Raw genomic sequence first — 111,018 nt, 5'->3', positions numbered from 1 at the left:
CACCGTGCTGAAGTCGACCGGCTCGGAGTTCGGCGGCTTCCCGCGGGACCGGTACACGACCCTGGCCGAGACCGACGACCGCATCCTCGCGACGTCGGTCACGGCGTGGTGGCGCTACACCTCGTCGACCGTCGACTACGACGCGCGATACCTCGAGGTCCGCGACCTCATGCTCGAGACGTTCGCCTCGGTCCACTCGCTCGCCCTGCAGCAGACGATCTACGCGATGGGCGCCGCCGTGCTGGAGGCCTTCGACGACATCGGCGAGGTCGTCCTCTCCTGCCCCAACAAGCACCACTTCCTGGTCGACCTCGAGCCGTTCGGACTCGACAACCCCGGCGAGGTGTTCTTCGCCGCGGACCGTCCGTACGGCCTGATCCAGGCCACGGTCCAGCGCGAGGGCGCGCCGCCGGCGCCGGCCGCGTGGGCCACCGTCGCCGGGTTCTGCTGATGCGGCTCGACGCGGTCCAGGCCCAGCGCGTCCTGGTCGGCGGCACCTTCGTGCCGGCGACCCTGCACCTCGTCCGCGGCACGATCGGCGAGATCGGGGCGTACGAGGACGCGCCCGACGGCGTAGTGCTCCGGGTCCCCGACTCGGCCTACGTCGTCCCGGGCATCGTCGACACCCACGTCCACATCAACGAGCCGGGGCGCACGACGTGGGAAGGATTCTCCTCCGCCACGGAGGCGGCGGCGCTCGGTGGCGCGACGACCTTGCTCGACATGCCGCTCAACAGCATCCCGCCGACCACGACGGTCGAGCACCTGCGGCTCAAGCGAGAGGCCGCCGCCGGACAGCTCATGGTCGACGTCGGCTACTGGGGCGGAGCGGTGCCGGGCAACGTCGGCGACCTCGAGCCGCTCTGGGACGCCGGCGTGTTCGGCTTCAAGTGCTTCCTCGCCGACAGCGGCGTCGACGAGTTCCCACCCCTCGACCCAGGACAGTTCATCGCGGCGCTCCGGGAGATCGCCCGCTTCGACGGGTTGATGATCGTGCACGCCGAGGATGCCGCCGTGCTGGCCGAGGCTCCCGCGCAGCCCAGCCGGTCCTACCGCGACTTCGTGCTGTCGCGACCTGACACGGCCGAGACCGCGGCGATCCAGCAGGTGCTCGACGGTGCCCGCGAGACCGGGGCGCGGGTCCACATCCTGCACCTGTCGAGTGCTCGGGCCCTCGACCTGATCGCCGACGCCAGGGCGGAGGGCCTCCGGGTCACGGTGGAGACGTGCCCGCACTACCTCAGCTTCGCCGCCGAGACGATTCCCGACGCGGCGCCGCAGTTCAAGTGCTGTCCGCCGATCCGCGACAGCGGCAACCGTGAGGCGCTCTGGCAGGCGCTGCGGGACGGGATCATCGACTGCATCGTCAGTGACCACTCGCCCGCCACGGTCGAGGAGAAGCAGCGCGGTGGAGGCGACCTGCAGCAGGCGTGGGGTGGCGTCTCGGGGCTGCAGGTCGGCTTCAGCGTGCTCGCGCAGGAGGCGCGTCGGCGGGCGGTCGGTCTGGAGAGCCTGAGCCGCTGGATGTCGCGCAACACCGCCGACCTGGTCGGGCTCGAGCGCAAGGGTCGGATCGAGATCGGCGCCGATGCCGATCTCGCGGTGTACGACTCCGGTGCCGAGTTCCGGATCGAGGCGACCCGGTTGGCGCACCGCAACCCGATCTCGGCGTACGACGGCATCCGCTACGGCGGTCGCGTCACGCGATCGGTCGTGCGGGGCAATGCCATCGACGTCGACCGGGTCGACCACACGTACGGGCGGGAGCTGGTGAGGGCATGAGCGAGCGGATGCGGGAGACGAGTCATGGCGTTTGATCAGGTCAACCCCCCGCCTCGGCTGCTGATGGGCCCGGGCCCCGTCGACGCCGATCCGCGGGTCCTCCGCGCGATGTCGGCGTCCTTGATCGGTCAGTACGACCCCGCCATGACGACCTACATGAGCGAGGCGATGGCGCTCTACCGCGAGGTCTTCGCGACGGCCAACCAGCAGACGTTCCTGGTCGACGGGACCTCGCGCGCCGGCATCGAGGCCGCCCTCGTCTCGCTCCTGGAACCGGGCGACCGGGTGCTGGTCCCGGTGTTCGGCCGGTTCGGCCACCTCCTGACCGAGATCGCCGAGCGCTGCGCCGCCGAGGTGCACACGATCGAGGTGCCCTGGGGCGAGGTGTTCGCGCCCGAGCAGGTCGAGGATGCCGTCCGCCGGGTCCGACCGAAGGTGGTGGCGATCGTGCAGGGCGACACCGCGACGACGATGTGCCAGCCGCTCGCCGACCTCGGTGAGATCTGTGCTCGACACGATGCCCTGCTCTACTGCGACGCGACGGCCTCGATCGGTGGCAACGATCTCCGGACGGACGAGTGGGGGCTCGACGTCGTGACGGCGGGCCTGCAGAAGTGCCTCGGTGGGCCGTCGGGCAGTGCGCCGATCACCCTGTCGGACCGTGCGGTCGCGGTCATCGAGGCCCGGCGTCACGTCGAGGCCGGCATCGCGACCGACGAGGACGTCGACCGTGGCGTCCGGATCGCGTCGAACTACTTCGATCTCGCGATGGTCATGGACTACTGGGGCGAGCGCCGGCTCAACCACCACACCGAGGCGACGTCGATGCTCTACGGCGCCCGCGAGTGCGCCCGGCTCCTCGTGGCCGAGGGAATGGCGGCAGCGGTCGACCGACACCGGCTCCACGGTGCCGCGATGCTCGCCGGGGTCGGCGGTCTCGGCCTGCAGGTGTTCGGCGACCTCGCCCACAAGATGAACAACGTGGTGGCCGTGCACATCCCGGACGGGATCGACGGGGACGCGGCACGCGGGGCGATGCTGACCGACTACGGGATCGAGATCGGCACGTCGTTCGGGCCGCTCCACGGCAAGGTCTGGCGGATCGGGACGATGGGCCACAACGCCCGGAGGGACGCGGTGATGGTCACGCTGGCGGCGCTCGAGCAGGTGCTGCGCGCCGGCGGCACCCCCATCACGGCCGGCGGTGGCGTCGCGGCGGCCGCCGAGGTGTACGCGTCGGAGGGGGCGTGACGACGGCGGCCGAGGTCCTGGCACGGTGCGCCCAGCTCGACCGGTTCACCGCGAGCCCGGCCTTCCTGGAACGGGTGTACCTGTCGCCGGAGCACGCGCAGGCCAATGCCGCGGCGGAGGAGTGGATGCGCCTGGCCGGCATGCGCACGTGGGTCGACGCCGCCGGCAACCAGTACGGCCGGGTCGAGGGCCGCGAACCCGGTCTGCCCGCGCTGCTGCTGGGCTCCCACCTCGACACGGTGCCGGACGCGGGCAGCTTCGACGGGATGCTGGGGGTCGTGATGGCGATCGCCGTCGCCGAGCGTCTGCGCCACCGGACCCACGAGCTGCCGTTCGCGCTCGAGGTCGTGGGATTCAGCGACGAGGAGGGCACCCGCTTCGGCAAGGCCCTGCTCGGCAGCTGTGCCGCCTCGGGCCAGTGGGACCCGGCGTGGTGGGACCTCACCGACGCCCGAGGGACGACCCTGCGTGAGGCGTTCACCGACTTCGGGCTCGACCCCGAGCGCGTCGCCGATGCCGCCCGGCGACCGGAGGAGCTCGTCGGCTACCTCGAGGCGCACATCGAGCAGGGCCCCTACCTGGAGGCGGCCGGCGCCTCGCTCGGCCACGTCACGACGATCGCCGGGGCGCGACGCTTCGAGCTCACCGTCGTGGGGGAGGCCCGGCACGCAGGTGGCACCCCCTACGAGCGTCGCAAGGACGCGCTGCAGGCGGCGGCTGCCGCCATCACGGCGATCGAGCGGATCGGGCGTTCTGCGGGTGTCATCGCCACGGTGGGGCGGGTCGAGGTGCAGCCCGGCGCGGTCAACGTCATCGCGGGCCGCGCCGACTTCAGCCTCGACCTGAGGGCCGAGGCCGATGCCGACCGGGACCGGGCCTGGGGTCTGATCCACGACGAGATCGTGACGATCTGTGCGGCGCGAGGCACCACCTTCGCGTGGGTGCAGACGCACGAGGCGCCGTCGATGCCGTGCGCCCCGTGGCTCACCGAGGCCGTCGTCGCCGGCATCCGGGCGACGGGCGACCCCGATCCGATCGGCCTCTGGAGCCGGGCCGGCCACGACGGCATGGCGATCGGTGCCGTGACCGACATCGGCATGCTGTTCCTGCGGTGCCACGACGGCATCAGCCACCACCCAGCGGAGTCCGTGCGCGACGTCGACGTCGCCGCGGGTCTGGACGCGCTCGAGACGGCGGTGCTGGAGCTGGCGCTCACCACGGCTCCGGGGGGCCGCGCGTGAGCACGGTCCCCGAGGTGAGCACGCGATCGGAGGCGAATCAGGCGCCGGCCGACGTCGGCGCTCCGATCGACCAGCGCATCGCCAGCCGCTACGGCGACCTGTCGCCGCAGGAGCGGCGTGCCGCCGACGTGCTGATGGCGCACCTCGACGACCTCGCGACGTACCGCGCCGCCGAGCTCGCCGACCTGGCCGGCGTCTCCAAGGCGACGATGAGCCGGTTGTTCCGCCACCTCGGGTACGACGACTTCAGCGAGGTCAGGGAGCACCTGCGGTCACTGCGAGGCCGGGGTGTCCCGGTCACGCTCGACGGGGCGCCGAGCCTGGCGGCCCACCTGGAGCACGACGTTGCGAACCTGCAGCGGGCGATGTCCGGAATCGGTGAGGCCGGGCTCGATGCCGCGGCCGACCTGCTCGCGACCGCTCGGACCGTCGTGGTGCTCGGGCAGCGCAACAGCTACCCCGTGGCTCTCCACCTGCGGCAGCAGCTGGGCCAGGCCCGCGGCGGTGTCTCGGTCGCGCCGGCACCCGGACAGTCGGTCTCCGACGAGCTGATCGGCCTCGACGACCAGGACGCGGCCGTCGTGGTCGCCTTCCGTCGGCGACCGGCGACGACGGCCGGCATCATGGCGCTGCTGGCCGACCGGGGCGTGCCGACGATCCTGCTGGCGGACCCGTCGGCGCGTTCGCTGGCGAGCGGAGCGTGCGTGTGGCTGGAGTGCCCACTGTCGACGGCGTCGGCGTTCGACTCCTACGCGGCGGCCATGAGCGTCGTCGCGGTGCTGGCCGACCGGGTGCTGGACCGGTCCGGTCGCGAGGGCGAGGAGCGGGTCACGGCGATCGACGCGAGCTACCGCGACCTGACCGAGATCGAGGGTCGCTGACCCATGGACCTCGACACCGTGACCTCGCTGCGGACGGCCACCAGCCGCGGCGACCTCCGCCTGGCACCGGGCGAGGGGCTCCTGGCGGGCGGGACCTGGCTGTTCTCCGAGCACCAGGACCACCTGACGGGCCTGGTCGACCTGACGACGCTCGGGTGGGAGCCGTGGGCGTCGACCGACGACGGCGTGACGATCGCGTCGACCTGCACCATCGCGCAGCTGCTCGAGCTGACCGACGAGCACGGCGCGCAGCCGGACCTGTTCGGTCGCTGCGCGGACGCTTTCCTGATGTCGTCGAAGATCTGGCGCACCGCGACGGTCGGCGGCAACGTGTGCCTCGCGCTGCCGGCCGGCGCGATGATCTCGCTGCTCACCGCGCTCGACGCCGTGGCCCTGATCTGGACCCCGGACGGGGGTGAGCGGGTCGAGCCGGTCGAGGAGCTGGTCACGGGGGCGCAGGCCACGACCCTGCGACGGGGCGAGGTCGTGCGGTCGTTCGCGGTGCGGGGCGAGGCGTTGCGCGCACGGGCGGCCTTCCGACGCGCGTCCCTGACGTCGCTCGGCAGGTCGGCGGCGGTCGTGATCGGCCGACGTGACGGCGACGGGCTCGTCGTGTCGATCACGGCATCGACGCCGCGGCCCGTCGTGCTGCGCTTCCCGACCGTTCCCGACGAGGCCCAGCTCGCCGCGGCCCTGGACCCCCTTGCCTGGTACGACGACCCCCACGGTGCGCCCGACTGGCGCGAGGCCGTGACACGACACCTGGCCGCCGGGATCCGCGAGGAGCTGTCCGCATGAGGGTCAACGGTCGAGGCGTCGACGCCGCGCCACTCCCGGGCCAGTGCCTGCGCACGTTCCTGCGCCAGGAAGGAGCGACCGACGTCAAGAAGGGCTGCGATGCCGGCGACTGCGGCGCCTGCTCGGTCATGCTGGACGGTGTCGCGACGCATGCCTGCCTGGTCCCGGCGGTGCGCGCCGTCGGTCACGACGTCACGACCGTCGCGGGGCTCGGCTCGACCGAGGACCTGCACCCGGTCCAGCGCAGCTTCGTCGAGGCGGCGGGCTTCCAGTGCGGCTTCTGCACGGCGGGCATGATCGTGACCGCTGCCGCCGAGGACCTCGGCTCGTCTGCGGACCTGCCGCGAGCGATGAAGGGCAATCTGTGCCGCTGCACCGGCTACCGGTCGATCCGCGATGCCATGGCGGGCGTCGCCAACGTGGATCGTCCCGAGGCCGGCCAGGCGTGGGGCTGCTCGGTCGGCGCCCCCGCGGCGGCGCGGGTCGTCACCGGTGCCGAGCGCTACACCCTCGACGAGCCGGCGACGGGCCTGCTGCACGTCGCGGTGCTCGGCAGCCCGCACGCGCACGCGCGCATCACCGACATCGACACGTCGGCGGCCCGGGCCATGCCGGGCGTCCACCTCGTGCTGACCCACCACGACGTGCCCGACGTCTTGTTCTCGACGGGGCGCCACGAGAACCGTCTCGACGACCCTGACGACACCCGGATCCTGGACCCCGTGCTCCGCTTCCGCGGCCAGCGGGTCGCGGTCGTCGTGGCCGACTCGGTCCGTCAGGCCCGCGCCGCGTGCGCCGCGATCACCGTGGGCTACGACGTCCTGCCGTCGGTGCACGACCCTCGGGCCGCACGCGAGCCCGGCTCACCGCTCGTGCACGGCGAGAAGGATCCGGTCACGAGCCGGATCTCCGAACCGCGACGCAACGTGGTCGCGCAGCTGCACGACGAGCACGGCGACACCGCCGAGGCGCTGGCGGCGGCTCACGCCACGGTGACCGGGACGTGGCGCACGGCCCGGGTCACCCATGCGGCACTCGAGACCCACGGGGCCCGCGCCTGGATCGGGGACGACGGCACCCTGGTCGTGCGCACGAGCACCCAGGTGCCGTTCCTGGTCAGGGACGAGCTGGCGCGGCTGTTCGACCTCGATCCGGTGAAGGTCCGCGTCGTCGTCGGCCGGGTCGGAGGTGGGTTCGGCGGCAAGCAGGAGCTGCTGACCGAGGATCTCGTCGCCCTCGCGACGCTGCGCCTCGGCCGCCCGGTCCAGTACGAGATGACTCGATCGGACCAGTTCACGATCGTGCCGTGCCGCCATCCGATGGAGGTGTCCGTGACGCTCGGCGCCTCGGCCGACGGCACGCTGACGGCCATGGTGGTCGACGTCCTCAGCGACACGGGGGCGTACGGCAACCACGGTCCCGGCGTCATGTTCCACGGCTGCCACGAGTCGATCGCGGTGTACCGCTGCGCCAACAAGAAGGTCGACGCCGAGGCGGTGTACACCCACAACCTCCCGTCGGGCGCGTTCCGCGGCTACGGCCTGGGTCAGGTCATGTTCGGCATCGAGTCCGCGATGGACGACCTCGCGCGGGCCCTCGACCTGGACCCCCTCGAGCTGCGGCGCCGCAACGTCGTCGTGCCGGGTGACGACTTCGTGGTCGCGGCGATCGAGGAGTCCGATCTCGACTACGGGTCGTACGGGCTCGACCAGTGCCTGGACCTGGTCGACGCAGCCCTGTCGTCGGGCGAGGGCGAGGCCGCACCGTCCGGCTGGCTGTCGGGCGTCGGCACCGCACTGGCGATGATCGCGACGATCCCGCCACGTGGTCACTTCTCCTCGGTCCGCGTCGAGGTCGACGCCACGGGCACCTACACGGTCGACGTCGGCACCGCCGAGTTCGGCAACGGCACCACCACGGTGCATGCACAGATCGTGGCGGCCGAGCTGACCACGACGCCCGATCGAGTCGTGATCCGCCAGTCGGACACCGCCACGGCGGGCTACGACACGGGTGCGTACGGATCGACCGGGTCGGTCGTCGCCGGGAAGGCGGTGCACGTCGCTGCCGGGCGCCTGCGCGACCGACTGCTGACGGAGGGGGCGCGGGCTGCCGGACTCGCGACGGGCAGCGTCGGCCTGGGACCCGACGGTGTGGTGCTGCCCGGCGGCGAGGTCGTCGGCTTCGACCGGCTGGCGCCGGCGGGCATCGGCGCGAACGGATCCCACGACGGGTCTCCGCGGTCGGTCGCGTTCAACGTGCACGGGGTCCGGGTCGCGGTCGACCCGGCCACGGGAGAGGTGCGGGTCCTGCAGTCGGTGCACGCCGCCGACGCCGGTGTCGTGATCAATCCCGAGCAGCTGCGCGGGCAGATCGAGGGCGGTGTCGCCCAGGGGTTCGGCTCGGCGCTGTTCGAGGAGATGCTGCTGACCGAGGACGGTGAGGTCACCACCACCACGTTCCGCAGCTACCGGGTGCCCCAGATGGCCGACGTGCCAGTGACCCAGGTGATGTTCGCCGACACGGTCGACGGGCTCGGGCCCCGCGGTGCCAAGAGCATGAGCGAGGCGCCCTACAACCCCGTGGCACCTGCGGTGGCCAATGCGATCACCGACGCGATCGGCATCCGCCCCCGGGAGCTCCCGATGTCTCGCGACCGCGTCTGGCGGCTGATGCAGTGACCCGCCCGGGGTGGCGCTCCATGCCGCTTGTCCCGCACCCGACCTGCACCCCTCAGTGGATGCGGCTGGTGAGGGTCGACAGCGGCAGCCCCGTGCGGTGGTGCTGCACGGACAGCACCTCCGCGAGGATCGAGATCGCGGTGTGCTCAGGACTCGAGGCGCCCAGGTCGAGCCCGATCGGGGACCGAAGTCGAGCGAGCTCGGCATCCGTGAGGCCGCGATCGCGCAGGCCGGCCATGCGGTGCTCGTGGGTGCGCCGCGACCCCATCGCCCCGACGAACCCGGCCGGTGAACGAAGGGCGTGGTCGAGGGCGGGGAGGTCGACCTTCGGGTCGTGGGATAGGACGCAGACGGCGTCGTCGGTCGACCACGTCCGATCGGCGAGCCAGCGCCCGGGCCAGTCGACCACGACGGCGTGCGCGTCGGGGAACCGTTCCTTGGTGGTGAAGACCTCTCGCGGATCGACCACCGTGACGCGGAAGCCGGCGGCGGCGCCGAGGCGGCAGAGCGCGACGCCGAACTCGACGGCGCCGACCACGAGCAGATCGGGCTGACGGGCGGTCCGCAGGACGACGAGCGGCGCGTCGCTGCAGGCACCTCCGTCGGCCGTCAGCCCCAGGACGGCGTCGAGCCCAGCCGCGGCCCGTCGCAGCTGGTGCAGTCCTTCATCGCCCAGGGCCGCCAGGTCGGCCACCAGCACGGTGATGCTGCCGCCGCAGGTGAGGCCGGGTTCCAGGAGGTCGCCGGCGCCGAAGCGCAGCATCTGGGCCGGAGCCCCGGCCAGGACGGCCCGCGCCGCCTCGACGAGCTCGGACTCGACGCACCCTCCGCTGATGCTGCCGCTCACGTGGCCGTCGTCGGTCACCGCCATCGCGGCGCCGACCGTCCGCGGCGCGCTGCCGTCGACCGCGACGAGCGTCGCGACCGCGACGCGGTGGCCGCGGTCGAGTAGCGCGCAGAGGTCGGAGGCGAGGTCGAGCACCTGACCGACGCTAGGAGACAGGTGTTTCATCGAGTCGGCCTCAGTGAAACGCCCGTGAAACACCTCCTTGCGACGATCAGCGCGGGAAGGGACCACACATGGACGAGATCCGCAGCACCGCCGACGCGATCTGGCTCGACCGCGCGATCGACCTGGCCGTCGAGAACGTCGCGGCAGGTGGCGGGCCGTTCGGTGCCGTCATCGTCGCCGGCGACGAGGTCGTCGCGATCGGTCAGAACCGCGTGACCCGCGACCTCGACCCCACGGCCCACGCCGAGGTCCAGGCCATCAGGGCGGCGTGCCGAGAGGTGGGCGACTTCTCGCTCGTGGGCCACACGCTCTACACGTCCTGCGAGCCGTGCCCGCTGTGCGTCTCGGCCTCGCTGTGGGCGCGGCTGGATCGGGTGGTGTTCGCGGCGGACCGCGACGACGCGGCACGCGGCGGTTTCGACGACCGAGCCTTCTACGAGCTCTTCACCGTCGACCGCGCGACGTGGCCGACCCAGGTCGAGGAGCTCCGCCCGGCCCATGCGCCGGCCCCGTTCGACGCGTGGCTGTCGAACGTCGCCCGCACGGCGTACTGAGCGCGGGGTGCTGAGCGCGGCGTGCGTCACCCGTGAGTCGCGCCCGCCGTCCCACCCGCGACTTCTTAACCCCCGTGTCATCGGCACGGTACGCGCCGTGAAACGCGAGGCTCCTACGTTCGCATGACGCAACGGGGGTTTCGTCGCGAGCGGCACCGGAAGGTGGCCGCCGCACCACATCGAATGGGAGTTCCACATGAAGTACTCACCTCGCACGGGACGCTTTCGCGTCGCGACGGTGCTCGTCGCCGCCGGGCTCGTGCTCGCGGCCTGCGGCTCGGACTCCGACGGGGGGTCCGACGCGGACTCCGGCGACTTCGGCGAGCTGACGGTCCAGCTCTCCTGGATCAAGAACGCGGAGTTCGCCGGCGAGTTCTTCGCCGACTCGAAGGGTTACTACACCGACGCGGGCTTCAGCTCGGTCACCCTGAACGCGGGTCCGGGCGCCACTGAGAACCTCGTGCTCTCGGGCAATGCCGACTTCGGCCTCACCAACGCCGTCACGGTCGGTCAGATCGTGGCCGAGGAGGACGCGCCGCTCAAGATCGTCGGCACGACCTACCAGAAGAACCCGTTCACCATCCTGTCGCTGGAGTCCGGCGGCAACATCGCGACGGTCGACGACCTCAAGGGCAAGAAGATCGGCGTCCAGGCCGGCGGCAACGAGGTCCTGTTCGACGCGCTGCTCGCCGCCAACGACATCGATCCGTCCGAGGTCACGAAGGTCCCGGTCGAGTACGACCCCGCCCCACTGGTCAACGGTGAGGTCGACGGCTTCCTCGCGTACGTCACGAACGAGTCGATCATCGTCGAGTCGCAGGGCCTGCCCGTCACGAACCTGCTGTTCGCCGACAACGGCCTGCCGTTCGTCGCGGAGAGCATCATCACGACCGACGAGATGATCGAGAACGAGCCGGAGAAGGTCAAGGCCTTCCTCGAGGCCGAGATCCTCGGCTGGAAGGACGCCTGCGCGGACATCGAGGGCGGAGCCGCTCTCGCGGTCGACGAGTACGGCAAGGACCTGGGCCTGGAGCTCGACAAGGAGATCCAGCAGGCCACGACGCAGTGCGAGGAGCTGATCCTGACCGAGGACGTCACGGCCAACGGCTTCTTCACGATCACCGATGACCTGATCGACGAGAACATGGCCACCCTCGAGGCGGCCGGCATCGACCTCGAGGCGTCGGACCTGTTCGACCTCTCGTTGCTGACCGAGCTGTACGAGGACAAGCCGGAGCTCAAGGACTAAGTGCCCGTGAACGCCATCGCCGGCACCGGTGCCCAGGGAGTCGAAGGCTCCCTGGGCACCGGGGTCCGCATCCAGAACCTCTCCAAGACGTTCAGCCTCGGTCGCACGAAGGTCACGGCCCTCGACGACGCGACGCTGTTCACCGACAAGGGCAGCTTCCTGTCGCTGCTCGGTCCGTCCGGCTGCGGCAAGTCGACGATCCTGCGGATCCTCGCCGGGCTCGAGAAGCCCACCAGCGGCACCGCGCTGGTCGAGGGGAAGAGCCCGCTCGAGCTGCGTCGTGACCACGAGCTCGGGATCGCCTTCCAGGACTCCGCGCTGCTGCCGTGGCGCAGCGTCCTGGCCAACATCCGTCTGCCGTTCGAGGTGTCGGGCACCAAGCCCGACGCCGCGCTGATCGACGAGCTCATCCGGCTCGTCGGCCTCGAGGGCTTCGAGAAGGCCAAGCCGGCCCAGCTCTCGGGCGGCATGCGGCAGCGGGTGTCGATCGCGCGCTCGCTCGTGGTGAAGCCGTCGGTGCTGCTGCTCGACGAGCCGTTCGGTGCGCTCGACGACATGACGCGCCAGCGGCTCAACGTCGAGCTGCTGCGGATCTGGACCGAGAAGCCCGCGACGACGTTGATGGTCACGCACGGCATCGCGGAGGCGATCTTCCTGTCCGACCGGGTCGCTGTCATGAGTCCCCGTCCGGGCCGGATCAAGGCGATCATCGACGTCGACCTGCCCCGGCCCCGGCTGCCCGAGATGATGCGCACGCCGGAGTTCCACGCGCTGCACGACGAGGCGTCCGAGCTGCTGTTCGGCGCCGGTGGCGCCGCGGCGGGCGAGCACTGAGTTGGCTGCCGTGAACTCGGAGAGGGCCAGGCCGTACGTCATCGGTGGCGGTGGGTTGCTCGGCCTCGTCGCGGTGTGGTGGCTCGCGGCGGCGACCGTGCTGTCGGAGAAGGAGATCCCCACCCCGGGCGGGGTCGTCGCCGAGTTCGGCGACGCGGGCTTCGACTTCTACCGCGCCAACTTCACCGGCACGATCGAGGAGGCGGCGACGGGGTTCCTGTGGGGCAACGGCCTGGCGCTCGTCGTCGCGTCCCTGGTGCTGCTGGTGCCGTTCCTGGAGAAGGCCATCATGCAGGTGGCGGTCATCAGCTACTGCCTCCCGCTCGTTGCGCTCGTCCCGGTCCTCTACGTCGTGCTGGGGCCACCGGAGTCGGGTGATCCCAGCCCGACCGCGGTCGTGATCGCCGCGATCTCGGTGTTCTTCACGACGGTCGTCGGTGCCGTCCTGGGCTTCCGATCGGCGGACGCCACGAGTCTCGACGTCGTCAGCGTCTACGGCGGTGGCCGCTGGCAGCAGATGCGGCGGGTCCAGCTCGTCGCGGCACTGCCGTCGATCGTCTCGTCGCTGCAGATCGCCGCGCCGACGGCGTTCCTCGGGGCGATCCTGGGCGAGTACATCGGGGGGCTCGACCGGGGGGTCGCGCCGGCCCTGATCAACGCCGCGCAGAACCTCGATGCGGAGCGAGCCTGGAGCATCATGTTCCTTTGCGCCGCCGTCGCGGGCCTCGGCTACGCACTGTTCGGGCTGCTCGGGCGGCTCGTCGCCCCGTGGGCCACCGGGAAGGCGGCCTGACATGACCGAGTTCGGCATCGTCCGCGTGGAGGATCCCAAGAGCGTCGCGCGGCACGTCGCGATCGGACGGCTCAAGAGCGCCGGCTGGAGCATCGGCAAGACGCTGTTGAGCGGCGCGTCGGTCATGCTCATCATCCTGGTGCTGTGGGTCGCCTGGGTCGCCTGGGTCGACAACGACTTCATCGCGAAGGGCCCGTCCGACGTGTGGGCGTACCTCGTCGGCGACGACGACGCGCTCGAGAACCGGACCGAGGTGCTCGACCTCCTGGGTCGCACCTTGATCGACTCGGGCATCGGGTTCGTCGCCGGCATGGCCGCGGCGATCGTGCTGGCCGGGCTGATCGTCCTCAGCAAGGGCATCGAGGCCGCCGTCATGCCGGTGGCGATGATCCTGCGCGCGGTGCCGCTCATCGCGATGGCCCCGGTCATCATCCTGATCTTCGGTCGCGGGTTCTCCTCGGTCGCGGTCATCAGCGGCATCGTCGTGCTGTTCCCGGCGCTCGTGACGATCGTGTTCGGGCTGCGAGCCGTGTCGCAGCAGATGCGCGACCTCGTGCACGTCTACGGCGGCAGCGACTGGGACGCCCTGCGCAAGGTGGCGTTCCCCTTCGCCCTGCCGTCACTGTTCGCGGCGATCCGGATCTCGGTGCCGGGCGCCATCACCGGGGCGCTGATCGCGGAGTGGCTCGCCACCGGACGGGGGATCGGCTACGGCGTCGTCTCGGCAGCCGGCCAGTCGCAGAACACCAAGGTGTGGGCGCTCGTCGTCGTCATCACGGTCGTGTCGCTGGTGCTGTACACGGTCGCGCAGGTCGTGGAGTCGTACGTGCTGAACCGGTTCGGGAAGGATGCCGGTCGTGCCTGAAGCGGTGGCCGGCCTCGTGCTGGCCGCCGGCTCGGGACTGCGGTTCGGCATGCCGAAGGCACTGGCGCGCACCGGGGACGGCACCCCGTGGATCACGGTGGCGTGCGAGGCGCTGCGCGGAGGCGGCTGCGGACCCGTCGTGGTGTCACTCGGTGACCTGGCGGAGTGTGCGCTCCACCTCGTGCCCGCGGACGTGGACCCGGTCGTCGTGCGCGACCACGGCACCGGACTGTCCGCATCGCTGCGCGCCGGGCTCCTGGCGTTGACGACGACCTCCGCCGAGGTCGTCGTGGTGACGTTGGTGGACCTGCCGGAGCAGTCGCCCGACGCCGTGGTCCGCGTGCTCGGCGCACGCCCCGGCACCGCGACGCTCCGCCGAGCGACGTTCGACGGGCGTGTGGGGCACCCGGTCGTGATCGGACGCGATCACTGGGACCCGTTGCTCGGGCACCTGGCCGGCGATGCCGGTGCCCGGTCCTACCTCGCCGCGCGCGGCGCGACCGGCGTCGACTGCACCGACCTCGGTGGGGGTCGCGACGTCGACGTGGCGTCATGACGGTGGAGTCGTGACCTAGGCCGGTTCGCCGTGGAGGAGCGTGCGCAGCGTCGTGACGACACCGTTGTCGAGGTTCGAGGGTGCGGTGTGCCGCGCTCGGGCCAGCACCTCGGGGTGGGCGTTCGCCATCGCGAAGGAGTGGTCGGCCATGTCGAGCATCTCGAGGTCGTTCAGGTAGTCGCCGAAGGCGGCGGTCTGGGCGGCGGTGACGCCGAGCCGCTCCTGGAGCTGCTGCACGGCTCGACCCTTGTTGGCCCCCGCTGCCATGACGTCGATCCAGTGCGGTCCGGAGACCACGACCTGGTGCGTCCGGCGAAAGCGCTCGAGCGACGGCGCTGTGCCGGTCTCGGCGTCACCGAAGTCGAAGATCGCCAGCTTCACGACGTCGTCGTCGACGGCGAGCAGGTCGGCCACGTGCTCGAGGGCGGCGTAGTACCGGCGTGACTCGGCGAGGAACGCCTCGTCGGTGCGCTCGACGTACGCCGACCGCTTGCCGCAGACGACCACGCCGAGGTCGCTGCCCTCCTCGGACAGGTGGCGGAGCAGGGTGACGGCGTCGACGACGAGCTCGCGGTCGAGCGTGACCGAGGCCAGCTCTCGACCGTCGCGCACCACGAACGTCCCGTTCTCGGCGATGAACGGCATGCCGTCCGCGGCGCGCTCGAAGAGCTGGGCGAGCGTGGCGTACTGACGTCCGCTCGCGGGGACGAAGGCGATCTCCCGGTCGCGCATCGTCTCCAGGAGGGGCCACAGGGCGTCGGGCACCCGGCCGTCCGCGTCGAGCAGGGTGCCGTCCATGTCGGCGACGACCATCCGGAGGTCGGGCAGCGCGCCCGGCGGGGTGGGGGTCATGGGCTGACCGTACGTGCGGTGGGACGCGCCGGGTGGTGGCGGTCCTCGGATTCCCATCGCCGGAGGTCGCCCGGCGGCTAGCCTGCGTGCCAGCGAGCCGGAACCACCGGCTCCGCGGGAAAGGCGACGGCGTGGCGGTCGATCCGAATGGGCAGGACCTCAAGCGCTACCTGGCGGAGGACGAGGGCGGCGAGGTCGTGATGCTCAACCTCCTGCGGTTCCGTCCGGACGGTCGCGAGTCCTACGCCTCCTACTCGCGCGAGATCCTGCCGTTCCTGCAGAAGGTCGGCGGGTCCGTCGTCTACGCCGGTGAGTGCGGCACGTCGCTGGTGCCCGCTGCCGGAAGCGGCTGGGACGCCGTGCTCCTCGTGCGCTACCCCTCGCGGAGCGCGTTCTCCGAGATGGTGGCCGATCCGGACTACCAGCGCATCACGCACCTGCGCACCGAGGCACTCGAGGAAGCCGTGCTGCAGGCCACCTCGCCCTGGGCCTGAATCGGCGCGACGGCCGGTTGATCGTCAACCGATCTTCGGCGTCGGGTCGACCCAGGGCAGGGGCTCCGCGCACAGGCGTTCGGCCTCCGTGCGGTCGAGGCCGAGAGCGACCAGGACGTCCGACGCGACACCGTCGACCGTCGAGGCCTCGTCGAGCTCCGGCCGGTCGTGCAGCAGATGACCCAGCTCGATCATCGCGCCCGTCACGACGACCATGGCCCGGTCGACGTCGACCTCGCGGAAGCGACCGGCCTCCTGTGCGGCCCGGATGTCGCGCCGCGCGCGCGGCCCCATGCCGTCGGGCGACTTCGAGAGCGCGTGCCCTTGGGTCAGGAGCACACGGCTGAGCTGCGGCTCCAGCCGGTGCAGCCGGCCGGTGAGCCGGAAGCTGCGCGCGAAGAGAGCGGCCGGATCGGTCGTGCCGTCGTCGACGGCGTCGAGGGACTCGGCCCACTGCCCGAGGGCTGACTCGATCGCCGCGGCGAACAGGGCGTCCTTCGAGTCGAAGTGGTTGTAGAAGGTGCCGATGCCGACGTCGGCGCGCTCGGTGACCTCCTGGATCGGCACGCCGGTGCGTCCCTCCACCAGCAGGTCCTGAGCCGCGGCGATGAGGGCGGACCGGGTCTGCGCGCGGCGGCGGTCGAAGCGTGACGTGCTCGTCGGGACTTCGGCCATGCCACGGATCCTAGCCCCCGGAACTGCTTGCCGACGGGCGACCGTGACCCTAGACTGAAGAAATCTTCAGTTTCGGAGGAATCCTCGATGAGTGTCATCGCCCATGAGCACGACGACAGCCACCGCGACCTGCACAGCGAGCAGGGCCCGCGGTCCGGCGAGCACCGCGACCGGTCGCCCGATCCCGTCATCAAGGTGCACGACATCGCCTGGCTGGAGTTCGAGAAGCCCGACCTCGCGGCTGCCGAGGTGTTCGCGCGCGCCTTCGGCTTCGAGGTGACGCACCGTTCGGCGCACGAGCTCAATCTGCGTGGCGCGTTGGCCGGGAGTCCCTGCGTCGTCATCCGCAAGGGCGAGGGATCACGGTTCGTGGGTCCGGCCTTCCGTGCCGCCGCCACGACCGACCTGCTCCGGCTCGCCGAGGCCACCGGCACCAAGGCCAGGCGGCTGCCGGAGCACCTCGGCGGACTGAGTGTCGACGTCCGCGAGCCGGCAGGAGCGCTGGTCCGGGTGGTCGCCGACACGATCGAGCACCCGGCTCTGGGGACGCAGCCCGTCCACACGTTCAACTTCGGCGGTGCGCACGACCGAGCCAACGCGACGCAGAGGCCGCCGCGCCAGCCCGCCGTCGTGGAGCGGCTGGGGCACGTCGTGCTGCAGACCACGAAGTACCTGGCGTCGCTGAACTGGTACCTCGACCACCTGGGCCTGATCGTCTCGGACTTCCTCTACTTCCCGGGGCAGCGCCACCGCGGCCCCACGATGAGCTTCATCCGGTGCGACCGCGGGGACACCCCGGCCGACCACCACACGCTCGCCATGACCCTCGGGCCCCGCAACCGGTACGTGCACTCGGCGTACCAGGTGGCCGACCTCGACGCCCTCGCGGCGGGCGGCGAGCACCTGAAGGACCTCGGGTACCACCACTCCTGGGGCATCGGCCGGCACATCCAAGGCAGCCAGATCTTCGACTACTGGCGCGATCCGGACGGCTTCCTCGTCGAGCACTTCAGCGACGGCGACCTGTTCGACGCGTCCCTCGAGCCCGGCTGGGCCGAGATGACGGCGAGCGGCCTGGCCCAGTGGGGTCCGCCCGCCACCGCCGACTTCCTCGGCATCGCGCCCGGCCGCGAGTCGCTGCGGGAGGCCCTGTCGATGACCACCGCCCTGCGCGACGACAACGAGTTCGACCTGACCCGCCTGTTCGGCCTGATGAAAGTTGCCCGCTCATGACGCTTCCCGTTCTCCGCACCGCCGACGCCTGGTGGCTGCAGCGCCCCGACGGCGCGGTCCGCATCGCGACCGCCGCGACGACGACCGCCGAGCTCCTCGCCGACCGGGGCGCCGTGCTCGCGGCGCGTGAGGCGGGCGATCCCGTGCCGGTCGCCGACCTCGCGCTCGTCTCGCCCGTCACGGCGCCGTGCCGCGTCGTGGCCCAGATGGCCAACTACGCGAGCCACGCCAAGGACGCCGGCATGGACCCCGGCGCGGTCCCGCTGGCGTTCTTCCGCAAGGCCTCCGGCTCGATCAACGGACCGCACGACGACATCGTGCGACCGGCCCACGTGACGCTGCTCGACTACGAGGTCGAGATCGGCCTCGTCATCGGGCGCGAGGTGGCCGTGGGCACCGAGATCACGGAGTCCGATCTCCCGGGGATGGTCGCGGCGCTCGTCGTGACCAACGACGTCTCGGCGCGCGACCAGCAGCTGCCGAAGACGCAGTTCTACGAGTCCAAGTCGTACCCCACGTTCACGCCGGTCGGACCCGTGCTGCTGATCCTGGAGGAGGGCGAGCTCGCCCGGTTCGCCGAGCTGCGCCTGCGGCTCTGGGTCAACGGCGAGCTGCGTCAGGACGAGCTGGCCTCCGACATCATCTACGGCCCGCTCGAGGCGTTCCGGGCGCTCGCCCGGTTCCAGCAGCTCGCGCCCGGCGACCTGCTCCTCACGGGCACCCCGGTCGGCACCGCCCTCAGCGCGCCGCCCAAGCCGATCGAGATCATCGGCTCGCTCCTGCCACCGGCGACCAAGTGGCGCATCTTCTTCAAGAAGCAGGCCAAGAACCCGCGCTACCTGCAGGACGGCGACCTCGTGGAGGTCGCGATCGCGACCGACGACGGGGAGATCGACCTCGGGTCCCAGCGCGCGAGCGTGCGGTGGACCGCGTGAGCCTGGCCCTGATCGTCCTCACGGTCGTCGTCGGTGCGGTGCTGGCCGCGGCGGGGACGGCCAAGGTCGCGGCCGTCCCCGACATGCGGGCACGGGCCGCGCACCTGGGCTTCTCGGTCGCGAGCTACCGACTCATCGGTGGCCTGGAGGTGGCGGGTGTCGGGGGACTGGCCGCCGGACTGGCGTGGGCACCGATCGGCATCGCCGCGGCCCTCGGCCTTCTCGCGATGATGGTGGGTGCCGTCGTGTGCCACGTCCGCGCGGGAGATCGCCTGGTCGAAGCGGTGCCCGCGATCGTCGTGGGCGCCGCCGTGGTCGCGGTCGTCGTGCTCCAGGTGCGGACGGCGTGAGCACGACCCCGGCCCCGCACGTCACCCCCGTGCTGATCATCGGCGCAGGGCCCACCGGTGCGTGTGCGGCGCTCGAGCTCGCGCGTCACGGCATCCCCAGCACCGTGGTCGATCGGTGGGAAGGCGTCTACCCGCAGCCGCGGGCCGTCCACCTCGACGACGAGGTGCTGCGCATCCTCGGCCGCCTCGGGGTCGCCGAGCGCTTCGCCGCGATCTCGCGTCCGGGCGGGGGCCTGCGTCTGGTCGACGCCGGGCTCCGGGTGCTGGGCGAGTTCCCGCGCGAAGGGGTCTCGCCCAGCACGGGGTTCACCCGCGCCAGCATGTTCGACCAGCCGGACCTCGAGGGCCTGCTGCGCGAGCGGCTGGCCGAGACGGCGGAGATCACGCTCCTGGGTGGGCGCGAGGTAACCGCGATCGAGCGGATCGGCGACGGCCGGGTGCGCGTGCGGGCGCGCGCGAGCGACTCCGGTGAGGAGCAGGTCCTCGACGCCGAGGTCCTGCTCGGCTGCGACGGCGCCAACAGCCTCGTCCGCCGGTCGATCGGCTCGACCATGCTCGACCTGGGGTTCGAGCAGCGGTGGCTCGTCGTCGACGTCCGCACCAGCGCCGACCTGCAGCAGTGGGAGGGCGTCCACCAGGTCTGTGACAGCACCCGGGCCGCCACGTACATGCGCATCGGGCCGGACCGGTACCGCTGGGAGTTCCAGCTCCTCGAGCACGAGGCGGCCACCGACTTCGCCTCGATCGCGGCGCTCGCGCCCCTGCTCGCCCCGTGGACGACCGGCGTCGACCCGTCGGCGCTGGAGGTCATCCGGTCGGCCGAGTACACCTTCCGCGCCGCGATCGCCGACCGCTGGCGTGCCGGGCGCATCTTTCTGCTGGGCGACGCCGCCCACCTCACGCCGCCGTTCATCGGTCAGGGCATGGGCGCAGGCATCCGCGACGCGAGCAACCTCGGGTGGAAGGTCGCCGGGTTCCTCGACGGGTCCCTGTCGGCCGACGTGCTCGACACCTACGAGCCGGAGCGGTCGCGTCACGCGCGGTCGATGATCGACATGGCGCACCTCCTCGGCACGGTCATGACCCGCGGCGGTCGGGTCGGGGACGCAGTGCGCGCCGCGGTCGTGCCGCTGCTCAAGCGCGCACCGCTCGTCCGGCGGCGGTTCATCGACAGCGCCACCCCGCCGCTGCACGGCTCCTCGCTCGTCGCCCCGGGTGGGGGTGACCGCCTGGCGGGCCGGCTCTGTCCCAATGTCGTGAACGGCCGCCGCGTCGTCGACGACCTGGTCGGACCGAGCTGGGCGCTGGTGACGGCGGCGGCCCCGTCGCCGTCCGACCGGCGCGAGCTCGAGACCCGGGGTTGCGCCGTTGTCGAGGTCGCGTCCCGACCTGAGCTGTCTGCCTGGCTGCACGAGGGCCGGGCCGCCGCCGCACTGGTGCGGCCGGACCGGACGACCGTGGCCTCCGGCCAGGACGTCTCCGCGCTCGTCGGTCGGCTCGTCTCCCTGATCACTCCCACGTCTGCCGAGGTCCCTGCATGACCACGACCATCCCGACCTACCGCCCCGACGTGTACTCGCGCGACGCGATCCTCGACCCGTACCCGCACTACGAGCAGATGCGGGCCCTCGGTCCGGTCGTGCGCCTCGCCAAGCAGCGAGTGCTGGCGGTGACGAGGTACGACGACTGCAAGCAGGTGCTGCTGGACGACGCCACGTTCGTCTCCGGCCGCGGCGTGGCGCTCAACCCCGTGGCCAACCGGCTGAGCCGCGGCACGACGCTCAACAGCGACGGCGAGGAGCACGACCGACGCCGCAAGATCCTCGCGTCGCGCCTGACCCCGAAGGCCCTGCGCTCGATGCGCGACGAGGTCGAGCAGCGTGCGGACGCCGTCGTGGCGGCAGCGGTCGAGAAGGAGCACGTCGACGGTGTCGGCGACATCGCCGAAGCACTGCCGACCTCGTTCGTGCCGGACCTGATCGGCTGGCCCCAGGAGGGACGCGAGAACCTGCTGCGGTGGGCCGGCGCCACGTTCGACTCCCTCGGACCGGTCAACGGTCAGACCCTTCGCACGGCGCCCTCCACGATCGGGATGATGCGGTTCGCGCGCTCGGTCGTGCGGCGCGGCGCGGTGCAGCCCGGTTCGATGGGCGCCGACCTCCTCGAGAAGGTCGAGAGCGGCGAGCTGGGCCGTGGCGAGTGTCCGGCCCTCATGATCGACTACCTCGCGCCTTCGCTCGACACGACGATCAGTGCGATCGCCAGTGCCCTGATGCTCCTGGCCACGCACCCCGACCAGTGGGCGGCGCTCAAGGCGGATCCGTCGCTGATCGCCAACACGGTCAACGAGGTGGTCCGGCTCGAGGCGCCGCTGCGCGCGTTCGCGCGCCACGTCGAGCGCGACACCGAGATCGGCGGGGTCGCCGTGGAGGCCGGTTCACGGGTCGTCGTGTTCTACGCCTCGGCCAACCGCGACGAGCGTGTCTGGGACGACCCGAGCACGTTCGACATCACCCGCGACGCGGCCGCCCAGCTGGGCTTCGGGCAGGGCGCGCACGGCTGCGCGGGCCAGGGCCTGGCCCGGCTCGAGACGCAATCGATCCTGCGGTCGATCGTCGATCGCGTCGAGCGCCTCGAGGTCACGGGTCAGCCCACCTGGGGACTCAACAACATCATCCACAAGCTCGACCACCTGCCGCTGCGGCTCGTGGCCGACGGAAGGGGACAGTGACCATGAAGATCATCGCCGACTACGACCGGTGCGAGGGCCACGGCCTGTGCGTCGACCAGGCTCCCGAGGTGTTCGACCTGGACGACGAGGGCGACCTCGTCCACCACTTCGACGGAACCGACCTGCCGGCGGAGCACGAGGCGGCCGGTCGCCGTGCGGCCGACTCCTGTCCGGTGGCAGCGCTGCGGCTGGCATGAGCCCACGCGACGTCGTGGTGGTCGGTGGGTCGACCGCTGGGGCCACCGTCCTGCGTGAGCTCCGCTCCCACGGCTACGACGGCCGACTGACCCTCGTCGACCCCGAGCCGGGCACGAACCGGCCGCCGCTGTCGAAGGCCGTGCTGGCCGACGCGAGCGCCGAGCCCTCGGTGCTGATGGACCACACCTCCCTCGACCTCGAGCACGTTCGCGCAGTCGCCACGGGCCTCGACCACGCCTCTCGGACCGTGTTCAGCGCCGATGGTGGCACGCACCCGTTCGACGCTCTCGTGATCGCGACCGGTTCGCGGGCTCGGCGCATCGCGGCGTCCGGACAGACCGGGGAGGCGGTCCTGCGCACCGTCGATGACGCCCGTCGTCTTCGGGAGCGGTTCGCGGAGGCGAGGTCAGCGGTCGTGGTCGGCGCGGGGTTCCTCGGGCTCGAGGTGGCCACGGCCGCAGCCAAGGCCGGTGCGGCCGTGACCGTCGTGGACGTCGACCCACCGCTCGAGCGGCTGCTCGGCCCCCATCTGGCGTCGTCGGTCTGTCAGCGTGCAGCCACGCTCGGGATCGTCTTTCGGCGGTCGGGCGCGGAGCTGGTGGGGGAGCCGGTCCGGGGCGTCCGGCTCGAGGACGGCGAGGTGCTCGTGGCCGACGTCGTCGTGAGCTGCGTCGGCGACGAGCCGGTGACCGACTGGCTCCGCGACTCGGGCCTCGAGATCGACGGCGGTGTCGTGATCGACGACCGGGCGCGCACGAGCCTGCCGGACGTCTACGCCGCCGGGGACGCCGTCGTGGTGCGAACCGGTGACGGCATCGTCCGTGCGCCGTTCTGGGCCAACGCGGTCACCCAGGGACGGGTCGTGGCCGCCTCGATCCTCGGACAGCCGGTCGAGGACCCGATCGTGGACCACTACTTCTGGACCGAGATCGCCGGCACGGCGATCAGGGTCGTCGGTCCGGTTCCGCTCGTGGGCGACCCGGAGGTGCTGGAGGACGCCGGCTCGGGGAGCGGTCTGCTGGCGTGGGGCTCGTCGTCGGTCGTGGCGTACGGCATCCGCCGCTCGGTTCCCAAGCTGCGTGCCGCGCTGCGCGACCTCTGAGCATCAAGCCGGTCCGGCGCCGGCGGGCTCAGGTGAGGCCGCGCAGCACGAAGGCCGAGGCCGTCGCGGCGAGCGACTCGAGGTCGCCGCGCCGGTCGTCACGCCACTCGAGGGTCTGGTTCAGTGCTCCGGTCACGAGCAGGCGGGCGTGGTGGAGATCGAGATCGCCGCGGATCTCGCCGGCCGCCTGGGCCGTTTGCAGCAGGCGCGCCCAGATGTCGTCGTGCGCACCATGCGATGCCATGAGGCGGTGGCGCACGGCGTCGGGGACGTGCGCGGCGTTCCGGACGGTCGCCGCGGCATAGCTCGACGGATCCAGCAGGTGACGCAGGTGCGCCACGACCGCCACCGAGAGTCGCTCCAGCGGCGCGGTGTCGTCCGGCAGGGTGTCGAGGGCGGCCTCGAGGTGCTCGCGCATCCCTGCGGTGCCGGAGTGCAGGACCTCCTCCACGAGGTCCTCGCGCGAGGCGAAGTAGTAGTAGATGGCTGGTGCCTGCACCTCGGCCTTCTCAGCGACCTCCCCGAGCCGGGTGCTGGCGTACCCGCGAGTGGCGAGCACCTCGGCGGCGGCGTCGAGGATGCGCCGGCGGGTCCGCGCCGACTTGGACTCCTCGTCGTCGGGCTGCGTGCGGACCATGCAGGCGATCCTAGGTCCGGGCTCGGTCTCCAGCGGCGGACCGAGCGGCGTCCGGAGCGCCCGCGGCCGCGTCGCCGTCGAACTCGAGGAGGTCGTAGACCTGGGGGTCGTCGACGTCGAGCCCGGCCTCGACCGCGCGCGTGTAGGCGACCGCCTCCCGGGCGTCGCGCTGGGTGCTCGTCGTGCCGGCGATCCAGTAGGCGGTCGCGTGCAGGTGGCCCCGCGGCACGCCGCCGTCGAGCAGGTGGCGCCGGATGGCGCGGACGGTGCTGGACTCGGCCGAGACCCAGTACTGGGCCTCCGGTCCGGTCGCGAGGTCTCGGGCGGCCGTGGCGAGCGGGCTGTCGACCCCGACCGACGGTGCGCCCACGACCGGGCGGACCTCGACGTGGCGGCCCGCTCCGAGGAGCGCCAGGTCCTGCTCCGCCGGAGCCTCCGCGACCACGACGACCCGGTGGTCGCTCGGGATCGCCTCGAGGATCGTCGCCACCGCCGGGATCGCGCTGGCATCGGCGACGAGGACGTGCTGCTCGACGCCGTCACCGATCGCGAAGTCGCGCCGGAACCCGAGGAATCGGAGGGGTCGGTCGAGGTCCGGGTCCTGGGCCCAGGCCGCCGACGGGCTGTGCGGGTGCAGGTGGACGTCGGCGTGGAGCGTCAGCTCGGCAGGGTCGAACCGGCGCACCGTGAACCCGCGGATCGCAAACGCCTCCGGCGTGCCGAGCTCGATCTTGAACCCGTCGGCCGGACGGACCGTGTCGTAGGCCGAGAGGCACGCACCACGGAGGGCGACGCGCTGGAAGCTCGGCGAGATCCGCTCCGTCGCGACGACCTTCACCTGATCGTCGATCGAGACCAGACGACTCTGGCTGAGGGTGCGGATCTTCTCGCGGATGGTCGCCATCGAGTGGTCCTCTCGAGTGGTCCGGCGGGGGCGAGTCGCGTGCCGGCGACCCGGTCGGAACCGTACCGGTCCGCCGCTCGGCGCCGAGTGGCGTGGATCGACTACGCGCCTCGGCCGGGCCTTCGCTGGTACCCGACGTCCTCCACCGGGCGGTCGCCGTACCGGGCCGTCCCGAAGTCCCGGACCAGCGAGCGGTCGGCCGGCACACGACGGACGCCGGCCGTCACGGCGTACGCCCTCAGGGCCGCCCGGGTCAGGATCGCGACGACGGCGGACGGCTCGGGCAGTCCGTGCACCTCGCGGAGCCGCGACGGGCACAGGGCGGCGATGACCTGACCGTCCCAGCGTCGCAGGACGCGGGGCAGGCAGCGCTCACCGAAGGCGGTCACGAGCGCAGCGGCGATCTCTCGGCCGTCGTGGCTGGCGATGTGCTCCGCCTGCTCGTAGGCCGCGGACCAGGTGCGCAGCTCGTCGCGCGACGCGGGGATGTCGGTGACGTGCTGGCGCTCGGCGACGGATCGCCAGAACTGCCAGTGCGCCTCGAGCTCGGTGGGCGAGAACAGGGAGACGCCCAGGGCGCCGGTGATGGACTCGGGGTCGAGCGCGAGCGTGGCCAAGGTGTAGAGGGAGTCGCCGTTGCGCAGCGGGAAGTGGGCGTGGATCCGGTTGAGGCGTTCGATCCACTCCTGCCCCATCGGCGAGCCCGGGCCGTGGTCGAGGAGCTGGCCGAAGAACACGATGGTGTCGTCGTTGCGCAGGATCGTCGCGCGCACGATGTCTCCGGTGCCGTGCCGGTAGAGGGTGCGCGCCATCGTGGGCACGGCCACCTGCTTCAGGAATGCCACGGTGAAGAGCGCGTACACCAACGGGCTGAGTCCGTGCAGCGTCACGAGGGACAGGCGAGCGATCTCGTCGGCGTCGCTCACGGGGTCGAGGGCAGCGATCCGCCGACGGACCGAACGGCCCGAGGCGCGCCTCACGGCGCCGGCTCCACCGTGAGCTCGGTCCGGCCGCCGAGGTCGATCTCGAGCGTGGCGCCGCCGCGGGCGTCGGCCACCACCTCGACCTCGGTGGCGCCGCGGACCACGTAGTGGCCGCCCGGGCGGAGACGGTCCACCAGGACCCGCGTCCGCACGGGTTCGCCGCCGGGGTGCAGGACGCACTCCAGGGCCCGGCCGTCGGTCACGGCCTTCGCGACGAGCACGTCCGGGTAGGCCGCCTCGGCGAGCCGGGGGCCGTTCTGCCAGGTCTCGGGCAGGCCGTGCCGCACGAGGTCGCGCACGCCGGCATGACGTCCGAACCTCGCCATCAGCGCATAGAGATTGCCCTGCGTCGAGAGGCCCGTGTAGCGCGCGGCGCCGCCGGAGCGCTCGATCGTCTCCTCGTGGTCGAGCTGGTCCAGCACGCTGGAGGCCACCTCCTCGTCGCCGATCTCACGGGCGGCCATGGCCAGCAGGACCTGGCCGAACGTGGCCTTGCCGAAGGCGTACGAACCGGAATCGCACCGGTTGGCCAGGCTGGGCGGGAGGGAGAACCGGCCCTCGTCCTCCTGCAGCACCGTCTCGCGCATGAGCCACCAGGAGCGGTGGGCGAGGTCCGGCATCGTCGGGTGCATCCAGTAGGTCGTGGGCAGCCAGACGCCGTCGCCGGACCACGGGCTCCACGACAGTCCGAGGGTCTCGGAGCGCACGCCGACGACCCGGCCGTCGGGGCGGTGGAACTCCTCGAGGTACGCCTGCCGGATCCGGTCCTCGAGCTCGTCGAAGTGGGTCGTGCCGTGCAGGCGGTCGTGCAGCGCCAGGGTGTTCACGCCGAACGTGTTGCAGACGGGGTAGATCCACCGCGGCTCGCAGGAGTAGAGCGTGTACTCCGAACGCTCCATGTTGCGCTGGATCGACGACGCCAACGACCCGAACTCGTACGGGTACTCCTCGTCGTCGGACCAGCGGTACGTGAGGGCGCCGGGGCGGGAGAACCGGTCGTCGGAGAGGGTCTCGAACATGCCGACCGAGGCTCCCTGCCAACCCGTGAGCATGATGTTGTCGTCGTTCGCGACCGGGTCGCGGCCCAGGGAGAACCGGCCCCACGCGTTCTCGAGCGCCCAGTAGCCCCAGACGCGGCGGTCGCTCATCTTGGCGATGGACCGGGCGTGGGCCTCGGTCAGGTAGCCCCCGAACGCCGGTGCGGAGTTGTACTGGAACGCCGACAGGGCGTAGCCGAGGATGCACAGCTGGTACCGCAGGGCGGCCTCGCGGAACTGGTCGCGGCGGTCGAAGCCCGCGAAGGACTCGAGCGGCTGCAGGGCGAGGTCGAGCGCGAACCGCAGGCGCGACAGGTCGTCGACCGAGGCCTCCCGCACGGGCAGGCTCGCCTGGGAGGGGATCGTCGTGACGGCGAAGGACCGTGCGGCCAGGCGCTCGTTCAGGTGACCGGCACGACGCAGCCTGAGGCGGTGCCGGATCGCGTGCCAGGTGAACGAGGCCACGAGCAGGGCGGGGACGGCTGCCGCCACGAGCGCCAGCTCGGCGCCCCCGGCTTGGCCATGGCTGATGACCGCCACGGCGACGACGTCGATGGCCCACACGGCCAGGGGTGCGGCGAACGCGCCGATCATCCACCACAGCAGCACGCAGACGGCGAAGCTCGCGAGCACCACGGCACCGTGCACGAGGTGGCCGTTGGCGAGGTGGGCTCCGCCCGGCAGGTAGAGGCTGGCCCCGATGTCGACGAGCGGCTGCCGCCCGGTCACGGCCAGGCCGGTGGCCACGGTCCAGACGACGGCGTAGAGGCCGAGCGCTCGACCCATGGCGCGGCGGGTGACGGGGGAGAGGACGGGGGCTCGGTGGTCGAGCGGCGGCACCGCCACCGATCGGGTCTGCGCCTGGGTCTCGAGTCGGACGTCGGTCATCGCGCAGCCGCCTGGGGGGTGTGGTTCGCCGGGACGTCGTACCGCGCGGGTGGAGGCATCGCGCTCTCCGCCGGGGCGGCGCCGCGCCCACGGAGCCAGGCCCACGGTCGACCGACGACCTTGCCGAGCACCGCGAGGACGGCGACGGCGGCGATGCAGCACACCATGGGGACTCCAATCAGGAACTGCATCGTAGCAGTTTCAGATCAACCTGACACGGCCCGCGCAGCCCTGTCAAGATGAGGCCATGCCAGCCGACGGATCTCGACGGATGTACGCAGGCGTCCCGGAGGAGGCGCGCCGTGCCGAGCGACGGCAGAAGCTCGTGGCAGCGACGCTCGACGCGGTGGGTGAGGGTGGCGTCGTCGCCCTGACCGTCGGGGCGGTCAGCGCCCGCGCCGGCGTGGCCAAGCGGTACTTCTACGAGAGCTTCGACTCCCTCGACGCCTTGCTCTCCGCGACTCTGCAGGAGGTCTTCGACCGGGTGGGGGAGGCGATCGCCTCCACGGCCGTGCGAGCCGACGCCACCCCGGAGGGGCTCGTGCGGGTCGCCGTCGCGGGCGCGATCGACGCGATGGACGACCCGCGGGTCGCGCGTCTCTACCTGGAGTCGGCGGGAAACCCGGCGCTGCTCGCGACGCGAGACCGCGCGGTCGAGGGCTTCGTCGACCAGCTGCTGCTCCAGGTGGCCGGCGGGAAGGTGATCGATCCCCGCGACCGGGTCACGGGCCATCTCCTGGTCTCGGGCTCGACCCACGTCGTCGCGCTCTGGCTCCAGGGTCGCCTCGACCTCACGCGGGACGAGCTCATCGCCCACATGGTGGACCTGGGGGCCCACGCGGCAGTCAGGATCGGCGATCGGGGTGCCGAGGCCTGAGGCTCCGCGGCACGACGTGCGGTGGGGCAGGCCTTCCGCGGCTCAGGCCAGGGCGAGGAAGAGCTTCTCGAGCTTCTTGGTGTCGACGCTGTCGGGGCCCTGCTCGGTCAGGCACTGGTGCAGGCCCGTGGCGACGAGGGCGTAGCCGCCGCGGTTGATGGCCTTGTTGACGGCCGCGAGCTGCGTGAGGGCGTCCTCGCACTCGGCGCCCTCCTCGAGCATGCGGATGACCGAGGCGAGATGCCCGTGGGCGCGCTTGAGGCGGGTCGTGACCGCCTTGACGTCGTCAGCGTCGAGCTGCATGGGAGTCCTCCGGGGTGGCGTCGAGTGCGGCCAGCATGCCAGCGAGCAGGTCGCGGGCCTCGGCTGCGATGGCCGCGAGGTCGGGAGCGTCGCTGAACGACGTCATGACGGCGGGATCGAACACGTCGACGCGGGTCGTGCCGTCGGACTGCGCCGCGACGACCACGTTGCACGGCAGCATCGCGGCCAGCCGCGGGTCGGCCTCGATCGCGCGGTGCGCCAGCTGCGGTCGGCACGCACCGAGGATCACCTGCGGCTCCACCTCGACCCCGAGCTTGGTGCGCAGCGTCGCCTGCAGGTCGATCTCGGTCAGGATCCCGAACCCCGCCTCGGGCAGCAGGTCCCGCACGCGCTGCACGGTCTCGTCGTACGTGGCATCGAGCGTCGTGGTCATCGTGAACGTCGTCATGGGTGACTCCTCGTCTGGTGGGGATCAGAATAACCCCCCGGGGGGATATGTTACGGTCGATCTTACATCCCCCTGGGGGGATACGTCGACTCCAAAGGAATGTTCATGACCCAGTCCCTGACGGCCGCGCCCGACGCGGCCTCCGCGCCCCCCGCGACGCCGGGCCGTCCTGGTCCACTCGGCCGCATGGGTGTGGCGGTGACGCGCCACGGGCGGGGAGTCGCCCTGATCTGGGTGGTCCTGGTCGTCGGCCTGGGGGTGTTCGCCCCGTTCGTCGAGCACCGGCTCTCCGGCGCCGGGTGGCAGGCCGACGGCTCGGAGTCCGTGCAGGTCCGTGACCTGGCGCAGGAGAGCTTCGGCGGCAACGCGAGTCACGCGATCCAGGTCGTCGTCCACAGCCCGGGCGCGCCGCTCACGGAGGGTGAGGGTCCCGAGGTCCTCGCCGAGGTGACGCGGGTGCTCGAGACCGACGACCGCCTGGCGGAGATCGTGGCGCCGATGCCCGGCGCGAGCCTGTCCGCCGACGGCCGGACGGCGGTGGTCCTGGCCGGAGCCGGGGTCGACACCAACGAGATGGTCCGTGTGGCCTCCGACCTGAAGGGCGAGCTCCAGGCACTCTCGACCGACGAGGTCCAGGTCAACCCCACCGGATCGTCACTGCTCTGGTCGGACTTCAACGAGGCCAACCTCGAGGCGATGCTGAAGTCGGAGATGATCTCCTGGCCCGTGACCCTCGGGATCCTCGTGCTGGCCTTCGGCGCCCTCGTGGCCGCCGGCCTGCCCCTGTTGCTGACGCTCGCCGGACTGGTGGCGTCCGCCGGATCGCTCGTGCTGATCAACGAGCTCGTCCCCGTCTCGATCTGGGCGATGAACTTCGCGATGATGTTCTCGCTCGCCCTCGGGATCGACTACGCCCTGCTCGTCGTGGCGCGGTACCGGGCCGCGCGGGCTCGCGCGGGCAGCACCCGGGACAGTGCCGTCGCCGAGACGATGGACACCGCGGGCAAGGCCGTCCTGCTCTCCGGGGTCACGGTGCTGGTCTCGCTGTCGGCGGTCATGCTCGTGCCGTCGCCCTCGTTCCGGTCCATGGCCGGGGGCATCATGCTGTCGGTCGTCTTCGTGCTCGCTGCGACGCTCACGCTGCTGCCGCTCGTGCTCCACCGCCTCGACGACCGCATCAACCGCTTCGCGCTGCCGTGGGCCCGGGCCGGCGAGCACGGGTCGCCCCGCTTCGAGCGCTGGGGGCAGAAGCTCTGGGACCAGCCGCTGCGCTGGGGAGCCGGCGCCCTCGTGGTGCTGATCGCTCTCGCGCTCCCGATCGCCGGTCTGCAGACGGCCATGCCGTCTATCAAGGTCCTGCCCGAGGACGCGAGTGCTCGGGTCGGCTACGACGTGGTGCAGGCCGCCTTCGGCGACGGTGCGCCCGGGACGATCCAGGTCGTCGTGCCGCAGGCCGACGTGGCGTCGTCGGCCACGGTGCTGGCGGCGGACCCGGGCGTGGCCGGTGTCATGCCGGCCGTCGCCGGCACCGATGACAGCGGGCTGGCCATGATCCAGGCCGTCCCGACCGTGGACCCGTCCGACCCGGCCCTGGCCGAGACGGTCGATCGCCTTCGTGCCGACCTGCCGGCCGACGCCCTCCTCGGCGGCGCCGCGGTCGAGAACCTCGACCTGAAGCAGCAGCTCGACACCTCCACGCCGTTGGTCATCGGCATCGTCCTGGCCCTGGGGTTCCTGCTGCTGCTGGTCGCGCTCCAGGCGCCCTTGATCTCCTTGCTCGGCACGGTCGTCAGCCTGCTGTCGACCGCCGCTGCCTTCGGTGTCGCACGCCTGGTGTTCCAGGACGGCTACGGGGCCGGCCTCATCGGGTTCGAGCCGCAGGGCTTCCTCGACGCGTGGGCGCCGGTGTTCTTCTTCGCGATGATCTTCGCGATCGCGATGGACTACACGGTCTTCCTGCTCGCCTCGGCCAAGGAGCACTGGGAGCGCACCGGCGACGCCAAGGACGCGATGGTCGGCGCTGTCGCGCAGTCGGGACGCATCATCTTCGCCGCCGGTGGGGTCATGGTCGCGGTGTTCTTCACCTTCGCCCTGGCGGGTCCGCTCCCGCCCAAGGAGATGGGCGTGATCCTCGGTGTCGCGGTGCTGCTCGACGCGTTCCTGGTGCGTCTGGTGCTGCTGCCCGTGATGCTGCGGCTCACCGGACCTGCGGCGTGGGCCAGCCCGGCGTGGTTGCGGCGCGTCCTGCCGAACATCTCCTTTGCCCACGACTGATCCCCTCGACCCTCATCCACGCCCACTTCCTCCCCGACGAAAGGCAATCCTCATGACCACGAACGAGACCGGCTCGAAGGTGCTGAACGACCTGCGCCCCCTCCACCGCGACCTCCGCCACGCGATCCCCGACGTCTACCAAGGCTTCGGCGAGCTGAGCAAGGCCGCCTTCGCCGAGGGGGCGCTCGACCGGAAGACCAAGGAGCTCATCGCGTTCGCGATCGGTGTCGTCGAGGGGTGCGACGGCTGCATCGCCTCGCACGGGCAGGCTGCCGTCCGCGCCGGAGCCACGACACAGGAGGCCGCGGAGGCCATCGGGGTCACGTTCCTGATGCACGGCGGGCCCGCCACGATCCACGGTGCACGCGCCTACGAGGTCTTCCGCGAGTTCGCCGGCGAGGCCCCTGCCGCCGCCGAGGAGGGCTGAGCGTCATGTGCCGACCCGTGCGATGCAAGCAGTGCAGCAAGGTCACCTGGGCCGGTTGTGGTCAGCACGTCGCCGCAGTCCGGGCGATGGTGCCCGACGACAACTGGTGCGCGGGCCACCGGGACGAGCGCCCTTCGCTCTGGGCGCGGTTCCGGGGGCCTGGCCGGGGCTGAACCCGTCGGCGGGGCCCGGCGACGGGTCCCGCCGTCAGGCGGTGGTGGGCGTGCGGAGCAGGTCGGCGAGGTCGTCGAGCGCACCCGGGACCAGGGCGTAGAACGACCAGGTGCCGCGCTTGGTGCGGGTCAGGAGCCCGGTGTCGACCAAGACCTTGAGGTGGTGCGACACGGTGGGCTGGGACAGGGCAACCGGCTCGGTCAGGTCGCACACGCAGGCCTCGGCCCCCTCGTGCGCAGCCACGAGCGACAGCAGACGCAGGCGGGTCGGGTCGCCGATGGCCTTGAACTTCGCGGCGAGGGCCGTGGCGCTCTCGGCGCTCATCGCCTCGCGCACGATGGGCGCACAGCACAGGTCGCCGGCGTCGAGGACGGTCAGTTCGGTGGCCATCGGTCCAGTATGACCCATGCATTGACATCCGTCGATGGATCGCTACTGTTGTCCTGGATCGACGATCGTCGATGGAAGTGAATGGTGGGTGAACGCCCCACCAGGCGCGCGCAACCAAAGGACCGCCCGTGACCCAGTCAGCCCCGACGGCCAGCAGCGAGGCCGCCGTCGTCGCGAAGCTCTCGACCCTCGACCGGTTCCTGCCGGTCTGGATCGCCGTGGCCATGGCCGTGGGCCTGGTGCTCGGCCGCACGTGGGAGGGCTTGGTCGACGCGCTGGAGTCGTTCACGATCGGCTCGATCTCCGTGCCGATCGCCGTCGGCCTGCTCGTCATGATGTACCCGGTCCTGGCGAAGGTCCGCTACGACGAGACCCGACGGGTCACGGGCGACCGCAGCCTCCTGATCGCGTCGTTGGTGCTCAACTGGCTCGTCGGTCCGGCCCTGATGTTCGCGCTGGCCTGGTTGCTCCTGCCGGACCTGCCGGAGTACCGCACGGGCCTGATCATCGTGGGCCTCGCCCGCTGCATCGCGATGGTCATGATCTGGAACGACCTGGCCTGTGGTGACCGCGAGGCCGCTGCCGTGCTGGTCGCGATCAACTCGGTCTTCCAGGTGTTCGCTTTCGCCGCACTGGGCTGGTTCTACCTCCAGACGCTGCCGGAGTGGCTCGGCCTGTCGACCACCAGCGCCGAGTTCTCGGTCGGGGCGATCACGGCGAGCGTCCTGGTGTTCCTCGGGATCCCGTTGCTGGCCGGGTTCCTGACGCGCGTCGTCGGCGAGAAGGCCAAGGGGCGCGAGTGGTACGAGGAGACGTTCCTGCCGCGCATCGGCCCGTGGGCGCTCTACGGCCTGCTGTTCACGATCGTCCTGCTGTTCGCACTGCAGGGTGACGCGATCACGAGCAACCCGCTCGACGTCGTGCGGATCGCGCTGCCGCTGCTGGCGTACTTCGCGATCACCTTCGCCCTCGGCATGGTGCTCGGCCGGGCCCTGCGCCTCGGCTACGCCAAGACCGCCACGCTGGCCTTCACGGCCGCGGGCAACAACTTCGAGCTCGCCATCGCCGTCGCGATCGGCACGTTCGGTGCCACGTCCGGCCAGGCCCTCGCGGGCGTCGTCGGACCCCTCATCGAGGTCCCCGTCCTGGTCGGCCTCGTCTACGTGGCCCTCTGGTCGCGCCGCTACTTCACCCCCGCAGGAGACCCCACATGAGCATCACGGCACGCGACACCCACGAGGCCACGATCGCCGACCTGGCCTACGCCTTCGACGGCACCTTCGCCCGCGCCCGCATCGAGCAGGCCGTCACCGAAGCGCGCGAAGCGCTGGAGCCGAATGCCGCCATCACGACCTACCTGCCGATCTTGGTCCGCCGCTACGCCACCGAGCTGCTCACCGCCCAGGCGCAGGCCGACGGCACGCGGGTCAAGACCGTCCCGGAGATCCTGTTCGTGTGCGTGCACAACGCCGGCCGGTCGCAGATGGCGGCCGCGATCGCCGAGCACCTCGCTCCCGGACGCGTCCACGTCCGCTCCGCCGGCTCGGCACCGACGGGCGAGATCAATCCGCAGGCGGTCGCGGTGCTCGCCGAGCGCGGCATCGACCTGACCACCGCCTACCCCAAGCCACTGACCGACACCGTGCTGCACGCCGCGGACGTCATCATCACGATGGGCTGCGGTGACACCTGCCCGATCTTCCCCGGCAAGCAGTACCTCGACTGGGACGTCAGCGATCCTGCCGGCGCCACGCTCGACCAGGTCCGCGACATCCGCGACGACCTCCAGGGCCGCATCACCGGCCTCCTGCGCGACCTCAACCTCTGAACCGAAGGACATCGTGATGACTGATTCCAAGCCCTCCGTCCTGTTCGTCTGCGTCCACAACGCCGGCCGGTCGCAGATGGCCGCAGGCTTCCTGACGAACCTCGCGGGCGACCGCGTCGACGTCCGCTCGGCCGGATCGATGCCCGGCGACCAGATCAACCCTGTCGCCGTCGAGGCCATGGCCGAGGTCGGCATCGACATCGCCGGCGAGCAGCCCAAGAAGCTCACCGACGACGCCGTGATCGCCTCCGACGTCGTCATCACGATGGGCTGCGGCGACGAGTGCCCCTACTTCCCCGGCAAGCGCTACGAGGACTGGGTGCTCACCGACCCCGCAGGCCAGGGCATCGAGACCGTTCGGGAAGTCCGCGACGAGATCAAGGCACGCATCGAGGGCCTCATCGAGTCGCTCGTTCCCGGCACGGGAGCCGTCGACCATGCCTGAGACCCGCGAGCAGCCGGTCGTCGTCATCGGCGCCGGTCCGGCGGGCCTGGCTGCGGCCGCGCACCTGCGTGCGCGCGACCTTCCCGTCCTCGTCCTGGAGGCGGGCAGTGACGTCGGCGCGGCGGTGCGGGAGTGGGGTCACGTCCGTCTGTTCTCGTCGTGGTCCGAGCTCGTCGACCCGGCGGCGCGGGCGCTTCTGGAGCCCGCGGGCTGGGCGGCGCCGAACCCGAAGCGGTACCCGACCGGGCGGGACTGGGTCGACTCCTACCTGCAGCCGCTCGCCGACGTGCTCGGCGAGAGCGTCAGGCTCGACACGCGCGTCATCGCCGTGACTCGCTCGGGACGCGATCGCCTCGTGTCCTCGGGGCGTGAGACGTCGAGCTTCACGGTCCACGTCGAGACGTCCACCGGCCGCGAGGTGCTCGCCGCCCGGGCGGTCGTCGACGCCTCCGGCACGTGGGGTCGCCCCAACCCGCTGGGCAGTGACGGCTTTCCCGCGATCGGTGAGATCGAGAACGCGACCCGCATCAGCTACCGGATGCCCGACCTGACCGACGACGCGGTGGTCCAGCGGTATGCCGGCAAGCACGTCGTCGTCGCAGGATCCGGCGCCTCGGCCAAGGGCGTGCTGATCGGTCTCGTCGCGCTCGCGAAGCTGCACCCCGACACTCGCATCACCTGGTTGGTGCGCCGACCCACGGTCAACGCGACCTTCGCCGGCAGCGGCCAGGACGAGCTCCCCGCCCGCGGCGAGCTGGGCCAGCTCGCTCGGGATGCCGTCGAGACCGGACCGGTCGCGACCGTGAACGGCTTCCGCACGTCCGCGGTGGCGTCGGACTCCGGCGGCCGCCTCACCCTGACGTCGGACCGTGGCGCGGAGGTCGCGGGCGTCGACGAGGTCGTCGTCCTGACCGGCTTCCGGCCCGACCTCTCGTTCCTCTCCGAGCTGCGGCTCGACCTCGACCCCGTGCTGGAGTCACCGCGAACGCTGGCGCCCCTGATCGACCCGAACGAGCACTCCTGCGGCACGGTCTACCCGCACGGCGCCGCCGAGCTGGCCCAGCCCGAGCCGGGCTTCTATCCCGTCGGGATGAAGTCCTACGGTCGCGCCACGTCGTTCCTGGCCCTCACCGGCTTCGAGCAGACCCGCTCGGTCGCCGCTGCCATTGCTGGTGACCACGAGGCGGCGGCCCGCGTCGATCTCGTGCTTCCCGACACCGGTGTGTGCGGGGGAGCGGGGACCTTCGAGGACGAGGCCGCCACGGATGGCGGTGGGTGCTGTGGTGCCCCCGCCGCTCCTGAGCTCCTCACGCTGGGCGGTCCGGCGTCGAGCTGATCCGCCCCTCGCCCTGGATCAGTTCTTGAAGGGGTTCATGGATCGCCCGAGGACGTACTGCGCGCGGAACGGGACCGGCCGCATGCCGTGGGAGATCACCTTGTTGACGGTGCCGGGGACGCAGACGGGCTTGCCCTTGTTGACGGCGGCCCAGCCCTCTCGCGCCACGGCGTCGGCCTGCTGCCAGAGGATCGACGGCAGCTTGGAGGCCGCGTCGCGGGTGCCCATGACGTCGTGGAACTCGCTGTGGGTGAAGCCGGGGCACAGGGCCGTGACGTGGACGCCGTGGGGCTTGAGCTCCATGTCCAGCGCCTGCGACATGCCCAGCACGTAGGTCTTGATGCCGGTGTAGAGCAGGCTCTCGCCGGGAGGGGCGAAGGCCGCGAGTGACGACAGGTTGATGATGCGGCCGTGGCCGCGGGCCTTCATCTCGGGCACGACGAGGTGGGCCAGCTGGGTCACGGCCGTGATCATGAGCTGGATCTCGCCCGCGAGGTCCGACCAGGGCGAATCGGCGAAGGCCGCTGAGCCCGACATGCCGGCGTTGTTGACCAGGACGTCGACCGTGAGGCCCTGCTCGCGGACCGCTGCCATGAGCTCCTCGGGTGCTCCAGGGTCGGTGAGGTCGGCCGTCAGGACCGTGCAGGCCGTGCCGTGCTGGGCCCTGAGGCGCGCGGCGAGCTCGTCGAGCCGCTCGGCGCGGCGGGCCACGAGGATGAGGTCGTGGCCGTCCTGGGCGAGCAGCTCGGCGAAGGCGGCACCGATGCCGGCGGACGCTCCCGTGACGAGGGCGGTGGGTCGGGTCGTGGTCATGAGGTGGCTCCGGTTCCGGCGTGGTCGTGGTCGAGGGGGACGTGGGTCTGCAGGAACGCGATCTGGTCGGCGATGACGCGGCTGAACAGTGGCTCCACGTACGGGTCGAAGTGGCCGCCGGGGTAGAGGTGCACGGTGGCGTGCCGCATCTTCCGTGCGGTGCGCTCGGCCACGCGACGGGGCGTGACGGCGTCGTCCTCGACGATCTGCACGAGTGCGGGGCACGCGACCTTCGCGGCCGATCGTCCCGGTGAGTAGAGGCCGATCCTGAGCACGATCCGCGCCGCGACGGTCTGGGGGTAGTCGCCGGCCCGGAGCCCGGACTCGGCGATCAGCCGGTCCATGCCGGGTGCGGCGTCGGGTGACGTCATGACGCCGGTGCGTCCCGGCGCGGCGACGCTGTCGACGTAGACGGGCGAGCGCCCGAACCAGGCGCGGACCTGGTCGCGGATGCCGTGGATCCCGACGCGAAGGCTGGGGAGGAGCCCGGTAGCGCGCACGGCCGCGGGGCCGCTCACGTGCGGCACCTGGGTGATGATCGCGGCGAGCGGCTCGTCGGCTCCGGCGAGGGTGATGACGTGGCCGCCGGCGAAGGACGTGCCCCAGGCGACGACGCGCTCCGGATCGACGCCCGGCAGGGTCCGGGCGAACGCCAGTGCGGCGCGCCAGTCGGCCAGCTGCATGCCGACGTCGAGCAGCTGCCGCGGCTCGCCCGCGCTGTCGCCGAAGCCGCGGTAGTCGAAGGCCACCGCGACGTAGCCGGCCGCGGCGAACCGCTCGGCGTAGGCGTCGAGCCGCAGGGCACGCACCCCGCCGAAGCCGTGGGCCAGGACCACGACAGGGGCGGGCCCGGCGGTGCTCGTCGGCCGGTACACCCGCGCGGCGCAGTCGACGCCCTCGGAGACGAAGCGTGCCTCGTCCCCGTCGGGGCTCGCGCTGTGGTCGGTCGTCATCGGTGCTCCTCGTGCCATTCTCGGCGCCTGCCTTGTTTGATGATCAAGAGAATAGGCGGTCTCTAGATCGTCGGTCAAGATCAGATAGGGTGAGGTGTGCCTCGGAACCGTCGACCGATCGACCGTGCGGAGAAGCGCGACGAGATCGTCGTCGCTGCCGCCGCGCTGTTCACCGAGGCCGGCTACGACGACAGCTCGATGGCGAAGGTCGCCGCGGCGGCGGGCGTCACGCCCACGACGATCTACTGGTACTTCGCCGACAAGGACGCCCTGCTGGTGGCCGTGCTCGACCACCTGCTGACCCAGGCTCTCGAGGAGGCGGCGCCGCACCTCGAGGACCCCTGGGTCGAGCAGGTGCTGTGGGCCGTCGAGCGGCTCGAGCGATACAGCAAGCTCGTCACGGTCGTGCACGCGCGCACCGCGACCTCACCCACGATCGACGAGTGGCACGAGGGCTTCCATGCGCTGATGGACACGATGCTGGCCGACGGCCTGGCCACAGCGGGCGCTGCGCCGGAGGACGTGGAGGCGATGACCCGCATGAGCGTCTTCGTGGTCGAGGGCCTGCTCACCCACCCGCTGCCGCAGGCCGAGCGTCGCACGATCATCGAGATGATCCACCGCCCGCGCTGAGCGGGCCCATCGGCGGCACCCTTCGGGCCCGCGCCGACGGGCCCCGCACCTGGTCGTGGACAATGTGCCGGGGCGACAGGGGAGGCGAGCGCGGCACGATGTCAGACGAGCACGAGCGGGGAGCGGATCCGTCCTTCGACCGCTATGCCCGCATGGTGCGGCGTGCCTTGGGCGTCCCGGTGGCGCTGGTCTCCATCGTGGAGGAGAACCGCCAGGTCTTCACGGGTGCCGTGGGCCTTCCGCAGCCGTACCAGGACTCGCGGGAGACGCCGCTGTCGCACTCGTTCTGCCAGTACGTCGCGCGTGACGAGAAGCCCCTCGTCATCGAGGACGCGCGGGTGCACCCCGTCCTGCGCACCAACCTCGCGATCGAGGACCTCCAGGTCGTCGCCTACGCCGGGTGGCCGATCACCGACCACACGGGGCGGACGATCGGTTCGCTCTGCGCGATCGACTCCTCGCCGCGCACCTGGAGCTCGGCTGAGCTCGAGACGTTGGAGGACCTGGCGGCGGCCTGCTCGGCCGAGCTCGCCGAGCGGGAGCGTCGCCGGTCGGCCGATGCCCGGGCGGCGGACGCCGACCGGTTGTCGCGCGAGAACCGTGTCCGGCTCGCCCTGGCCGAGGGCCTCGTGGCCGCGAGCACCTTCGAGGAGGTCGCGGCCGCCGTCGAGGACGCGGCGATCACGCACCTGGGCTGCTCCGGGGCAGGGCTCTGGCTCCGGTCCGGCCTGGCGAACGGCTCCCGGGACGCGCAGCCCGAGGGGCTGCTGACGTTCTCGGGCAGCGACCGGCTCCAGCGGGTCCCGTCGACCCGCGACGAGTGGGCCCGCGCCACCGAGCACGCCAGCGTCACCGTCACCGACCCGACGCCGTTCGGGTGGGTCACGCGGCGGGCCATGCCGATGTTCTTCTCCGACCACGCCGAGCAGGACACGGTCTTCCCCGAGATGGCGGCCTCGTCCGGCGCCGCCGAGGCCCGCGCCGTCATGCCCGTCGGCATCGGTGCATACACCTTCGGTGCACTCGTGCTGACCTTCCGTGAACCACGCCAGTTCAGCGACAGCGACCGCGCCACGGCGGCGGCCCTGGCGTCCTACGTCGCCCAGGCGGTCGAGCGGGCCTGGGCGTTGCACCAGAGGGTCGAGACGTCCGAGATCCTGCAGGCCGCCATGCTCAGCGACCTTCCCGAGGTCGAGGGCCTGTCGAGCGCGGCCCGCTACCGGTCGGCCGACCGGGGCAAGCGGGTCGGTGGTGACTGGTACGACCTGCTGGCCCGCTCCGACGGCTCGGTCGCCGTGGCCGTGGGCGACGTGGTCGGGCACGACATCCAGGCGGCCGCCGACATGGGTCAGCTGCGCAGCATGCTGCGCGCCATCGCCTGGACGGGCGACGACGACCCCGCCGCGACCCTCGGTGAGCTCGATCGATCGATCGTGGGCCTGGAGATCGACGCCATGGCGAGCCTGGTGTTCGGCGTCCTGACCCGCGGCACGGGCCACGCCGCCCCCTGGACCTTCACCTGGGCGTCGGCCGGTCATCCGCCGCCGTTGCTCGTCGACCCGGCGGGCGAGGTCACGTGGCTGGTCCAGGAGCGCCGTGCCCCGATGCTCGGCATCGACATCGGCACCGCCCATCGAGGATCGGTCGTGCAGATCGAGCCCGGGTCGACGCTGGTGCTCTACACCGACGGTCTGGTCGAGCGGCGTGGCGAGGTGCTCGACCTCGGGCTCGAGCGGCTCGGCGCGGCTGCGCAGCGCGGGCACGGTGGAACCGCCGAGGCCGTGGCCACGGGACTGCTGGCGGAGCTGGTCCCCGATCGGATCGCCGACGACGTCGCCCTGCTCGTCCTCACGTTCGGCGACTGAGGCGCGCTCAGGTCGGGTCTGAGGGCCCGGCGCCGGTGACCTCGTCGGCCCACGCCTCGTGCTCGGCCCGCGCCCAGCTGCGCGAGACGCGCCCCGTGCGCATGCCGCGGCGGGACTCGGGGTCCCGCACGGCGTAGGTCACGTGGCCGACCACGAGCAGGCCCAGCCCGAGGGCGAACCAGTCGTGGACGAACGTGGCTCCGGCGCGCCAGGACAGGCGCACCAGGTCGGGCCAGAACAGGAGAATCCCGGTGCCCAGCAGGGCGCCGGTCGACCCGGCCACGAGCCAGGAGTTGATCTTCTGGCCGGCGTTGAACTTGCCGACGGGGATCGAGCCGTCGCGGCGCGACCGGCTCCGGAGCCAGCGCCAGTCGGCGCGGGTGAAGCGGTTCAGGATCCCGAGGTCGGTGCGGTACGCCTTCGACGCGGCCCCGAGCAGCAGCGGCACAGGGAGGGCGAACCCGCACCACACGTGGATCGTCTCGACGACCTGGCGGTGGCCGACCGCCATCATGAGGGCGCCGTTGTAGAGGATCGCCGCGGTCACGATGCACACGACCATCAGCACGGCGAAGACGCGGTGCACGAGGCGCTCGGCCAGCACGAAGCGGTCGACGTCCGAGGAGTTGGTCACGGGCTCAGTCATCCTCGATGAACCCGTCCAGCGGATAGCCGCGGTCCTCCCAGTACCCGGGGGCGTTGTTCGGCGTGACCTCGATCTCGGAGAGCCACTTGGCGCTCTTGTAGCCGTACATCGATCCCGAGTAGATCCGCACCGGACCACCGTGGTCGTGCGTGACCGGCTCGTCGTACATCGCGAGCACCACGAGGACGTCGTCCGCGCGGGCCTGCTCGAGCGTCATGTTGACGGTGTAGGTGCCGTCGAAGGACTTGTAGCGCACCCCCACGGCCTCGTCGGTCGGAGCGGCGGACTTCAGCAGCTCGCTCACGCGGACCCCGCGCCACGGGACGTCGGGCACCGACCAGCCGGTCACGCACTGGAAGGTGTCGTCGAACGAGGTCTGCGGGAGCCCCTCCAGATCGGCGAAGGAGTAGGAGGTGGGCCGGTCGACGAGCCCGGAGACCTTCAGGCTGTAGTCCCCTCGCGTGCGCGGCTCGACGGCTCCGGTCACGGAGTAGTAGCGCCAGGTGTCGCCGAGCGGGATCTGCGACGTGAGGCCGGTGGGGTCGCGCATCTGCACGGACGCCAGCATCTGGCTCAGGCCGTTCTGCACCGAGCTGCCCGCCACGATGCCGACCGCGCCGAGGCCCAGGAGGCCGAGCACCGCGCGTCGACCGACCGGTGCGCCCTCGTCGGCGTCGGGCGTGTGCGGCATCGGGGCTCCTGGCGTGGTCGGGACGAGCAACAGGACCGGGCGGATCGACTCCGCCAGCGCCCGTCGGTGCGTCGTCCCCAGCGTAGGTCGGCCCGGAAGGATCGGCCGGGGGACCGCGTCCGTCGTCAGGCCGTGGCGGCGGCCGCCGCGCGCCCGGCGACCCGGCCGGAGAACAGGCAGCCACCGAGGAAGGTGCCCTCGAGCGCGTTGTAGCCCATCATCCCGCCGCCGCCGAAGCCGTTGACCTCGCCGGCCGCGTAGAGGCCGGGCAAGGGGGTGCCGTCCGACGTGAGGCAGCGCCCGGACAGGTCGGTCTCGAGGCCACCGAGGGTCTTGCGGGTCAGGATGTTGAGCCGCACCGCGATGAGCGGGCCGTTCTTCGGGTCGAGGAAGCGGTGCGGGGTGGCGACCCGGATCAGCTTGTCGCCACGGTACGTCCGGGCCCCGCGCATCGCGGTGATCTGCGCATCCTTCGTGAAGTCGTTGTCGAGCTCGCGGTCGCGGGCCTCGAGCAGGTGGCGCAGGTCGGCCTCGTCGACGTGACCGGTGTCGCCCACGGTGTTCATGCCGGCAACGAGCGCGGTGAGGTCGTCGGCGACCACGAAGTCCTCGCCGTGGGTCTTGAAGGCCTCGATGGGCCCAGGCGCCCCGGCCTTGAGCCGGCTGAGCAGGAGCTTGACGTCCTTGCCGGTCAGGTCGGGGTTCTGCTCCGAGCCGGACAGGGCGAACTCCTTCTCGATGACCTTCTGCGTCAGCACGAACCACGAGTAGTCGTGCCCCGTGCCCCGAAGGTGCTTCAGGGTGCCGAGGGTGTCGAAGCCGGGGAAGAGTGGCGCGGGCAGCCGCCGGCCGGTCGCGTCGAGCCACATCGACGACGGTCCGGGCAGGATGCGGATGCCGTGGTTCTCCCAGATCGGGTCCCAGTTCCGCAGGCCCTCGACGTAGGCCCACAGCCGGTCGGGGTTGATGATGCTCGCGCCGGCGTCGCCGCTGATAGCGAGCATGCGTCCGTCGACGTGGGCCGGCACACCGGCGACCATCGTCGTCGGCGGGGTGCCGAGGCGCTCGGGCCAGACCTGGCGCACCAGGTCGTGGTCGCCGCCGATGCCGCCGGACGTCACGATGACGGCCTGGCCGCGCAGCTCGAACTCGCCGGTCTCCTCGCGGCTCGACGCCACGCCGCGATCGACCGTGGTCGGCTCCAGCAGCGCACCGCGTGCACCGACCACCGCTCCGTCCTCGACCAGCAGGGCGTCGACACGGTGGCGGAACGCGAACCGGATCCGGCCGGTGGTGACGTGCTCGCGGACGCGTCGCTCGAACGGGGCGACGACGCCGGGGCCGGTTCCCCACGTCAGGTGGAACCGGGGCACCGAGTTGCCGTGGCCCTCGGCGCGACCGTCGCCGCGCTCGGCCCACCCGACGACGGGGAACAGGCGCAGCCCCATGTCGCGCAGCCAGGCGCGCTTCTCGCCCGCGGCGAAGTCGAGGTAGGCCTCGGCCCACCGGCGCGGCCACGCGTCCTCCTCGCGGTCGAACTGCGCACTGCCCATCCAGTCCTGGGTGGCGAGCTCGATCGAGTCCTTGACGCCCATCCGCCGCTGCTCGGGGGAGTCGACGAAGAACAGCCCGCCGAGGCTCCAGAACGCCTGACCGCCGAGGTTCTGCTCGCCCTCCTGGTCGACCAGCACGACGGAGCGTCCGCGGTCGGCCGCCTCGGCGGCGGCGGTGAGCCCGGCGATGCCGGCCCCGATGACGATGATGTCGGCGTCCATGTGACCACTGTGGATGACGCAGCCCGCGCGGCCTAGACCTGTCGCCCTCGGTGAGTCGCACGACTGTCACCAGGTGACAGTGCCGCTCTCGCCGGCGAGGACCGCGGACTCCAGCACGAACCGGTCCCACGGGTCGCGGCCGGACCAGTCCGAGCGCGTGCGCATTGCCGCAGCCATCATTCTTGCGGTGTGACCCATCTCACATGCGATCGGTGCCGAACTACTTCACACAGACACAAGTGAGGTGTTCGACATGGCCGATCTTCTGGACGATGTCCTCCGCGAGTCCCACCGCTCCCTCGCCGAGCGGCTCGAGACGTCCTCCGTCGCGCTGCGAGGTGACGCCAAGTGCGGCGAGATCCGGCAGAGGACCGATGCCTTCCTCATCGAGATGTGCCGGCACGTGTCGGCCGTGTGTGACGTGATCCTGCCGGCCGTCCGTGAGCAGGTCCCGAACGGGGGACAGCGCGTGAGGGCGTACGTGGAGCAGGTCAAGCGCTTCGAGCGGTCGGCCGCCCGGACGAAGGGCCGCCTGTACGGCGCCTCCCGTGACGTCCAGGTGCCGTGGGAGCGCGTGTGGGTCGAGCTCGGGACCGAGTTCGACCGGATGCTGGCGGTGGAGGCCGACCTGATCGCCGAGGCGGTCGCCGTGTGCTCGGCGGACGACAACGTCCGGCTCGCGTCGCGCCTCCGGGCGACGCGGTTGACCGGACCGACTCGGCCGCACCCGCACTCGCCCCACACCGGCAGGCTCGCCCACGTGGTTCGCCGCATCTGGATCCTGGCGGACGCGGCGTGGGACTCCGCCGAGGCTCGCACCGTCCCCGGTGCCGTGAGGGCCGCGAAGCATCCGCCGAAGGCGGCGATCACGAAGGTCTGAGTCCTGCAGCCACTGCTCCAGAGCTGGTGAACCATCTGGTGCCGCGCGGACGGTGGTGCTCGGTCGGGCGGCAGGTCCATCGGTGTGGAGCTAGCGTGCGTCGGATGAGTCATCCTGGTCCGACCACGGTCCGTGGCAGTGACATGGACTTCGCGGTGCTGTCCTGGGGGCGGCCGTCCGATCCCTTGGCGCTGCTGCTGCACGGCTATCCGGACTCGCCGCACTCGTGGGCCGCGGTGGCCGAGACGTTGGTCGCCGCCGGGTATCGAGTCGTCGCGCCATGGACGCGCGGCTATGCGCCGACCGACGTCCCGCCCGACGGCTCGTTCCACATCGGCGCACTCGCGCACGACGCCCTCGCGCTGCACGGCCTGCTGGGTGGTGATGAGCGCGCCGTGCTGGTCGGTCACGACTGGGGCGCCGTAGCGGCCCACGCGGTGGCGGGACTGGACGGACAACCGTTCCGGCGGATCGTGACCATGGCCGTTCCGCCGGCTGCGGCGTTCCTCGCCCGCAGCGACGGCTGGTGGCCGTGGCTGGGACGGTGGGGTCGGCAGGCGCGGCTGAGCTGGTACATGCTCTTCCAGCAGGTCCCCGGGCTCTCCGAGCGATCGCTCGACCGCCTCGTCCCGGCGCTGTGGCGGCGGTGGTCCCCGGGGCACCGGGCGGACGCCGAGCTGGAGGCGGCCTGGGACGCGATCCGGTCGCGCCGCACCGAGGTGCTCCGCTACTACCGTCACGCTGCACGGTGGTGGACCGTCCCGGACCGGTACCGAGAGGCCCAGGCGGGGTTGATGCGCCGCTCGACGCTTCCGATGCTGTACCTGCACGGTCGCGACGACGGCTGCATGCTGCACGAGTGGAGCCACCAGACGGCCGCCGTGCTTCCCGAGGGGAGCCGGGTCGAGATCGTGCCGGATGCCGGGCACTTCCTCCAGGTCGAGCAGCCGGCCGCGGTCGCGAGGCTCATCCTGGACTTCGTCGGCCGCGCCTGAGCGGTTTCCGCGTCGCCGAGGCGCAGGCCTCGGGGCAGCAGCGCCCGGCAGCCGCCCCAGCGTCAGGCGGCCTTGGTCATGTCCCGTCGCTTGAGCTGGTCCTTGCGCTCGATGTCCCGGCGCACCTTCTTGCCGCCGGTCGTCATCTTGTAGAGCTTGACCAGCTGTGACGGCGCGTTCTTCGGCGTGGTCTCGGCGAGCCAGTCGTTGGGCAGGGAGAGACGCACGATCTTGTGCCAGGCCGAGTAGACCTGCTTCGGCAGCGGCGCCGAGACGTAGGTCAGCTCGTACTTGTCGAACAGGGCCTTCACCTTCGGGGCGATCTCGGCGTAGCGGTTGCTCGGCAGGTCGGGGAACAGGTGATGCTCGATCTGGAAGCTCAGGTTGCCCGTCATCAGGTGCATCAGCGGTGAGCCGGAGATGTTGGCCGAGCCGAGCATCTGGCGCAGGTACCACTCGCCGCGGGTCTCGCCCTCGATCGAGGCCTTCTCGAAGGTCTCGACGCCCTCGGGGAAGTGGCCGCACATGATGACCGAGTGCGTCCAGAGGTTGCGGACCACGTTGGCCGTGAAGTTGGCCGCCAGGGTCGGCACGAACGAGCCCGTCGGGAGCGACAGGGCCGGGTGGACGAGGTAGTCCTTGGTGGCCTGCTGGCGGATCTTCTTGAGGGTCTGCTTGGCGCGGGCCTTGAAGTCGTCGCTGCGCTGGTCCTTCGGGACCGCCAGGTTCTTGCCGAGCTCGAGGTCGTAGGCGGCGATGCCGTACTCGAAGAAGCAGGCGTTGACGAAGTTCCACAGCGGCTGCGCGAGGTAGAACGGGACCCAGCGCTGGTCCTCGTCGACGCGCATGATGCCGTAGCCGAGGTCGTTGTCCTTGCCGACGACGTTCGTGTACGTGTGGTGCAGCTCGTTGTGGCCGTGCTTCCACTGGTCAGCCGGGCTCGCGTTGTCCCACTCCCAGGTCGTCGAGTGGATCTTCGGGTCACGCATCCAGTCCCACTGGCCGTGCATGACGTTGTGGCCGATCTCCATGTTCTCCAAGATCTTGGCGACGCTGAGCCCGGCCGTGCCGGCCAGCCAGAACGGCGGGAACACCGAGGCGAGCAGCAGCGCACGGCTGCCGGCCTCGAGGCCACGCTGGCCCTTGATGACCTTGCGGATGTAGGCCGCGTCGGCGGCACCGCGGGTGTCGATGACCTCCTGGCGGATCGCGTCGAGCTCACGGCCGAGGGTCGCGATGTCGTCGGCGCTCAGGTGCGCGGTCGGGTTCTCGGACTTCTGCTGGATCGTGGTCATGACGTCGCTCCTAGGTGGCAGGCGCCGGCGGCGGCGCTGATGCAGGTCTGGATCGGGACTCCGCCGTGGGCGGACGAGATGGGATCGACCGAGGTGATGGCGCCGTTGCGCAGGTCGCGCACGGAGCCCTCGGTCAGCGGCAGGACGCAGCCGAAGCAGACGCCCATGCGGCAGCCGCTCGGCATCAGCTGGCCGCCGGCCTCGCCGACGTCGAGGATCGGGGTGGCGCCGTCGGCGACGAGCTCGGTGCCGTCGGCGAAGGTCACGGTGCCGCCGTCACCGGCCTCCACGAAGCCGGCCCGGAACTGCTCGGTGAACAGCGGCAGGCCGTGGGCCTCGTGGTGGGCCGTCAGCGCGTCGAGCAGTCCGCCCGGGCCGCACGCGTAGGTGGTGCGGCTGGCGAGGTCCGGCACCAGGTCGGTCAGGTCGGCGACGTCGAGGACGCCGTGCTGGTCGTCGTAGCGCGGGACGAGGGTGATGGCGCCGTGGTGGGCCAGCTCCTGGAGGTTGGACAGGAAGATCGAGTCCGGCTCGGTGGGGGCCACGTGCACGACGACGATGTCGAGGTGGCGGCTCCGCGGCAGGTCCACGACGCCGGAGTCGGTGACGGGGAAGAGGTTGCGGAGCATGCCGACGACCGGGGTGACACCGGAGCCGGCAGTCACGAACAGCAGGCGCGAGGCCGCGGGGTCGAGCACGAAGTCGCCGGTCGCCTGCTCGAGGTGGACCAGGGTTCGCGCGCGGGCCTCGTGGACCAGGTGGTTGCTGACCTTGCCGCCCGGCACCGCCTTGACGGTGATCGAGATCAGCCCGTCGGCGCGAGGGCCGTGCGTCAGCGAGTAGGCGCGCCACTCGCGGACGCCGTCGACGTCGATGCCGATGCGCACGTACTGGCCGGGCACGTGACCGGACCAGTCGGCACCCGGCTTGAGGACGATCGTCGCGGCGTCGCGGGTCTCGGGCTGCACCGCGACGATGCGCGCCCGCAGGTCGGTGCCGGACCGCAGGGGAGCAGCCAGGTCGAGGTAGTCCGACGGCAGAAGTGGCGTGGTCGCCGCCTCGGCCAGTCGCGTGAGCCGGTGGCGCAGCGATCGCGCCTCGCTCGGTCGGGCCAGCATGTCGGTCATACCTCCATGATGCGCCGCCGGCGGGGTCAATTTCATGACCACTCCGCGTGAATCTGGCGGTAGTATCTGTTCTCTCCGAACAAAGGTGGATCGTGGCGGACTCCCGTGGAAGCGACGCCCTGCGGCTCCCGGCCGCCGTCGTCGACCGGATGCGCGCCGGCATGGCCGGGGTCGCGGAGCAGACCATCGCGGCGGTCATCAGCGAGGTGCCGAGCTATCGCGACCCGTTCCGGGGAGCGATGGGCCGCAACATCGAGGTCGCGGTGACCCTCGCGCTCGACGGCTTCCTCGACCTCGCGGCGCGCCAGGAGGGGATCGACGCCGGCGACCAGATCGAGACGGTGCGGGAGGCGGCCTACGCCCTGGGCCGTGGTGAGGCCCGCAGCGGGCGGACCATGGACGCCCTCGCGCAGGCCTACCGCGTCGGTGCCCGGGTGTCCTGGCGCGAGATGAGCGCCGCGGCCGTCGCGAGCGGCCTGGACGCCACGACCGTCGCCCGGCTGGCCGAGCTGGTGTTCTCGTTCATCGACGGCCTGTCGGCCGCGAGCGTCAGCGGCCACGCCGACGAGCTGGCCACCTCGGGGCGACTTCGCCAGCAACGACTGGATCGACTCGCGACGCGCCTCGTCGAAGGCGCTCCTGAGTCGGAGCTCGTGCAAGCGGCCGATCGCGCCGACTGGGACGCCCCGAAGCACCTCACTGCTGTGATCGTGCCCGAGGCGTCGCTGCGGTCGCTGCGCGGACTGCTCGATCCGAGGTCGCTGCACGTGCCCGAGGACACGGCGGGGCTGGACCTCGAGACCGGGACGTCGATCCTCCTCGTCCCGGCTGCCGGCGGCCGCGAGCGACGGGCCCTGACCCGCGCGCTGCGTGAGCTCGACGCCGTCGTGGGGCCCGCCCGCCCGTGGGCGCTGGCGAGCGAGTCGTACCAGCGCGCGCGTCACGCGCACCGCCTCGGCCTGCGTGGTGACACCGACCTGCACCTGGCCGATCTCGTGGTCGGTGCCGATGCCGAGGCCCGGGCCGACCTGAGGTCCCGGGTGCTCGGACCGCTCGACGAGCTCAGCCCGGTCGCCCAGGAGAAGCTCGCCGACACCCTCCGGGCCTGGCTGCTCCACCAGGGTCGCCGCGACGACATCGCCGCGGTCCTCTTCGTGCACCCCCAGACCGTCCGCTACCGCATGGGCCAGTTGCGCGAGCTCTACGGGGAGCGGCTCACCGACCCGCAGTTCGTCCGCGACGCCACCATCGCGCTCGCCTGAGGGCGCTGGTCGGTTCGCAAGCTGCGCGGGGATGCCGGGAGCGCTGACCTGGGGCGGGCCAAATGCGGGCCAAGCGACACCCGTCCGATTTCCGCTACACCAAGAATCACTGCAATTTCGGTGAAAATCCAGGTACCCCGTACGGGATTCGAACCCGCGCTACCGCCTTGAAAGGGGGAACTCTGACTAGTTGGTGAGAATCGACTGACGCGGGGAACCTTGGAACGCCGGACATGCTTCGTCGCCGAGCCGCTGGTTGTCGTTGGCAGTTGACGGCGAGAAATTGATCCCGTGTTGCCCGGCTGTTGCCTGATCTCGATGCCCATCTTGCCGCCGAAGGGCAGTCTTCGGACGGCGCGGTGGGCTTCCAATCAGTGGGTACCAACCGGTGCGCGATCGAGTTTTTCGCGGCTGGGGACTGCTGCACAGCGGTCTAAGAACGGGCGACCTCTTGTTGCTAGCCACGCAAGGGCCTGATCGGCCACCTCGCGCCAACATGGTTGACGAATCGGCCTGAGATTCCTGGTGGGCATGGTTGGGAGCTGGAGGTGGTGCAGCATTCGTCGTCGCAGTCGGCCGCTTCACACGCGCAGTTGTAGGCGCTTCTGCCCGCCTGGACCGCGCGGGACACCTGGGCAGTTCAGCCGTGGGGGCCCTCGCCGGTGGTGATGTGGTCGGCGTGGTTGAGGCCTTCCCGGATGAGCCGGGCGAGGTGGCCACCTCGAAGTGAGTAGTGCTGGTGTCGGCCGTCGCGGGTCACGTCGACGAGTCCGGCGAGCCGAAGTTTTGCGAGGTGTTGGCTTACCGAGGTTCGGGAGGCTGAGACGCGGTCGGCGAGGTCGCCGACTGTGGCCGATCCGTTGGTGAGGTGCCAGAGGAGCTCGAGGCGGGTGGGCTCGGCCAGCATGGCGAAGATCTGCGAGCCGTGACGCAGGCGGGTGGCATCCGGCGTGAGGCTGTGGTCGAGACTCGCTTGCGCTAGATCGCCCTCGGACTTGGCCATGGGTTCATTGTCGCGCACTTGCGTTCACACCCGAGCTGCCGCGCACCAGAACGACTCCCGCGAATGCTGTTGCGCATGCTGCGGTGGACGCCAGGACAGCCGTGCTGGTTGCGACACCGGCGGTGGCACCTAGCCAGCCCGCCATGGGATAGGTGATCAGATAGCAGGCGTGGGACAGCGAGAAGTGTGCCGCGTAGGCGGCGGGACGCTCGCTCGGACTAGTGGCTAGGTTCACGACCGCTCCGGAGGGAGTGAGTACCGCAGAGGTCGCGGCCCCGAGGAGCGCCCACGCGATCAAGACCGACCCCCAGGGTCCGGTCATGGCGGCGACGGCAAGTCCAAGAGCCGTGGCACCGCCGCCGATCATCATCACCGGCAGCGGCTTCCGATGGTCGAGTACGCGCGGGAGCGCGAGTGCGACGAGCATGGAGCCGGCACCGAAAGTGGCCAGGGTCGTGGAGAGCGCGACGGGCCCCAGTGCGAGGTCCTGGCGCACGACGACCACGGTGTTCACCAGTACGGTGGCCATTGCGCAGGCAGCGGCGAGGTCCAAGAGAATCACTGCTACGAGTGGACGACGGGTGCAGAACATTCGTACTCCGCTCGATACCCGAGACGCGAATGACGAGGTCTGCTCCGCACCTTCGATCTTGAGACCGGACCCCAGTACCAGCCCGGCTGACAGGGCGAATCCAAGGGCGGTGCCGGCGAACAGGCCGTGGAAGTCGATGAGGAGCAGCATTCCGGCTGCGATCACCGGACTGGCGACGGCCTCGAGGTCGTAGGCCACCCGCGATAGCGAGAGCGCGCGCGTGTAGTCGCGCTCATCAGGCAGGACCACCGGGATCACGGCCTGGAAGGTCGGCGTGAAGGTTGCCGAGGCTGCTTGGAGAATGAAGATCAAGGCGTAGATGTGCCATACCTCTGAGACCCACAGCAGACTGAGGGCCGTGACGAGTCTGATCAGGTCCGCGCCGATGAGGACCGTGCGCGGCGACCACCTCGACGTCACGGCCGTGATCGACGGGGCGAGGAGGACGTACGCCAGGATCTTGATCGTCAACGCTGTCGCCACCACCGAACCCGCCGAGTTGGGCGAGACTTCGAAGGCCAGCAGGCTGAGCGCGACAGTGAGTAGACCGGTTCCGAGCAGCGCTACCACCTGAGCGGCGAACAGGCGCTGATAGGTGATGTTGGTCATGACCCGCCGTGTGGGGCTTCTCATGAAGTAAGTATATGTACGCATCTGCGCACTGATGCAAATTCACGCCCGTTGGTTGCAGCGACCACCCGGCTGGGCCCGCCACTACATGTGGGTCGGCGGGCGGGCGTCGGACCATTGCGGTGCTGGGAGTCCTTCCGAGCAAATACAAGAGCCAGAATTTTTGGGTTTCGGCGTTCGAAACTTTCGGCGCGAGGTTTCGGGCGACTGGCTTAGTCGGCGTCGTGATTGCGGGGTTGCAATCCGTACCTAGGTACGGATTTACCCTTATCTCATGACCGTCATCCCGTTGAGTGATGTCAGCGTTTGGGTTCCCGATGCGTGCACTCTGCCGCCCGCCGAGCAACCGTTGCGTGTGGCGGAGTTCGATGCGCTTTTCGCTGATGCCTTGGTCGAGGTCCGCCGGTGCGTTGCTCGCGGCACGCGAGCGACGCTTCTGCTCGAGGGGCCGAGTGATCTCGCGAGTCATGTGCAGCGTCTCGTCGAGACCGAGTCCGGCTGCTGCTCGTTCTTTGCGTTCGAGACGGTGGAGCTGGCGCATCCCGACCCGGTGCGGTGTTTCGTCGAGCTGACGGTGAGCGTGCCACTGGCGCATTCGTCGGTCTTCGATGGGCTGGTGTCGCGCGCCGTGGCGATCGGCCGTGGTGCGCAGTGAACGTCGGCGGGGTCGAGGGCATGCGCAGTGGTCAGGTCGCGTCGGCCGCTGGAGTCAACGTCGAGACGCTTCGCTACTACGAGCGGCGAGGACTCTTGGAGGAACCGGCACGCAGTCTCGGTGGGCACCGTCTGTATCCACCCGAGACCGTCACCGTCCTCAAGGTCGTCAAAGCTGCTCAGCGCTTGGGGTTCACTCTCGACGAGACCGCTGAACTCCTCGAGCTCGGGCGGCACCACCACGGCACCGGGGGGCTCCAGAGCCGCGCCAGCGCGAAGCTGGCCGAGATCGACAGCCGTATCACCGACCTGACGGTAATCCGCGAAACGTTGCTGGCCGCGGTCGACGCCGGCTGTGACGACCTGATCGCCTGCGCCGGGAGCGACTGCTGCCCCATCCCCTTTGCCACGATCACCACCCGGCCCACCGACACCGACCAGCCTCAGCGACGGAGCACGCTATGACCACCCCGGAACAATCACGTGTGCGCGGCGGGCTCGCCGGCACGGCCGCGGCCGCCTGCGCGGTCTGTTGCGCCGCACCTCTGCTTGCCCTATTCGGGATCGGTCTGACCGGCGCCGCGGCGACCGCCGCAGCCCTGACGTTCGCCGGGCTCGTATTCGCCATCGTCGTCGCGGGCGCCACCGTCGGTGCGGTGTGGCTGCGACGTCGACGAGGACGACGCGACTCGTGTTCGACGGGCACAGCTGCAGGACCCGTAGAGATCGAGCTGACCCCGACCTGGCCGGTCGAGCTTTGAGAGTCGTCATCGACCGCGCCGTGCAGTTCGCGGAGAAGCATCAGATCGCGCTCTACCTCGCCGCCATCGCGGCGGCGCTGATCTTCGGCCTAGCTGTGAGCGACGGGGCCGGGCAGTCGCTGGAGCACGCCATCGAACCAGTCCTGGCAGCGCTCCTGTTCGCGACGTTCCTGCAGGTCCCGTTCCTCGACATGGCTGCGAGCTTCCGCGACGCACGATTCCTGATCGCGGTCCTCGGCCTGAACTTCATCGCCGGACCAGTCGTCGTCTGGGGACTCATCCAGTTCCTCCCCGACGACCAAGCCATCGTCATCGGCGTCCTGCTGGTTTTGCTGACGCCCTGCATCGACTACGTGATCGTCTTCTCCGGCATCGCCGGCGGCGCAGCAGACCGCCTGGTCGCTGCCGCCCCGCTGCTGATGCTCCTGCAGCTGGCCTTGCTGCCGCTCTACCTGTACCTCTTCATCGGACCCGACCTCGCCGACATCGTCGAACCAGGTCCCTTCGTCCACGCGTTCATCGTCCTCATCGCGATCCCGCTGACCCTCGCAGCTCTCACGCAAGCACTGTCAAAGCGGTTCGCCGCCAGCCGTGCTCTCGAGACGGTGATGGCTGGCCTCATGGTGCCGCTCATGATGGCAACACTGTTCGCGGTCGTGGCCTCCCAAGTCAGCGACATCACTGACCGATTCAGCGACGTCGTGTCGGTGGTCCCGGTCTACGTCGTGTGGTTCCTGGTGATGGCACTTGTCGGAGCGCAGGTCGCGCGCGTGGCCCGCCTCGACCGTCCGCGCTCGATCGCGCTCACTTTCTCAGGCGCAACCCGCAACTCCCTCGTGGTCCTGCCCCTCGCGCTGGCGCTCCCGGAGGCTTACGCGTTGGCGGCAGTCGTCGTCGTGACCCAGACCCTCGTCGAGCTCGTCGCCATGGTGATCTACGTGCGGGTCGTCCCGCTCCTCGCTCGATCCGACTCAGTGACTTAAGGCGCACAACATGCGCCAAGGTGATCCAAACTGCCGGCGTCGCCTGACCCTTCGATCGAGTCGGAGCCGACATCGTCCGCCGATGACGGGTCATCGGCGGTCTCCCGCGTGTCGTCTTCTGAGTACTCCGAGCGGGCTGACGTTTGACCGCTTTGGTGCAGGTCCTCGCAGCCCGGCGAGCTGATGGACAATGAGGGGAATCGAGCCGCTTGGCTAGGGAGGCGGTGGCTGTTGTTTGCCTGGGCAGCGCTCTTTCTCGCGGGCCTGATGGAGATCGTGTACGCCGCCGCATTGGAGAAGTCGCAGACATTCACACGACTTTGGCCGTCTGTGATCTTTCTGGTGTGCGTGACCATCAGCATGGGGGGTCTCGCGTACGCGATCCGCAGCATTCCGCTGGGTACTGCCTACGCGGTCTGGGTGGGTATCGGGGCTGTGGGAACGGCGATCTACGGGATGGTCGCCCTCTCGGAGACCATCCCGCCATGCGGGTGGGGTGCATCCTGCTCATCGTCGTCGGCGTTGTAGGCCTCACCCTCCTGCACGTGAACGCAACGAGCGCTCCCCACGTCCAGCAATGACGTAGCACCTCCCGGTAGCAGTCATTCTCGGCGTTGGGATCGTCATGAAGCCAGGCACGCGGGCCGGAACCGTTCGAGGTTTCGGAGTCCGAAGCTTTCAGCGTAAAGTTTCGGCGTCCGCTGACGTCGGAGTAAGTCCGAGAACGGAGAGTTGGCCTGCCACCACGGCGCGGATCCTCGCCTCACGTCGGTCCGGGTCATCGATGCGGCCAAGGCTGCCGTGCGCCTGGCCGTCGAGGGACTCATACGCGAGCCGAGCCCGCCCCACGGGATCGTCAACACCGAGCTCGCGAAGGCGATCGGCAACTGCAGTGACCACGCGTGAGGCCGTCGCTCCGAACAGTGCCAGAAGTTCCGGCGAGCGCGGGGCGAAGCCGCGGAGCACCTGATGGAGCTGGCCGGGACTCTGGTTAACCCGCACGATCGCGCGAGTCAGGTCCTCGACCAGCCCGACCACGTGCGCATCCGTGGTCTCGGCCCGGCTGAGCACGGCGTCGATCTCTGCTGCGGCGACCGCAAGATGTCGCAGGGCCAGCTCGTGTAGGAGCGCGTGCTTGTCAGGGAAGTACTGGTACACCGACCCGATGGACACCCCTGCTCGCTCAGCGATGCGATTGGTCGTCGCCGCGATGCCCTCGGTGTCGAAAACCTGAGCAGCTGCCTCAAGGATGACGTCCACGGTGGCGCGCGAGCGCTGCTGCGCTGGCCGCTTGCGGGGCTGGGTCATCGGGCTCCAATGCGAGTTGTCGACGGGCGCCTGTCCGCTCGACGATGGTGTGGTGACGATCGAAGACTATGCGCGCTTCCTGCCCGACGACGTCCGTGCCCGGGTCGAGGTCGAGCCGGAAGAGGATTGGTGGTCCTGGCGCGGACGACGCGTGCACCTCGCGCGAGCACGTCGTCCCGATGCCGCGCTGCGTGTCTGGGTGTTGCACGGCGCGGGTGGTCACTCCGGCTTGGTGTGGCCGCTGGCATCGATCGTCGCCAGCGAGGGCATGGACCTGATGGTCCCCGACCTGCCGCTCTACGGGCGCACGGTCGAACCGGACCCGAGCGGCGTCCGGTACGGGGACTGGCTCGACCTGCTTGAGGACCTGGTCGAGGCCGAGGACGACGACCGCCCGCTCATCGTGCTCGGCGCCAGCATGGGCGGGATGCTCGCCTACGAGCTCGCGGCCCGGACAGGTCGCGTCTCGGCCGTCGCCGCGACCTGTCTGCTCGACCTCAGTGACCCGCACGCACGGGAAGCCGCTACGCGATGGCGATGGATGGGCAAGCTCGCGCCCCTCACGCTGCCGTTGCTCGGACGTCTGTTCGCTCGCGTGCGCGTGCCGATCACGTGGTTCGCAGACATGGGCTCGATGAGTCGCGACCCGGAGCTCGCGCGCCTGTGCGCATCGGACCCTCTCGGCGGCGGCGGACGTGTACCGATCGGTTGGCTGGCCAGCTACTTCGCCTACGAGCACACTCCGCCTGAGTCGTTCACCGCCTGTCCCGTCCTGCTCGTGCACCCGGCCAACGACGGCTGGACCCCGCCCGCGCTGAGCCAGCGGTTCGTGGACCGCATCGCCGTACCGGTCGAGACGGTCCTGCTGGAAGGGTGCGGTCACTTCCCGGTCGAGCAACCTGGCCTCGACCAGGCCGAGGCTGCGCTCCGCGAACTAGCCGAGCGGACACTCGTCGATCTTCATTGAGCCAGCTCGCTCGGCCCGCAAATCCTGAGTTCGAAAATCAGTCCATTGCCGCGCGCGCAGCCATTCCGGGCCAGAATCATGCGCCAGAGTCATTTGGGGATTCGGCGTCCGGAACTTTCGACGCCAAGTTTCCTCGCGGAGCGACCGGTGGTGGAAGTCCGAGGACCGATAGCTGGCTCGCAGCAAAGGGATCGACCTCCGGCCAACAGAGTGCTGCTGGTCGACGGGAGCGGGAACCGTGGGACTACGCGGAACGTCCGGGCACCTTGGGCGTCATCGGTCGGGGTGGGGCGCGGTCAATGTCAGTGACTACAGCACACATGGGAACTCGTAAGGGGGTTCGGGATTGCTACGGACCAGCGGTAGGCAGAGTCCAGCCGCGGTCCTCGCGCAGAATGGACTGAGTTGATTCCTTGTGCGGCGTTGCCCGACCGCGGGTGCGACACGCGCTGACCGTGTGCGGTCAGGTCGAAGCGGTGGCGGGTGCCTTCTCTTGAACGTCGACGAGCTCGCCGATCACGATTCGGCGTAGGTCGGTGCTGAACATCTCTGCGCAGGTGATCATCGTCAGGAGTGGCTCGGTGGGGGTGGCGCCGCGCGAGTTCGGGTCGGGGACGGGGAACAGTGGCCAGCTGGTCGTGTACTCGACCTTGATCTCGTCTCCGTTCTGCCGGAGCTGATAGGTGTAGAGGTGCGTGCGCGTCTCGATCTCGACGAGGTCGCCCGCTCGCAGGTCCAGGATGCGCTTGAAGACGGCGCCTCGCCCGCTGCGGTGTCCGCCGAGGACGAAGTTGCCGACCTCGCCGGGGCCGGCCCCCTTCTCGTACCAGCCGACTCCGCTCGCGAGGGCGGAGCGGCCCGTGGAGTCCAGCAGGTCACTGCCGGGAATGATCGGGATCTCGTAGTCACTGCCCCAGCGCTCGACCCGCAGGAGACCGGCCGCGTTGCTGTCGATGTTGTTCGCCCAGTCTTCGGCGATCTGCTCCTTGATCTCTTCGTGCTTCTGGGCGGCGATGATGTTGGTCCCGTAGAGCTCCCAACCGACGTAGGCGATGAAGCTCAGTCCGGTCAGCACCAGCGCCAGGCCCAGGGTCGTGAGGAGACGTCGACGGCGCGGCCGGCGTCGTGCGTGCGCATGTCGTCGTGGACTGGGTCCGGCTGGATCGGTGGTCATGGCGGGTCCTTGGACGGCTGGGTAGAAGGGGGTTAGGGCCAGGGGTTGGGCAGGCAGCCGTCGAGGCCGATGGTCTGCTGGAGCATGACCGGCGCGACCTGTCCGCTGCCGGGGCACGATTCGTGCGGGTTGCGGAGTGCGTGGCCGAGCTCGTGGTTGATCACGTAGATGCGGTATTGGTCCAGTGGTTGGAAATGTGGGACTCCCACGTTCCAGCGGTCGGCGTTGATGACGACGTCATTGCCGTTGCGGCAGGAGTACTTCCCGGCGGTGTTCAACGGCGCGCACAACTGGTCGGCGGTGGGCGGGCTGACGAGCACGATCCGCAATGGCGCCGTGTCCGTGCGTTGAAGTCGGCGTGCGCCGTCCTGGGTCCACCCTCGCGGATCGGCGGTGACGCCGTCGACGGCCGCGGCGAACTCGACGGGGGATATCCCGACCACGTCCTCGACCTCGACGCGGTACTGCACGAGGTCACCGGCCGTTCCCGCCGCGGGACCGGCTTCGGGTGCAGTGCTGTAGGTGCCGGGAGCCGGTCCTGGCGACACCGGCACCGGGGTGGGTGTCGGTGAGGGTTCGGCGCCCGCGTCTCGTGCGGTCGAAGTGCTCTCAGCGCTGCTCTCGGCCGACGTTGTCGACGGAGCCGGGCTCGTGACGCTGACCCACGCGGTCACGCCCAAAGTGATGGTGATCATGACTCCGGTGAGGATCGTCGGGGTTGGAAGGTGCCGTCGCTTGTGGCGGTGGCGCGGTCGACTCACTGGACTGGAGACCATGACGTGCCCCGGTCTTCGCTCACGAGAACGCCCTCGGAGTTCACGGCCCACCACCGGTCAGTCTCGGCGGTGCAGGCTGCTGGGACGCCTGGCAGACGGCCGGCCCCTGTCCAGATGCGTCGGCGAGGATCCCGATGTGGGAGTGATGTCCAGGCTCGGGTTGAGAGACCCGACGTTGAGGCAATAGTTGCCAGCCTTCGGTAAGGCCTGCGCGGGGTGGCAGGTCGGCCGGCTTCAAGACGCAGCATGGGTGGTCACGATCGGTTGCCCTGCTCGCGACCGTCGATGTTGAGAACGATGACACCGAACGCGAGGGCAACGAGCGACACTGCCCCCAGGGCTCCGCTGCCGAAGACCGTGTCGTCGCCTCCAGAGGTGACGGCTGACGCGAGACTGGCACCGCCGATCAACGAAGTGATCATGGCGGCGAGCGGCCGCGGCGCCTGCGGTAGGCCGGTGCTCCACACCTGGAAGGCGATGCCGGCGATCACGGCGGCGGCCAAGAGAAGCACGAGGCGCACCGGCCAGACCGCGTCATCGGGCCACTCGATCGTGAGCAGTTGGTCGAGTGCGTAGACCACCGTTGGCACTGCGAGTGCCACCGAAACGACCCAGCGTCGAGTTCCTGAACTCATCATTCGATTTTGCTCCTTGGTTGTGCCTGAGGATCCTGCCGATGGGGACTCTGCGGTTCATTCCGAGTGGTCCGAAGAGTTGCGTGGATTCCGCTGATGGTGCTAGTCATCGTTCGACCTGCCGGTATGAAGCAAGACCGACGTTCACGCGGCGCCACCGAGAATTTCTCGCAGCGCACCACAGGAGCCCGCCGATCGCGAGGCTGCTCAGCATGAGCATCTGATGGGTCTGAAAGCGGACGGCCGGGGTGATGGCATCGACGAGTGGCACGTCCTTGATCGCGACTGCCCCGGATCCCTCGGCGGACCGCACGAGCACCCGGCCGCTCGGGTCGATGATGGCGGAGATGCCGTTGGTCGACGCCACTGCGACGCTGCGGCCGAGCTCCACCGCGCGGGCCCGCGTGATCTCGAACTGCTGCTCGGGCTGGTAGGTCCCATAGAAGGTCGCGTTGCTGGTCTGCACGGTGACCAGCTGCGCACCGCGGCGGACCTGGTCGGGTAACACGTCGTCGTACGCGACGTCGAAACAGATGGCATCGGCGACCTTGACGCCAGCGACGTCGAGGGGTCCTTCACCGGAGCCGGGGAGGAAGTCCCGTGGAATCAGCTGGAACCGCGACGACCAGCCGCCGATGACAGAGCGCCACGGAATGTACTCGCCGAAGGGGACGGGGTGGGTCTTCGTGTACGCAGGTCCGGTCTCGCCGTCGGGGAGCCAGACGATGCCACGGTTGTATGCCGTGGCGTCGTCTGGTCCCTCGAAGATGCCGCCGATCAGTGTGGGGATGCCCACCGCGGATACGGCCTCATCGATCACGGCGCGGGTCGCTCGATCCCGCACGGGGTCCACCGCCGTGGAGTTCTCCGGCCACACGATGAGATCGGGTGCCCGTGTTCTGCCTGCCGCGATGCGTTGCGCCAGCTCCTCGGTCTGCTGGACGTGGTTGGCCGTCACCTGTCGGTGACTACCCGCCACGTCGCGGCCATCGCCCGGTACGCCGCCCTGGACCACCGCGATTCGGAACGTGCCTTCGTGTGGCGCCACGAAGGGCGCGACCGTGGCCGCGAACGACGCCACGACGGCTGCGACCACGACAAAATCTGAGCCTCTGTGGCGGGTCGCCAGTCCTCCAAGAGCAAACCCGGCCGAAGCTACCACGAACCCGGTGCCGGGGATTCCCACGTACGGCAGCAGGGTCACCCATGGCATGTCGATCGCGGTGATGCCCAATCGCCCCCAGGGCAGTCCGCCGAGAGGCCAGGCGCTTCTCGTCGACTCGACGAGGACCCACACCGCGCCCGCCCACACCGGTCCCGCAGGAAGGCGACTGACTGCGTGAATACCCGCGGCTGCTGCGACGACCGCCACCGACTGCGTCCCGACGAGCAGCGCCCACGCCCCGGCACCGATCGAGTCCACGAGCCACCACAGGAGTACTCCCATGAAGGTGAAACCGAAGCAGGCGCCATGGAGCAGGGCTGCGCGCCAGTGGGACCTTGTCGCGCCGATCCAGAGCATGGCCATCGCGAGAGGCGCGAGCCAGCCATGGCCGACGGGCTCGAACGCGAGGGCGGCGACCACGCCTCCGGCGAGAGCAATCGGCAGCGTACGTAGCCCACCGGACTTCAGGTTCGTAGGAGCTCGGCGACGTTCAGTCGTCGTGAGCGCTCCCGTCCCCCCTCGGCGGGCCCCATCGGATGACTCGGTCACGGCGTTCGTCCTGCCGGGCTGTCTAGTGCGCTGGCGAGGCGATCGATGAAGCCCGTGAGGTCTTCGGGGAGGCCGTCGCGTGGGACGCGATCAAGCGCGCCGACCTCGACGACGGTGGTCGTGCCGTCCGACGTCGCACGCACCCAGGTGCGCCGCGGTCGGATGAACAGGGACAGCATGAGCCCACCGAGCCCAACGGATACGCCGGCGAGGGGGACCAGCGCGAGTGGTGCGGAGGCGATCTGAAAGCGGGCGAACTGCTTCAGCTCGGAGAACGCGACGGTGGTGCCGTCCGGGAGGGTCGTGGACTGCCCCGGCTGCAGCTCGATGCGGAAGGGCGCGCCGTTCGCGTCGAGGACTTGGGTCATCCTGCTCTTGTCGAGCACGTATACCGATTGCGGTACCCCGTCGTCGAGGCCGAGATCGCCGGTCCACACCTGAAGGGCGATGTAAGGGTTGGCTGCGGCAGGGAAGACCGACACGGAGGGGTCGTCCTCTCCGGTGCGTGCTGCAGTAGGGAGGAAGAAGCCTTGCATGCCGATCTGCTCGGGTTGGGCGTCGGCGACCTTGACCACTCCACCCGAGGTGTAAGTGGGTCCCTCGGGCAGGAACGGGACCGCCTCGTCGAACACGACGACCCCCTGGGGATCGGTCACGGTGATGACGGGCGAGTAGCCCTGCCCGACGAGGAAGACGTTCGTCGACCCGATCGCGAGTGGGTTGTTGACGCGGACGGAGAAGTCCTCGGTCGGCCCGTCGAGCGAAGACCGATACGTCCCGGTGGCTTCGAACAGTCGCGGCGCACCCCGTTGCGGTCCGTCGCTCACATCGAACTCGGCGATCATGTCGTCGAGCTCGAGCGAGAAGGGCGGTAGCTCCTCGGGATCGAACCAGGTGCCTGAATCGAACTCGTCGAACTGGGTGAGCGCATTGGCGTAGGTCTGGCCCTCGGTGACGATCACCGCGCCCCGGTAGCCCAGGAGGGAACCGATCGCGACGCCGACGAGGACTACCACGACACTCACGTGGAACACCAGGTTGCCGAGCTCGCGCAAGTAGCCTCGCTCGGCTCGCAGCTCTCCTGTCGCGCCGCCAGGGGCGACCGAGGTCACGATGTCGATCCGTCCGCGCCGAACGGTCTGGCGGGCCGCGGCGAGGACCGCATCGACGTCGGCGGTCGTGGAGAACGACCCGGAAGCCGGCAGTCGGGAGAACCGCTTCGGTGCCTTCGGTGGACGTGCTCGCAGGGCCCGCAGGTACACCCGAGTACGCGGGATGATGCAGCCGATGAGCGAGACCATCAGCAGCAGGTAGATGGCGCTGAACCACGGTGAGCTGTAGACGTCGAACAGGCCGAGTCGATCGAGCCACGGCGACAGCTCGGGGTTGCGGGACTCGAAGGCCAGTGTCGCTCGGGAGTCCACCCGGCGCTGGGGGATGAATGAGCCGGGGAGCGAGGCCACCGCGAGGAGCAGCAGCAGGAGCAGAGCCGTCCGCATCGAGGTCAGCTGGCCCCAGATCCACCGGAGGAACTCGCGTGGTGAGAGTGCGCGAGCCATGTCTCTGGGTCGATCCGTCATCGACTGCTCTGGAGGTCGTGCAGCTCGTCCGATGTGGTCCCGGAGCCCGCCACCGGCCGTAGTGACTTGGTGAGACGCTTGCGTCGGTCCTGGCGTTCGGCGTGCGCGAACCAGACGAAGCCGGTGAGGGCGAGTGCGCCGAAGAACCACCACTGCAGGCCGTAGGCGAAATGGGTCCCCGGGCCGAGCTCTGGACGTGGCTCCGGGTCGAGCACCCCGGCGCCGGAGCTCTGGGCCTGCAGATTGAGGTACCCGTCGCGGAGCTCGTACGGGACGTGATCGGCGAGCCCGTCGCTGGAGATGGCGCGGACCTGGGTGTCGTTCACGCGAATTGCGTCGCCTGTCGCGCCGCTGTTGGGACGCAACCATCCGGTGATCTCGACAGTCGCCGACGTTGCCACAGGGAGTTCCTTCGGAGCTGTCGAGGATCGGAGCGTCTCGACGAAGCCCCGGTTGACGAGCAGCGCGGTGCCGTCGTCTAGCACGAAGGGCGTGAGCACGTCCACGCCGGGGCGGCGGTCGCGGCTGACGTACTTGACCGTCACCTGTCGGTCCAGGTCGTAGCGTCCGGTCGCGGTCACGACCGTCCATTCCTGATCGGGATCGAGGCGCTGGCCGGCAGGGACCACGGAGTTCAGCTCCACTGGGTCGATCGCGAGGTGCTCGGCGACCAAGGCGTTGCGGTCCTCACGCGCGGCGAGCTTGTCGAACTGCCAGGCCCCGAGCTGTACGCACACGCCGGCCAGGACGATCACGAAGATGCCGAACCCGATCCAGCGACGACTCACGAGGAACCGCAGCTCGCCGAGCCCTCGGCGATAGCGACTCATCCGGCGGCGGCGACGGCTCGCTCGAGTGCGTCCTCGAAGTCGCCCAGCGTGCGGGGCTGGATCACCTCGCCGTCGAGGAACAGGCTCGGGGTGCCGCTCAGGCCGAGGGACTGGGCGTCCTGGAAGTCGGCCTCGACCCGGGCCGCGACGTCCTCGCTGACGACGTCGGCATCGAACTGGGCCAGGTCGAGGCCGATCTCCTCGGCGTAGGTGCGGAACAGAGGGGATTGATCGTCCTGGCTCTCTCCCCACGAGGTCTGGGTCTCGAACAGGAGCCGGTACATCGCCTCGAACTCACCCTGCCGTGCTGCTGCTTCGGCTGCGTGCGCGGCATTGCGCGAGTTGAGGTGGCTGGGCAGCGGGAAGTAGCGGACCACGAACTTCACCTCGTCGTCGAAGTCCTCACGGAGCTGCTCGATCGCCGGGTACAGGGCTCCACAGGCCTCGCACTCGAAGTCGAGGAACTCCACAAGGACGGGCGAGCCCTCGGGGGCCTCCTGAAGGACGTGGCTGTCGGCGCGCACGATGCGCGGGTCCTCGGCTCCGGAGCTCTCGGAGACCTCCGGTGCGCTCCTGACCTCGAGCACCACGAAGAGTCCGAGCACGGCGACGCAGACGGCCACGATGGATGCGGTGATGACGGGCCGGCGAGAGGGGCGATTCACAGGGTCTCCAGAGTGGGTGTGGGGGAGATGTTGGACGGTCACGCGCCGAGCGCGAGGTACAGGGCCGGCAAGCCGATCGTCGCCGGGGGGATGACAGCAGCGACCACTGCCAGGACGACCAGCACTGAGGTGAGACGGCGGTCGTGCTGAGGCGTGAGCAGCATGCGGTGGATCCGCTCGCCCGTTGCGGACGCTCCCATGGCGAGGCTGCCGGAGGGGTGCTGAGGACTAGCCATGGCCAGGAGTGCTCGCGCCAGTGACATCCGCCCGGCGTCGTGCCAGGCATCGTCGTCGGCCTCGAGCTCGACGAGCCGTCGCACCTCGGCGCCGTAGCTCGGAAGGATTCGCAGCGGTCCAGCGGTTCGGGTGAACACTTCCGCAGCGGCGATTGACCGGTGGTGGCGGCGGCGCAGATGGCTGCGCTCGTGCGCGATGACAGCCGCGAGCTCCCCGGTGCTCAAGACCTGAAGCGCAGCAGTCGAGATCACGACTCGCGAACGGCGCCGCGCGTTCCCCGGGATGCAGTAGGCGTAGAGCCGCTCGCTCGGTACGACGTCGCACCCGTCGGCTGCCGTCGTCACGTTCTGCTCGAGCGCCTCGTGAAGGCGGCGGCGACTGCGGCTGGTGGTGACCGTCGCTACGGCCGCGTGGAAGACCAGCACGCCCATCCCGGCCAGGACTATCGCGGCCGTTGCGTTCCAGAGAGGGCTCAGCTCGACGCCGCCGGCGTAGACCCGATGAAGCTCGTCCTCCGAGACGCCAGTGGCTCGGAACATGACGTGCTCGAGGACGTCGTGGGTCAGCAAGGCGCCCGCGGCGATCACGCCGCCGCCCAGGGAGATCGCCGCGAGGTGCCAGACCATCAACGCGCGGCCGGGGGCGGCCTCGACCCACCGAGCTCCACGCAGCGATCTGTCGATGGTCCAGGCACTCGTGACAGCGACCACCAGCAGGACGAGCGCGACGATCAGCGACATCAGCCTTCCTCGGATCCGAGTCGACCGAGAGCCTCGCGGAGCTTGCGAGCCTCATCGGGGTTGAGCCGGTCGGCGAAGCTCAGAAGCGCTCCGGTGCGATCGTCAACCTCGTCGAGGGCCTCGCTCATGAGGGAAGCCGCGTACTGAGACTCGCTGCGGGTGGCGACGTACCGGAAGGCCCGACCCTCCTTCTCCCGGGCCAGCCATCCCTTGGCCCGAAGGCGTTCGATCACAGTGATGGCTGTCGTGTAAGCCACGGGCGTCTCGAGGCGGTCAATGACCTCATGCACGGTCAATCCCTCGCTTGACGACCACAGTGTCTGCATGATTCGCGATTCGAGATCGCCGAAGCTGCGCATGCCGTCCTCCTCGAATTTCTACAGTACGTAGTAACGTAGATTACCTCGGGTCGGAGCGACGGGACCCACCTCACCTGCTCGCCGCTCCGGCCCGACCGAAACCTCTCCCGGCCCAGTGTCACGGCAGAGGTCGTAGCCAGCGGGGTACGCGGGCCGTGTAGTGCTCGTACTCGTTTCCGAATCGCTGCTGCAGGTGCTGTTCCTCGGCTGGGATTTGGACGCGGTCGATCCACGCCACGAAGGCGACGACTGGCAGCAGTGCCGGCATGCTGCGTCGTGCGATGGCTCGAGCGGTCAGCAGACCTGCCATACCGACGTACATCGGGTTGCGGCTGATGGCGTTGGCGCCGGTCGTGACGAGTGCTTCGCTGGCGGCTTGCTCGCGAGGGTCGACGGTAGTTCCTGCCTGTCGGAAGGCCACGATGGGCCTGACCAGGAGGGCAGCGGCGCCGACGGCGACGGCGGCCGCGGCGATCCTCGACGACCTGGTCGGGCGCCGGGCCGGTCCGATCATGTGCTGCGCGGCTGCGGCGCCGACGGCCAAGACGAGCGGTGGCGGTCGGCGCGTCACCGAGTCACCTCGTCTCTCGAGGCGGAAGCGATGGTGAGGATCGGCGACGCCGTGTCCGGGGTGCAACAGCCGTCGGTGCACCCCGAACCGGTGGTGGCTACGACCGGTGGGGCTTCCTCGCGGCGAAGACCGCGCAGACGTGCGGCACGCAGCCCGTTGCCGATCACCACGACCTCGGCCACCTCGTGGACGAGCACGACTCCGGCAAGCCCGAGCACGCCGAACAGTGCGAGGGGGAACAGGACGACGATGATGGCCAGTGCGAGGAGGATGTTGCCGGTCATGATGCGGCGGCCTCGTCGGGCGTGCGCGATCGCCGCCGGAATCTGACGAAGGTCCTGTCCGGTGAAGGCGATGTCGGCCGACTCCACGGCAGCGGCCGAACCGGTCGCGCCCATGGCGATGCCGACGGTCGCGGCCGCGAGGGCCGGCGCATCGTTGATGCCGTCGCCCACCATGGCGGTCGGTGCTTGACGGCGCATCGTCTCGACGACGTCGGCCTTGTCCTGGGGGAGCTGCTCGGCGTGAACGGTCTCGATGCCAGCCGCGCGAGCGATCGCCCGCGCGGTGCGGGTGTTGTCGCCGGTGATCATCACCGCGGTGATGCCCACGGCCGCGAGGTCGGCGACGGCTTCGGCGGCTTCGGGCTTCAGCTCGTCACGCACCCCGATCACTCCGAGCACCTGCCCGTCACGGTGGACGACGACGACGCTCATGCCCTCATCGGTCAGTGAATTGGTGGCGGACGAGAGGGCGCCGGGGGAGAGCCAGCGGTGGTGGCCGACGGCGTGGGCAATGCCGTCGATGGTCCCGGTGATGCCGTGTCCCGGGAGCTCCTCGACGTCGGTGGCGGTGAGGGTGCGCCCGCCCGCGTCGACGATCGCACTGGCGAGCGGGTGCGTACTGGTCCGTTCCAGGGCCGCCGCGACCCGGAGAACCTCGGCATCGGTGGTGTCGGCGGTGGTCAGTACGGTCACGACCTGCGGCTCGTTGCGCGTCAGGGTCCCGGTCTTGTCGAAGGCGACCTGTCGGATCGTGCCGAACTGCTCGAAGGCTTCGCCCGACTTGATGATCACGCCCAGCTTGCTCGCAGAGCCGATCGCGGAGATCACCGTGACGGGCACTGCGATGGCCATCGCACACGGCGAGGCCGCCACGAGGACGACGAGGGCGCGCTCGATCCACACCGAGGACTCTCCGAGCCAGGAGCCGACCACCGCGACGAGTGTGGCGGTGACGAGCACGACCGGGACGAGGGGGCGGGCGATGCGGTCGGCGAGGCGGGCGCGGTCGCCCTTGCGCTGGTGGGCCTCCTGGACGAGCCTGACGATCGTCGTCAGAGAGTTGTCGGTGCCGGCCGCTGTGGCCTGCAGGGTCAGGCTGCCGCCTCCGTTGACGCTCCCGGCCAGCACCTCGGTGCCGGGGCCGACCTCCAGGGGGATCGACTCTCCGTTGATGGCAGAGGCGTCGACCATCGAGCGGCCCGTCGTGACCATGCCGTCGGTCGCGACCCGCTCACCGGCTCCGACGATCAGGACGTCGCCGATCTGGACGTCTGTGGCTTCGATCGTGACGTCTTGCCCGTCGCGCACGACGCGGGTCGTGCTCGGGATCAGTGACAACAGCGATCCGAGGCCGTGCTTGGCCTTGTCCATCGCGCGGTCCTCGAGCGCTTCGGCGATCGAGAACAGGAATGCCAGTGCCGCGGCCTCACCGATGTGGCCCAGGGCCACCGCACCCATCGCGGCAATCGTCATCAGCAAGCCGACGCCGAGGAATCCACGCGCGAGATGACGGAGCGCTCCCGGGACGAAGGTCCAGGCCCCGGCCAGCAGTGCCCCCCAGAGGAGGACGAGTGCGGCTTGGTCGGCGCCGTTCCACTGCAGGAGGCTGCCGACAGCGACCAGCGTGCCGGACGCTGCGGGCAGCGCCAGAGAGCGGTCGCGCCACCACGGCGTCATCGCCTCGCGGCGGTGGGCGAGGTGGTCCGCGGACTCGAGCTCGCCCGAAACGGCTGGCGGCCCGCAGCACTCCTTGCTCACCGGCTCGCCTGCTCGGCCGGACCACAGCACAGCGGCACGTCGCAAGCGTCGTCGACGCAGGCCACGCCGTCATCGACGGCCAGGACGGCCGTCATGAGCTGTTGGAGAGCGCGAGCGAGATGCGGGTCGGCGATCTCGTACCTGGTGCGGCGTCCCTCTGGCACCGCCACCACGATGCCGCAGCCCCGCAGGCAGGCCAGGTGGTTCGAGACGTTCGTGCGAGTCAGTCCCAGGGTCTCGGCCAGGACGGCGGGATATCCGGGCTGATCGAGCAGGTCGAGCAGGATCCTTGATCGCGTGTGATCGGCCATCGCCCGACCGAGACGATTCATGACGTCGACGCGAGTTGCAATGGTCAGCATGCAGTGACCATACATCAGCGGCTGACCAGTCGGTCCTCCAAGCGAAGTCCTACCGATCGTAGGAGTGGTCACTACCGGATGACGCGATGTGTGCCTCATTCGGTATTCTCGCGGCATGTCACGTCCCGGACCCCTCGCGCTGCTGCGCGTGCAGAGGCTCCGGACGGCTGCCATCGTGACCTCACTCTTCCTGGCGTTGGCACTGGCCGTCGGCTCCGGCTCCTCGTCGCAACAGGAGCCGGTCGTCGCTGACGCCTCGTCCTTCGCGACGTCCGCGGTCGCCGACCAGGAGCCTGCCTCGGATCGAGGAGTCGTCGACGGTCACGACGTCGGTGTGCTGTGCCTGGCCATCACCTGCCTGCTCGTCGTTCTCGCGCTCGTCCTTGCGTCCGCTCGGCGGGCCGACAACTACCTGGGGCTCGCAGCACGACAGGTCCGAACGATCCTCCCGGTCCCGACCGGACTCCACTCGCACCTCGGCCCGCTCGAAACTCCGACGCGCTGCTGAGCACGGGGCACAGCCCTGCCCTCAGCCACCTCCGGAGTTCCCATGCCTTTGTCAACAACCTGTTCTGCCCGTCTGCGACGCGTCGCCCGACGCTCCATCGTCGCGTTCCTCGTCGTCACTGCCGTCGCCACCCTGAACGCCTGCTCGAGCGCGACATCGACCGACGCCACCGAGGGTGGATACGTCTCGGGCGACGGGTCCATCACCGTCGTCGCACCATCGGAGCGTGAAGAGGCGCCGGTCCTCGAGGGGACCGACCTCGACGGCGCCCCGCTCAGCACCGCGCAGTTCGAGGGCGACGTGCTCGTGGTCAACATCTGGGGATCGTGGTGTCCGCCGTGCCGCAAGGAGACGCCTGACCTGATCGCCATGGCCGACGAGTTCTCGGGTCAGGGCGTGCAGTTCGTGGGCATCGCCATCCGTGAGGGCCGCACTGCCTCGAAGGCATTCGCGTCCAACTTCGGGATGAACTATCCCAGCTTCAGTGACTCCGGCGGCGAGATGCTGATCGGTTTCTCCTCCTCGTTGCCCGCCGTGGCCGTGCCGACGACCTACGTCATCGACGCTCAGGGACGAGTCGCGGTGAGGTACATGGACCAGGTCGATCCGGACACGCTGCGCGAGCTGGTCATCGACGTGCAGGAAGGACGCTGATGGACTGGTTCGGCACCCAGGTCTTCAGCGGCGGGCTCGCGCTGGCCATTCCCATCGCGGTTCTCGCGGGGCTCGTCTCCTTCTTCTCGCCCTGCATCCTGCCGCTGCTACCCGGTTACCTGTCCTATGTCAGTGGGCAGGCGGTCCAAGAGCTCGATGAAGGCCACCGACCGCGGGTGGCCCTCGGCGCGGTGCTCTTCGTCGCCGGCTTCACGGTCACCTTCATGTCGTACGGGCTGGCGTTCGGGGCCATCGGGTACCGACTGATTGAGCACCAGCGCATCGTGAACATCGTGCTCGGGCTGGTGATGATCGTCATGGGCCTGGTGTTCGCCGGCCGGTTCACCGTGCTGCAGCGTTCTCTCGGTCCCCGCCTCGTGCCACGCCTCGGCCTGGCCGGCGCCCCCGTGCTCGGTCTTCTCTTCGGAGTGGGTTGGACCCCGTGCCTGGGTCCGACGTTGACTGCCGTTCTGTCCCTCTCTCTCACCGAGGGGAGTGCGGCGCGCGGAAGCCTGCTGACCGTGTTCTACTGCGTCGGGCTTGGTGTGCCCTTCATCATCGCGGCCGTCGCATACCGCCGGACGATGCGTGCGGTGCAGTGGGCCAAGCGGCATCATCGCGCGATCGCGCTCGTGTCTGGTGGCTCGATGGTGCTGGTCGGACTGCTGCTGATCAGCGGTCTCTGGCAGGAGCTCGTGAATCATCTGCAAGGTCTGATCTCCGGGTATGCGGTGGCGGTGTGAAGCGATGACCGGTACTTCTCCTGCGCACGCTCCATCCGATGCGTCGTCCTCGGCGCCAACAGGTCTGTCAGTCGCCGTGCTGGCGACGGCGACCTTCGTTGCCCTGGTGCTGTCGATGATCTGGGCTGGTTCAGCGCCTCGCGAACCGGTGCCCGGTCTGCCCGATCCTGGAGTCCTGGTCGGCTGGCTCGTTCCCGTGGCCACGGGCATGGCTGACCTGGCCGGCATCGCCACGATCGGGTTCCTGATCCTGGCGGCGGTTCTGCTTCCGTCGAGTGGGCGTGACGTCCAGGGTCTCGCGGTCGACGCCGTCCGCATCGCACGTCGAAGTGCCTGGGTGTGGGTGGTGGCCACCGTCGTGACGTTCATCGTCACCGCTGCCGACGTCTTCGCCGTGACGCTCGGTGGACTGCGTGTGGACCTGCTCGTGGCTCTGCTGCGTGACAGCGAGGTGGGTCGAGGTATCGCCCTTCAGGCGATGGGTGCGCTGGTGCTGGCGGTGACGCTGCGATGGGTCGTCGGCGTCCGGGCGCTGGCCGGATGGAGCCTCTTCGCCGTGGCCACTCTGCTGCCGTCGGCACTGACGGGGCACGCTGCTTCAGGCGGATCTCACTCCTTGGCGTCCGTCAGTCTCTACCTGCACCTGGCCGCCGTCGCGGTCTGGGTGGGGGCGCTCTGCGCGCTCGCCTGGGTGGCATCGCGTAGGAGTAGACGGCTTGAGCCTGCGGTGCGCCGGTACTCCCACGTGGCGATGGCCTGCTTCGCGGTGGTGGGCATCAGTGGCGTCATCAGCGCGATGGTGCGGGCCACGGACCTCGACCAGCTCATCTCCTCCGCCTACGGCCAACTCGTCCTGCTCAAGGTGATCGCGTTGGCGGTCCTGGGTTCTTTCGGGTGGTGGCAGCGCCGTCGGATCCTGCGGTCAGGGGGTGGCTTCGCCCGCATCGCCGGCGTCGAGGTACTCCTCATGATGGCTACGGTCGGGGTGGCCGTTGCGCTCTCGCGTACGCCCCCGCCGGCGGGCAGCGTCCTCCTGACACCGTCCGAGGACCTTCTGGGCGGCCCGATGCCGCCGGCGCCGACGTTCACGAACGTGGCGTTCGGCGTGTACCCGAGCGGTGTCGGACTGGCGGTCGTCGGCTTCGGGTCCGTCCTCTACCTGATCGGTGTGCTGGCGTTGCGACGCCGCGGTGAGGACTGGCCGCTTCGCCGTAGCGCCGCCTGGACCGCCGGAATGCTGGTGGTCGCGTGGGCGACCAGCGGCGGGCTGGGCACCTACACCCACGTCCTGTTCAGCGCTCACCTGACCAGCCAGGCCCTGTTGGTCATGGTCGCGGCACCGCTGCTGGTGCTCGGGGCCCCCGGTGCGCTCGCTGCGAGCTCACTGCCCGGACCGCGACAGGCCGGTGAGATCTCTCCGCGCGACCTGCTGCTGGCGGTTTGCTCGTCCCGAGCAGTGAGGCGCCTCGGACATCCCTTGTGCGGTCTGGTGCTCCTGTCGGCGACTGCTCTGATCCTGTACGGCAGCCCGCTGTTCGCCGCGCTGATGTCCAGCCTCCTCGGGCACCTCGGAATGGAGCTCTGGATCCTGACCGTCGGACTCGTGCTGCACACAGGCCTGTTCGGATCGAGCCTCTTGCCGGAGCTCGACCTCAGGCTCCGATCGCTCACGGCCCGCGTCGCCATGCTGCTGGCCGCCGGGTTCGGCCTTGCCCTCCTTGCATCCGACACCTCCGTCGGGCAGGACTACTGGGTCGGTCTGGCTCGCCCGTACGCCACTGACCTCGCCGCGGACCAGGAACGCGGCGCGGTGATCTACCTCGCGATCGTCGTCCCGGTGCTCACCGTCATCTCGATCGACTTGCTCCGCCGCTTCCGGAAGCGGCACCTTCCGTCAGCCGTCCCGCACACGAAAGAAGCCCGATGATGTTTCCTGCCGCCCGGTGGTTCAGCCGCATGGTCGCCCTCCTCCTCCTCCCCGTCATGCTGCTCCTGCCCGTCCCTGCGAACGCGCACGACGCCCTGATCGAGTCCACTCCGGTATCCGGTGCCCAGGTCGACTGGAACGAGGAGGCCGCCGTCTCATTCCGCTTCAACAGCGAGATCCTCGAGTCCGCCGCATTCATCGCGGTGCTCGACCCTGAAGGCACCGAGGTGAGCACGGCTGATGCCGTCATCGCCGGCGACACGGTGTCGCGGGCGTACATGCCGACCACGGCCGGGACCTACACGGCGTCCTACCGGGTGACGTCTTCTGACGGTCACCCGATCGACGGTTCGATCACGTTCGTCCACGAGGGGCGACCCAACACCGACACCTCGACCTCCGAGGCTGATGACCGCGGCGAGGAAGCAGAAAGTGCCGCAGGCTCTGACGGTGCCACCGGAGTGGAGGACGGCGATGGCGCGAGCAGCTCGGCCGTGATGCTCCGAGTGGTGGCGGCGCTGGTCCTGGCAGTGCTGCTCGCGTGGGCGGTCAGGACCATCAGGCACCGCCGGGGCGCCTCATGACGCCCCCGGCGCCCAAGCGTCGTCTGGACACCAGTCGTCGGCGCACCGTGGGCGCCACACGTGGGCGCCGGCGGGACACCAGGCCCAGCTTCGGCCCGGGCTTCGCGGTGTTCGGGACCCTCGCCCTGCTCATCGCCGCATGGGGGTCAACGGCCTCGCCCGAGCCGCCCGAGCCGGGCGCGCCGCTCAGCGACCGGCGGGCTTTGGCGGACACCGCCGGCACCGGTCAGGACGTCAGCCGCGACTTCGATCGAGAGCTGCTCGAGGAACAGACACAAGCGCAGGCTGAGCAGGTCCTGCAGGCCCAGCAGGACCTTCTGGCGTCCTCGCAGGTCAAGGCAGACGAGCTCAAGGCTGATCAGTGGGTGCTCCCTGTCACCGGGTATCGGATCTCGGGGCAGTTCGGCATCACCAACGCTGTCTGGGGCAAGGGCCACAGTGGCCTGGACCTCGCCGGCCCCAGCGGATCGACCATCGTGTCCGTGGCTTCGGGGACCGTCGTCTCCGCGGGGTACGCCGGCAACTGCGGAAACATGACCCAGATCCAGCTCGACACCGATGACGTGGTGGTCAAGTTCTGCCATCAGAGCCGCATCGTCGTCCAGGAGGGTCAACGGGTACAGGCGGGCGAGACCGTCGGGTACACCGGATCGACAGGTCGATCCACCGGACCGCATCTCCATGTGGAGGTCAAACCAGGCGATGGCCCGTCGGGTGACCCTGAGGCGTACTTCCGCGAGCACAATGTCTTTCCATAGCGGGCCGACCGCAGGCATCGCAACCTGCCCGTCTGGCTCGGGGTTGTTGGAAGGCGGGGACCTGTGCAATCATCGTCAAATGGCGATGAAAACTCCGTTAGCCGATACCGAGCGTGAGGCCGCGCTGACGGCCGCGGCGTGCTTGTTCCACGGGTTCAGTGACCGGTCGCGTCTGGTGATCCTCCAGCACCTCCTGCTCGGCGAGCACCGAGTGGTCGAGCTGACCGAGCATCTCGGCCTGGCGCAGTCGACGGTCTCCAAGCACCTGGCGTGCCTCAAAGACTGTGGGCTCGTCACGTCGCGGCCGAAAGGACGTGCCTCGGTGTTCAGCGTGACGCACCCCGAGGCAACCACGGACCTGCTGTCTGCTGCAGAGCGGCTGCTCGACCTGACGGGGTTCGCCGTCATCCTGTGCCCGACCCACGGGACCAGCGCGCACGACTGAACGTCTGGCCCACGCGGGCGGGCCGTGAAGCACCACACCGAGCGAGCGGACGCTCGTCGGCACAGCACGACAAGGAGACCCTGATGGGCGCAGGACACAGCCACCCGCCGGCGCCGGCGGGTCATGCGGGGGGTCGGTACCGCCGCAAGCTCGCGATCGCGTTCGCGTTGATCTTCACCTTCTTCTTCGTCGAGCTCGTCTATGGGTTGCTGTCCGGGTCCCTGGCGCTGATCTCCGACGCCGGCCACATGGCGGCCGATGTCGTGGCGCTCGGTGCAGCACTCGCCGCGACGAAGATCGCTACCCGCAAAGACACCACCGGGAGGCGCACGTTCGGCTCGTATCGGGCCGAGGTATTCGCCTCGGGACTGACGGTTCTGATTATGTTGGGCGTCTCGGTGTACGTCGTGATTGAGGCGATCAGCCGCATTGGCAGCGACCCCGAAGTCTCCTCGACCCCGATGATCGTCGTCGGCGGCCTGGGCCTGCTGGTCAACATCGTCGTGATGCTGATGCTCCGCAGTGGAGCTGCGGAGAGTCTCAACGTCAAGGGCGCCTACTTCGAGGTCGTCGCCGACACGGCTGGATCCGTGGGAGTGATCGCCGCAGGCATCCTCATCGCCAGCACCGGTCAGCCCTGGTGGGACACGGTCGTTGCTCTCGCGATCGGCGTGTTCGTGGCTGTCAGGGCCGTCGTTCTCGGCCGCCAGGTTCTGGCGGTGCTCGGCCAGCACGTGCCTGAGGGGTTGCCGATCGATGAGGTCGCTGCTCGGCTCGGGGCGATCCCCGGCGTCACCGACGTCCACGACCTGCACGTCTGGGTCTTGACCTCCGGCATGAACGTGGCCACCGCTCATCTCGTCGGCGACAACACTGATGACCTGCCGCGGATCCTCGAATCAGCAAGGACGATCCTTCGGGACGACTACCAGATCGAGCACGCCACGCTCCAGGTCGAGCAGTCGGCAGCCCGCGAGTGCCACGAGGTTGACTGGTGACCGCCCCGCGGGGCGCGTTCGTGGTAAGGCGCGCCGCGTCGCGGCGCTGTGGCTGACAGCGGGCACCCCGCCGGCGGTTTGCATGCGGTCCGTGTCCCTTCGGACCCGCGTTCGAGGACGGTGGCCCCCCGGTCAGTCGCTACGGGTGACGTCCGGAATTGGAGGCAGTTTGTCAACGGGAGGCAGGTCGCCGGCTGGCGCCTACGGTGCTCGAACGGACATCTGTGCCAGCCAGCCCGAGGCCAGCCGCCCCGGACATTTACAGGCGATTCACATTGTCGCGACCGCCGTAGCCGCGCCGCCAGTGGAGCAGAGGGCGACCCACGCGAACCATCCGATGGACGCCAGGAGCCACCACAGCAGGAGCCCGAAGAACGGTATCCCGAAGCACAGTCCGATCAGGGCGGCGGACCTCAGCGTAGTCCGCCGTACAGCGGTCCAGAGGAGCGTCATCGCGATGGGCGCGAGCCACTCGGCTTCCGTCGGGTCGCGGCAGCTGCACGGTTGGTTCTCCGGTTCCGACTGGGGCGGACGTCGCGCACCGCCAACCCCACGCAGGCTGTCGCCTATGCGTCGCGCAGGCAACGGATCCGTTCAACGTCGTATGTACTATCGTTCATAGTAGTAGAGCGTGCCCCGAGTCCCGAAGTGGAAAGTTTCCTTGTCCAGTCCCCAGCCACGTCGACGAGCGGCTGGTCATTCTCGGTTGACGCGAGGCAGACATGTTCCCGAGCGACGCCTGGGAGACACGCCCCCACCTGCGACTGGTGCTCATCGAGCCGCGAAGGACCGCGTGGGCGCCCGTCGGAAGATGGTGGGTCTCAGCCCGTTGGCCGCGCTGGTGATCGCGCTGACATTCGCCGTGTCGGCTGCGGGGTCGTCGCGTGACCAAGCTCCCACCGGGGTGCAACCGGCGGCAGTCGCGGATGATGCTCTGTCCGCAGAGGGAGAGATTGACCGACGTCTTTCCAGCCAGGTGGCGCGCGGCGGAAGTCGCCCGCCTATCGACGAGCAGGTGCCCCAGGAGCAGAGCGCCCAGGAACCACCGGTCCCGGTAGCGCCTCAAATGCCAGCGTGGTTGGTGTCCTGTCCGGCAGCGACACAACAACCGTCCGGTGCCAACGGGCGACTTGCAGACGGAAGCCTGTGCGAACTACCCGAGGGCGGATTCCACCTGCGGGGCGACGCGGCGATGGCCTGGTGGCTGCTGTCGGTCGAGTACGAGCGTCAGTTTGGCGAATCACTGTGTGTCACTGATGCCTATCGGAGCCTTTCGGCCCAGCAACGTCTCTACTCCGTGAAGCCCGGCCTTGCTGCCCAACCCGGTACGAGTAACCACGGGTGGGGTGTTGCGGTCGATCTGTGTGGAGGCGTGCAGTCCTTTGGCACTGCCCAGTACGAGTGGCTGAGTTTGAACGCAGAGCGGCTGGGCTGGACCAACCCTGGTTGGGCGCAGCGATCTGGATCTCGGCCGGAGCCCTGGCACTGGGAGTTCGACGGCGCGACCCCGGCAAGCTGAGGGGCGGTCACGCGAGCCTTCCCAGCTCTTGGTGAGCTGGCTGTGTCGGATTCTCGGCGTCGAAACCTCGTTCCCGGAGTGCTCGCGACCGCGAGGTCATCGATCCCGTTCTCTACCGTGGTGCTGAGCGAGTCTCTGCAGGTAGGCGTTGTAGGCAGCCATCTCAGCGCCACCGTCACGCACCGCCTGGCGGTCGAAGCGGCGCTGCTCGGCGCGATCGGCACGGACCCACTGCCAGATCAGCGCCCCGGCCATCACGCCCAAGGGATAGTCGCCCAGTGCCCAGCCCATCGAGGCGCCGAGGTACTGATCGGCTGCGGCAGGCTCTGCCCACAGAGGCCGGACGAGCTCGAACCAGTCTCCGGCGAGGATCGTCGTGCTGGCCATCAGGGAGACCGAGAAGAGAGCGTGGTAGGCGAAGACCAGCATGAGCAGGAGCAGGCGCATCACGTAAGGGGGTCTGAGCTGACCCGGGTCTACGCCGACGACGCTGTTGGCGAAGAGGTACCCGGTGATCAGGAAGTGGATGACCATGACGATGTGCGCGGTGTGTGAGCGCATCGACAGTTCGAACATTCCGCTGTAGTAGAAGGCGGCGAGGCTGACGATGAAGAGTCCCGCCGCGACGATCGGGTGCCCGATGACCGCGGTGTAGCGAGAGTGGACGACGAGGAGCGTCCACTCTCGCAGTCCATAGGAACCGTCCTTGCGAGGCCGCGTCGCGCGCAGCAGGAGCGTGACGGGTGCACCCAGGACGAGGAAGGTCGGCACCGCGGTGGCGATCGTCATGTGCTGGGCCATGTGCATGCTGAACAGGGCCTTGCCGTACACGCCGGGCGAGCCGCTCGTGGCCCAAGTGAGCAGCAGCCAACCAACCACCCACGCCACGGTGCGACCGATCGGCCACGAGTCGCCGCGGCGTCGGAGCCTCCTGACCGCCGCGAGGTACGAGCCGATCGCGATGGCGGCCACCGGAACCCAGAGCAGGTCGACTCGCCATGTGGCAATCCATCCAGGCCAGTCCAGAGGCCCGGGAAGCGTGAAGCCCAGCAAGGACTCGCGGGTCGTGAGAGCTCGATTCGAGGCAGATTCTGGCGGCGCGATCCGGCCCAGCGCCACTCCTAGGCCCATGGCCACCGACATCACGACAATCTCGCCGACCGCCAGCCGGCGGAAAGCGCCGCGATCGCGCTCGTGAAGCCGTGAAATGGATCGGCGGCGGTGCAACATCCCTGCACACCCCAACAGAATCAGCGCAACCACCTTGGCGGTGAGGATCGCGCCGTATCCGGACGCCAGATCAGACCAGGACCCCACGCGAAGCCAAGAACTGGCCACACCCGAAAGTGCGACGGCGGCGAAGCACCACACGGCGATCTTGGAGTATCGGCTGACGACAACCGGGAGGTCGTGCTGCAGAAGTTGTGCGCTGGCCATCAGGACGACGAGACCGCCGACCCACACGCTGATGCCGACCAGGTGGATGGCTTGGGAGGTGACGGCGATGTCATGGTTCAGCGAGCCCGCAGCGTGGCCGTTGAGCGCGATGGGCCACAGGCCGGCGAGCCCGAGCACAGCAAGAATGGCGGAACCGGCGGTGCTCTGCATGATGGTGGTCCCGATGGCCACGACGAATGCGATCAGCGCACTGGCACCGAGGTATCGGCCCACCTCGACGTCGGTGGCGAAGGACACCAGGTTGGTCCACAGTCGGCCATCAGCCAACGGTAGGCCGGTGATGTCGGCGTAGGTCATGACGAGAGCCAGGAGCGCCGCCACAGTCCAGACCCAGGCGGATACGACGGCGATGCCCGCGATCCAACTCCATGCGGCGCCGTGAGACCAGGGCGTCGTCCGGGTGCGGGCGGGGAGTCCCGTGCTCAGGAGCACCAAGGCACCAATTGTGATCGCGGCGGCAAAGTTCCGTACGCCGCGAGCCGCGGGCAGACCCCAGCGGGTCAAGAACTCTGGTGCTGGAATCCCCGGCTGGGCGACCGAGCTCATGTCTCCTCGGGCTACGAGAACAAGAAGAGCCACGGTGGGCACGATGAGTCCTGCGCCCACCACCACGAGGACAGGCTGCGCCCTCCGACTCTTCGCCTTCGTCCATCGGGACTTGGCTCCGCCGGTTTCTGCAGCGAGGGTGCGGCCACAGGCCACAGGCGGAGCAGGTACCGGATGTGGCTGCTCAGGGTCACGCGAGGTGGCGGCCTCGGACGCACGGCCCCTCTTCGCCTCCACCGCGAGCCCCTGACGGTATGTCGGAGCTCCGTGCTCCATCTACTAAGGAGGATAGTAGCAACTCGGAGTGGGCCATTCTGTGAGTGGCGCGCCTAGCGGCGGGGCGATTGGCTATCGATCAGCATCGTTGGCGGGATGCCTCGCCCGGTCGCCACGGCACAGCAGTCGTGCGAGATCTCTGGACCGACCGGCAAGCTGGCCAGGGTGAGTGGCGCTGCAATAGTGCCGATGACCATCGCGGCGATCGCGTCTACTGCCACCCGTCTCAGAGGTTGATAGGGGCGCGCGAGCCGCCGGGCGCGAGGCACCGGTGATGAGCCGGCCGCGCCGAGTGCGAGGAGCGGCAGGCCGGTTGCGCCCATTATCCGCGGTGCTCGCCTGGGCGATCGGGCGCGCTCAGAACCTCACGTAGCGAGGCGAACTCGTCGGCATCGAGTCCTTCGACGAAGTGCATCAGGACCCCGCGCCGATCGCCGCCACCCGCGAGGACTTCACCCAAAAGCGTCGCCGTGTACTCCTCGCGCGACTGGATGGGCGAGTAGACGTACGCCCGGCCTTGACGGGTACGGGCGAGCAGTCCTTTGCGATGGAGGTTATCCATCACGGTCATCACGGTCGTGTACGCGATTTCGCGGTCTCGGGCGATCTGCTCCATGACCGAACGGACGGATCGAGGTTCGCCAAGGGCCCATAGCTGCCTCATGACGGCTGCTTCGAGCGAACCGAGTCCCTGCATGACCGCCCCTTCCTCTGCGACCGATCGTAGCCGTGCCTCGAGGGCAGATGTCCGACGAACCCCGATGACCTCCGAAGGAGTCAACGGGCGGACATGTGCCAGTGGATCGCGTGGCGATCAACGAATGTAGGTGCACGTGCTTCGCAGCGCCGACTCGCGCTGCGGTGATCTGCGGTCGCGCATTCCGGCCTCCGACCGATGCGGTCTGGCCCTGATCTTCGAAGCATCTGGCCGTGGCCCTCAAGTTGAACTAGAGTCCCACCAATCACACGAGTCACTCACGTTGCACTCGCCTTGCCCGTCAGGGCACCTTCCCCAGGTCGAGGTTTTTTCCATGAGATCCACCCCGCGGTCCGCTCTGCTGGCGTTCACGCTGACCTTCGCGCTCCTCGCAGCGCTCGCAGGTCCGTCGCTGGCCGAGTCCCAGGACGACCTCGAGCGCAAGAAGAATGCGACCAACTCCGAGATCAACGGCGCCCAGCAGTCCTACGACGAGTCCAGCAAGGCCGCCGCTGACGCCGCAGCCGTGCTGCAGGCCTCGCAGGCCCAGCTGGCGGAGGCGCAGTCGGCGCTCGGCTCGGTGCGGGGCCAGCTGGTCGCCGCCCAGGCGCTGGACGCGCAGATGCAGGTCAAGCTTGCCCAGAGCGAGGCCGACCTGGCGAAGGTCGAGTCCGACCTGGCGGCCGGGGAGCAGCAGGTCGAGGCCTCCACGGACGACGTCATCGCCTTCACGGTGGAGACGCTGCAGGACCCCGGCGCGGGCCTGCGCACCTTCAACGAGCTGGTGAACGGGGCCGACCCCACCGAGTTCACCGAGCAGGTCGCGATCAACAACACGATCGCCGACTCCCAGCTCAGCAAGCTCGACACGCTCGACGCGACCCGGGTCATGCTCGACCTCAACGAGCAGAAGGTCCAGGCGCTGCGCGATCAGGTGCAGGTCGAGCGCGACGAGGCCGCCGCCAACCTCGCCAACATCACGGTGCTGGAGCAGCAGGCTACTGAGCAGGAGGCCTCGGTCGCCCAGCTCGTCCAGGCGAACAGTGCCAACAAGTCCGCCGCCGATGCAGCGGTAGCCGCCGACGCCGCCGACATCGCGGCGCTCGAGGCCGAACGCAACCGTCTGCAGGCGGAGATCCAGGCCGAGATCGCCCGGAACACCCCGCCCCCCTCCAGCGGTGGCGGTGGCGGTGGCGGTGGTGGCGGCGGCGGCAAGCTGTCCTACCCGCTCGACTCGATCCGCATCACCTCCCCGTACGGCTACCGGATCCACCCGATCTCAGGCGCCCGTCGCCTGCACAGCGGCATGGACTTCGGCTCCGGCTGCGGTACTCCCATCAAGGCGCCCGCCGACGGCACCGTGCGCGAGCGCTACTTCAGCAGCAGCTACGGCAACCGGGTCATCCTCAACAACGGAACGATCAACGGTGTCAACATCGTGACGACCTACAACCACATGACACGCAGCGTCGTCAGCCCCGGTCAGCGTGTCGCGCGCGGGCAAGTCATCGGTTACGTCGGAACGACTGGCCTGTCGACCGGCTGCCACCTGCACTGGGAAGTGCTCGTCAACGGCAGTTTCGCCAATCCGGCCAGCTGGGTCGGCTGACGCGTCAGGATCTTCGCGAGCAGGCAGTCGTGCTGCGGCGATCACCTCCGTGCCGTCAGTCCTCACGTCATCCGCGGCTCAGCGGCGGCAGGCGACCTTCATGGGATGCTCCTCCGCGGTGATCACTTTGACCGCCGCGAACCGCCTTCTGGGCTGGTCTCCTCCTTGCAACTAGACCGCCCGGTGGGCGACGGCGAGCTCGGTCTCGAGCTCACGGATCCGCTTGATTGCCGTCGCGAGCTCGCCTTTCTCACCGGTTCTCAGGCCAGACGTCTCACCTCGGTCGATCTCATCCTGACAGCGTCAGTTGTAGATCGTCTGGTCACTGATGTCGAGGTCGTGCGCGACACTCGCGACGCTCCGCCCGGCAGCGAGCAGGTCAAGGACCTTGCGTCTGACCTCCGCCGAATAAGCCTGTCGTCCCATCTGTTCCTGCTGATGACAGACACCAGGATCCGCAAATTCGACTCCGTGAAACTCGGGACACAGCGGACTCTCCGGACATCTCGGGGCAGTTCAAATTGCAGCGCTGAGTGGGGGTTCACTCCATACGCGCGAGCGAGAGGTTGGTTCGGCGGTCTTCGCCATCAGGTTGACTGGCTTCGGGCAGATGCCTGAGCGGCGCAGCGCTAGCTATTCCAGATGTGCCCTTCCAGCTGGTGGCGACAGAGGCGGTCTGCTCGGCGCGGCACAGATAGACGTCGACGATCGACACGGGCACGTCGCTTCTCAAGCGGTGGTCACCGCATTGGGGACGAACCGAGAACTTCGCAACCACTCAAATGGCCGCCCGCCTCTTGAATCTTGGCCTTGAGGGTTGAAAGGTCTGGGCTTCTGGGTGAAACATGTAGCCCACGCAGACAAACACCCGGGGGTGTGTGCGTATGGAAAGCCGTTCGCAAACTGGGCGCGGCACGGGCGCCGTGTTGCTTCTCGCCGTTTTCTTGCTCGGTGGATGTTCCGACTCCGGGGACTCTCCGGAGAGACCGACTGCAAGTCCTGTCGAATCTTCGGCACCCGCATGGGAGTCCGACCTGACGGATGACCAGATTGACGCCGCTTACGAGGCGATCGACTTTCTTCATGCTTACGACTCGAAGATCGAGGGGTTCGTCGAGGTCGGGACAGCGACACCCGAGGCGCTGGAGTACCTCCAGGACAGCCACGCCGTATGGACGCTGGTGTGGGAGGGACTGCAGGCCAACGAGGCTGAGGGTAGGACTTCGGTGAAGGAGCCGGGTTGGGACGCCTCGACTACGCCGACCGAGGTGACCGTCCAGCCCGATGGTTACGCGCTGGTGACCATTACCCGTTGCCTCGACCCATCGAAGACCAAGGACTACGTCAACGGTGTCGAACAAGCACCGCCCAAGGTCCCGTCCTATGAGCAGTACGTCGGTCTGCAGAGGGACGCAAAAGGCCGCTGGCTGATCAGCGGGATCTCCGCCGACGTGGAGGCGTCGTGCGAGCTCTCAGCCGAGTAACTCTCGGCGTGGTCATCATCGCCGCTCTCATGAGTGCGGCGCCATTCACTCGGTCTACGCCAGCTGCGGCAGCGTGCGCCGACGGTCAGGAGACCTACGTCGATCCCGCGACAGGTGAGGTCAAGACTCGAGTCTGCGACTCTGGCAGCTCCGGTGGTGGCGGCACGCCGGGTGCAGGGGCGACGGAGTGCACGCGCTCGACAGGTGAGGCCGTCCCGTGCACCTCCGGCTCTGGGCGCTGGTCTCCGGTGAACGACTGCTACTTGTTTCCCACGGAGCAGCCTGATCCGAGCGATCCGAGGTGGGCAACCGCGGGTGGCGCGCCTGAAACAGGCCGCTTCTACACCTGCGACGACAACCCACAACTCTGGATCTACGTCGCCAACGGTGAGGCCGCGCCGCCGGATCCTGCCGTGTTGGCGCAGGAGGCTCTTGGTGCGGTGCAGCTGACTACGCCGACGGTTCAGTTGGCGCCGTCTCCGCCGGCGAAGTCATACGTCGGCCTGGACACCTGGATGTGGATGCCAGCAGTCCAGTGGGCCCCGCTGACGAACACCGTCACCGCCGGCGCGACATCGGTGACGGTCACGATCGAGCCACGCTGGGTGACCTGGAACATGGGCCCCGGGTCGAAGGTCTGTTACGACGCAGGCCGGGTCTGGCAGGTCGGTCAGATGCCTCCCGGCTCCACGACGTCGTGCTCTTACAGGTACACCCGCGTGAGCGATTTCCAACCGAACGGCATGTGGCCCGTCTCGGCGGCGATCACGTGGCGCGTCAACTGGACGTGCGCCGGTAACTGCTTGGCGACCGCGGGATCCCTCGGCGAGGTCGACGGCCCCTCGGGGACCGCGAACTTGGTCGTGGGGGAGCGGCAGTCGGTCAACGTCCTGCCTGATGAGAAGAGGAACCAATGAGCACCCGCACCCCCGCGCCGCCGCCGCCGAGCGCCCGGGAGGGCGCGCTGTCCGGTCGGCGCATCGACGACCGGCGCATGAGGACGCTGCCTCGCCGGCGTGGGCTTCTCGCCTTCGCCGGCCTGATGATCGCCGGATCCGCCCTGGCCGGTGCCGTGCTGTTCTCACAGTTCGGGGACCGCACCGACGTTCTCGCCGTCAAGGAGGACGTCGCCAAGGGCCAGGTCATCACGGAGAAGGACCTCGAGCGCCAGTCCGTCGCGGGCGTCGACGGCGCAGTCCCGGTCTCAGCGATCGACACGGTTATCGGGAAGACGGCGCAGGTGGACATGGTCTCCGGGCAGATCGTCACCGACTCGATGGTCACCAGCGACCCGGTCCCCGGTGACGGGAGTGCGACCGTCGGGTTGAGCCTGGACGCAGCGCGCGCACCCTCGGCCGGCCTCAGTGCTGGCGACCTGGTCAGCGTGGTCGCAGTTCCGAGCGGCACGGTCGACCTGAGCCCGAGCACCGCATTGGACGCCCCCCAGATCCTCGCCCGTGAGGCCGAGGTCCTGGAGGTCCAGGGCTCGGCCACCGAAGGCGCCACGGTCCTGGTCACGGTCGTCGTCGACGAGGATGACGCCACCACGATCGCCGCGTACTCCGCGGCGGGTCTCGTGGCCGTGGTCGAGACCGCAGCAGCGGGGAACTGACGATGCTGACCGTCCTGTACTCGGCCAAGGGCGCCCCGGGCGTGACGTCGACGGCGCTCGCTCTGGCGGCGGTGTGGCCGCGCCCGGTGGTCCTGCTCGAGGCCGACCCGGCAGGGGGCGACCTGGCGTACCGGTGCCGGGGAGCGTCCGGGGGAGCGGTCGCCTCGAGCCCGAACCTGTTGGGTTTTGCGGCCGCGACCCGTGGCGATCGGGAGTCGACTCTGCAGGAGTGGTCGCAGCCGCTGGCGTGTGGCGTGCAGGTCGTCGTGGGGGTTCAGCTGCCCGCGCAGGCTCGCGGCATCGGTGACCTGTGGCGTCGCCTCGCGGTGACCGCCGCCTCGGCCGACGTCGACGTGATCGCCGACATCGGCCGGCTCGGGCACGACGCAGCGACGATGCCGCTGTTGGTCTCGGCCGACGTGCGGGTCCCGGTGATGGCCAGCGCGGTCGAGTCGATCCTGCACACCCGGGCGCACCTGTTGGACGTGACGGTCGCGGGCGGGCGAACAGTGCCGCTGATGGTCGGCCCCGGCCGGTCAGCGGCCGCGGACTGCCGCGACGTCGACGACGTCCTGACGCAGGCCGGTGTCATCGCGGCCCCAGCCGCCCACCTTCCGCTGGATCATCCCGGCCTCGCTGCTTTGCAGGGCGGCGCTTCGCCGACCGGGCGTGGCCGCTCGTCTCAGCTGGTTCGCGGTGCTCGCACGGCCGCTGAGCACCTTCTCGCGACCGCAGGACTTGAGGTCCACTGATGAGTCTGGACAACGAGCTCGTCGCTCGTCTGCAGCAGCAGGTCGGAGACCGGTTGCAGACTCAGCGGGCGCAACGTCGCTCGGCTGGCCAGCCGGTGCTCTCGCCGGCCAGCGAGCAGCAGCTCGCACGGCAGATGATCGCCGAGGTCCTGCGCGGTCATGCGGAGAGCAGGATGGCCGAAGGAGTCCCGCCGCTGCCGCCCGAGGCCGATGACGAGATCTCCGAGGCCATTTACGCGCGCATGTTCGGCGCGGGCCGGTTGCAGCGCCTCCTCGACGACGACTCGATCGAGAACATCGACATCAACGGCGCCGATGAGGTCTGGATCAGCCGCGCAGGAGCGGACTACCCCGAACTCGGAGAACCGGTCGCCGCCAACGACGCGGAGCTGATCGAGATGATCCAGACCCTCGCGTCCTTCAGTGGCCTGTCCTCGCGACCCTTCGACGCGGCGAACCCCGAGCTGGACCTGCAGCTGCCCGACGGCAGCCGCCTGTCGGCGGTTCAGGCCGTCGCGGCTCGCCCTGCGGTCTCCATCCGGCGCCACCGGTTCCAGAAGGTCGACCTGGACGATCTTGTCGGCCTGGGGACGTTGACGCACGAGACAGCCGACTTCCTGCGCGCGATCGTCGCTGCGAGGTTCTCCGTGGTGATCGCTGGCGGAACCAACGCCGGCAAGACGACCCTCCTTCGCGCGATGGCCGCGGAGATCCCCCCACAGGAACGCATCATCACCATTGAGAAGGCGCTCGAGCTCGGCCTGCGCGATGACCGCGAACGCCACCCGAACTGCCTGGCCCTGGAGTCCCGCCCGGCCAACACTGAGGGCGCTGGCGGGATCACGATGGCGCAGCTGGTCAAGCGCACCCTGCGCCAGAACCCGTCACGGGTCATCGTCGGTGAGGTCCTCGGCGACGAGATCGTGCCCATGTTGAACGCGATGAGCCAGGGCAACGACGGCTCACTGTCGACCATCCACGCCGACAGCGCCCGCGAGAGCTTCAACCGCATCAGCAGCTACGCCCAGCAGGCCGAGGGCCTTCCCCGTCAGGTCGTCCACGAGATGATCGCTGGCGCGGTGGAGTTCGTGGTGTTCGTCGGCCGCGACGTCCACGGCGGTGTTCGCCGGGTCCGGACGATTCTGGAGGTCAACGGGTACGACGAGCATATCGGCGTCTCCGCCTCCGAGGTCTTCACCTCCGATGACGCCGGCAACGCGGTACGGAACTACCAGGTGCCGGTCCAGCGTGCCGAACGCCTGCGCGCGACCGGCTGGAACGACGGGGGCGGTTCCTGGTGAGCATCCTCGGACTCCTCATCGGGGCGTGCCTGGCTGGCGGGGTGATCCTCGCCGTTGCCGCCTGGCTCGGCTGGTCCCCGCCGCCGTTACCCACGCGAAGTACGACGCGGCTTACCGCAGCGCGAGATCGGCTCTGGAAGTCGACGCTCGCGATCGTCGTGGTCGCCGTGGTGACGCGGTGGCCGGTCGCCGCTGTGGCGGCCGGAACGGTGACCTGGATGTGGCCAGCCCTGTTCGGGGGCACGGCCGAAGGGCGCGCCCATCTGGCGCGCCTGGAATCGGTGGCCACGTGGACCGAGTCTCTACGCGACACGATGGCGGCCGCGATTGGGCTGGAGCAGGCCATCATCGCGTCGGCGGAGGCAGCACCACCGGCGATCGCTCCCGAGCTGAACAAGCTGGTTGGACGTCTGCGTGCCCACGTCCCGCTGCCGCAGGCTCTGGCGGCGTTCGGCGAGGACCTGGACGACCCCTCGGTCGACCTGGTCGTGGCGGCGCTGATCATGAATGCCCGGCTTCGCGGGTCGGGTCTGACTGGGACGCTCACCGCGTTGGCCGAGACCGCACGATCTGAGCTGGAAATGCGGACTCGCGTCGAGGAGAGCCGCAACAGTCTGCGTCGTGACGCCCGGATCATCGTGGGCGTCGCAGTGGGGTTCGCCGGTGGCGTGATGCTGCTCAGCCGCACATACCTCGAGCCCTATGGCACCGCAATGGGACAACTCATGTTGATGTTAATCCTGGGCTGCTTCATCGCTGGCTTCGCGTGGATTCGTAGCGCCTCACGGATCGAGTTGCCCGAACGGTTCCTGGTTCGGCCTCAAGACCTCGTCCTCGAGCAGAGCGTAGGTGGCCGATGATCACCGCGGCGCTCGCGATCGGCGCTACCGCGGGAGTAGGTCTGCTGGCGCTCGTGTGGGCCATCGTTCCACCGCGGCGCGACCTTGCGGCGGCGGTCATGGCGATTGACTCTCAACGCCCACGGTCCGTCGTCACCGTCGAGGACACCAGGGAGCCGATCGGGGACCGGCTGGGACGGTGGTTGGCCGTGCAGTTGGAGCGCCAGGGCTTCGCAGCACCGAAGCTCCGCGCCAATCTGTCCCTGCTGGGCCGTCCGCTGGAGGCTCACCTGGTCAAGATGGTGCTGATGGCAGGAGTGGGCCTGAGCGTGCCGGTGCTAATGAGCGCCGTCCTGATTGCTGGCGGCGTCAACACCGGAACCGCCGTTCCCCTGGTTGTAGGCCTGGCGCTGGCCGTGGCTTTCGCGCTGGTCCCCAACTCCACGGTCGCGGCTGCCGCTGCCAAGAGGCGAGACGAACTGCGTCGAGCGCTCTCGTGCTATCTCGACTTGGTCTCCATGGCCTTGGCCGGCGGCCGAGGTGTCCCGGAGGCCCTGCCAGCTGCGTCCGCGTTGGGACGAGGGTGGGCGTTCGAAGTGATCGCAGACGCCTTGAGCTTGGCGAGGTACACCGGGATCACGCCCTGGGAGGCACTCCGCGATCTCGGCGAACGAGTCACTGTCGGAGAGCTCCGCGACCTCGGATCGGCATTGAGCCTGGTAGCCGATGACGGCGCCAAGGTCAGAGAGTCCCTACGAGTTCGAGCCGCGACCGCTCGAGCTCGGCAACTAGTGGAGTCCGAAGGCAGGGCCGAGCGATCGTCGGACTCGATCAAGTACGCGCACCTGTTTCTGGGATTCAGCTTCATGCTGTTTCTCGGTTATCCCGCCGTCGCAGCTGTGATGGCGATCTGACTACCAAGGAGACCTTATGCACCTCGAACTGCAGTTCTGGAAGACGTGGCTGATCTCGCACTTGACCGGCGAGAAGGTGCGTCACGACGAGCGCGGCATCGCCACCGAGTACCTGATCATCGCCGCCGTGATGGGCGCTGCGGCGCTGACCGTGTGCGCGATCCTCGTCGCCAAGTGGATCTCGAGCGCCAATTCCGTCCCGATCGGGTGATCACCGAGGGCCTCTCGTGGCCTTGTGGGGGTAACGATGCGACGAGCCGAAGAAGGTAGGTGTGAGCGTGAAGCGACGAGATGAGCGTGGCGAGATCGCGACGACTCTTCTCGTCGCGCCGACACTGTTCCTCCTGATCATGACGGTGTTCCAGTTCGCTCTCATCGCCCACGCACGCAACGTTGCTGAAGCCGCCGCCCAGGAGGCGGTTGCTTCGGCCTCCACGTTCGACGGAACTGCAGCCGATGGCCAGGCAAGCGCCACGGCCGCTCTCGACACTCTGGGTCCAAGAATGCTCACCAATCGGACCGTCGACGTCGACCGCTCGGCGACGACCGTCACGGTTAGCGTGACGGGTACCCCCTTGTCGTTCATCCCTTTCCTCAAGCCGACGATTGTCGAGACGTCCACGGGACCGATCGAGCGGTACGTGGCGCCGGAGAGCGACGTCCCATGAGCCGCCGACAGCCGCGGCCAGATCGAGGCTCGGCAGGGCTGGAGCTCGTGATCATGACCACGTTCCTCGTCGTGGCCTTGTTGTTCGTGGCTGGGCTTTCCCGCTACGCACGCGCGAGCCAGCAGGTTGAGGATCTCGCGGGCGAGGCCGCCCGGGCGGCCTCGCTGGAACGAAACACTTCCTTGGCCACCGCACGCGGGGAGGAAACGATCAGGGCTTCCTTGCAGAGCCGCGGTCTCTCCTGCGCTCAGTTGACCGTCGACATCGACGTTTCGAACTACCAGCCCGGTGGGGTAGTCAGAGCCGACGTGACCTGCATCGCCGACCTGAGCGACGTCGCACTCAGCGGCCTTCCAGGAACGGCCGCATTCACCGGCTCCGCGTCGGTGCCGATCGAGGAGTACCGGTCAAAATGAGGTCCCAGGACGAACGCGGGTCAACCACCATCTTCATCCTCGTGATGGCACTGGCGCTGTTCGGAAGCGCAGCACTGGTCATCGACGGCGGCTACGCACTATCCGAGCGACGCGAACTCACCAATCAGGCCGAACAGGCCGCGCGCGTCGGCGCCGATGCGCTCAACCAAAACTCCCTGCGCGATGGTGGCCGAGTCTCCGTTGACCCCGCTCGGGCCCGAGCCGCCGCCGACGCATACCTGCGGGCGGTCGACGCCCCGCCGTCGACCATCACGATCACCGGCAGTCGAGTGACGGTGACTCTCTCGACCACCTACGACACGGTCCTCTTGTCGGTCATCGGCATGAACGAGATGTCTGTTTCGGGAAGCGGCTCGGCCGAGTCGATCGACGCTGACGGGCTCTAGGAGACAACCATGAAGTGGATCAAGGCTCTCGGCGCACTGCTGCTGCTCGGCGCCATCGTCATCGGCACACCGCTGCTCTTGATCGCGTTCGTGGGATCACCGATCCCCGACGACCTCAGCCTCGGGATGCAGCTGACCGACACCGTGCTGATCCAGTTGCTCTCCCTGATCGTGTGGGCGTTCTGGCTGCAGACCTGCTGGTGCATCGCGCTCGAGGTCGTGGCCACCGCGAAGTCCCACCAACTGAACCGCACACCCGGTGCGTTCGGCGTCCAGACGCTCTTCGCCCGCACCATGATCGGCCTGGTCGTCGCCGCGTTCGTCAGCGTGCCACTTCTGCCGTCGCCAGTGCAGGCCAACACCGCACCTGCGCCGTCGCCGTCACCTTCGCAGAGTGTCGAGCAGACCCCCGAGACCGTCACGCCGGCAGCCGAAGCAACACCCGAAACGGCGGCCGAGACACCCGCCGTCGACCCGGTGCCGGCGACGGCCGAGATCGTCGTCGAACGCGGCGATACGCTCTGGGCCCTGGCCCAGAACCACCTGGGTGATCCCGAGCGGTGGACTGAGATCGCCCAGCTCAACGACGGCCAGACCATGATCGACGGCTCCACGTTCGCCTCCGCCAGCCTCCTGCGCCCCGGATGGGTCCTTCAGTCGCCCGCAACCGCCGCACCACAGACACCCGCGACGGCACCGGCAGCGGTCGACTACACCGTGCAGGCCGGCGACACCCTGTCGCAGATCGCCGCCGACGAGCTCGGTGACGCAGGCCGGTACCCGGAGATCTTCGAGGCGTCCAAGCACCTCGAGCAGCCTGTCGCGCTGACCGACCCGAACCTGATCTACCCCGGGCAAGGGGACTGCCCCGAGTTTGGTTGACACTCGGGGTTTGTGCTGATTAGGCCGCGGTTGCGGTCGTGTAGATCATCTCAAACTCGGTCGGGGTGAGCTTGCCGAGGGCGCGTTGTCGGCGTCGTCGGTTGTACTTGGTCTCGATCCAGCGGACCATCGCAAGGCGGAGTTCGTCGCGGGTGTCCCAGCGGCGGGTGTTGAGGACGTTCTTCTGCAGGAGGGCGAAGAAGCTCTCCATGCTCGCGTTGTCCCCGGCGCCGTAGGAGCGGCCCATCGAGCCGACCAGCCCATGGTTGGCCAAGAGGGCCTGGGTGCGTTTGGCCCTGAATTGACCGCCCCTGTCCGAATGACACACCGTGGCCTCTGGTGCGCGCAGCGCGATCGCGTTGCGCATCGCCGACTGCGCCAACGATGCCTTCATCCGGGTGTCGATGGAGTAGCCGACGATCCTGTTGGAGAAGACGTCCTTGATTGCGCAGATGTAGAGCTTGCCTTCGCGGGTGGGGTGTTCGGAGATGTCCCAGAGCCAGACCTTGTTCGGGGCGTCGGCGACGAACTCGTGCCGGACGACACCGTGCTCGTCGACCACGGCCAGAAGGTCGTCGTGCGGCGGCGGCCCGGTGCTGCCGGCCTTGGACCGCTTCTTGTGGTGCGAGGCGGTGATGCCAGCGACCTGACAGAGCCGGTGGACGCGGTTCTCACCGACAGTGATGCCGTGCTCATCGGCGAGCTCGTCGGTCAGGAACCGGTAGCCCAACGTGGCGTCGTCCTCGTGGAGGTCGTAGAGCACGTCGATGAGGTGCGCGTCGTCGAAGTCACGCTGGCTGACGGGGTCCTTGAGCCACTTGTAGTACCCCTGGGTCGAGAGCCCCAGGACCCTGCTCGCCACCGCGACCGGCACCCGAACAGGGGCGCCGGCCGCGGCCATCTCGCGGACGAGCGGGAAGGCTATTTTCCCGGCAGATTAGCCTGCGACAGATACGCCGCAGCCCGCCGCAGGACCTCGTTTTCCTGCTCGAGCAGCCGGATCCGCTTCTTGGCCTCACGCAGCTCGGCACGGTCGGCCTCGGTCAGCCCGGGCCGGTGACCGTCCTCGATGTCGGCCTTCTTCAACCAGTTCGACAGGGTCCCTTCAGAGATCCCGAAGTCCTTGGCGATCTGCGACAACGGAGCCTGGCCCTGACGGGCCACAGCCACGACATCGTCGCGGAACTCCTTGGGATAGGGCGCTGGCATGGCGACATCCTCTCCTGCGAGGAACGAATCCTCACACGTCAGGTGTCAACCAAACCGGGGGCAGTCCCAAGTCCTCGACCTTCCGGGGGCGCCACCCGCGGCCGAGACGCCCCAGACCTCACCCGCCCCCGAACCGGAGCCCGCCCCCGAGAGTGCACCGGCGCCCGAGGTCGTCGTGCCGGACGACTTCGGGCCCGAGCCGGTGCCCGATTCGGTGCCCGAGGTTCTCGCGCCCACCGGGGTCACGGCGGGCTCGGAGGGAGCCGTGCCGGAAAGCCCGGCGCCGCCGCCTCCCTCCCCGCAGACCACCACGCCGGCGCCGGCCGACCACGGCGAGCTGGACACGGTCCCGAACGAGACTGACCAGGCTGACGACAGCTGCCTGCCTGGTTGGGTCTGGCCGTCGATGACGTGCGGGGGTGCGCTATTGGCCGGTGGGCTTCTGCTGGTGCTGCGCCAGCGGCGCAGCACCCAGCACCGCTCACGCCGGCCCGGTCTCGTGCTGGCCATGCCCACGACGATCGCGCGCGAGGCTGAACGGTCGATCGCTACGGCCGGGGCCGAACCGGTCGACCTGATCGTGCTGGTCGACCAGGTCCTGCGCCGCACCGCCGCCCATCTGAGCGTCGCGAACGAACAGATCCCCGGCATCGCGGCCATCGAGATCACCCCCGCCGACATCGCCCTCCACCTGCGCACGCCGGCCGTCGCACCGCAGCCGTGGACGACCTCAGAGGACTCCCTGCTGTGGATCCTCGACAGGTCGACCGACCTGGACTCAGTCGGACCCGACCCGCTCGACGACCCGTGCCCGTGGCCGCTGTTGGTGACCATCGGCACCGACGCCGACGAGGGGATCTGGCTGCTGAACCTGGAGGGCCAGGCGGTCACCGTGACCGGTGACCCGCAGAAGGGGCAGGACTTCGCCCGTTACGTCGCCGCCGAGATCGCGTGCAACCCTTGGTCGCGCCACACCGCACTGGACCTGTTGGGCATCGCCGGCGAGCTGGCCCCGATCAACCCCGAGCGGATCAGCTGCCACGACGACTACGCCCGCGCCGCGGCCGAGGCCGTCGCCACGGCGGTCAACACCGCCACCCGTCTGGAGACCACCGGCGATTGTGACGCTTCGGCTGCCCGCGCGGCGGGCACCGATCCCGACGCGTGGCCGTCGCGCCTGGTGATCGTCGGTGGCCCTGCCGACGTCGACGAGCTCGACCAGTTCGCCGGCCTTGTGGAGTCGCAGCGCGGCCGCACCGGAAGTTCGCTGGTGGTGACCGCTGAGCGCGCCGACCAGGGCATGGAGGTCGTCGTCGACGCGTTCGGTCGTCTCACGGTGCCTGCTGTGAACCTGCGGCTGGACGGTGTCGGCCTGACTGCTGCTGAGGCCGGCGGGTGCGCCACTTTGTTGACGCACGTTGAGGTCACCATCGACGAGCCCGCTCCCGAGCTCGAGGGCGAGGACCCGTGGGCCGACCTCATGACGACGACCGGCGCCCTGCGCGATGAGCACCGCATCGAGCGTTCGGCGGTCGCGATCGAACCGGCGGAGTCGATCCTGCCCGAGCCCGACGAGACCTACTGGTCGACCGCCACGACGACCGAGGACGACCTGAGCCGGCTCGCGCCGAAGGTGTCCCTTCGCACCCGCGACCAGGTCGCTGACGCCGACCCAGGACTCGACGCCGACCTGGAGGAGTGGAACTCCGAGGCGGTGCTGCGGCCCCGTCTGACCCTGCTGGGCCCGGTGTCGGCACGGGCCGTCGGGACGTCCCCGGCCAAGCGCCGGCCGTTCTACAGCGAGATGTTCGCCTACATCGCCACGCGCCCCTATGGGGCCACGACCGACGAGGTCGCGGAGGCGTTCGACATCACCCCGGCACGCACCCGCACCGACGTCGGCCGCCTGCGTGACTGGCTCGGCTCCGACCCGTCGACCGGGGCGAAGTATCTCCCGGATGCGCGCGAAGCGCCGGCCGCCGCTTACCGGGGCATCGGCGTCTATCAGGTCGCCGACGCGTTGATCGACCTCGAGCTGTTCCGGCGGCTGCGGACCCGTGGTGAGAGCCGTGGACCCGACGGCGTCGACGACCTCGTGAGGGCGCTCGGCCTGGTCACCGGCAAGCCGTTCGATCAGCTCCGTGCGGGCGGGTGGGGGTGGATGTACGGGGGCGTGCGATTGGACCAGCACGCGGTCTGCGCGATCGCCGACGTCGCTCACATGGTCGTCATCGAGATGCTCACCCGTGGCGACATCAAGTCGGCTCGGACGGCGGTCATGACCGCGTTGATGGCCGCTCCCGACGAGGAGATGTCGCGCCTTGACCTAGCTGCGGTGCTCGAGGCCGAGGGCCACACCGACGAGGCCGTCCGACTCGTTCGTGAGCAGATCTGCAACCGCAGCGACGACGGCGACGCCCCCACCGACATGCCCGCCAGGACCGCCGCTGTCCTGCAAGATCACCCGGCTCTGCTGCGTCGCGCGATCTGATTTCGTGCCCCTCGGAGCGTTCTGAGCTTATGCGGCAAGGCCTCTCGGAAAGTTTTTTCAACTGCCATGTCTCACGACAGCAGTGACGGTTCTGCATCAGGACATCGGTGACTGAAGTAGGGGTCTTGGCGGTGACACTTTGGCCGGGGATGGCCCGGCTCATCGGCGCGGAGGGCTGGCCGCTCGACTTCACCGGTGTCCAGAAACGAACCTGTCGATGCCCGTATCCGTCTTGCGATCTCACTGTGGCCTGCCGGCGCGCCGCGTGGGGCGGTGACCAGCTTCTGCGCCGAGCATCAGATCTCGCGCAAGACGTTCTACGCGATCTTGGCCCGTGCCAGGACCGAGGGCCAGGCGGCGGCGTTGGAACCACGATCACGCCGGCCGTTGACGTCCCCGACCCAGATCCCCGAGGAGATCCAGGCTCAAGCCCTCGGCGTGCGCGTGGCATTGGAGTCCTCCGGCCTGGACTACGGCCCGATCAGCGTCCACGACAAGATGCTCGCCCTGGGCATGACGCCGGTGCCGTCGGTCGCTTCGCTGGCCCGAATCTTCCGGTCCAAAGGTGTGGCCCGGGCCGAGCCGAAGAAGAAGCCGCGGTCCGCCTGGCGCAGGTTCGTCTATCCGGCCCCGAACGCGTGCTGGCAGCTCGACGCCACCGAGTACGTGCTGGCGGGCGGTCGCAAGTGCGTGATCTTCCAGCTCATCGACGACCACTCCCGGCTTGCTGTCGCTTCCCACGTAGCCCACGGTGAGACCTCGGCGGCAGCCATCGAGGTGGTCAACAAGGCCGTCGCTATCTACGGCGTCCCGCAACGGCTTCTGTCCGACAACGGGCGCGCGTTGAACCCGTCACGACGCGGCGTCTTGGGCCGGCTGGTCATCCACCTGAGAGCCCTGGGCGTCGAGCCGATCACGGGCAAGCCGTACAAGCCCACCACCCAGGGCAAGAACGAGCGCTTCCATCAGACCCTGTTCCGGTGGCTCGACAAGCAGCCGCTGGCGACCACGCTGACGCAGCTGCAGGCGCAAGTCGACCAGTTCGACTACGTCTACAACACCCAGCGCCCGCACCAGGGCCTGCCCGGACGAATCACGCCGCAGGAGGCTTGGGACGCCACCCCCGTTGCGGAACCACCGCTCAGCAACCCTGGCGCGTTGCGCACCATCAGCGCGACGAGGCCGAAGCCCACAGCACCGCCGTCGCCAGCTCCCGGCCGACGCAAGCCCTACCGCCCGGCGACCGCATCAGACGCACCGCGCAGCACGACCGTGCGCCACAACGGCACCATCCGCGCTCGCAAGATCGAGTTCTTCATCGGCCGCCAGTACGCCGGACAGACCGTCTACGTCCTCTACCACTCCGAGACCCTCGAGTTCTTCGACCACGAGGGCACCTACATCGCCGAAGCCGACTGGCCGGCACCCGGTATCAGCTACGTCAGATCCGACCAGCTGCGCGCAAGCCCGATCATCACCAGAGTCCCCGACCAGAGCGAAGCGACCGATACCCCGAGAGCCAACGAGATCGTCACCGATCTCCTGAGACATCCGCCGGCTGTCACCGATGTCCCGACACATCGACCGTCACCGGAGTCCTGAGGCAGAAATGTCACCGATGTCCTGAGACATCACAGAAAGTTTTTTCAACTGCCATGTCTCACGACAGCAGTGACGGTTCTGCATCAGGACATCGGTGACTGAAGTAGGGGTCTTGGCGGTGACACTTTGGCCGGGGATGGCCCGGCTCATCGGCGCGGAGGGCTGGCCGCTCGACTTCACCGGTGTCCAGAAACGAACCTGTCGATGCCCGTATCCGTCTTGCGATCTCACTGTGGCCTGCCGGCGCGCCGCGTGGGGCGGTGACCAGCTTCTGCGCCGAGCATCAGATCTCGCGCAAGACGTTCTACGCGATCTTGGCCCGTGCCAGGACCGAGGGCCAGGCGGCGGCGTTGGAACCACGATCACGCCGGCCGTTGACGTCCCCGACCCAGATCCCCGAGGAGATCCAGGCTCAAGCCCTCGGCGTGCGCGTGGCATTGGAGTCCTCCGGCCTGGACTACGGCCCGATCAGCGTCCACGACAAGATGCTCGCCCTGGGCATGACGCCGGTGCCGTCGGTCGCTTCGCTGGCCCGAATCTTCCGGTCCAAAGGTGTGGCCCGGGCCGAGCCGAAGAAGAAGCCGCGGTCCGCCTGGCGCAGGTTCGTCTATCCGGCCCCGAACGCGTGCTGGCAGCTCGACGCCACCGAGTACGTGCTGGCGGGCGGTCGCAAGTGCGTGATCTTCCAGCTCATCGACGACCACTCCCGGCTTGCTGTCGCTTCCCACGTAGCCCACGGTGAGACCTCGGCGGCAGCCATCGAGGTGGTCAACAAGGCCGTCGCTATCTACGGCGTCCCGCAACGGCTTCTGTCCGACAACGGGCGCGCGTTGAACCCGTCACGACGCGGCGTCTTGGGCCGGCTGGTCATCCACCTGAGAGCCCTGGGCGTCGAGCCGATCACGGGCAAGCCGTACAAGCCCACCACCCAGGGCAAGAACGAGCGCTTCCATCAGACCCTGTTCCGGTGGCTCGACAAGCAGCCGCTGGCGACCACGCTGACGCAGCTGCAGGCGCAAGTCGACCAGTTCGACTACGTCTACAACACCCAGCGCCCGCACCAGGGCCTGCCCGGACGAATCACGCCGCAGGAGGCTTGGGACGCCACCCCCGTTGCGGAACCACCGCTCAGCAACCCTGGCGCGTTGCGCACCATCAGCGCGACGAGGCCGAAGCCCACAGCACCGCCGTCGCCAGCTCCCGGCCGACGCAAGCCCTACCGCCCGGCGACCGCATCAGACGCACCGCGCAGCACGACCGTGCGCCACAACGGCACCATCCGCGCTCGCAAGATCGAGTTCTTCATCGGCCGCCAGTACGCCGGACAGACCGTCTACGTCCTCTACCACTCCGAGACCCTCGAGTTCTTCGACCACGAGGGCACCTACATCGCCGAAGCCGACTGGCCGGCACCCGGTATCAGCTACGTCAGATCCGACCAGCTGCGCGCAAGCCCGATCATCACCAGAGTCCCCGACCAGAGCGAAGCGACCGATACCCCGAGAGCCAACGAGATCGTCACCGATCTCCTGAGACATCCGCCGGCTGTCACCGATGTCCCGACACATCGACCGTCACCGGAGTCCTGAGGCAGAAATGTCACCGATGTCCTGAGACATCACAGAAAGTTTTTTCAACTGCCATGTCTCACGACAGCAGTGACGGTTCTGCATCAGGACATCGGTGACTGAAGTAGGGGTCTTGGCGGTGACACTTTGGCCGGGGATGGCCCGGCTCATCGGCGCGGAGGGCTGGCCGCTCGGTGACGTCCCGCTGTGTGGTGGAGTTTCTCGACACCGTGCGGGTCAGTGGTTGCGAGTCTAGGCCGCGTCGATTGAATCGCCCCGGCGAGTCTGGAGGGTCGGTTTGGTGGCTCAGCCGGTCGGCGTGAGCCGGTTTCTTGCAGCGTAGTGAACTTCCTCGGCCTGGACGGGTGTCAGGTCGTCGATCGATTCGTGCGGGCGCTCGTTGTTGAACCAGTCGACCCAGTTCAGGGTCTCGAGCTCGACGTGCTCCAGGCCCCGCCAGGGACCCTCGGGGCGGATCAGCTCGGACTTGAACAGCCCGATCTGGGACTCGGCCAACGCGTTGTCGTAGGCATCGCCGACAGATCCGACCGAGGGGTCGACGCCGGCCTCGACGAGCCGCTCGGTGAACGCGAACGAGACGTATTGACTGCCGGCGTCGGTGTGATGGATCAGCCCGGTCAGGTCGGTGACCCCGCCCTGGGAGCGGGTCCAGATCGCGTGCTCGAGGGTGTCCAAGACCAGGTCGGTCTTCATCCTCGTGGCTGCCCGCCAGCCCACGATCCGGCGGCTGAAGACGTCGAAGACGAACGCGACATAGACCGTCCCGGACCAGGTCGCGACATAGGTGAAGTCCGCGACCCACAACTGATTCGGCCGCGTCGCGAGGAACTGACGATCGACCAGATCCGCCGGCCGACGTGCTGACGGGTCGGCAATCGTGGTGCGGTGCTTCTTGCGCCGCCGTGCCCCTTCCCAGCCCTGCTGGCGATAGAGACGCTCGATCGTGCACCGAGCGACGTCATGTCCGCGCCCTCGCAAGTGCAACCACATCTTGCGCGCACCGAACCTGGCCACGAACTTCTGCCGCTGTCGCTCGGCCTCGATCAGCGCGACGATCTGCCCATCACGCAGCGCCCTCTTCGACGGTCGCCGCGAGACGTTGTCGTAGTAAGTCGACGGGGCGATCTTCAACCCGTGCTCACTCAGCACGCGACAGATCGGCTCGACCCCGAACTCACCCTTGCGGGACTCGATGAATTCGATCAGTGCCGGTAGGGGCGGTCGAGCTCCGCCGCGAAGAAAGCCGATGCGCTCTTCAAGATCTCGTTCGCCCGCCGCAGCTCAGCGACTTCCTTCTTCAGCTCACGGATCTCCGCCAGCTCCTCGGACGTCTTGCCAGGGCGGACACCATCGTCGACCTCAGCCCGCCGCAACCACTTGCGCAGTGACTCCGGCGACGTGATCCCGAGCTTGGCCGAGATCGACTTGATCGCCGCGTACTCCGACTCATACTCAGCCCGAGACTCGATCACCATCCGGACCGCGCGCTCCTGCAACTCAAGCGGATACCTCGAGGGACGTGCCATGAAGATCATCCTTCCAACGAAAGGACTCTCCAGACATCCCGGGGCGATTCAGATCGCGGCGATGCCCACCTCCTCGAGCTCGATGGATGCGGCGGTCAGGAGCTTCATGGAGTTCTCGCTGAAGTAGCGGCGGTCGGCGCTGTCCCATTCGTCGTGTTGCTCGATCAGGACGTGTCCAGCGAGCCGCAGCAGGGCCGCGGGGTTGGGGAAGACGCCGACGACGTTCGTGCGGCGCTTGATCTCCTTGTTCAACCGTTCCAGCGGGTTGGTCGACCAGATCTGCTGCCAGTGCCCTGGTGGGAACTCCGCGAACGCGAGGAGGTCTTCGCGGGCGTCGTCGAGCATGTCCGCGACCGCCGGATGGGAGCGGGTGAGCATGGTGACGACCTCGTCGAACTGGGCCCGGACCAGCTCTCGCTTGCCGCGTGGGACGAAGATCGTGCGGATGATCGCGGCGACCATCGGGCCGGCGACCTTGGGCACTCGCGCGAGGACGTTGCGCATGAAGTGGACCCGGCAACGTTGCCAGGCAGCGCCGGCGAAGCAGGTGCTGATCGCGGCCATCAGGCCGGTGTGGGCGTCGGAGACGACCAGCTGGACCCCGGACAGGCCGCGGGCCTTCAGGGAGCGGAAGAAGTCGGTCCAGAACGGTTCGGACTCGGTGTCTCCGACGTCGAATCCCAGGACCTCACGGCGGCCGTCAGCGGCGACGCCGACCGCGACCACGATCGCCTGGGACACGACCCGCCGGCCGACTCTGGCTTTGCAGTAGGTCGCATCGACGAACACATACGGATAGGCCATCTGATCGAGCGGGCGCTCTCGGAACGCGGCGACGTCCTCGTCGAGATTGACGCAGATCCGTGAGACCTCGGACTTCGAGATACCCGTGTCAGCACCGAGCGCCCGGACGAGGTCGTCGACCTTGCGGGTGCTGACGCCGTGAACGTAGGCCTCCATCACCACCGCGAAGAGCGCTTGGTCGACCCGACGGCGTCGTTCGAGCAGCGAGGGAAAGAACGAACCGGCACGCAGCTTCGGGATCCGCAGATCCAACTGACCGGCCGTCGTCGTGACCGTCTTCGGCCGGCTGCCATTACGTTGCGTCACCCGCTCGGGAGTCCGCTCAAACGGGGCCGCGCCGATCGCCGCCGCGGCCTCGGCATCAATCAATTCCTGGTAGAGCTTCTGCGTCGCGATCCGGATCCGATCGGTGACATCGGTGTCCTTGAGTTCCCCGAGCAGCTCGAGGAGGGCAGACTGGTCAAGAGCCATCGTGCGTTGTGTCTTTCTGTGAGTTCCTTGGTCGGTACTCACTGACCATCGCACGATGGCTCACCTCATCGAGGCCAACACCGGGAACTACACCACCAGCCGGGACGTCACCTGGCCGCTCGACTTCACCGGTGTCCAGAAACGAACCTGTCGATGCCCGTATCCGTCTTGCGATCTCACTGTGGCCTGCCGGCGCGCCGCGTGGGGCGGTGACCAGCTTCTGCGCCGAGCATCAGATCTCGCGCAAGACGTTCTACGCGATCTTGGCCCGTGCCAGGACCGAGGGCCAGGCGGCGGCGTTGGAACCACGATCACGCCGGCCGTTGACGTCCCCGACCCAGATCCCCGAGGAGATCCAGGCTCAAGCCCTCGGCGTGCGCGTGGCATTGGAGTCCTCCGGCCTGGACTACGGCCCGATCAGCGTCCACGACAAGATGCTCGCCCTGGGCATGACGCCGGTGCCGTCGGTCGCTTCGCTGGCCCGAATCTTCCGGTCCAAAGGTGTGGCCCGGGCCGAGCCGAAGAAGAAGCCGCGGTCCGCCTGGCGCAGGTTCGTCTATCCGGCCCCGAACGCGTGCTGGCAGCTCGACGCCACCGAGTACGTGCTGGCGGGCGGTCGCAAGTGCGTGATCTTCCAGCTCATCGACGACCACTCCCGGCTTGCTGTCGCTTCCCACGTAGCCCACGGTGAGACCTCGGCGGCAGCCATCGAGGTGGTCAACAAGGCCGTCGCTATCTACGGCGTCCCGCAACGGCTTCTGTCCGACAACGGGCGCGCGTTGAACCCGTCACGACGCGGCGTCTTGGGCCGGCTGGTCATCCACCTGAGAGCCCTGGGCGTCGAGCCGATCACGGGCAAGCCGTACAAGCCCACCACCCAGGGCAAGAACGAGCGCTTCCATCAGACCCTGTTCCGGTGGCTCGACAAGCAGCCGCTGGCGACCACGCTGACGCAGCTGCAGGCGCAAGTCGACCAGTTCGACTACGTCTACAACACCCAGCGCCCGCACCAGGGCCTGCCCGGACGAATCACGCCGCAGGAGGCTTGGGACGCCACCCCCGTTGCGGAACCACCGCTCAGCAACCCTGGCGCGTTGCGCACCATCAGCGCGACGAGGCCGAAGCCCACAGCACCGCCGTCGCCAGCTCCCGGCCGACGCAAGCCCTACCGCCCGGCGACCGCATCAGACGCACCGCGCAGCACGACCGTGCGCCACAACGGCACCATCCGCGCTCGCAAGATCGAGTTCTTCATCGGCCGCCAGTACGCCGGACAGACCGTCTACGTCCTCTACCACTCCGAGACCCTCGAGTTCTTCGACCACGAGGGCACCTACATCGCCGAAGCCGACTGGCCGGCACCCGGTATCAGCTACGTCAGATCCGACCAGCTGCGCGCAAGCCCGATCATCACCAGAGTCCCCGACCAGAGCGAAGCGACCGATACCCCGAGAGCCAACGAGATCGTCACCGATCTCCTGAGACATCCGCCGGCTGTCACCGATGTCCCGACACATCGACCGTCACCGGAGTCCTGAGGCAGAAATGTCACCGATGTCCTGAGACATCACAAAAGTTTTTTCAACCTTCGGGGGTACGTGCTCTGACCTGCGCAAACGTGGACGTACCCCCTACGTACCCCCCTCGTTTCGGGGCGTGGGGGGTACGAAAGAGGTGATGTCCTCGCGGTTCGTTCCTTGCTGTCCGCAGCAAGGAAGGAAATGCAATGAACGTCGCCACTGCCCTCGGAGTCGGATCGACCTCGGCCCCGGCAATTCGCCAGGCACGAGAGCGTTGGGAGGAATGGATTCGAGTCGAGCCCGATCTCGATATCGGCCTCCAGGTCGACGACCTTCCAGCATGGACCTGGCGCCGAGACCCGCGCACCGACGACGTGCTGCGCGCACTTGCTCGACTGAGTTCGCCCCACGGGCACGACGATCCACTCGCGACCACCGTCCTGGCGTGGCTTCTGGTGCCGGGCGCATCGTCTATCGCTCGCCAGGTACGCGACCGTACGAGTGCGGCTCATGAGCTGACAGCAGGTGCACTCTGGGTTGCATGCCGCGAGGTCGATCCGGAGCGTCAAGCTCCGATTGCGGCGCGCGTCCTTCGCACGACGCGGCGCGCGGTGCAGGCGGAACTCGGGCTGGGTGAAGGAGGTCGGCGAGCTGACAGGGCATGGTCTGCAACCTCGACGTGGAGCCCGCAATGGGGCGGATGGGAGGCGGTGGTCGCCCCCTCTCCGATCACTCAAACCTGTGCCGCCGACGAACTGCTGGATCTCTTGCAGGACGCCACTGCTGCAGGAGTGATCACTCCTGCGGACGGACGCATGCTTCTGGACATCGCACTGATCACCGATCAGGTCGAGTGCACGTCTGGTGTGGGGTCACGACGCGAAGCGTGCGGACTTGGGAACAGGGCCGCGGCCTCAGCGATCAGTCTGCGTCTCGGGGTTAGTGAGCGCACGGTCCGACGTCGTCTCCGGCGTTGCATCGATCAACTGACCGAGTACTCAGTCACGTCGTACCTGGCGTCAGCCTGACCACCCGACGGTCGGCGCGAGGCCTTGGCTCCCGAGGTGATGAGCATGTCTGCCAACGACGAAATCGTGCGACGTCGGCGACTGACGGGCGGTCTCTGATGGCGTACTCCGTCGACGAGCTGCGCCGAGCGGCCGCCGCGCTCGAGGCAGGTGACTTCCGAACCGGGTTCCCCGGGCAGCGCCGCACCCGCGCCGCGGTGGCCGAGGAGTGGGACCCCGCCGAACCTGTCCTGGTCGTCGCCGGCGCTGCTGCACGTGTGGGCGCCACCATCGCCGCCACGGCGATCGCCGAAGCCGCCGGCATCGAAGTGCGCCTGGTCGAGGCGGGACCGATGCACACCACCGGGCTGGCTGACGCCACCACCGCCGAGCTCGGCGTGACCGAGACCGGGTGGCGCCAGGGGCACCGCGACCAGGTGCAGATCGAGCGGACGACCAGCTCCTACGAGCGTCCCGAGGCCGTCCCGGCTCCGGCGCCGACCGAGCGTGCGTTGACGGTCGTCGACGCCGGGTGGGACCTGACCCGAGTCGTGTCGTCGAGCTCGTGGATCTGCGACGCACTCGCCTCACACCCGCTGGTGCTGACCACGACCGCCACGGCGCCCGGCATGCGCGCCCTCGACACCGCCCTCGGCGTGTGCGGACGCGACGACGACGACGTTCACGTGGTCGTCATCGGCCCCGACCGCAAGAAGTGGCCCAAGGCCGTCACCACCGCCGCAACGGGCGCGGTGACCCAGCTGGCGCAACACGGGCGGCTCCACACGCTCCCGTACGACCGCCACCTCGCGATCTCCGGCCTGGATCGCGCCCCCCTACCTCCCGCAGTCCTGCGGGCGGCGAAGTCGGTTCTCACCGCTGTTACTCACCCTCTGGAAGGAAACTCTCATGTCCGTTAAGTCTTTCGGCAGCCAGCTCGTGACGCAGGTCTGCCCCATCGCTCCGCCAGGTGCCCAGGTCCACGTCGACCAGGTGCAGGGCTACGTCATGTGGGGAGTCATCATCATGATGGGTCTCGCCGCGCTCGTCGGAATCGGCGCAGTCGTCGGTGGCCGCATGTTCGCGATGGCGCACGCCTCCAAGGTCGGAGTCATCTCCGTCGTGGTGGTCATGATCAGCGCGATCGCCTTGCTGATCATCCCCGGCATGCTGCAGGCGATCCTCGGCGACGGCTGCGTCTGAGCCATGTTCGCCAAGCGAAGCAAGAGCCCGGCGCCGGCGGCGGTGATCGAGCCGTGGTCGCGTCAGCGACTGCAGGCCCTGCTCGCCGGCGCCGTGGCGCTGGCGGTGCTCCTGGTGCTCGGCCTGGGATACGCCACGGTACGCATCGTGGCCTCGGCCACCGAGCCCGACTCACCTGACGCCGAGCTCGCCGAGGAGTTCCCGGCCGGGCCCGACGGCGTCCGCGGGGAGGGTTACCGCGACGCCGTCGCGGCGGCGCCGATGCTCGAGATCACCGAGGCCGACCTTCGCCCCGCCGCGCCCTCTCTCGAGCCGGCCAAGACGTTGACGATGCCCGGGGCCACCGGCACCGGCACCGCTGACGTGCCCACCGGCTACCCCCACACCCCGGAAGGGGCAGTGGCCCAGCTGACGTCGATCGTCACCGCGGCGCTTCCCCCGATGGACACCGACGCCGCACGCTTCGTCTTCGAGGCATGGTCCGACCCCGCGGCGGACTACCTCTCGTGGCCGATCGCTCAGTCGATCCAGGCCTTCCACGCCTCAGCCGGGACCACCAACGGCGACCCCTCCATCGAGACCAGCGCCATCCCGGTCGCCGGTCAGGTCAAGGGCACCGACGGCGACGACTGGGTCCTGGCGTGCGTCCTGCTGGACGTGCAGATCTCGCTGGCCCAGGAGACCCGTTTCGGGTTCGGCCACTGCGAACGGATGCAGTGGGACGGCACCCGCTGGGAGATCGCCGCCGGCACCACTCCGGCCGTGGCCCCGTCGACCTGGCCGGATTCTCAGCGCAGCCTCGACGCGGGCTGGCGCACCCTCGAGCAGAAGGACTGACCCATGCGTACCGCCCTCGTGCAACCTGCCCAAGGACCGCTGGACTTCCTGGGACCCCTGAACCCGTTCGGTATCGCCGGAGACGCCATCGGGGAGGCCGCAGCCAACGCCTGGGTGGGGATCATGTGGGCCATCTTCGACTCCGGGCTGTGGATCCTGCGCCTGTGCCTCAGCGCGGTCGACTACTTCATGACCCCCGACCTCAGCGAGAACGGTCCCGCCGCCGGGGTCTACAAGACCACGTTCTGGGTCGCGGCCACCCTCGTCACCCTCATGGCTGTGGCGCAGATCGGCGTGGCCGTGTTCCGGCGCGACGGCAAGAGCCTGGGACGGGTCCTGCTCGGCGCCGGTCAGTTCGTCGGCGTCTGGTTCTGCTGGATCGCGTACTCCGTGGCCATCGTCGCCGCGGCTGGAGGACTGACCAAAGCCCTGATGAAGTCGATGCTGAACATCGACAACTGGAACGAGTGGCAACCACTCGGGTTCGGCTTCGGTTTCGTTGTCTCGGATTCAGTTCAAGTCGCCCTCGCCACGGCGATGGGTGTCATGGGGCTGTTTCTTTGGGTCGCGGCGATCGGCCACTTCGTCATCATGCTCATGCGTGCGGTCGCCCTACTGATCCTGGGCGGCACATCGGTGATCTCGGCGGCCGGGTTGGTCTCGGAGTCGGGTAAGGCGTGGTTCTGGAAGTCGGTGCGCTGGTTCCACGCTGCAGCGTTGACCCCGGTCCTGAGCGTCCTCATTCTCGGCATCGGCGTCCAGCTGACCGCCGGGGTCGGCCAGGGGCTAGCCGATTCGACCGAGAAGATGATCGGGACGGCGTTTCCGGCCGTGGTCATCATCGTCATCTCGGTCGGATCTCCGGTCGTGTTGTTCCGTCTCCTGGCCTTCGTCGACCCCGGCACGAGCAGCGGCGCCTCCATGCGCGCCGGCCTCGACGCCGCAGGCGGACTCGGGGGACTGCTCGGTGGCCAGTCCGGCGGCGGGCAGAGCTCGGCGGCCTCGTCGTCATCGGACTCGGGACAGTCGCAGGGCGAACAGCAGGGCAGCGACGCGACCTCAGCGCGAATGACCGGCGGCATCAGCAAGACGCTCGGCGCGTACGGGCAGGGCATCCAGGCGCTCACCTCGGCCTCGGGCAAGCTCGCGTCCGTCGGCGCCGACGAGATGAACCAGACCGCGGTCGGCAGTGGCGACTACTTCCCCGACCAACAGGGCGGGTCACGTCAGTTCAACCCTGACCAGCGCGACACCGCCGACACCGACGGCGACGGAGGCAACTCCTCGCAGGGCGGTGGGGGCGGGCAGCTTCCCGCGCCGCCGACACCGCCGAGCCCGCCCAGCTCGCAGCCTCCCGGAGGTGGGGGAGCGCCAGGCGGCGGTGGCGCACCCGCAGGCGGAGGTGGTGGCGGCGGTGCCGCGGGCGGTGGTGCCGCGGGCGGTGGCGCAGCCGGTGGCGGCGGTGCCGCGGCCGCTGGCGGGATCCCCCCGGTGGCCTGACCCCTTCCCGACAACGACCAACGAAAGCAGGACACCATGACCGCGACCATTTACAACGACTACGGCCGAGCACGGATCGGTTGGTTCCTCGGACTCTCCGGGCTCCAGGTCGGCGCCGTGATCGCCGCCGTGTTCCCGGCCATCATCGCCCTCTCGCGAGGGGCCGTGTTGGAGTTCCTCGCGCTGGCCTTTCTCGCCGCCCTGACGATCGCGCTGATCGTCGTGCCGGTCAAGGGCCGCTCCGCGACGGCGTGGCTGGTCTCGCTGGCGTCCTTCACGTTCGGGACGATGGCGGGACGGACCCGGTTCCGCTCGAGGGCTGCGCGCGGCCAGGCGACAGCGCTGGCGGTTCCTGACCTCCCGGGCCCGCTCAGCGGTGTCGAGATCCACGAGGGCGCCCCGCGCGGTCCGCAGCAGGCACGGTTGGCGATCATCCAGAACCACGCGACCCGCACCTGGGCGATGACAGCGGCGATCGTGCATCCCGGGATCGGCATGGCCGACCCGTCGACCCGCCACCGGCACGGACTGGGGCTGGCCGAACTGATCGAGATGAGCGCGCGAACCGAGCTCATCGACGAGCTGCTGGTCACCATCCGCACGGTCCCCGACGACGGAGCCGAGCGCATCCAGTGGGTCAGCAAGCACCGCCGTGACGGTGGTCCACAGCTGGCTCGCCGGGTCAACGACGAGCTTCAGGAGGCGCTCTCGAGCGGTTCGGTGCGCACCGAGGCGTTCGTGACGTTCGTGGTGCCGGAGGGCCGCCTGGCCAAGGAGGCCAAGGAGGCCGGCGGTGGCCTGGCTGGGCGCGCTCAGAGCCTGTACATGCTCGCCGGGGAAGTCGAGGCGCAGCTCAAGTCCTCGGTCGGAATGACCGAGGTGAGCTGGCTGACTTCGCCGGCACTGGCGGCCGCCTGCCGGACCGGGTTCGCCCCCGGTGATCGCGCGAGCATCGTCAACGCACTCGACGCGGCCGCTCGCGACACCCGGGTCAACGCCGACGTGCCGTGGGCCCTGGCCGGGCCGTCCGGTGCCGACAGCGTCGTGCGGCATTACTCGCACGACGCCTGGAACTCGGTCTCCTCGACGCTGAAGCTGCCCGACAAGGGCATGCTGATGGGCGCGCTCGCGCCGATCATCACTCCCACCGAACCGGGCGAGCGACGCAGCCTGGTGGTCTCGTTCCCGATCCTCGATCAGGCGCGCGCCGAGACCAAGGCCCGCAACAGTGAGTTTGGTGCGGACATGGCCGACGCCCTGCGGGAGAAGGGCAAGGTCAAGCAAAACGCGCGCGACCGTGAGGAAGCCAAGAAGGTGCGGCGACTCGACGAGAAGCTGGCCAAGGGCAGTGCTCTGACCCAGCCGTACGCGGTGGCCACGGTGACCGTGCCCAAGACAGTGCGCGCCGGTGAAGCCGGCCGCCGTCTGGACTCCTCGATCAGGCGCGCCGGGTTGTCGCCGCTGCGACTCGACCTGGCCCAGGACGTGGCCTTCGCGGCCTCGACGATCCCGCTCGGAGTGTCGCTGGCCAGGGGGACGAACTGATGGGCACCAGATTGGGGGGCGTCGGGGGCCGTGACATCGGCCGGCTTCTGTCGGACTTCGGTCACGAGCTGCCGGCCGCCGCGGTGGTCGAGGAGGCGACCAAGGAGCCTCGCCTGTTCCGTCCCGCCCCTCGCGCCGGACGCTTCCAGCGCGACCGCGGCTGGTCGGCGAGCCGCGCTCCGGTCCTGCAGTGGCAGATGACCTCGGAGCAGACGCCGGCGTTGTGGCCGTGGATCTCAACACCCGGCCTGCCGCCCACCGGCGCGCAGATGGGCATTGACCAGCTCTCCGGTGCGGCGTTCTACGCCGACCCGATGGGCTGGGTGCTCGACGACCGGGTCCCGGTCACCAACCCCAACATCATGAGCTTCGGAAAGCCCGGTCGCGGCAAGTCCGCCACGACCAAGGCGTTCTGCCTGCGGATGATGGACTTCGGGTATCGCACCCTGATCCTGGGCGACCCGAAGGACGAGTACGAGCCGCTCTGCCGAGCATTCGGGGTGGAGCCGTTCAGCATCGGCCCCGGCATGTCGACGCGCATAAACCCGCTCGCTCTCGGCCCGCTCGGGCAGGGATGGGACCAGCTGGACGCCACCGAGGCGAAGGAGCGCTCTGCCGTGGTGTTCTCCAGGTGGCTGACCCTCGTGCGGGGGCTCGTCGGATCGCAGAAGGTCGGCGCCCAGCACGTGCCGTTCGGCCCCTCCGACGAAGTGGTCATCAAGCGGGCGCTGGAGACGCTCACCGGCTACGACCGAGCCAGCACCCGGCTGAAGGAAACGACGATCGCCGAGCTGTGGCACCTGCTCGACAGTCCGACCCCCGAGCTGGTCGCCTTGACCCGGTACGAGTCGGAGCGTCACTTCCTCGACGAGACTCGGCTGTTGCGCGATGCGCTGGCCCAGCTGGTCACGGGTGCGCTGGCTGGCCTGTTCGACGACCACACCAACATCGACATCGATTGGACTGCCCCGATCCAGTCGCTCAGCCTTTCTCGTCTGGAGCCGTTGGGTGAGGAAGCGACCGGGATCGCGCTGACGTGCCTCAACTCGTGGGGCCGGGGGATGCGCGAGCTCGCGGCCCCCGGTGACATGCGCGTCGTGGTGCGCGATGAGTCCTGGAAGCAGCTGCGCCTCGGCGTCGAGGCCGTCAAGAGCTTCGATGCCGACCTGCGGTTGTCGCGCAGCGACGGCGATATCCAGTTCGCCGTCGCCCACAAGCCATCCGACCTGTTGAGCGCCGGCAGCGCCGGCAGCCAGGCCCAGACCATCGCCAAGGACCTCTTGCACCTGGTCGACATCAAAATCCTCCACGGCCAGGACCAGGGCGTCGCCAACGAGCTCGAGCAGCTGCTCGGGCTCGGTCAGATCGCCCGGAACCTCGTCACGGGGTGGGGCATGCAGGGCAAGGGGCGTGCTCTCTGGGGCGTCGGCGATCAGCTGTACCAGGTGCAGACCGTGCTTCACCCGGCCGAGCACCAGCTGACGTTCACCAACGAGAACCTCGCCGGCGCAGCCTGATGAAGTCCGCGGGGTGGGTCGGCATAGCCATCGTGGCCGTGCTCGTGATGCCGCTGGTCGCCGTGGCGCTGATCGCCGGTGGCGCGATCGCACCAGCGGCGATCGCGTCGACGTCGTGCGGGGGACCGGTCGCGGTGACCGCCGGCAGCTGGCGGCCGCCGATGGCTGGCCCGTACAAGGTCACAAGTCCGTTCGGCAGCCGGATCCACCCGACTCAGGGCGTGCGCAAGAACCACGACGGGCTCGACTTGGTGGCCACGGGCTCCAAGTCGATCGTCGCGGCCGCCGGCGGCACGGTCGTCGAGGCCGGGTGGCGCGGCGGTTACGGCAACCAGGTCCTCATCGACCATGGGGGTGGCATCCAGACCCGCTACGGGCACCTGGCGCACACGCCGTCAGTCACGGTCGGTCAGAGCGTGCAGGCCGGCACACCGGTCGGGGTCGAGGGCGCTACCGGTGACGTCAGCGGCGCCCACTTGCACTTCGAGGTCCGACAGAACGGACAGGCGATCGACCCCAAGCCGTGGATGGCCGCTCAGGGCGTCGTCCTGGACGGGCGCCAGCCGGTCGAGACCGTCGCGGCACCTCCGCCTGCCGTCGAAGACGCCAGCGCCGGGATCGGTTTCCCTCTGCCGGCGCCGGGCACACCGGTCAAGCACTCATCACACACACCGGCAGCACCCATCCCCGAGAACATGCGCCAGCTCTACGTCGCCGCGGCTGACAAGTACGTCATGCCCTGGACGGTGCTGGCGGCGGTCGGGATGATCGAGACCCGCCACGGCGCGCTGAGGAGCGTCTCCAGCGCCGGCGCGCAGGGACCGATGCAGTTCATGCCGGCCACGTTCGCCAAGTACGGCGTCGACGGCGACGGCGACGGGCGCGCCGACATCACCAACACCGCCGACAGCATCTACTCGGCCGCGAACTACCTGACTGCCAGCGACGTCTCCAAGGGAGAGCAGGGCGTGCGGGACGCGATCTTCGCCTACAACCACGCCGACTGGTACGTCAACGACGTCCTGACCTACGCGCACGCCTACGGCGGCGGCACCGTCATGGGCGCCGTCGAGAACTGCGGCGACGGCAGCGGCAACGGCAACCCCAACCTGTCGCCGCTGGCCGGCCCCCGCGCGGCCATCGTGCTTACGTGGGCCAACGCTCAGGCCGGCAAGCCCTACATCTTCGGCGGCACCGGCCCGGCCGGGTTCGACTGCTCCGGCCTGGTCCAGATGGCGTTCAAGCAGATCGGCATCAACATGCCCCGAACCGCCGGCACGCAGCGCGACTGGCTCGCCCAGGGCAACGGATTCCGCGTGGAGCCCGGCCAGGAACAACCCGGTGACCTGATCTTCTGGGACTCCTACCTGGGCCCGAACCAGGTCGGCCACGTCGTGATCGTCAACGACCCCGCCACCCAGACCACGATCGACGCTCGCAGCACCAAGACGGGCATCGGGAACTTCCCCTACAGCTCCTCGGGCAAGAACATCTACGAAATCTGGCGCGTCGGAAACGTCGACCCGCCGGCCCAGTGACCACCCGGGCCGAGCCTCGTGGCTTGACCAGGTATGGCGAACTTGCAGCAGGACCGTCGGTCCAACCCTTACCCGTGGTCGTGGGAGATCCCCGTGGGGGTCACGATCGTCGTCAGCTTCGTGCTGGTCCTGACCGTGCACGTGGCCAGGGCGATCGCGAACTGGTTCTCCGGGTCCCCGTGGGCGTTCCCGGAGTCGCGGGCGATCTTCACCAGCCTGCCGGCGACCCTGACCGGTAACCCGACTGCCGGGCTGGCCGAGGTCCCGGCCAACCATGCCTCCGGCACCTCGGTCATTGTCTGGGTGATCCTCCTCGAGATCGTCGTCCTCGTGGCCACGACGTGGGCTGCGGTGCTGACGTTGCGCCGCTTCGGGTCGGGGCGCATCAAGGGCATGGCCACGCCCGCCGAGGTCGACCAGGTCCTCGGTCTGACCCGGCTGCGCAAGCACGCCCACATCGTGCGACCCGATCTGCACACCGCACCAGGAAGGGGCCGGCGATGAAGACATTCGACCCGACACAAGTCGGATGGAAGCTCGGCAAGGCCCACGAGCCACGCACCGGCAAGGAGCTGTGGGTGCCGTGGGACCGCACGACCGGCGTCATCGGCCCGCAGGGTTCGGGCAAGACGCTCGATATTTTGGTGCCGGCGTTGCTGGGCGCCCCAGGCGCCGCGCTGGTCACGATGACCAAGGTCGAGGACCTGCTGCTGACGATCGACGCCCGCAGCGCCGATGACCGCCCCTGCGCCGTGCTGGATCCGTTCGGTCTCGCGCCCGGGCTGCCGGAGTTCGTCTTCGACCCGGTCGCCGGGTGCGTCGACCCGATGCTCGCCGAACGTCGAGCAAAGGCGTTCACCGCCGGCACGGTCAAGGGCTCCTCCCACACCGACGACGCCGCACGGTTCTACGCCGCCGAAGCGTCCAAGGTCATCCAGGCGTTCTTTCACGCCGCAGCTCTCAGTGGTCGCGGCCTCGACGACGTCCTGGAATGGGTCGCCAACCCGCGCGCCGCGACCGAGCCCGAGGAGATCCTGCGCGAGCACCCGCACGCCGCTCCGTTCTGGCACGGGCTCCTGCAGGGGGCGCTGCGCGGTGACGACCGCACCGCGGGCAACACCGCGACGACCGTCCAGCAGGCGATGTCGCTGTTCTTCCAAGGCGA

Annotated in this window: 113 protein-coding genes, 3 pseudogenes and 1 other annotated feature (2 of these 117 cut by a window edge); of the genes and pseudogenes, 75 read left to right on the top strand and 41 right to left on the bottom strand. The window is 69.4% G+C overall.

What is annotated here, in order from left to right:
- The 7 genes in view from pucL to V6S66_RS15195 are tightly spaced (at most 24 nt apart) and all read left to right on the top strand, a layout consistent with a single transcriptional unit that may run on beyond the window.
- Window positions 1–451: the 3' portion of a factor-independent urate hydroxylase gene (gene pucL, locus V6S66_RS15225; RefSeq protein ID WP_334207632.1), read on the top strand. 449 nt of this gene lie to the left of the window's left edge; 451 of the gene's 900 nt are visible here — the last part of the coding sequence; its start codon lies beyond the left edge, outside the window; the stop codon is at window positions 449–451.
- Window positions 451–1,782, top strand: coding sequence for an allantoinase AllB (gene allB / locus V6S66_RS15220; protein ID WP_334207631.1), 1,332 nt, complete (start codon window positions 451–453; stop codon window positions 1,780–1,782). The genes pucL and allB overlap by 1 nt, the downstream gene beginning before the upstream one ends.
- 24 nt (window positions 1,783–1,806) lie before the next feature.
- Window positions 1,807–3,033: a pyridoxal-phosphate-dependent aminotransferase family protein gene (locus tag V6S66_RS15215; RefSeq protein ID WP_334207630.1), complete on the top strand. Its 1,227-nt coding sequence runs from the start codon at window positions 1,807–1,809 to the stop codon at window positions 3,031–3,033.
- Entirely contained in the window at window positions 3,030–4,274 is a 1,245-nt protein-coding gene (locus V6S66_RS15210) for an allantoate amidohydrolase (protein ID WP_334207629.1), read from the top strand. The genes V6S66_RS15215 and V6S66_RS15210 overlap by 4 nt, the downstream gene beginning before the upstream one ends.
- Window positions 4,275–4,288: 14 nt before the next feature.
- Window positions 4,289–5,155, top strand: coding sequence for a MurR/RpiR family transcriptional regulator (locus V6S66_RS15205; RefSeq protein WP_334207628.1), 867 nt, complete (start codon window positions 4,289–4,291; stop codon window positions 5,153–5,155).
- Between the two features lie 3 nt (window positions 5,156–5,158).
- Window positions 5,159–5,953 carry an FAD binding domain-containing protein gene (locus V6S66_RS15200; protein WP_334207627.1) on the top strand — a complete coding sequence of 265 codons (795 nt, stop codon included), beginning with the start codon at window positions 5,159–5,161 and terminating at the stop codon, window positions 5,951–5,953.
- Window positions 5,950–8,634, top strand: coding sequence for a molybdopterin-dependent oxidoreductase (locus V6S66_RS15195; RefSeq protein ID WP_334207626.1), 2,685 nt, complete (start codon window positions 5,950–5,952; stop codon window positions 8,632–8,634). Before V6S66_RS15200 ends, V6S66_RS15195 begins: the two co-directional genes overlap by 4 nt.
- Window positions 8,635–8,686: 52 nt before the next feature.
- On the opposite strand, the gene V6S66_RS15190 is transcribed toward V6S66_RS15195, so the two are convergent.
- Window positions 8,687–9,616, bottom strand: coding sequence for an XdhC family protein (locus V6S66_RS15190; protein ID WP_334207625.1), 930 nt, complete (start codon window positions 9,614–9,616; stop codon window positions 8,687–8,689).
- A gap of 98 nt (window positions 9,617–9,714) precedes the next feature.
- On the opposite strand from V6S66_RS15190, the gene V6S66_RS15185 reads away from it, so the two are divergent.
- From V6S66_RS15185 to V6S66_RS15160, 6 genes are all read left to right on the top strand, one after another.
- Window positions 9,715–10,200 (top strand): nucleoside deaminase, encoded by a 486-nt coding sequence (locus tag V6S66_RS15185; RefSeq protein WP_334207624.1) that lies wholly within the window; start codon window positions 9,715–9,717, stop codon window positions 10,198–10,200.
- Window positions 10,201–10,396: 196 nt separating this feature from the next.
- Window positions 10,397–11,449: an ABC transporter substrate-binding protein gene (locus V6S66_RS15180; RefSeq protein WP_334207623.1), complete on the top strand. Its 1,053-nt coding sequence runs from the start codon at window positions 10,397–10,399 to the stop codon at window positions 11,447–11,449.
- 6 nt (window positions 11,450–11,455) lie between these two features.
- Complete coding sequence (locus V6S66_RS15175; RefSeq protein WP_334207622.1) at window positions 11,456–12,283, top strand: ABC transporter ATP-binding protein; 828 nt, start codon at window positions 11,456–11,458, stop codon at window positions 12,281–12,283.
- A gap of 10 nt (window positions 12,284–12,293) precedes the next feature.
- The gene (locus V6S66_RS15170; RefSeq protein WP_334207621.1) at window positions 12,294–13,076 is read left to right on the top strand and encodes an ABC transporter permease; all 783 of its coding nucleotides are present in this window, start codon (window positions 12,294–12,296) and stop codon (window positions 13,074–13,076) included.
- Window position 13,077: 1 nt separating this feature from the next.
- Entirely contained in the window at window positions 13,078–13,941 is an 864-nt protein-coding gene (locus V6S66_RS15165; protein WP_334207620.1) for an ABC transporter permease, read from the top strand.
- The gene (locus tag V6S66_RS15160; RefSeq protein ID WP_334207619.1) at window positions 13,934–14,497 is read left to right on the top strand and encodes a nucleotidyltransferase family protein; all 564 of its coding nucleotides are present in this window, start codon (window positions 13,934–13,936) and stop codon (window positions 14,495–14,497) included. The genes V6S66_RS15165 and V6S66_RS15160 overlap by 8 nt, the downstream gene beginning before the upstream one ends.
- Window positions 14,498–14,512: 15 nt before the next feature.
- Here V6S66_RS15160 and V6S66_RS15155 read toward each other — a convergent pair whose 3' ends face one another.
- On the bottom strand, window positions 14,513–15,349 hold the full coding sequence (locus V6S66_RS15155; RefSeq protein ID WP_334207618.1) for a Cof-type HAD-IIB family hydrolase: 837 nt from the start codon (window positions 15,347–15,349) through the stop codon (window positions 14,513–14,515).
- Window positions 15,350–15,480: 131 nt separating this feature from the next.
- Here V6S66_RS15155 and V6S66_RS15150 point away from each other — a divergent pair, with 131 nt between their 5' ends.
- Complete coding sequence (locus tag V6S66_RS15150) at window positions 15,481–15,843, top strand: DUF1330 domain-containing protein (RefSeq protein ID WP_334207617.1); 363 nt, start codon at window positions 15,481–15,483, stop codon at window positions 15,841–15,843.
- Between the two features lie 24 nt (window positions 15,844–15,867).
- On the opposite strand, the gene V6S66_RS15145 is transcribed toward V6S66_RS15150, so the two are convergent.
- The gene (locus V6S66_RS15145; RefSeq protein ID WP_334207616.1) at window positions 15,868–16,518 is read right to left on the bottom strand and encodes a TetR/AcrR family transcriptional regulator; all 651 of its coding nucleotides are present in this window, start codon (window positions 16,516–16,518) and stop codon (window positions 15,868–15,870) included.
- Window positions 16,519–16,605: 87 nt separating this feature from the next.
- Between V6S66_RS15145 and V6S66_RS15140 the strand changes: the two genes are divergently transcribed.
- Genes V6S66_RS15140 through V6S66_RS15110 form a run of 7 tightly spaced genes read left to right on the top strand, consistent with a single transcriptional unit; the run spans window position 16,606 to window position 23,067 of the window.
- On the top strand, window positions 16,606–17,751 hold the full coding sequence (locus V6S66_RS15140; protein WP_334207615.1) for a VOC family protein: 1,146 nt from the start codon (window positions 16,606–16,608) through the stop codon (window positions 17,749–17,751).
- Window positions 17,748–18,686, top strand: coding sequence for a fumarylacetoacetate hydrolase family protein (locus tag V6S66_RS15135; RefSeq protein ID WP_334207614.1), 939 nt, complete (start codon window positions 17,748–17,750; stop codon window positions 18,684–18,686). The genes V6S66_RS15140 and V6S66_RS15135 overlap by 4 nt, the downstream gene beginning before the upstream one ends.
- Window positions 18,683–19,036: a DoxX family protein gene (locus V6S66_RS15130; RefSeq protein WP_334207613.1), complete on the top strand. Its 354-nt coding sequence runs from the start codon at window positions 18,683–18,685 to the stop codon at window positions 19,034–19,036. The genes V6S66_RS15135 and V6S66_RS15130 overlap by 4 nt, the downstream gene beginning before the upstream one ends.
- Window positions 19,033–20,577 (top strand): bifunctional 3-(3-hydroxy-phenyl)propionate/3-hydroxycinnamic acid hydroxylase MhpA, encoded by a 1,545-nt coding sequence (gene mhpA / locus V6S66_RS15125; protein WP_334207612.1) that lies wholly within the window; start codon window positions 19,033–19,035, stop codon window positions 20,575–20,577. Before V6S66_RS15130 ends, mhpA begins: the two co-directional genes overlap by 4 nt.
- Window positions 20,574–21,767: a cytochrome P450 gene (locus tag V6S66_RS15120; RefSeq protein WP_334207611.1), complete on the top strand. Its 1,194-nt coding sequence runs from the start codon at window positions 20,574–20,576 to the stop codon at window positions 21,765–21,767. The genes mhpA and V6S66_RS15120 overlap by 4 nt, the downstream gene beginning before the upstream one ends.
- 2 nt (window positions 21,768–21,769) lie before the next feature.
- Window positions 21,770–21,964 (top strand): ferredoxin, encoded by a 195-nt coding sequence (locus V6S66_RS15115; protein WP_334207610.1) that lies wholly within the window; start codon window positions 21,770–21,772, stop codon window positions 21,962–21,964.
- On the top strand, window positions 21,961–23,067 hold the full coding sequence (locus V6S66_RS15110) for an NAD(P)/FAD-dependent oxidoreductase (RefSeq protein ID WP_334207609.1): 1,107 nt from the start codon (window positions 21,961–21,963) through the stop codon (window positions 23,065–23,067). The genes V6S66_RS15115 and V6S66_RS15110 overlap by 4 nt, the downstream gene beginning before the upstream one ends.
- A gap of 28 nt (window positions 23,068–23,095) precedes the next feature.
- Here the strand turns inward: V6S66_RS15110 and V6S66_RS15105 are convergent, their stop codons facing one another.
- The 5 genes from V6S66_RS15105 to V6S66_RS15085 form a co-directional block, all read right to left on the bottom strand.
- Complete coding sequence (locus V6S66_RS15105) at window positions 23,096–23,704, bottom strand: TetR/AcrR family transcriptional regulator (RefSeq protein WP_334207608.1); 609 nt, start codon at window positions 23,702–23,704, stop codon at window positions 23,096–23,098.
- Between the two features lie 10 nt (window positions 23,705–23,714).
- Window positions 23,715–24,608: a siderophore-interacting protein gene (locus V6S66_RS15100; protein WP_334207607.1), complete on the bottom strand. Its 894-nt coding sequence runs from the start codon at window positions 24,606–24,608 to the stop codon at window positions 23,715–23,717.
- A gap of 101 nt (window positions 24,609–24,709) precedes the next feature.
- Complete coding sequence (locus V6S66_RS15095) at window positions 24,710–25,534, bottom strand: oxygenase MpaB family protein (RefSeq protein WP_334207606.1); 825 nt, start codon at window positions 25,532–25,534, stop codon at window positions 24,710–24,712.
- A gap of 50 nt (window positions 25,535–25,584) precedes the next feature.
- Complete coding sequence (locus V6S66_RS15090; RefSeq protein ID WP_334207605.1) at window positions 25,585–27,516, bottom strand: linalool dehydratase/isomerase domain-containing protein; 1,932 nt, start codon at window positions 27,514–27,516, stop codon at window positions 25,585–25,587.
- Complete coding sequence (locus V6S66_RS15085; protein ID WP_334207604.1) at window positions 27,513–27,707, bottom strand: hypothetical protein; 195 nt, start codon at window positions 27,705–27,707, stop codon at window positions 27,513–27,515. The genes V6S66_RS15090 and V6S66_RS15085 overlap by 4 nt, the downstream gene beginning before the upstream one ends.
- Before the next feature lie 56 nt (window positions 27,708–27,763).
- Between V6S66_RS15085 and V6S66_RS15080 the strand changes: the two genes are divergently transcribed.
- The gene (locus tag V6S66_RS15080) at window positions 27,764–28,393 is read left to right on the top strand and encodes a TetR/AcrR family transcriptional regulator (protein ID WP_334207603.1); all 630 of its coding nucleotides are present in this window, start codon (window positions 27,764–27,766) and stop codon (window positions 28,391–28,393) included.
- A 42-nt stretch (window positions 28,394–28,435) separates the two neighbouring features.
- On the opposite strand, the gene V6S66_RS15075 is transcribed toward V6S66_RS15080, so the two are convergent.
- Together V6S66_RS15075 and V6S66_RS15070 are read right to left on the bottom strand one after the other, a co-directional pair.
- On the bottom strand, window positions 28,436–28,696 hold the full coding sequence (locus V6S66_RS15075; protein ID WP_334207602.1) for a metal-sensitive transcriptional regulator: 261 nt from the start codon (window positions 28,694–28,696) through the stop codon (window positions 28,436–28,438).
- On the bottom strand, window positions 28,680–29,105 hold the full coding sequence (locus V6S66_RS15070) for a DUF302 domain-containing protein (RefSeq protein WP_334207601.1): 426 nt from the start codon (window positions 29,103–29,105) through the stop codon (window positions 28,680–28,682). Before V6S66_RS15070 ends, V6S66_RS15075 begins: the two co-directional genes overlap by 17 nt.
- 105 nt (window positions 29,106–29,210) lie before the next feature.
- Here V6S66_RS15070 and V6S66_RS15065 point away from each other — a divergent pair, with 105 nt between their 5' ends.
- Window positions 29,211–31,379: an MMPL family transporter gene (locus V6S66_RS15065; RefSeq protein WP_334207600.1), complete on the top strand. Its 2,169-nt coding sequence runs from the start codon at window positions 29,211–29,213 to the stop codon at window positions 31,377–31,379.
- Window positions 31,380–31,431: 52 nt separating this feature from the next.
- Window positions 31,432–31,806, top strand: coding sequence for a carboxymuconolactone decarboxylase family protein (locus V6S66_RS15060; RefSeq protein WP_334207599.1), 375 nt, complete (start codon window positions 31,432–31,434; stop codon window positions 31,804–31,806).
- A gap of 207 nt (window positions 31,807–32,013) precedes the next feature.
- On the opposite strand, the gene V6S66_RS15055 is transcribed toward V6S66_RS15060, so the two are convergent.
- Window positions 32,014–32,370, bottom strand: a complete 357-nt coding sequence (locus V6S66_RS15055; protein WP_334207598.1) for an ArsR/SmtB family transcription factor — start codon at window positions 32,368–32,370, stop codon at window positions 32,014–32,016.
- Between the two features lie 128 nt (window positions 32,371–32,498).
- Here V6S66_RS15055 and arsB point away from each other — a divergent pair, with 128 nt between their 5' ends.
- Genes arsB through V6S66_RS15035 form a run of 4 tightly spaced genes read left to right on the top strand, consistent with a single transcriptional unit; the run spans window position 32,499 to window position 35,979 of the window.
- Window positions 32,499–33,584 carry an ACR3 family arsenite efflux transporter gene (gene arsB, locus V6S66_RS15050; RefSeq protein WP_334207597.1) on the top strand — a complete coding sequence of 362 codons (1,086 nt, stop codon included), beginning with the start codon at window positions 32,499–32,501 and terminating at the stop codon, window positions 33,582–33,584.
- Window positions 33,581–34,198, top strand: coding sequence for an arsenate reductase ArsC (locus tag V6S66_RS15045; RefSeq protein WP_334207596.1), 618 nt, complete (start codon window positions 33,581–33,583; stop codon window positions 34,196–34,198). Before arsB ends, V6S66_RS15045 begins: the two co-directional genes overlap by 4 nt.
- A 16-nt stretch (window positions 34,199–34,214) precedes the next feature.
- Window positions 34,215–34,643, top strand: coding sequence for an arsenate reductase ArsC (locus V6S66_RS15040; RefSeq protein ID WP_334207595.1), 429 nt, complete (start codon window positions 34,215–34,217; stop codon window positions 34,641–34,643).
- Window positions 34,636–35,979: an NAD(P)-binding domain-containing protein gene (locus tag V6S66_RS15035; protein WP_334207594.1), complete on the top strand. Its 1,344-nt coding sequence runs from the start codon at window positions 34,636–34,638 to the stop codon at window positions 35,977–35,979. The genes V6S66_RS15040 and V6S66_RS15035 overlap by 8 nt, the downstream gene beginning before the upstream one ends.
- An 18-nt stretch (window positions 35,980–35,997) precedes the next feature.
- On the opposite strand, the gene V6S66_RS15030 is transcribed toward V6S66_RS15035, so the two are convergent.
- Window positions 35,998–36,792, bottom strand: a complete 795-nt coding sequence (locus tag V6S66_RS15030; RefSeq protein WP_334207593.1) for an SDR family NAD(P)-dependent oxidoreductase — start codon at window positions 36,790–36,792, stop codon at window positions 35,998–36,000.
- Window positions 36,789–37,745, bottom strand: a complete 957-nt coding sequence (locus V6S66_RS15025; protein WP_334207592.1) for an alpha/beta hydrolase — start codon at window positions 37,743–37,745, stop codon at window positions 36,789–36,791. The genes V6S66_RS15030 and V6S66_RS15025 overlap by 4 nt, the downstream gene beginning before the upstream one ends.
- 96 nt (window positions 37,746–37,841) lie before the next feature.
- Here V6S66_RS15025 and V6S66_RS15020 point away from each other — a divergent pair, with 96 nt between their 5' ends.
- On the top strand, window positions 37,842–38,378 hold the full coding sequence (locus V6S66_RS15020; protein ID WP_334207591.1) for a TetR/AcrR family transcriptional regulator: 537 nt from the start codon (window positions 37,842–37,844) through the stop codon (window positions 38,376–38,378).
- Between the two features lie 98 nt (window positions 38,379–38,476).
- Window positions 38,477–40,243, top strand: coding sequence for a GAF domain-containing SpoIIE family protein phosphatase (locus V6S66_RS15015; RefSeq protein WP_334207590.1), 1,767 nt, complete (start codon window positions 38,477–38,479; stop codon window positions 40,241–40,243).
- A 7-nt stretch (window positions 40,244–40,250) separates the two neighbouring features.
- Here the strand turns inward: V6S66_RS15015 and V6S66_RS15010 are convergent, their stop codons facing one another.
- The 3 genes from V6S66_RS15010 to V6S66_RS15000 all read right to left on the bottom strand — a co-directional run bounded on the left by V6S66_RS15010 (window position 40,251) and on the right by V6S66_RS15000 (window position 43,355).
- On the bottom strand, window positions 40,251–40,877 hold the full coding sequence (locus tag V6S66_RS15010) for a cytochrome b/b6 domain-containing protein (RefSeq protein WP_334207589.1): 627 nt from the start codon (window positions 40,875–40,877) through the stop codon (window positions 40,251–40,253).
- Between the two features lie 4 nt (window positions 40,878–40,881).
- Window positions 40,882–41,580: a molybdopterin-dependent oxidoreductase gene (locus V6S66_RS15005; protein WP_334207588.1), complete on the bottom strand. Its 699-nt coding sequence runs from the start codon at window positions 41,578–41,580 to the stop codon at window positions 40,882–40,884.
- A gap of 125 nt (window positions 41,581–41,705) precedes the next feature.
- Window positions 41,706–43,355: an FAD-binding dehydrogenase gene (locus V6S66_RS15000; RefSeq protein ID WP_334207587.1), complete on the bottom strand. Its 1,650-nt coding sequence runs from the start codon at window positions 43,353–43,355 to the stop codon at window positions 41,706–41,708.
- A gap of 253 nt (window positions 43,356–43,608) precedes the next feature.
- Here V6S66_RS15000 and V6S66_RS14995 point away from each other — a divergent pair, with 253 nt between their 5' ends.
- Entirely contained in the window at window positions 43,609–44,235 is a 627-nt protein-coding gene (locus V6S66_RS14995) for a hypothetical protein (protein WP_334207586.1), read from the top strand.
- Between the two features lie 104 nt (window positions 44,236–44,339).
- Window positions 44,340–45,230: an alpha/beta fold hydrolase gene (locus tag V6S66_RS14990; protein WP_334207585.1), complete on the top strand. Its 891-nt coding sequence runs from the start codon at window positions 44,340–44,342 to the stop codon at window positions 45,228–45,230.
- 62 nt (window positions 45,231–45,292) lie between these two features.
- On the opposite strand, the gene V6S66_RS14985 is transcribed toward V6S66_RS14990, so the two are convergent.
- On the bottom strand, window positions 45,293–46,525 hold the full coding sequence (locus V6S66_RS14985) for a fatty acid desaturase family protein (protein WP_334207584.1): 1,233 nt from the start codon (window positions 46,523–46,525) through the stop codon (window positions 45,293–45,295).
- A complete protein-coding gene (locus V6S66_RS14980; protein WP_334207583.1) occupies window positions 46,522–47,652 on the bottom strand; it encodes a ferredoxin reductase in 1,131 nt (376 codons plus the stop codon). The genes V6S66_RS14985 and V6S66_RS14980 overlap by 4 nt, the downstream gene beginning before the upstream one ends.
- 92 nt (window positions 47,653–47,744) lie before the next feature.
- Here V6S66_RS14980 and V6S66_RS14975 point away from each other — a divergent pair, with 92 nt between their 5' ends.
- Complete coding sequence (locus V6S66_RS14975; RefSeq protein ID WP_334207582.1) at window positions 47,745–48,914, top strand: PucR family transcriptional regulator; 1,170 nt, start codon at window positions 47,745–47,747, stop codon at window positions 48,912–48,914.
- 640 nt (window positions 48,915–49,554) lie between these two features.
- On the opposite strand, the gene V6S66_RS14970 is transcribed toward V6S66_RS14975, so the two are convergent.
- Together V6S66_RS14970 and V6S66_RS14965 are read right to left on the bottom strand one after the other, a co-directional pair.
- Window positions 49,555–49,917, bottom strand: coding sequence for an ArsR/SmtB family transcription factor (locus V6S66_RS14970; protein ID WP_334207581.1), 363 nt, complete (start codon window positions 49,915–49,917; stop codon window positions 49,555–49,557).
- Between the two features lie 4 nt (window positions 49,918–49,921).
- Window positions 49,922–51,118, bottom strand: coding sequence for an MFS transporter (locus tag V6S66_RS14965; protein ID WP_334207580.1), 1,197 nt, complete (start codon window positions 51,116–51,118; stop codon window positions 49,922–49,924).
- 295 nt (window positions 51,119–51,413) lie between these two features.
- Between V6S66_RS14965 and V6S66_RS14960 the strand changes: the two genes are divergently transcribed.
- The 5 genes from V6S66_RS14960 (at window position 51,414) to V6S66_RS14940 (ending at window position 54,065) form a co-directional block, all read left to right on the top strand.
- Window positions 51,414–51,794 carry a hypothetical protein gene (locus V6S66_RS14960; protein WP_334207579.1) on the top strand — a complete coding sequence of 127 codons (381 nt, stop codon included), beginning with the start codon at window positions 51,414–51,416 and terminating at the stop codon, window positions 51,792–51,794.
- Window positions 51,795–51,814: 20 nt separating this feature from the next.
- The gene (locus V6S66_RS14955; RefSeq protein WP_334207578.1) at window positions 51,815–52,258 is read left to right on the top strand and encodes a MerR family transcriptional regulator; all 444 of its coding nucleotides are present in this window, start codon (window positions 51,815–51,817) and stop codon (window positions 52,256–52,258) included.
- The gene (locus V6S66_RS14950; protein WP_334207577.1) at window positions 52,255–52,554 is read left to right on the top strand and encodes a hypothetical protein; all 300 of its coding nucleotides are present in this window, start codon (window positions 52,255–52,257) and stop codon (window positions 52,552–52,554) included. The genes V6S66_RS14955 and V6S66_RS14950 overlap by 4 nt, the downstream gene beginning before the upstream one ends.
- Entirely contained in the window at window positions 52,551–53,537 is a 987-nt protein-coding gene (locus V6S66_RS14945; RefSeq protein ID WP_334207576.1) for an arsenic resistance protein, read from the top strand. The genes V6S66_RS14950 and V6S66_RS14945 overlap by 4 nt, the downstream gene beginning before the upstream one ends.
- A gap of 183 nt (window positions 53,538–53,720) precedes the next feature.
- Complete coding sequence (locus V6S66_RS14940; RefSeq protein ID WP_334207575.1) at window positions 53,721–54,065, top strand: DMT family transporter; 345 nt, start codon at window positions 53,721–53,723, stop codon at window positions 54,063–54,065.
- A gap of 150 nt (window positions 54,066–54,215) precedes the next feature.
- On the opposite strand, the gene V6S66_RS14935 is transcribed toward V6S66_RS14940, so the two are convergent.
- Window positions 54,216–54,845, bottom strand: a complete 630-nt coding sequence (locus V6S66_RS14935; protein WP_334207574.1) for a TetR/AcrR family transcriptional regulator — start codon at window positions 54,843–54,845, stop codon at window positions 54,216–54,218.
- A gap of 52 nt (window positions 54,846–54,897) precedes the next feature.
- On the opposite strand from V6S66_RS14935, the gene V6S66_RS14930 reads away from it, so the two are divergent.
- Complete coding sequence (locus tag V6S66_RS14930) at window positions 54,898–55,812, top strand: alpha/beta hydrolase (protein WP_334207573.1); 915 nt, start codon at window positions 54,898–54,900, stop codon at window positions 55,810–55,812.
- A 463-nt stretch (window positions 55,813–56,275) separates the two neighbouring features.
- Here V6S66_RS14930 and V6S66_RS14925 read toward each other — a convergent pair whose 3' ends face one another.
- From V6S66_RS14925 to cmtR, 12 genes are all read right to left on the bottom strand, one after another.
- Window positions 56,276–56,986: a sortase domain-containing protein gene (locus tag V6S66_RS14925; RefSeq protein WP_334207572.1), complete on the bottom strand. Its 711-nt coding sequence runs from the start codon at window positions 56,984–56,986 to the stop codon at window positions 56,276–56,278.
- 32 nt (window positions 56,987–57,018) lie between these two features.
- The gene (locus V6S66_RS14920; protein ID WP_334207571.1) at window positions 57,019–57,534 is read right to left on the bottom strand and encodes a DUF3152 domain-containing protein; all 516 of its coding nucleotides are present in this window, start codon (window positions 57,532–57,534) and stop codon (window positions 57,019–57,021) included.
- Between the two features lie 482 nt (window positions 57,535–58,016).
- Window positions 58,017–58,343, bottom strand: coding sequence for a hypothetical protein (locus tag V6S66_RS14915; protein WP_334207570.1), 327 nt, complete (start codon window positions 58,341–58,343; stop codon window positions 58,017–58,019).
- Window positions 58,344–58,503: 160 nt separating this feature from the next.
- Window positions 58,504–59,982, bottom strand: a complete 1,479-nt coding sequence (lnt, locus tag V6S66_RS14910) for an apolipoprotein N-acyltransferase (protein WP_334207569.1) — start codon at window positions 59,980–59,982, stop codon at window positions 58,504–58,506.
- Between the two features lie 125 nt (window positions 59,983–60,107).
- On the bottom strand, window positions 60,108–61,670 hold the full coding sequence (resB, locus tag V6S66_RS14905; RefSeq protein ID WP_334204913.1) for a cytochrome c biogenesis protein ResB: 1,563 nt from the start codon (window positions 61,668–61,670) through the stop codon (window positions 60,108–60,110).
- Between the two features lie 17 nt (window positions 61,671–61,687).
- Complete coding sequence (locus V6S66_RS14900; protein WP_334204914.1) at window positions 61,688–62,521, bottom strand: SURF1 family cytochrome oxidase biogenesis protein; 834 nt, start codon at window positions 62,519–62,521, stop codon at window positions 61,688–61,690.
- On the bottom strand, window positions 62,518–63,186 hold the full coding sequence (locus V6S66_RS14895) for a DsbA family protein (protein ID WP_334204915.1): 669 nt from the start codon (window positions 63,184–63,186) through the stop codon (window positions 62,518–62,520). The genes V6S66_RS14900 and V6S66_RS14895 overlap by 4 nt, the downstream gene beginning before the upstream one ends.
- A 38-nt stretch (window positions 63,187–63,224) precedes the next feature.
- Window positions 63,225–64,163, bottom strand: coding sequence for a M48 family metalloprotease (locus V6S66_RS14890; protein WP_334204916.1), 939 nt, complete (start codon window positions 64,161–64,163; stop codon window positions 63,225–63,227).
- On the bottom strand, window positions 64,163–64,522 hold the full coding sequence (locus V6S66_RS14885; RefSeq protein WP_334207568.1) for a BlaI/MecI/CopY family transcriptional regulator: 360 nt from the start codon (window positions 64,520–64,522) through the stop codon (window positions 64,163–64,165). Before V6S66_RS14885 ends, V6S66_RS14890 begins: the two co-directional genes overlap by 1 nt.
- A 118-nt stretch (window positions 64,523–64,640) precedes the next feature.
- Window positions 64,641–65,093 (bottom strand): methyltransferase family protein, encoded by a 453-nt coding sequence (locus tag V6S66_RS14880; RefSeq protein ID WP_334207567.1) that lies wholly within the window; start codon window positions 65,091–65,093, stop codon window positions 64,641–64,643.
- Window positions 65,090–67,135: a heavy metal translocating P-type ATPase gene (locus V6S66_RS14875; RefSeq protein ID WP_442885942.1), complete on the bottom strand. Its 2,046-nt coding sequence runs from the start codon at window positions 67,133–67,135 to the stop codon at window positions 65,090–65,092. The genes V6S66_RS14880 and V6S66_RS14875 overlap by 4 nt, the downstream gene beginning before the upstream one ends.
- The gene (gene cmtR / locus V6S66_RS14870) at window positions 67,132–67,497 is read right to left on the bottom strand and encodes a Cd(II)/Pb(II)-sensing metalloregulatory transcriptional regulator CmtR (protein WP_334207566.1); all 366 of its coding nucleotides are present in this window, start codon (window positions 67,495–67,497) and stop codon (window positions 67,132–67,134) included. Before cmtR ends, V6S66_RS14875 begins: the two co-directional genes overlap by 4 nt.
- Window positions 67,498–67,612: 115 nt before the next feature.
- Between cmtR and V6S66_RS14865 the strand changes: the two genes are divergently transcribed.
- From V6S66_RS14865 to V6S66_RS14830, 8 genes are all read left to right on the top strand, one after another.
- Window positions 67,613–68,005 carry a hypothetical protein gene (locus tag V6S66_RS14865; protein WP_334207565.1) on the top strand — a complete coding sequence of 131 codons (393 nt, stop codon included), beginning with the start codon at window positions 67,613–67,615 and terminating at the stop codon, window positions 68,003–68,005.
- 42 nt (window positions 68,006–68,047) lie between these two features.
- A complete protein-coding gene (locus tag V6S66_RS14860) occupies window positions 68,048–68,659 on the top strand; it encodes a TlpA family protein disulfide reductase (RefSeq protein ID WP_334207564.1) in 612 nt (203 codons plus the stop codon).
- Complete coding sequence (locus tag V6S66_RS14855; protein WP_334207563.1) at window positions 68,659–69,402, top strand: cytochrome c biogenesis CcdA family protein; 744 nt, start codon at window positions 68,659–68,661, stop codon at window positions 69,400–69,402. The genes V6S66_RS14860 and V6S66_RS14855 overlap by 1 nt, the downstream gene beginning before the upstream one ends.
- Before the next feature lie 115 nt (window positions 69,403–69,517).
- Window positions 69,518–71,329, top strand: coding sequence for a bifunctional copper resistance protein CopD/cytochrome c oxidase assembly protein (locus V6S66_RS14850; RefSeq protein WP_334207562.1), 1,812 nt, complete (start codon window positions 69,518–69,520; stop codon window positions 71,327–71,329).
- The gene (locus V6S66_RS14845) at window positions 71,326–71,913 is read left to right on the top strand and encodes a copper resistance CopC family protein (protein ID WP_334207561.1); all 588 of its coding nucleotides are present in this window, start codon (window positions 71,326–71,328) and stop codon (window positions 71,911–71,913) included. The genes V6S66_RS14850 and V6S66_RS14845 overlap by 4 nt, the downstream gene beginning before the upstream one ends.
- A gap of 107 nt (window positions 71,914–72,020) precedes the next feature.
- On the top strand, window positions 72,021–72,671 hold the full coding sequence (locus V6S66_RS14840) for a M23 family metallopeptidase (RefSeq protein ID WP_334207560.1): 651 nt from the start codon (window positions 72,021–72,023) through the stop codon (window positions 72,669–72,671).
- Between the two features lie 79 nt (window positions 72,672–72,750).
- Window positions 72,751–73,116 (top strand): ArsR/SmtB family transcription factor, encoded by a 366-nt coding sequence (locus V6S66_RS14835; protein ID WP_334207559.1) that lies wholly within the window; start codon window positions 72,751–72,753, stop codon window positions 73,114–73,116.
- Window positions 73,117–73,199: 83 nt separating this feature from the next.
- Entirely contained in the window at window positions 73,200–74,114 is a 915-nt protein-coding gene (locus V6S66_RS14830) for a cation diffusion facilitator family transporter (protein ID WP_334207558.1), read from the top strand.
- Window positions 74,115–74,384: 270 nt separating this feature from the next.
- Here the strand turns inward: V6S66_RS14830 and V6S66_RS17065 are convergent, their stop codons facing one another.
- Window positions 74,385–74,699, bottom strand: a complete 315-nt coding sequence (locus V6S66_RS17065; RefSeq protein ID WP_442885940.1) for a hypothetical protein — start codon at window positions 74,697–74,699, stop codon at window positions 74,385–74,387.
- 226 nt (window positions 74,700–74,925) lie between these two features.
- On the opposite strand from V6S66_RS17065, the gene V6S66_RS14825 reads away from it, so the two are divergent.
- Window positions 74,926–75,633, top strand: coding sequence for a M15 family metallopeptidase (locus V6S66_RS14825; protein ID WP_334207840.1), 708 nt, complete (start codon window positions 74,926–74,928; stop codon window positions 75,631–75,633).
- A 96-nt stretch (window positions 75,634–75,729) separates the two neighbouring features.
- Here the strand turns inward: V6S66_RS14825 and V6S66_RS14820 are convergent, their stop codons facing one another.
- Both V6S66_RS14820 and V6S66_RS14815 read right to left on the bottom strand, forming a co-directional pair.
- Complete coding sequence (locus tag V6S66_RS14820) at window positions 75,730–77,388, bottom strand: cytochrome c oxidase assembly protein (RefSeq protein ID WP_334207557.1); 1,659 nt, start codon at window positions 77,386–77,388, stop codon at window positions 75,730–75,732.
- A gap of 847 nt (window positions 77,389–78,235) precedes the next feature.
- Entirely contained in the window at window positions 78,236–78,610 is a 375-nt protein-coding gene (locus tag V6S66_RS14815; protein ID WP_334207556.1) for a BlaI/MecI/CopY family transcriptional regulator, read from the bottom strand.
- Window positions 78,611–78,944: 334 nt separating this feature from the next.
- On the opposite strand from V6S66_RS14815, the gene V6S66_RS14810 reads away from it, so the two are divergent.
- Window positions 78,945–80,219, top strand: coding sequence for a peptidoglycan DD-metalloendopeptidase family protein (locus V6S66_RS14810; protein ID WP_334207555.1), 1,275 nt, complete (start codon window positions 78,945–78,947; stop codon window positions 80,217–80,219).
- Window positions 80,220–80,522: 303 nt separating this feature from the next.
- Here the strand turns inward: V6S66_RS14810 and V6S66_RS17060 are convergent, their stop codons facing one another.
- Both V6S66_RS17060 and V6S66_RS14805 read right to left on the bottom strand, forming a co-directional pair.
- Window positions 80,523–80,645, bottom strand: coding sequence for a transposase (locus tag V6S66_RS17060; RefSeq protein WP_442885939.1), 123 nt, complete (start codon window positions 80,643–80,645; stop codon window positions 80,523–80,525).
- 115 nt (window positions 80,646–80,760) lie between these two features.
- The gene (locus V6S66_RS14805) at window positions 80,761–80,934 is read right to left on the bottom strand and encodes a hypothetical protein (RefSeq protein ID WP_334207554.1); all 174 of its coding nucleotides are present in this window, start codon (window positions 80,932–80,934) and stop codon (window positions 80,761–80,763) included.
- A gap of 208 nt (window positions 80,935–81,142) precedes the next feature.
- Here V6S66_RS14805 and V6S66_RS14800 point away from each other — a divergent pair, with 208 nt between their 5' ends.
- From V6S66_RS14800 to V6S66_RS14745, 12 genes are all read left to right on the top strand, one after another.
- Window positions 81,143–81,703, top strand: a complete 561-nt coding sequence (locus tag V6S66_RS14800) for a hypothetical protein (protein WP_334207553.1) — start codon at window positions 81,143–81,145, stop codon at window positions 81,701–81,703.
- 248 nt (window positions 81,704–81,951) lie between these two features.
- Window positions 81,952–82,620, top strand: coding sequence for a hypothetical protein (locus V6S66_RS14795; protein WP_334207552.1), 669 nt, complete (start codon window positions 81,952–81,954; stop codon window positions 82,618–82,620).
- Window positions 82,617–83,315: an SAF domain-containing protein gene (locus V6S66_RS14790; protein ID WP_334207551.1), complete on the top strand. Its 699-nt coding sequence runs from the start codon at window positions 82,617–82,619 to the stop codon at window positions 83,313–83,315. The genes V6S66_RS14795 and V6S66_RS14790 overlap by 4 nt, the downstream gene beginning before the upstream one ends.
- Window positions 83,316–83,317: 2 nt before the next feature.
- Window positions 83,318–84,067, top strand: coding sequence for a hypothetical protein (locus V6S66_RS14785; protein ID WP_334207550.1), 750 nt, complete (start codon window positions 83,318–83,320; stop codon window positions 84,065–84,067).
- Window positions 84,067–85,368 carry a CpaF family protein gene (locus V6S66_RS14780; RefSeq protein WP_334207549.1) on the top strand — a complete coding sequence of 434 codons (1,302 nt, stop codon included), beginning with the start codon at window positions 84,067–84,069 and terminating at the stop codon, window positions 85,366–85,368. The genes V6S66_RS14785 and V6S66_RS14780 overlap by 1 nt, the downstream gene beginning before the upstream one ends.
- On the top strand, window positions 85,365–86,228 hold the full coding sequence (locus tag V6S66_RS14775; protein ID WP_334207548.1) for a type II secretion system F family protein: 864 nt from the start codon (window positions 85,365–85,367) through the stop codon (window positions 86,226–86,228). Before V6S66_RS14780 ends, V6S66_RS14775 begins: the two co-directional genes overlap by 4 nt.
- Entirely contained in the window at window positions 86,225–87,121 is an 897-nt protein-coding gene (locus V6S66_RS14770; protein ID WP_334207547.1) for a type II secretion system F family protein, read from the top strand. Before V6S66_RS14775 ends, V6S66_RS14770 begins: the two co-directional genes overlap by 4 nt.
- A gap of 16 nt (window positions 87,122–87,137) precedes the next feature.
- On the top strand, window positions 87,138–87,332 hold the full coding sequence (locus V6S66_RS14765; protein ID WP_334207546.1) for a hypothetical protein: 195 nt from the start codon (window positions 87,138–87,140) through the stop codon (window positions 87,330–87,332).
- Window positions 87,333–87,393: 61 nt separating this feature from the next.
- Window positions 87,394–87,789, top strand: coding sequence for a TadE/TadG family type IV pilus assembly protein (locus V6S66_RS14760; RefSeq protein WP_334207545.1), 396 nt, complete (start codon window positions 87,394–87,396; stop codon window positions 87,787–87,789).
- 53 nt (window positions 87,790–87,842) lie between these two features.
- Window positions 87,843–88,205, top strand: coding sequence for a TadE family protein (locus V6S66_RS14755; protein WP_334207544.1), 363 nt, complete (start codon window positions 87,843–87,845; stop codon window positions 88,203–88,205).
- Complete coding sequence (locus V6S66_RS14750) at window positions 88,202–88,612, top strand: TadE/TadG family type IV pilus assembly protein (protein ID WP_334207543.1); 411 nt, start codon at window positions 88,202–88,204, stop codon at window positions 88,610–88,612. The genes V6S66_RS14755 and V6S66_RS14750 overlap by 4 nt, the downstream gene beginning before the upstream one ends.
- Window positions 88,613–88,621: 9 nt before the next feature.
- Complete coding sequence (locus tag V6S66_RS14745; RefSeq protein ID WP_334207542.1) at window positions 88,622–89,494, top strand: LysM peptidoglycan-binding domain-containing protein; 873 nt, start codon at window positions 88,622–88,624, stop codon at window positions 89,492–89,494.
- Between the two features lie 19 nt (window positions 89,495–89,513).
- Here the strand turns inward: V6S66_RS14745 and V6S66_RS14740 are convergent.
- Window positions 89,514–90,703, bottom strand: a protein-coding gene (locus tag V6S66_RS14740; RefSeq protein WP_334204730.1) for an IS3 family transposase whose coding sequence is annotated in 2 segments (ribosomal slippage) — window positions 89,514–90,422 and window positions 90,425–90,703 — 1,188 coding nt in all. Because the reading frame shifts where the segments join, the coding sequence is not laid out codon by codon here.
- A 175-nt stretch (window positions 90,704–90,878) separates the two neighbouring features.
- Between V6S66_RS14740 and V6S66_RS14735 the strand changes: the two genes are divergently transcribed.
- The 3 genes and pseudogenes from V6S66_RS14735 to V6S66_RS14725 all read left to right on the top strand — a co-directional run.
- Complete coding sequence (locus V6S66_RS14735; protein ID WP_334207541.1) at window positions 90,879–93,194, top strand: hypothetical protein; 2,316 nt, start codon at window positions 90,879–90,881, stop codon at window positions 93,192–93,194.
- A gap of 195 nt (window positions 93,195–93,389) precedes the next feature.
- A pseudogene (locus V6S66_RS14730) lies at window positions 93,390–94,637 on the top strand (integrase core domain-containing protein); the annotation flags it as partial.
- A gap of 341 nt (window positions 94,638–94,978) precedes the next feature.
- A pseudogene (locus tag V6S66_RS14725) lies at window positions 94,979–96,226 on the top strand (integrase core domain-containing protein); the annotation flags it as partial.
- A 444-nt stretch (window positions 96,227–96,670) separates the two neighbouring features.
- On the opposite strand, the gene V6S66_RS14720 reads toward V6S66_RS14725, so the two are convergent.
- Window positions 96,671–97,911 (bottom strand): IS3 family transposase gene (locus tag V6S66_RS14720; RefSeq protein ID WP_334207540.1). Its coding sequence is split into 2 segments (ribosomal slippage): window positions 96,671–97,629 and window positions 97,629–97,911, totalling 1,242 coding nucleotides; the frame shifts between segments, so codons are not numbered across the junction.
- Window positions 97,502–97,630, bottom strand: a sequence feature (AL1L pseudoknot). It overlaps the preceding gene by 129 nt.
- Window positions 97,912–97,959: 48 nt before the next feature.
- On the bottom strand, window positions 97,960–99,186 hold the full coding sequence (locus V6S66_RS14715; protein ID WP_334207539.1) for an IS256 family transposase: 1,227 nt from the start codon (window positions 99,184–99,186) through the stop codon (window positions 97,960–97,962).
- A gap of 131 nt (window positions 99,187–99,317) precedes the next feature.
- Here V6S66_RS14715 and V6S66_RS14710 point away from each other — a divergent pair.
- From V6S66_RS14710 to V6S66_RS14660, 11 genes and pseudogenes are all read left to right on the top strand, one after another.
- Window positions 99,318–100,565, top strand: a pseudogene (locus tag V6S66_RS14710) (integrase core domain-containing protein); the annotation flags it as partial.
- A gap of 347 nt (window positions 100,566–100,912) precedes the next feature.
- Window positions 100,913–101,734 (top strand): hypothetical protein, encoded by an 822-nt coding sequence (locus tag V6S66_RS14705; RefSeq protein ID WP_334207538.1) that lies wholly within the window; start codon window positions 100,913–100,915, stop codon window positions 101,732–101,734.
- A gap of 98 nt (window positions 101,735–101,832) precedes the next feature.
- Complete coding sequence (locus V6S66_RS14700; protein WP_334207537.1) at window positions 101,833–102,633, top strand: hypothetical protein; 801 nt, start codon at window positions 101,833–101,835, stop codon at window positions 102,631–102,633.
- Complete coding sequence (locus V6S66_RS14695) at window positions 102,623–102,916, top strand: hypothetical protein (protein ID WP_334207536.1); 294 nt, start codon at window positions 102,623–102,625, stop codon at window positions 102,914–102,916. Before V6S66_RS14700 ends, V6S66_RS14695 begins: the two co-directional genes overlap by 11 nt.
- Before the next feature lie 3 nt (window positions 102,917–102,919).
- Window positions 102,920–103,753, top strand: coding sequence for a hypothetical protein (locus V6S66_RS14690; protein ID WP_334207535.1), 834 nt, complete (start codon window positions 102,920–102,922; stop codon window positions 103,751–103,753).
- Window positions 103,754–103,756: 3 nt separating this feature from the next.
- Window positions 103,757–105,253 (top strand): hypothetical protein, encoded by a 1,497-nt coding sequence (locus tag V6S66_RS14685; RefSeq protein WP_334207534.1) that lies wholly within the window; start codon window positions 103,757–103,759, stop codon window positions 105,251–105,253.
- Window positions 105,254–105,289: 36 nt separating this feature from the next.
- Window positions 105,290–106,798 carry an SCO6880 family protein gene (locus V6S66_RS14680; RefSeq protein WP_334207533.1) on the top strand — a complete coding sequence of 503 codons (1,509 nt, stop codon included), beginning with the start codon at window positions 105,290–105,292 and terminating at the stop codon, window positions 106,796–106,798.
- A complete protein-coding gene (locus V6S66_RS14675) occupies window positions 106,798–108,315 on the top strand; it encodes an ATP-binding protein (RefSeq protein ID WP_334207532.1) in 1,518 nt (505 codons plus the stop codon). The genes V6S66_RS14680 and V6S66_RS14675 overlap by 1 nt, the downstream gene beginning before the upstream one ends.
- Window positions 108,315–109,853, top strand: a complete 1,539-nt coding sequence (locus tag V6S66_RS14670) for a peptidoglycan DD-metalloendopeptidase family protein (protein WP_442885938.1) — start codon at window positions 108,315–108,317, stop codon at window positions 109,851–109,853. Before V6S66_RS14675 ends, V6S66_RS14670 begins: the two co-directional genes overlap by 1 nt.
- A gap of 33 nt (window positions 109,854–109,886) precedes the next feature.
- The gene (locus V6S66_RS14665; RefSeq protein ID WP_334207531.1) at window positions 109,887–110,357 is read left to right on the top strand and encodes a hypothetical protein; all 471 of its coding nucleotides are present in this window, start codon (window positions 109,887–109,889) and stop codon (window positions 110,355–110,357) included.
- Window positions 110,354–111,018, top strand: the 5' portion of a protein-coding gene (locus V6S66_RS14660) for a type IV secretory system conjugative DNA transfer family protein (RefSeq protein WP_334207530.1). 772 nt of this gene lie beyond the right edge of the window; only the first 665 of its 1,437 coding nucleotides appear in the window; it begins with the start codon at window positions 110,354–110,356; the stop codon falls past the right edge of the window. The genes V6S66_RS14665 and V6S66_RS14660 overlap by 4 nt, the downstream gene beginning before the upstream one ends.

Source organism: Aeromicrobium sp. Sec7.5 (assembly GCF_036867135.1).
In the GTDB taxonomy this organism is placed as follows: domain Bacteria; phylum Actinomycetota; class Actinomycetes; order Propionibacteriales; family Nocardioidaceae; genus Aeromicrobium.
The sequence above is the reverse complement of the archived record's forward strand: the minus strand, read 5'-3'. Positions and strand labels throughout refer to the sequence as shown.

What these genes read in the sequence shown, in the direction of transcription:
- allB (WP_334207631.1), top strand. Translation starts at nt 451, where the DNA reads ATGCGGCTCGACGCGGTCCAGGCCCAGCGCGTCCTGGTCGGCGGCACC.
- V6S66_RS15215 (WP_334207630.1), top strand. Translation starts at nt 1,807, where the DNA reads ATGGCGTTTGATCAGGTCAACCCCCCGCCTCGGCTGCTGATGGGCCCG.
- V6S66_RS15200 (WP_334207627.1), top strand. Translation starts at nt 5,159, where the DNA reads ATGGACCTCGACACCGTGACCTCGCTGCGGACGGCCACCAGCCGCGGC.
- V6S66_RS15195 (WP_334207626.1), top strand. Translation starts at nt 5,950, where the DNA reads ATGAGGGTCAACGGTCGAGGCGTCGACGCCGCGCCACTCCCGGGCCAG.
- V6S66_RS15185 (WP_334207624.1), top strand. Translation starts at nt 9,715, where the DNA reads ATGGACGAGATCCGCAGCACCGCCGACGCGATCTGGCTCGACCGCGCG.
- V6S66_RS15180 (WP_334207623.1), top strand. Translation starts at nt 10,397, where the DNA reads ATGAAGTACTCACCTCGCACGGGACGCTTTCGCGTCGCGACGGTGCTC.
- V6S66_RS15165 (WP_334207620.1), top strand. Translation starts at nt 13,078, where the DNA reads ATGACCGAGTTCGGCATCGTCCGCGTGGAGGATCCCAAGAGCGTCGCG.
- V6S66_RS15155 (WP_334207618.1), bottom strand. Translation starts at nt 15,349, where the DNA reads ATGACCCCCACCCCGCCGGGCGCGCTGCCCGACCTCCGGATGGTCGTC.
- V6S66_RS15145 (WP_334207616.1), bottom strand. Translation starts at nt 16,518, where the DNA reads ATGGCCGAAGTCCCGACGAGCACGTCACGCTTCGACCGCCGCCGCGCG.
- V6S66_RS15140 (WP_334207615.1), top strand. Translation starts at nt 16,606, where the DNA reads ATGAGTGTCATCGCCCATGAGCACGACGACAGCCACCGCGACCTGCAC.
- V6S66_RS15135 (WP_334207614.1), top strand. Translation starts at nt 17,748, where the DNA reads ATGACGCTTCCCGTTCTCCGCACCGCCGACGCCTGGTGGCTGCAGCGC.
- V6S66_RS15120 (WP_334207611.1), top strand. Translation starts at nt 20,574, where the DNA reads ATGACCACGACCATCCCGACCTACCGCCCCGACGTGTACTCGCGCGAC.
- V6S66_RS15115 (WP_334207610.1), top strand. Translation starts at nt 21,770, where the DNA reads ATGAAGATCATCGCCGACTACGACCGGTGCGAGGGCCACGGCCTGTGC.
- V6S66_RS15110 (WP_334207609.1), top strand. Translation starts at nt 21,961, where the DNA reads ATGAGCCCACGCGACGTCGTGGTGGTCGGTGGGTCGACCGCTGGGGCC.
- V6S66_RS15105 (WP_334207608.1), bottom strand. Translation starts at nt 23,704, where the DNA reads ATGGTCCGCACGCAGCCCGACGACGAGGAGTCCAAGTCGGCGCGGACC.
- V6S66_RS15100 (WP_334207607.1), bottom strand. Translation starts at nt 24,608, where the DNA reads ATGGCGACCATCCGCGAGAAGATCCGCACCCTCAGCCAGAGTCGTCTG.
- V6S66_RS15090 (WP_334207605.1), bottom strand. Translation starts at nt 27,516, where the DNA reads ATGACCGACGTCCGACTCGAGACCCAGGCGCAGACCCGATCGGTGGCG.
- V6S66_RS15085 (WP_334207604.1), bottom strand. Translation starts at nt 27,707, where the DNA reads ATGCAGTTCCTGATTGGAGTCCCCATGGTGTGCTGCATCGCCGCCGTC.
- V6S66_RS15080 (WP_334207603.1), top strand. Translation starts at nt 27,764, where the DNA reads ATGCCAGCCGACGGATCTCGACGGATGTACGCAGGCGTCCCGGAGGAG.
- V6S66_RS15075 (WP_334207602.1), bottom strand. Translation starts at nt 28,696, where the DNA reads ATGCAGCTCGACGCTGACGACGTCAAGGCGGTCACGACCCGCCTCAAG.
- V6S66_RS15070 (WP_334207601.1), bottom strand. Translation starts at nt 29,105, where the DNA reads ATGACGACGTTCACGATGACCACGACGCTCGATGCCACGTACGACGAG.
- V6S66_RS15065 (WP_334207600.1), top strand. Translation starts at nt 29,211, where the DNA reads ATGACCCAGTCCCTGACGGCCGCGCCCGACGCGGCCTCCGCGCCCCCC.
- V6S66_RS15060 (WP_334207599.1), top strand. Translation starts at nt 31,432, where the DNA reads ATGACCACGAACGAGACCGGCTCGAAGGTGCTGAACGACCTGCGCCCC.
- V6S66_RS15055 (WP_334207598.1), bottom strand. Translation starts at nt 32,370, where the DNA reads ATGGCCACCGAACTGACCGTCCTCGACGCCGGCGACCTGTGCTGTGCG.
- V6S66_RS15045 (WP_334207596.1), top strand. Translation starts at nt 33,581, where the DNA reads ATGAGCATCACGGCACGCGACACCCACGAGGCCACGATCGCCGACCTG.
- V6S66_RS15040 (WP_334207595.1), top strand. Translation starts at nt 34,215, where the DNA reads ATGACTGATTCCAAGCCCTCCGTCCTGTTCGTCTGCGTCCACAACGCC.
- V6S66_RS15035 (WP_334207594.1), top strand. Translation starts at nt 34,636, where the DNA reads ATGCCTGAGACCCGCGAGCAGCCGGTCGTCGTCATCGGCGCCGGTCCG.
- V6S66_RS15030 (WP_334207593.1), bottom strand. Translation starts at nt 36,792, where the DNA reads ATGACCACGACCCGACCCACCGCCCTCGTCACGGGAGCGTCCGCCGGC.
- V6S66_RS15025 (WP_334207592.1), bottom strand. Translation starts at nt 37,745, where the DNA reads ATGACGACCGACCACAGCGCGAGCCCCGACGGGGACGAGGCACGCTTC.
- V6S66_RS15015 (WP_334207590.1), top strand. Translation starts at nt 38,477, where the DNA reads ATGTCAGACGAGCACGAGCGGGGAGCGGATCCGTCCTTCGACCGCTAT.
- V6S66_RS15005 (WP_334207588.1), bottom strand. Translation starts at nt 41,580, where the DNA reads ATGCCGCACACGCCCGACGCCGACGAGGGCGCACCGGTCGGTCGACGC.
- V6S66_RS15000 (WP_334207587.1), bottom strand. Translation starts at nt 43,355, where the DNA reads ATGGACGCCGACATCATCGTCATCGGGGCCGGCATCGCCGGGCTCACC.
- V6S66_RS14995 (WP_334207586.1), top strand. Translation starts at nt 43,609, where the DNA reads ATGGCCGATCTTCTGGACGATGTCCTCCGCGAGTCCCACCGCTCCCTC.
- V6S66_RS14990 (WP_334207585.1), top strand. Translation starts at nt 44,340, where the DNA reads ATGAGTCATCCTGGTCCGACCACGGTCCGTGGCAGTGACATGGACTTC.
- V6S66_RS14985 (WP_334207584.1), bottom strand. Translation starts at nt 46,525, where the DNA reads ATGACCACGATCCAGCAGAAGTCCGAGAACCCGACCGCGCACCTGAGC.
- V6S66_RS14980 (WP_334207583.1), bottom strand. Translation starts at nt 47,652, where the DNA reads ATGACCGACATGCTGGCCCGACCGAGCGAGGCGCGATCGCTGCGCCAC.
- V6S66_RS14970 (WP_334207581.1), bottom strand. Translation starts at nt 49,917, where the DNA reads ATGGCCAAGTCCGAGGGCGATCTAGCGCAAGCGAGTCTCGACCACAGC.
- V6S66_RS14965 (WP_334207580.1), bottom strand. Translation starts at nt 51,118, where the DNA reads ATGACCAACATCACCTATCAGCGCCTGTTCGCCGCTCAGGTGGTAGCG.
- V6S66_RS14960 (WP_334207579.1), top strand. Translation starts at nt 51,414, where the DNA reads ATGACCGTCATCCCGTTGAGTGATGTCAGCGTTTGGGTTCCCGATGCG.
- V6S66_RS14955 (WP_334207578.1), top strand. Translation starts at nt 51,815, where the DNA reads ATGCGCAGTGGTCAGGTCGCGTCGGCCGCTGGAGTCAACGTCGAGACG.
- V6S66_RS14950 (WP_334207577.1), top strand. Translation starts at nt 52,255, where the DNA reads ATGACCACCCCGGAACAATCACGTGTGCGCGGCGGGCTCGCCGGCACG.
- V6S66_RS14940 (WP_334207575.1), top strand. Translation starts at nt 53,721, where the DNA reads ATGGACAATGAGGGGAATCGAGCCGCTTGGCTAGGGAGGCGGTGGCTG.
- V6S66_RS14935 (WP_334207574.1), bottom strand. Translation starts at nt 54,845, where the DNA reads ATGACCCAGCCCCGCAAGCGGCCAGCGCAGCAGCGCTCGCGCGCCACC.
- V6S66_RS14925 (WP_334207572.1), bottom strand. Translation starts at nt 56,986, where the DNA reads ATGACCACCGATCCAGCCGGACCCAGTCCACGACGACATGCGCACGCA.
- resB (WP_334204913.1), bottom strand. Translation starts at nt 61,670, where the DNA reads ATGGCTCGCGCACTCTCACCACGCGAGTTCCTCCGGTGGATCTGGGGC.
- V6S66_RS14900 (WP_334204914.1), bottom strand. Translation starts at nt 62,521, where the DNA reads ATGAGTCGCTATCGCCGAGGGCTCGGCGAGCTGCGGTTCCTCGTGAGT.
- V6S66_RS14890 (WP_334204916.1), bottom strand. Translation starts at nt 64,163, where the DNA reads ATGTCGCTGATCGTCGCGCTCGTCCTGCTGGTGGTCGCTGTCACGAGT.
- V6S66_RS14885 (WP_334207568.1), bottom strand. Translation starts at nt 64,522, where the DNA reads ATGCGCAGCTTCGGCGATCTCGAATCGCGAATCATGCAGACACTGTGG.
- cmtR (WP_334207566.1), bottom strand. Translation starts at nt 67,497, where the DNA reads ATGCTGACCATTGCAACTCGCGTCGACGTCATGAATCGTCTCGGTCGG.
- V6S66_RS14865 (WP_334207565.1), top strand. Translation starts at nt 67,613, where the DNA reads ATGTCACGTCCCGGACCCCTCGCGCTGCTGCGCGTGCAGAGGCTCCGG.
- V6S66_RS14860 (WP_334207564.1), top strand. Translation starts at nt 68,048, where the DNA reads ATGCCTTTGTCAACAACCTGTTCTGCCCGTCTGCGACGCGTCGCCCGA.
- V6S66_RS14855 (WP_334207563.1), top strand. Translation starts at nt 68,659, where the DNA reads ATGGACTGGTTCGGCACCCAGGTCTTCAGCGGCGGGCTCGCGCTGGCC.
- V6S66_RS14850 (WP_334207562.1), top strand. Translation starts at nt 69,518, where the DNA reads ATGATCTGGGCTGGTTCAGCGCCTCGCGAACCGGTGCCCGGTCTGCCC.
- V6S66_RS14845 (WP_334207561.1), top strand. Translation starts at nt 71,326, where the DNA reads ATGATGTTTCCTGCCGCCCGGTGGTTCAGCCGCATGGTCGCCCTCCTC.
- V6S66_RS14835 (WP_334207559.1), top strand. Translation starts at nt 72,751, where the DNA reads ATGGCGATGAAAACTCCGTTAGCCGATACCGAGCGTGAGGCCGCGCTG.
- V6S66_RS14830 (WP_334207558.1), top strand. Translation starts at nt 73,200, where the DNA reads ATGGGCGCAGGACACAGCCACCCGCCGGCGCCGGCGGGTCATGCGGGG.
- V6S66_RS14825 (WP_334207840.1), top strand. Translation starts at nt 74,926, where the DNA reads ATGGTGGGTCTCAGCCCGTTGGCCGCGCTGGTGATCGCGCTGACATTC.
- V6S66_RS14820 (WP_334207557.1), bottom strand. Translation starts at nt 77,388, where the DNA reads ATGACCTACGCCGACATCACCGGCCTACCGTTGGCTGATGGCCGACTG.
- V6S66_RS14815 (WP_334207556.1), bottom strand. Translation starts at nt 78,610, where the DNA reads ATGCAGGGACTCGGTTCGCTCGAAGCAGCCGTCATGAGGCAGCTATGG.
- V6S66_RS14810 (WP_334207555.1), top strand. Translation starts at nt 78,945, where the DNA reads ATGAGATCCACCCCGCGGTCCGCTCTGCTGGCGTTCACGCTGACCTTC.
- V6S66_RS17060 (WP_442885939.1), bottom strand. Translation starts at nt 80,645, where the DNA reads ATGGGACGACAGGCTTATTCGGCGGAGGTCAGACGCAAGGTCCTTGAC.
- V6S66_RS14790 (WP_334207551.1), top strand. Translation starts at nt 82,617, where the DNA reads ATGAGCACCCGCACCCCCGCGCCGCCGCCGCCGAGCGCCCGGGAGGGC.
- V6S66_RS14785 (WP_334207550.1), top strand. Translation starts at nt 83,318, where the DNA reads ATGCTGACCGTCCTGTACTCGGCCAAGGGCGCCCCGGGCGTGACGTCG.
- V6S66_RS14780 (WP_334207549.1), top strand. Translation starts at nt 84,067, where the DNA reads ATGAGTCTGGACAACGAGCTCGTCGCTCGTCTGCAGCAGCAGGTCGGA.
- V6S66_RS14770 (WP_334207547.1), top strand. Translation starts at nt 86,225, where the DNA reads ATGATCACCGCGGCGCTCGCGATCGGCGCTACCGCGGGAGTAGGTCTG.
- V6S66_RS14765 (WP_334207546.1), top strand. Translation starts at nt 87,138, where the DNA reads ATGCACCTCGAACTGCAGTTCTGGAAGACGTGGCTGATCTCGCACTTG.
- V6S66_RS14755 (WP_334207544.1), top strand. Translation starts at nt 87,843, where the DNA reads ATGACCACGTTCCTCGTCGTGGCCTTGTTGTTCGTGGCTGGGCTTTCC.
- V6S66_RS14750 (WP_334207543.1), top strand. Translation starts at nt 88,202, where the DNA reads ATGAGGTCCCAGGACGAACGCGGGTCAACCACCATCTTCATCCTCGTG.
- V6S66_RS14745 (WP_334207542.1), top strand. Translation starts at nt 88,622, where the DNA reads ATGAAGTGGATCAAGGCTCTCGGCGCACTGCTGCTGCTCGGCGCCATC.
- V6S66_RS14715 (WP_334207539.1), bottom strand. Translation starts at nt 99,186, where the DNA reads ATGGCTCTTGACCAGTCTGCCCTCCTCGAGCTGCTCGGGGAACTCAAG.
- V6S66_RS14705 (WP_334207538.1), top strand. Translation starts at nt 100,913, where the DNA reads ATGAACGTCGCCACTGCCCTCGGAGTCGGATCGACCTCGGCCCCGGCA.
- V6S66_RS14700 (WP_334207537.1), top strand. Translation starts at nt 101,833, where the DNA reads ATGGCGTACTCCGTCGACGAGCTGCGCCGAGCGGCCGCCGCGCTCGAG.
- V6S66_RS14695 (WP_334207536.1), top strand. Translation starts at nt 102,623, where the DNA reads ATGTCCGTTAAGTCTTTCGGCAGCCAGCTCGTGACGCAGGTCTGCCCC.
- V6S66_RS14690 (WP_334207535.1), top strand. Translation starts at nt 102,920, where the DNA reads ATGTTCGCCAAGCGAAGCAAGAGCCCGGCGCCGGCGGCGGTGATCGAG.
- V6S66_RS14685 (WP_334207534.1), top strand. Translation starts at nt 103,757, where the DNA reads ATGCGTACCGCCCTCGTGCAACCTGCCCAAGGACCGCTGGACTTCCTG.
- V6S66_RS14680 (WP_334207533.1), top strand. Translation starts at nt 105,290, where the DNA reads ATGACCGCGACCATTTACAACGACTACGGCCGAGCACGGATCGGTTGG.
- V6S66_RS14675 (WP_334207532.1), top strand. Translation starts at nt 106,798, where the DNA reads ATGGGCACCAGATTGGGGGGCGTCGGGGGCCGTGACATCGGCCGGCTT.
- V6S66_RS14670 (WP_442885938.1), top strand. Translation starts at nt 108,315, where the DNA reads ATGAAGTCCGCGGGGTGGGTCGGCATAGCCATCGTGGCCGTGCTCGTG.
- V6S66_RS14665 (WP_334207531.1), top strand. Translation starts at nt 109,887, where the DNA reads ATGGCGAACTTGCAGCAGGACCGTCGGTCCAACCCTTACCCGTGGTCG.